This window comes from Flavobacterium psychrotrophum (genome assembly GCF_003403075.1).
In the GTDB taxonomy this organism is placed as follows: Bacteria; Bacteroidota; Bacteroidia; order Flavobacteriales; family Flavobacteriaceae; genus Flavobacterium; species Flavobacterium psychrotrophum.
The window spans coordinates 1,037,349-1,152,691 of the sequence record NZ_CP031557.1; the positions used below are offsets into that span (position 1 = coordinate 1,037,349).

Annotated in this window: 100 protein-coding genes and 1 pseudogene (2 of these 101 cut by a window edge); 41 read left to right on the forward strand and 60 right to left on the reverse strand. The window is 41.2% G+C overall.

All coding sequences use genetic code 11. From position 1 onward, the window contains the following. The 6 genes from DYH63_RS04540 to DYH63_RS04565 all read left to right on the forward strand — a co-directional run. On the forward strand, window positions 1-176 hold the end of the coding sequence (locus DYH63_RS04540; RefSeq protein ID WP_116787686.1) for an ABC transporter ATP-binding protein. It extends 754 nt beyond the left edge of the window; the window shows 176 of its 930 coding nt (coding positions 755-930); the start codon falls outside the window, past its left edge; the stop codon is at window positions 174-176. Window position 177: 1 nt separating this feature from the next. Then, window positions 178-1,470, forward strand: a complete 1,293-nt coding sequence (locus DYH63_RS04545) for an ABC transporter permease (protein ID WP_116787687.1) — start codon at window positions 178-180, stop codon at window positions 1,468-1,470. A gap of 308 nt (window positions 1,471-1,778) precedes the next feature. After that, window positions 1,779-2,942: a sigma-54-dependent transcriptional regulator gene (locus DYH63_RS04550; protein ID WP_116787688.1), complete on the forward strand. Its 1,164-nt coding sequence runs from the start codon at window positions 1,779-1,781 to the stop codon at window positions 2,940-2,942. 112 nt (window positions 2,943-3,054) lie between these two features. Next, window positions 3,055-3,726 carry a DEAD/DEAH box helicase gene (locus tag DYH63_RS04555; protein ID WP_116787689.1) on the forward strand — a complete coding sequence of 224 codons (672 nt, stop codon included), beginning with the start codon at window positions 3,055-3,057 and terminating at the stop codon, window positions 3,724-3,726. Between the two features lie 45 nt (window positions 3,727-3,771). Further along, a complete protein-coding gene (locus DYH63_RS04560) occupies window positions 3,772-4,365 on the forward strand; it encodes a Uma2 family endonuclease (RefSeq protein ID WP_116787690.1) in 594 nt (197 codons plus the stop codon). 2 nt (window positions 4,366-4,367) lie between these two features. Then, entirely contained in the window at window positions 4,368-4,892 is a 525-nt protein-coding gene (locus DYH63_RS04565) for a GNAT family N-acetyltransferase (RefSeq protein WP_116787691.1), read from the forward strand. Window positions 4,893-4,939: 47 nt separating this feature from the next. Here the strand turns inward: DYH63_RS04565 and DYH63_RS04570 are convergent, their stop codons facing one another. From DYH63_RS04570 to DYH63_RS04590, 5 genes are all read right to left on the reverse strand, one after another. Continuing rightward, window positions 4,940-5,152, reverse strand: a complete 213-nt coding sequence (locus DYH63_RS04570; protein ID WP_116787692.1) for a hypothetical protein — start codon at window positions 5,150-5,152, stop codon at window positions 4,940-4,942. Between the two features lie 208 nt (window positions 5,153-5,360). After that, window positions 5,361-8,729, reverse strand: coding sequence for a preprotein translocase subunit SecA (gene secA, locus DYH63_RS04575; protein WP_116787693.1), 3,369 nt, complete (start codon window positions 8,727-8,729; stop codon window positions 5,361-5,363). 100 nt (window positions 8,730-8,829) lie between these two features. Next, entirely contained in the window at window positions 8,830-9,051 is a 222-nt protein-coding gene (locus DYH63_RS04580; protein WP_002986941.1) for a DUF2795 domain-containing protein, read from the reverse strand. 208 nt (window positions 9,052-9,259) lie between these two features. Then, entirely contained in the window at window positions 9,260-9,832 is a 573-nt protein-coding gene (locus DYH63_RS04585; RefSeq protein ID WP_116787694.1) for a cob(I)yrinic acid a,c-diamide adenosyltransferase, read from the reverse strand. A gap of 116 nt (window positions 9,833-9,948) precedes the next feature. Beyond that, complete coding sequence (locus DYH63_RS04590; protein ID WP_116787695.1) at window positions 9,949-10,650, reverse strand: ABC transporter ATP-binding protein; 702 nt, start codon at window positions 10,648-10,650, stop codon at window positions 9,949-9,951. Window positions 10,651-10,838: 188 nt separating this feature from the next. Here DYH63_RS04590 and DYH63_RS04595 point away from each other — a divergent pair, with 188 nt between their 5' ends. Further along, window positions 10,839-12,011, forward strand: a complete 1,173-nt coding sequence (locus DYH63_RS04595; protein WP_116787696.1) for a hypothetical protein — start codon at window positions 10,839-10,841, stop codon at window positions 12,009-12,011. Between the two features lie 168 nt (window positions 12,012-12,179). On the opposite strand, the gene DYH63_RS04600 is transcribed toward DYH63_RS04595, so the two are convergent. Continuing rightward, window positions 12,180-13,241, reverse strand: a complete 1,062-nt coding sequence (locus DYH63_RS04600) for a proline and serine-rich protein 1 family protein (protein WP_162926928.1) — start codon at window positions 13,239-13,241, stop codon at window positions 12,180-12,182. A gap of 343 nt (window positions 13,242-13,584) precedes the next feature. Here DYH63_RS04600 and DYH63_RS04605 point away from each other — a divergent pair, with 343 nt between their 5' ends. Beyond that, the gene (locus DYH63_RS04605) at window positions 13,585-14,274 is read left to right on the forward strand and encodes a hypothetical protein (RefSeq protein ID WP_116787698.1); all 690 of its coding nucleotides are present in this window, start codon (window positions 13,585-13,587) and stop codon (window positions 14,272-14,274) included. An 84-nt stretch (window positions 14,275-14,358) separates the two neighbouring features. On the opposite strand, the gene DYH63_RS04610 is transcribed toward DYH63_RS04605, so the two are convergent. The 5 genes from DYH63_RS04610 to DYH63_RS04630 form a co-directional block, all read right to left on the reverse strand. Beyond that, window positions 14,359-14,721 carry a helix-turn-helix domain-containing protein gene (locus DYH63_RS04610; RefSeq protein WP_116787699.1) on the reverse strand — a complete coding sequence of 121 codons (363 nt, stop codon included), beginning with the start codon at window positions 14,719-14,721 and terminating at the stop codon, window positions 14,359-14,361. A gap of 2 nt (window positions 14,722-14,723) precedes the next feature. After that, a complete protein-coding gene (locus DYH63_RS04615) occupies window positions 14,724-15,020 on the reverse strand; it encodes a type II toxin-antitoxin system HigB family toxin (protein ID WP_116787700.1) in 297 nt (98 codons plus the stop codon). A 72-nt stretch (window positions 15,021-15,092) separates the two neighbouring features. Then, window positions 15,093-15,719: a hypothetical protein gene (locus DYH63_RS04620; protein ID WP_116787701.1), complete on the reverse strand. Its 627-nt coding sequence runs from the start codon at window positions 15,717-15,719 to the stop codon at window positions 15,093-15,095. 31 nt (window positions 15,720-15,750) lie between these two features. Beyond that, the gene (locus tag DYH63_RS04625) at window positions 15,751-15,996 is read right to left on the reverse strand and encodes a hypothetical protein (protein WP_116787702.1); all 246 of its coding nucleotides are present in this window, start codon (window positions 15,994-15,996) and stop codon (window positions 15,751-15,753) included. 31 nt (window positions 15,997-16,027) lie between these two features. After that, window positions 16,028-17,890, reverse strand: a complete 1,863-nt coding sequence (locus DYH63_RS04630) for an ABC-F family ATP-binding cassette domain-containing protein (protein ID WP_116787703.1) — start codon at window positions 17,888-17,890, stop codon at window positions 16,028-16,030. Between the two features lie 248 nt (window positions 17,891-18,138). Between DYH63_RS04630 and DYH63_RS04635 the strand changes: the two genes are divergently transcribed. Further along, on the forward strand, window positions 18,139-19,230 hold the full coding sequence (locus DYH63_RS04635) for an AI-2E family transporter (protein ID WP_240409059.1): 1,092 nt from the start codon (window positions 18,139-18,141) through the stop codon (window positions 19,228-19,230). A 377-nt stretch (window positions 19,231-19,607) separates the two neighbouring features. Here DYH63_RS04635 and DYH63_RS04640 read toward each other — a convergent pair whose 3' ends face one another. Further along, on the reverse strand, window positions 19,608-20,792 hold the full coding sequence (locus DYH63_RS04640; RefSeq protein WP_116787705.1) for an acetyltransferase domain-containing protein: 1,185 nt from the start codon (window positions 20,790-20,792) through the stop codon (window positions 19,608-19,610). Between the two features lie 245 nt (window positions 20,793-21,037). Between DYH63_RS04640 and DYH63_RS04645 the strand changes: the two genes are divergently transcribed. Then, entirely contained in the window at window positions 21,038-21,463 is a 426-nt protein-coding gene (locus DYH63_RS04645) for an Hsp20/alpha crystallin family protein (RefSeq protein WP_116787706.1), read from the forward strand. Between the two features lie 54 nt (window positions 21,464-21,517). Here DYH63_RS04645 and DYH63_RS04650 read toward each other — a convergent pair whose 3' ends face one another. Then, window positions 21,518-21,730 (reverse strand): hypothetical protein, encoded by a 213-nt coding sequence (locus DYH63_RS04650; RefSeq protein WP_116787707.1) that lies wholly within the window; start codon window positions 21,728-21,730, stop codon window positions 21,518-21,520. 147 nt (window positions 21,731-21,877) lie between these two features. Between DYH63_RS04650 and DYH63_RS04655 the strand changes: the two genes are divergently transcribed. The 3 genes from DYH63_RS04655 to DYH63_RS04665 are packed head-to-tail and all read left to right on the forward strand — an operon-like array spanning window position 21,878 to window position 23,313. Then, entirely contained in the window at window positions 21,878-22,144 is a 267-nt protein-coding gene (locus tag DYH63_RS04655; RefSeq protein WP_116787708.1) for a hypothetical protein, read from the forward strand. Window positions 22,145-22,204: 60 nt separating this feature from the next. Beyond that, window positions 22,205-22,855 carry an EcsC family protein gene (locus tag DYH63_RS04660; RefSeq protein WP_116787709.1) on the forward strand — a complete coding sequence of 217 codons (651 nt, stop codon included), beginning with the start codon at window positions 22,205-22,207 and terminating at the stop codon, window positions 22,853-22,855. Next, window positions 22,852-23,313 (forward strand): NUDIX hydrolase, encoded by a 462-nt coding sequence (locus tag DYH63_RS04665; RefSeq protein WP_116787710.1) that lies wholly within the window; start codon window positions 22,852-22,854, stop codon window positions 23,311-23,313. The genes DYH63_RS04660 and DYH63_RS04665 overlap by 4 nt, the downstream gene beginning before the upstream one ends. A 52-nt stretch (window positions 23,314-23,365) precedes the next feature. Here the strand turns inward: DYH63_RS04665 and DYH63_RS04670 are convergent, their stop codons facing one another. Further along, window positions 23,366-24,157 (reverse strand): SRPBCC family protein, encoded by a 792-nt coding sequence (locus DYH63_RS04670; RefSeq protein WP_116787711.1) that lies wholly within the window; start codon window positions 24,155-24,157, stop codon window positions 23,366-23,368. Between the two features lie 283 nt (window positions 24,158-24,440). On the opposite strand from DYH63_RS04670, the gene DYH63_RS04675 reads away from it, so the two are divergent. Beyond that, window positions 24,441-24,938 carry a hypothetical protein gene (locus DYH63_RS04675; RefSeq protein ID WP_162926929.1) on the forward strand — a complete coding sequence of 166 codons (498 nt, stop codon included), beginning with the start codon at window positions 24,441-24,443 and terminating at the stop codon, window positions 24,936-24,938. 59 nt (window positions 24,939-24,997) lie between these two features. Here DYH63_RS04675 and DYH63_RS04680 read toward each other — a convergent pair whose 3' ends face one another. The 14 genes and pseudogenes from DYH63_RS04680 to DYH63_RS04740 form a co-directional block, all read right to left on the reverse strand. Then, window positions 24,998-26,002 carry a hypothetical protein gene (locus tag DYH63_RS04680; RefSeq protein WP_162926930.1) on the reverse strand — a complete coding sequence of 335 codons (1,005 nt, stop codon included), beginning with the start codon at window positions 26,000-26,002 and terminating at the stop codon, window positions 24,998-25,000. 281 nt (window positions 26,003-26,283) lie between these two features. Next, window positions 26,284-28,173, reverse strand: coding sequence for a YfbK domain-containing protein (locus DYH63_RS21545; RefSeq protein WP_439952039.1), 1,890 nt, complete (start codon window positions 28,171-28,173; stop codon window positions 26,284-26,286). A 483-nt stretch (window positions 28,174-28,656) separates the two neighbouring features. Continuing rightward, window positions 28,657-29,463 (reverse strand): annotated as a pseudogene (locus DYH63_RS21820) (carboxypeptidase-like regulatory domain-containing protein); the annotation flags it as partial. Continuing rightward, a complete protein-coding gene (locus tag DYH63_RS04690) occupies window positions 29,420-29,938 on the reverse strand; it encodes an RNA polymerase sigma factor (protein ID WP_116790736.1) in 519 nt (172 codons plus the stop codon). The gene DYH63_RS04690 and the pseudogene DYH63_RS21820, both read right to left, overlap by 44 nt. A 299-nt stretch (window positions 29,939-30,237) precedes the next feature. Further along, entirely contained in the window at window positions 30,238-31,083 is an 846-nt protein-coding gene (locus tag DYH63_RS04695; protein ID WP_116787715.1) for a DUF6929 family protein, read from the reverse strand. A 637-nt stretch (window positions 31,084-31,720) separates the two neighbouring features. Continuing rightward, window positions 31,721-33,046 (reverse strand): TolC family protein, encoded by a 1,326-nt coding sequence (locus tag DYH63_RS04700; protein WP_116787716.1) that lies wholly within the window; start codon window positions 33,044-33,046, stop codon window positions 31,721-31,723. 79 nt (window positions 33,047-33,125) lie between these two features. Beyond that, a complete protein-coding gene (locus DYH63_RS04705) occupies window positions 33,126-35,552 on the reverse strand; it encodes an ABC transporter permease (protein WP_116787717.1) in 2,427 nt (808 codons plus the stop codon). 2 nt (window positions 35,553-35,554) lie between these two features. Next, on the reverse strand, window positions 35,555-37,969 hold the full coding sequence (locus DYH63_RS04710; protein ID WP_116787718.1) for an ABC transporter permease: 2,415 nt from the start codon (window positions 37,967-37,969) through the stop codon (window positions 35,555-35,557). Window positions 37,970-37,987: 18 nt separating this feature from the next. Beyond that, window positions 37,988-40,411 (reverse strand): ABC transporter permease, encoded by a 2,424-nt coding sequence (locus tag DYH63_RS04715; protein WP_116787719.1) that lies wholly within the window; start codon window positions 40,409-40,411, stop codon window positions 37,988-37,990. A 2-nt stretch (window positions 40,412-40,413) separates the two neighbouring features. Next, the gene (locus DYH63_RS04720) at window positions 40,414-42,825 is read right to left on the reverse strand and encodes an ABC transporter permease (RefSeq protein WP_116787720.1); all 2,412 of its coding nucleotides are present in this window, start codon (window positions 42,823-42,825) and stop codon (window positions 40,414-40,416) included. Between the two features lie 134 nt (window positions 42,826-42,959). Continuing rightward, window positions 42,960-43,661, reverse strand: coding sequence for an ABC transporter ATP-binding protein (locus tag DYH63_RS04725; protein ID WP_116790737.1), 702 nt, complete (start codon window positions 43,659-43,661; stop codon window positions 42,960-42,962). A gap of 31 nt (window positions 43,662-43,692) precedes the next feature. Further along, window positions 43,693-45,132 carry a S41 family peptidase gene (locus tag DYH63_RS04730; RefSeq protein WP_116787721.1) on the reverse strand — a complete coding sequence of 480 codons (1,440 nt, stop codon included), beginning with the start codon at window positions 45,130-45,132 and terminating at the stop codon, window positions 43,693-43,695. A 97-nt stretch (window positions 45,133-45,229) separates the two neighbouring features. Beyond that, window positions 45,230-45,667, reverse strand: a complete 438-nt coding sequence (locus DYH63_RS04735; RefSeq protein WP_116787722.1) for a hypothetical protein — start codon at window positions 45,665-45,667, stop codon at window positions 45,230-45,232. A gap of 1 nt (window position 45,668) precedes the next feature. Further along, the gene (locus tag DYH63_RS04740; protein ID WP_116787723.1) at window positions 45,669-46,907 is read right to left on the reverse strand and encodes an efflux RND transporter periplasmic adaptor subunit; all 1,239 of its coding nucleotides are present in this window, start codon (window positions 46,905-46,907) and stop codon (window positions 45,669-45,671) included. A gap of 144 nt (window positions 46,908-47,051) precedes the next feature. Between DYH63_RS04740 and DYH63_RS04745 the strand changes: the two genes are divergently transcribed. After that, the gene (locus tag DYH63_RS04745) at window positions 47,052-48,398 is read left to right on the forward strand and encodes a sigma-54-dependent transcriptional regulator (RefSeq protein WP_116787724.1); all 1,347 of its coding nucleotides are present in this window, start codon (window positions 47,052-47,054) and stop codon (window positions 48,396-48,398) included. Between the two features lie 6 nt (window positions 48,399-48,404). Next, on the forward strand, window positions 48,405-49,739 hold the full coding sequence (locus tag DYH63_RS04750; protein ID WP_116787725.1) for a sensor histidine kinase: 1,335 nt from the start codon (window positions 48,405-48,407) through the stop codon (window positions 49,737-49,739). 35 nt (window positions 49,740-49,774) lie between these two features. Here the strand turns inward: DYH63_RS04750 and DYH63_RS04755 are convergent, their stop codons facing one another. The 4 genes from DYH63_RS04755 to DYH63_RS04770 form a co-directional block, all read right to left on the reverse strand. Further along, window positions 49,775-51,118 (reverse strand): tetratricopeptide repeat protein, encoded by a 1,344-nt coding sequence (locus tag DYH63_RS04755; protein WP_162926932.1) that lies wholly within the window; start codon window positions 51,116-51,118, stop codon window positions 49,775-49,777. A 224-nt stretch (window positions 51,119-51,342) separates the two neighbouring features. After that, a complete protein-coding gene (locus DYH63_RS04760; RefSeq protein ID WP_116787727.1) occupies window positions 51,343-54,501 on the reverse strand; it encodes a T9SS type A sorting domain-containing protein in 3,159 nt (1,052 codons plus the stop codon). Window positions 54,502-54,800: 299 nt separating this feature from the next. Further along, window positions 54,801-55,577 carry an anti-sigma factor gene (locus DYH63_RS04765; RefSeq protein ID WP_116787728.1) on the reverse strand — a complete coding sequence of 259 codons (777 nt, stop codon included), beginning with the start codon at window positions 55,575-55,577 and terminating at the stop codon, window positions 54,801-54,803. A 4-nt stretch (window positions 55,578-55,581) separates the two neighbouring features. Continuing rightward, complete coding sequence (locus tag DYH63_RS04770; RefSeq protein ID WP_116790738.1) at window positions 55,582-56,112, reverse strand: RNA polymerase sigma factor; 531 nt, start codon at window positions 56,110-56,112, stop codon at window positions 55,582-55,584. Between the two features lie 56 nt (window positions 56,113-56,168). Between DYH63_RS04770 and DYH63_RS04775 the strand changes: the two genes are divergently transcribed. Beyond that, window positions 56,169-56,834, forward strand: coding sequence for a TrmH family RNA methyltransferase (locus DYH63_RS04775; protein WP_116787729.1), 666 nt, complete (start codon window positions 56,169-56,171; stop codon window positions 56,832-56,834). A 2-nt stretch (window positions 56,835-56,836) separates the two neighbouring features. Here DYH63_RS04775 and DYH63_RS04780 read toward each other — a convergent pair whose 3' ends face one another. From DYH63_RS04780 to DYH63_RS04815, 8 genes are all read right to left on the reverse strand, one after another. Beyond that, window positions 56,837-57,607: a carboxypeptidase-like regulatory domain-containing protein gene (locus DYH63_RS04780; protein WP_116787730.1), complete on the reverse strand. Its 771-nt coding sequence runs from the start codon at window positions 57,605-57,607 to the stop codon at window positions 56,837-56,839. Between the two features lie 77 nt (window positions 57,608-57,684). After that, window positions 57,685-59,478, reverse strand: coding sequence for a DEAD/DEAH box helicase (locus DYH63_RS04785; RefSeq protein ID WP_116787731.1), 1,794 nt, complete (start codon window positions 59,476-59,478; stop codon window positions 57,685-57,687). A gap of 99 nt (window positions 59,479-59,577) precedes the next feature. Further along, window positions 59,578-60,150 (reverse strand): non-canonical purine NTP diphosphatase, encoded by a 573-nt coding sequence (locus tag DYH63_RS04790; RefSeq protein ID WP_116787732.1) that lies wholly within the window; start codon window positions 60,148-60,150, stop codon window positions 59,578-59,580. Continuing rightward, the gene (locus tag DYH63_RS04795; RefSeq protein WP_116787733.1) at window positions 60,147-60,650 is read right to left on the reverse strand and encodes a magnetosome magnetite crystal formation protein family; all 504 of its coding nucleotides are present in this window, start codon (window positions 60,648-60,650) and stop codon (window positions 60,147-60,149) included. Before DYH63_RS04795 ends, DYH63_RS04790 begins: the two co-directional genes overlap by 4 nt. Beyond that, the gene (locus tag DYH63_RS04800; protein WP_116787734.1) at window positions 60,650-61,057 is read right to left on the reverse strand and encodes a DUF2752 domain-containing protein; all 408 of its coding nucleotides are present in this window, start codon (window positions 61,055-61,057) and stop codon (window positions 60,650-60,652) included. Before DYH63_RS04800 ends, DYH63_RS04795 begins: the two co-directional genes overlap by 1 nt. Before the next feature lie 3 nt (window positions 61,058-61,060). After that, complete coding sequence (locus DYH63_RS04805) at window positions 61,061-61,423, reverse strand: TM2 domain-containing protein (protein ID WP_116787735.1); 363 nt, start codon at window positions 61,421-61,423, stop codon at window positions 61,061-61,063. A 24-nt stretch (window positions 61,424-61,447) separates the two neighbouring features. Next, window positions 61,448-61,729: a hypothetical protein gene (locus DYH63_RS04810; protein ID WP_116787736.1), complete on the reverse strand. Its 282-nt coding sequence runs from the start codon at window positions 61,727-61,729 to the stop codon at window positions 61,448-61,450. Continuing rightward, window positions 61,726-62,070, reverse strand: coding sequence for a DUF2752 domain-containing protein (locus DYH63_RS04815; RefSeq protein ID WP_116787737.1), 345 nt, complete (start codon window positions 62,068-62,070; stop codon window positions 61,726-61,728). Before DYH63_RS04815 ends, DYH63_RS04810 begins: the two co-directional genes overlap by 4 nt. A 157-nt stretch (window positions 62,071-62,227) precedes the next feature. Between DYH63_RS04815 and capB the strand changes: the two genes are divergently transcribed. Beyond that, window positions 62,228-63,493, forward strand: coding sequence for a cysteate-C-fatty acyltransferase (gene capB, locus DYH63_RS04820; protein WP_116790739.1), 1,266 nt, complete (start codon window positions 62,228-62,230; stop codon window positions 63,491-63,493). A gap of 160 nt (window positions 63,494-63,653) precedes the next feature. On the opposite strand, the gene DYH63_RS04825 is transcribed toward capB, so the two are convergent. The 4 genes from DYH63_RS04825 to DYH63_RS04840 are packed head-to-tail and all read right to left on the reverse strand — an operon-like array spanning window position 63,654 to window position 67,686. Further along, window positions 63,654-64,739, reverse strand: a complete 1,086-nt coding sequence (locus DYH63_RS04825; RefSeq protein ID WP_116787738.1) for a hypothetical protein — start codon at window positions 64,737-64,739, stop codon at window positions 63,654-63,656. 42 nt (window positions 64,740-64,781) lie between these two features. After that, entirely contained in the window at window positions 64,782-65,351 is a 570-nt protein-coding gene (locus DYH63_RS04830) for an acyl-CoA thioesterase (RefSeq protein WP_116787739.1), read from the reverse strand. Continuing rightward, complete coding sequence (gene rmuC / locus DYH63_RS04835; protein WP_116787740.1) at window positions 65,348-66,748, reverse strand: DNA recombination protein RmuC; 1,401 nt, start codon at window positions 66,746-66,748, stop codon at window positions 65,348-65,350. The genes DYH63_RS04830 and rmuC overlap by 4 nt, the downstream gene beginning before the upstream one ends. Window positions 66,749-66,789: 41 nt before the next feature. After that, window positions 66,790-67,686: a hypothetical protein gene (locus DYH63_RS04840; RefSeq protein ID WP_116787741.1), complete on the reverse strand. Its 897-nt coding sequence runs from the start codon at window positions 67,684-67,686 to the stop codon at window positions 66,790-66,792. A gap of 87 nt (window positions 67,687-67,773) precedes the next feature. On the opposite strand from DYH63_RS04840, the gene DYH63_RS04845 reads away from it, so the two are divergent. From DYH63_RS04845 to DYH63_RS04875, 7 genes are all read left to right on the forward strand, one after another. Further along, window positions 67,774-69,051 carry an erythromycin esterase family protein gene (locus DYH63_RS04845; RefSeq protein ID WP_116787742.1) on the forward strand — a complete coding sequence of 426 codons (1,278 nt, stop codon included), beginning with the start codon at window positions 67,774-67,776 and terminating at the stop codon, window positions 69,049-69,051. A gap of 66 nt (window positions 69,052-69,117) precedes the next feature. Then, on the forward strand, window positions 69,118-69,738 hold the full coding sequence (locus tag DYH63_RS04850; RefSeq protein WP_116787743.1) for a hypothetical protein: 621 nt from the start codon (window positions 69,118-69,120) through the stop codon (window positions 69,736-69,738). A 110-nt stretch (window positions 69,739-69,848) separates the two neighbouring features. Continuing rightward, complete coding sequence (locus DYH63_RS04855; RefSeq protein ID WP_116787744.1) at window positions 69,849-70,895, forward strand: M48 family metalloprotease; 1,047 nt, start codon at window positions 69,849-69,851, stop codon at window positions 70,893-70,895. Window positions 70,896-71,247: 352 nt separating this feature from the next. Beyond that, window positions 71,248-71,622, forward strand: a complete 375-nt coding sequence (locus tag DYH63_RS04860) for a nuclear transport factor 2 family protein (RefSeq protein WP_116787745.1) — start codon at window positions 71,248-71,250, stop codon at window positions 71,620-71,622. An 80-nt stretch (window positions 71,623-71,702) separates the two neighbouring features. After that, window positions 71,703-72,392, forward strand: coding sequence for an HAD family hydrolase (locus DYH63_RS04865; protein ID WP_116787746.1), 690 nt, complete (start codon window positions 71,703-71,705; stop codon window positions 72,390-72,392). Between the two features lie 11 nt (window positions 72,393-72,403). After that, window positions 72,404-72,964, forward strand: a complete 561-nt coding sequence (locus DYH63_RS04870; RefSeq protein WP_116787747.1) for a YdeI/OmpD-associated family protein — start codon at window positions 72,404-72,406, stop codon at window positions 72,962-72,964. Beyond that, window positions 72,964-73,401, forward strand: a complete 438-nt coding sequence (locus DYH63_RS04875; protein WP_116787748.1) for a DUF6526 family protein — start codon at window positions 72,964-72,966, stop codon at window positions 73,399-73,401. Before DYH63_RS04870 ends, DYH63_RS04875 begins: the two co-directional genes overlap by 1 nt. Before the next feature lie 9 nt (window positions 73,402-73,410). On the opposite strand, the gene DYH63_RS04880 is transcribed toward DYH63_RS04875, so the two are convergent. Together DYH63_RS04880 and DYH63_RS04885 are read right to left on the reverse strand one after the other, a co-directional pair. Then, window positions 73,411-74,160, reverse strand: coding sequence for a LytR/AlgR family response regulator transcription factor (locus DYH63_RS04880; protein WP_116787749.1), 750 nt, complete (start codon window positions 74,158-74,160; stop codon window positions 73,411-73,413). After that, window positions 74,157-75,971, reverse strand: coding sequence for a tetratricopeptide repeat-containing sensor histidine kinase (locus DYH63_RS04885; RefSeq protein ID WP_116787750.1), 1,815 nt, complete (start codon window positions 75,969-75,971; stop codon window positions 74,157-74,159). Before DYH63_RS04885 ends, DYH63_RS04880 begins: the two co-directional genes overlap by 4 nt. Window positions 75,972-76,146: 175 nt before the next feature. Between DYH63_RS04885 and DYH63_RS04890 the strand changes: the two genes are divergently transcribed. From DYH63_RS04890 to DYH63_RS04920, 7 genes are all read left to right on the forward strand, one after another. Continuing rightward, the gene (locus DYH63_RS04890) at window positions 76,147-77,325 is read left to right on the forward strand and encodes a vWA domain-containing protein (RefSeq protein ID WP_116787751.1); all 1,179 of its coding nucleotides are present in this window, start codon (window positions 76,147-76,149) and stop codon (window positions 77,323-77,325) included. 357 nt (window positions 77,326-77,682) lie between these two features. After that, complete coding sequence (locus DYH63_RS04895) at window positions 77,683-79,653, forward strand: sialate O-acetylesterase (RefSeq protein ID WP_116787752.1); 1,971 nt, start codon at window positions 77,683-77,685, stop codon at window positions 79,651-79,653. Between the two features lie 184 nt (window positions 79,654-79,837). Further along, entirely contained in the window at window positions 79,838-81,982 is a 2,145-nt protein-coding gene (locus DYH63_RS04900; RefSeq protein ID WP_205528278.1) for an ATP-binding protein, read from the forward strand. 18 nt (window positions 81,983-82,000) lie between these two features. After that, on the forward strand, window positions 82,001-84,097 hold the full coding sequence (locus tag DYH63_RS04905) for a sensor histidine kinase (RefSeq protein WP_116787753.1): 2,097 nt from the start codon (window positions 82,001-82,003) through the stop codon (window positions 84,095-84,097). A 12-nt stretch (window positions 84,098-84,109) separates the two neighbouring features. After that, window positions 84,110-86,203 carry an ATP-binding protein gene (locus DYH63_RS04910; RefSeq protein ID WP_116787754.1) on the forward strand — a complete coding sequence of 698 codons (2,094 nt, stop codon included), beginning with the start codon at window positions 84,110-84,112 and terminating at the stop codon, window positions 86,201-86,203. A gap of 55 nt (window positions 86,204-86,258) precedes the next feature. Then, window positions 86,259-86,642, forward strand: a complete 384-nt coding sequence (locus DYH63_RS04915) for a response regulator (protein WP_116787755.1) — start codon at window positions 86,259-86,261, stop codon at window positions 86,640-86,642. Next, on the forward strand, window positions 86,642-87,685 hold the full coding sequence (locus DYH63_RS04920; RefSeq protein ID WP_205528279.1) for an adenylate/guanylate cyclase domain-containing protein: 1,044 nt from the start codon (window positions 86,642-86,644) through the stop codon (window positions 87,683-87,685). Before DYH63_RS04915 ends, DYH63_RS04920 begins: the two co-directional genes overlap by 1 nt. A gap of 105 nt (window positions 87,686-87,790) precedes the next feature. On the opposite strand, the gene DYH63_RS04925 is transcribed toward DYH63_RS04920, so the two are convergent. Continuing rightward, the gene (locus tag DYH63_RS04925; protein WP_116787757.1) at window positions 87,791-88,660 is read right to left on the reverse strand and encodes a YitT family protein; all 870 of its coding nucleotides are present in this window, start codon (window positions 88,658-88,660) and stop codon (window positions 87,791-87,793) included. After that, window positions 88,660-89,241, reverse strand: coding sequence for an HD domain-containing protein (locus DYH63_RS04930; RefSeq protein ID WP_116787758.1), 582 nt, complete (start codon window positions 89,239-89,241; stop codon window positions 88,660-88,662). The genes DYH63_RS04925 and DYH63_RS04930 overlap by 1 nt, the downstream gene beginning before the upstream one ends. Window positions 89,242-89,447: 206 nt before the next feature. On the opposite strand from DYH63_RS04930, the gene DYH63_RS04935 reads away from it, so the two are divergent. Beyond that, a complete protein-coding gene (locus DYH63_RS04935; RefSeq protein ID WP_116787759.1) occupies window positions 89,448-90,329 on the forward strand; it encodes a PPK2 family polyphosphate kinase in 882 nt (293 codons plus the stop codon). A gap of 52 nt (window positions 90,330-90,381) precedes the next feature. On the opposite strand, the gene DYH63_RS04940 is transcribed toward DYH63_RS04935, so the two are convergent. Further along, window positions 90,382-90,723 carry a PleD family two-component system response regulator gene (locus tag DYH63_RS04940; RefSeq protein WP_116787760.1) on the reverse strand — a complete coding sequence of 114 codons (342 nt, stop codon included), beginning with the start codon at window positions 90,721-90,723 and terminating at the stop codon, window positions 90,382-90,384. Window positions 90,724-90,874: 151 nt separating this feature from the next. Between DYH63_RS04940 and DYH63_RS04945 the strand changes: the two genes are divergently transcribed. From DYH63_RS04945 to DYH63_RS04960, 4 genes are all read left to right on the forward strand, one after another. Continuing rightward, on the forward strand, window positions 90,875-92,182 hold the full coding sequence (locus DYH63_RS04945; RefSeq protein WP_116787761.1) for an anthranilate synthase component I family protein: 1,308 nt from the start codon (window positions 90,875-90,877) through the stop codon (window positions 92,180-92,182). A 94-nt stretch (window positions 92,183-92,276) separates the two neighbouring features. After that, entirely contained in the window at window positions 92,277-93,590 is a 1,314-nt protein-coding gene (tilS, locus tag DYH63_RS04950; RefSeq protein WP_116787762.1) for a tRNA lysidine(34) synthetase TilS, read from the forward strand. Next, the gene (locus tag DYH63_RS04955; protein WP_116787763.1) at window positions 93,590-95,680 is read left to right on the forward strand and encodes a protein-disulfide reductase DsbD family protein; all 2,091 of its coding nucleotides are present in this window, start codon (window positions 93,590-93,592) and stop codon (window positions 95,678-95,680) included. The genes tilS and DYH63_RS04955 overlap by 1 nt, the downstream gene beginning before the upstream one ends. 219 nt (window positions 95,681-95,899) lie before the next feature. Next, complete coding sequence (locus DYH63_RS04960; protein ID WP_116787764.1) at window positions 95,900-97,948, forward strand: CotH kinase family protein; 2,049 nt, start codon at window positions 95,900-95,902, stop codon at window positions 97,946-97,948. A 358-nt stretch (window positions 97,949-98,306) separates the two neighbouring features. Here the strand turns inward: DYH63_RS04960 and DYH63_RS04970 are convergent, their stop codons facing one another. The 3 genes from DYH63_RS04970 to DYH63_RS04980 form a co-directional block, all read right to left on the reverse strand. Continuing rightward, window positions 98,307-99,863, reverse strand: a complete 1,557-nt coding sequence (locus tag DYH63_RS04970) for a DEAD/DEAH box helicase (protein WP_116787766.1) — start codon at window positions 99,861-99,863, stop codon at window positions 98,307-98,309. A 92-nt stretch (window positions 99,864-99,955) separates the two neighbouring features. Continuing rightward, entirely contained in the window at window positions 99,956-100,765 is an 810-nt protein-coding gene (locus tag DYH63_RS04975; RefSeq protein WP_116787767.1) for a ThuA domain-containing protein, read from the reverse strand. Between the two features lie 49 nt (window positions 100,766-100,814). Continuing rightward, a complete protein-coding gene (locus tag DYH63_RS04980) occupies window positions 100,815-101,708 on the reverse strand; it encodes an aldo/keto reductase (protein WP_116787768.1) in 894 nt (297 codons plus the stop codon). A 123-nt stretch (window positions 101,709-101,831) separates the two neighbouring features. Between DYH63_RS04980 and DYH63_RS04985 the strand changes: the two genes are divergently transcribed. Next, complete coding sequence (locus DYH63_RS04985) at window positions 101,832-102,506, forward strand: hypothetical protein (protein WP_116787769.1); 675 nt, start codon at window positions 101,832-101,834, stop codon at window positions 102,504-102,506. Here the strand turns inward: DYH63_RS04985 and DYH63_RS04990 are convergent, their stop codons facing one another. Then, entirely contained in the window at window positions 102,507-104,591 is a 2,085-nt protein-coding gene (locus DYH63_RS04990; RefSeq protein ID WP_116787770.1) for a M1 family metallopeptidase, read from the reverse strand. Window positions 104,592-104,737: 146 nt separating this feature from the next. Between DYH63_RS04990 and DYH63_RS04995 the strand changes: the two genes are divergently transcribed. Then, window positions 104,738-106,522 (forward strand): mechanosensitive ion channel family protein, encoded by a 1,785-nt coding sequence (locus DYH63_RS04995; protein WP_116787771.1) that lies wholly within the window; start codon window positions 104,738-104,740, stop codon window positions 106,520-106,522. Here DYH63_RS04995 and DYH63_RS05000 read toward each other — a convergent pair. From DYH63_RS05000 to DYH63_RS05010, 3 genes are all read right to left on the reverse strand, one after another. Next, the gene (locus DYH63_RS05000; RefSeq protein ID WP_116787772.1) at window positions 106,514-107,731 is read right to left on the reverse strand and encodes a DUF763 domain-containing protein; all 1,218 of its coding nucleotides are present in this window, start codon (window positions 107,729-107,731) and stop codon (window positions 106,514-106,516) included. The two genes, DYH63_RS04995 and DYH63_RS05000, sit on opposite strands and share 9 nt — an antisense overlap. Before the next feature lie 149 nt (window positions 107,732-107,880). Continuing rightward, window positions 107,881-109,509, reverse strand: coding sequence for a carboxylesterase/lipase family protein (locus DYH63_RS05005; RefSeq protein ID WP_116787773.1), 1,629 nt, complete (start codon window positions 109,507-109,509; stop codon window positions 107,881-107,883). A gap of 52 nt (window positions 109,510-109,561) precedes the next feature. Continuing rightward, window positions 109,562-110,020, reverse strand: a complete 459-nt coding sequence (locus DYH63_RS05010; RefSeq protein ID WP_116787774.1) for an Lrp/AsnC family transcriptional regulator — start codon at window positions 110,018-110,020, stop codon at window positions 109,562-109,564. A gap of 188 nt (window positions 110,021-110,208) precedes the next feature. On the opposite strand from DYH63_RS05010, the gene DYH63_RS05015 reads away from it, so the two are divergent. Continuing rightward, window positions 110,209-111,432: an aminotransferase class I/II-fold pyridoxal phosphate-dependent enzyme gene (locus DYH63_RS05015; protein ID WP_116790741.1), complete on the forward strand. Its 1,224-nt coding sequence runs from the start codon at window positions 110,209-110,211 to the stop codon at window positions 111,430-111,432. 67 nt (window positions 111,433-111,499) lie between these two features. On the opposite strand, the gene DYH63_RS21825 is transcribed toward DYH63_RS05015, so the two are convergent. From DYH63_RS21825 to DYH63_RS05025, 3 genes are all read right to left on the reverse strand, one after another. After that, window positions 111,500-111,631 carry a DUF7660 family protein gene (locus DYH63_RS21825; protein ID WP_439952032.1) on the reverse strand — a complete coding sequence of 44 codons (132 nt, stop codon included), beginning with the start codon at window positions 111,629-111,631 and terminating at the stop codon, window positions 111,500-111,502. Continuing rightward, window positions 111,619-111,756, reverse strand: coding sequence for a hypothetical protein (locus DYH63_RS21555; protein WP_240409060.1), 138 nt, complete (start codon window positions 111,754-111,756; stop codon window positions 111,619-111,621). The genes DYH63_RS21825 and DYH63_RS21555 overlap by 13 nt, the downstream gene beginning before the upstream one ends. 81 nt (window positions 111,757-111,837) lie before the next feature. Further along, on the reverse strand, window positions 111,838-112,815 hold the full coding sequence (locus DYH63_RS05025; RefSeq protein ID WP_116787775.1) for an ankyrin repeat domain-containing protein: 978 nt from the start codon (window positions 112,813-112,815) through the stop codon (window positions 111,838-111,840). 107 nt (window positions 112,816-112,922) lie between these two features. On the opposite strand from DYH63_RS05025, the gene DYH63_RS05030 reads away from it, so the two are divergent. Next, window positions 112,923-115,097: a S9 family peptidase gene (locus DYH63_RS05030; protein WP_116787776.1), complete on the forward strand. Its 2,175-nt coding sequence runs from the start codon at window positions 112,923-112,925 to the stop codon at window positions 115,095-115,097. Window positions 115,098-115,215: 118 nt separating this feature from the next. Here DYH63_RS05030 and DYH63_RS05035 read toward each other — a convergent pair whose 3' ends face one another. Continuing rightward, on the reverse strand, window positions 115,216-115,343 hold the end of the coding sequence (locus tag DYH63_RS05035; protein WP_116787777.1) for a TonB-dependent receptor. The gene runs 2,374 nt beyond the window's last position; 128 of the gene's 2,502 nt are visible here — the last part of the coding sequence; the start codon falls outside the window, past its right edge; the stop codon is at window positions 115,216-115,218.

Here is a 115,343-nt window from a genome sequence, read left to right on the forward strand (position 1 = left end):
AGGCCAACTTTAAAACACTAGACGACGAGCTTAAGCTTCAGGTATCGTTACCACAGGGCGAAAAGCCGCGCGAACTCCTGCAATACCTTATGCAGCACGGCGAGGTAACTTATTTTGTAGAAAAGATACCAAGTGTAAACGATATATTTATTCAAACCGTTAGCCAAAAACAATAACATGAGCTTATCATTAATTATAAAAAGGGAATTTACGGCTAAGGTGCGCAACAAGTCGTTTATTGTAATGACGTTTCTTAGTCCGCTGTTGTTTGTAGCTATGGGTGGGCTTGTGGCATATCTTTCTAGTGTTAACAAAGATGAAGTTACCAAGATAGCGATATATGACCAAAGCGGTTTTTTAAAAGACGACCTTAAAAGCGATGACCATATCCAGTACAACGACCTTACTGCACTGCCATTTGAAGCGGCTAAAAAAGAGGCCACTAAAGATTATGTTGGGCTTGTTTATGTGCCTAAGCTTACCGATACTGTACAACTGCAAAGCAAGGTACAGTACATAAGCAATGAGAGTCCTAATGTAGAATTTGTGTCAGGGCTAGAGCGTATTATAAACGATAAAGTTACTAAGGCTAATCTTAAGAGGCTTCATTTTGATTATGATAAAATAGAAAAGGCTAAGGCCGATACAGCTGTAAAACTGAGCAAATTTAGTGGCGAAGAAACCACTAAGGGTGCAACCTGGTTACGCATTGGCATCGGTGGCGGTTCTGGCTACCTTATCATGATGTTTATTATTATTTATGGTAATATGGTAATGCGCAGCGTTATTGAAGAAAAAACAAACCGTATTATTGAAATTATCATATCATCGGTAAAACCATTCAGGCTCATGATGGGCAAAATTGTAGGTACATCATTAGCCGGCTTGCTACAGTTTTTTATCTGGGCAGTATTGGGCACGGTGTTGCTTATCGTACTTACCAGTGTATTTGGAATGGAAATGGGTGGTGGTGCCGGCATGGCACAACAGCAGGCCGCGCAGGTTAGCCAGAGCGATGCAGCACTAATTTTTGCTGAATTGCTTAAACTGCCATTATTTACCATGTTCATTTCGTTTATCGTGTTTTTTATTGGAGGATTTTATTTGTACAGTTCATTATATGCAGCCATTGGTGCAGCAGTAGATAGCGAGACCGATTCTCAGCAGTTCCTTTTACCTATCATCATGCCATTAATGTTGGGGGTATATGTAGGCTTTTTTACCGTTATGAGCGATCCTAACGGTACAGTGGCGACTGTTTTTAGTATGATACCATTAACATCGCCTATTGTTATGCTAATGCGTATACCGTTTGGTGTGCCGCTTTGGCAGGTATTACTGTCAGTAGGCATATTGTTTGCTACTTTCTTTTTAGTGGTGTGGTTTGCGGCAAAAATTTACCGCATAGGTATATTGATGTATGGCAAAAAGCCAACGTATAAAGAGATATTCAAGTGGCTTAAGTATTAGTTTGTTCCTGCATTGAGTATTTAACCATATAGGTACATAGCCTGTTATGTGCTAAAAACATGAAGTTTACATAAGTTTAAGCTCCGCTTACATAGCTATGTGTAGATTTTCTCTATCCATACTTTATACGTTTAAAAAGCTATGTCTCTATGTGGTTATAAAATATATAGAAGTGGAAATGCAGATGTAATTAAAGACTAATTCTATTCAAATAATTGTTAACTGATTAGTATGTTACATTTTAAAAAGATATATTGAGGTTTAATTACTCAAAGTCTAATAATATAAAACACCAACAATCTCAATACATGCCAAAAATACTGATAATAGAAGATGAAGCCGCCATTCGCCGTGTGCTGGGCAAGATACTTAGTGAGGAAAACGACACCTACAAAGTAGAGGAAGCCGCAGACGGGCAGGAAGGGCTTGAAAAAATAAAGAACGACGATTACGACCTTGTACTGTGCGACATTAAGATGCCAAAAATGGATGGTGTCGAGGTGCTGGAAGCCGTAAAAAAGATTAAGCCTGAGATTCCGTTTGTAATGATCTCCGGTCATGGCGACCTTGAAACCGCCATTAACACCATGCGTCTTGGGGCTTTTGACTATATCTCAAAACCACCCGACCTTAACAGGCTGCTAAACACGGTACGTAATGCGCTCGACCGTAAAGTGCTTGTGGTAGAAAACAAGATGCTGAAAAAGAAGGTTAGCAAAAGCTATGAAATGGTTGGGGCCAGCGATGCCATTAACCACATTAAAGAAATCATTGAAAAGGTAGCGCCTACCGATGCCCGCGTACTTATTACGGGGCCAAACGGTACCGGTAAAGAAGCCGTAGCCCACTGGCTGCACGAAAAAAGTGACCGTGCCACAGCTCCTTTTATTGAGGTAAACTGTGCCGCCATACCCAGCGAACTTATAGAGAGCGAACTTTTTGGTCATGTTAAGGGTGCGTTTACCAGTGCAGTAAAAGACCGTGCCGGTAAGTTTGAAGCGGCAGATAACGGCACCATCTTCCTGGATGAGATAGGCGATATGAGCCTTCCGGCGCAGGCTAAGGTGTTGCGTGCGCTTCAGGAGAATATGATACAAAGGGTAGGGGCTGAGAAAGATATTAAAGTTAATGTGCGCGTAATTGCGGCTACAAATAAAGACCTGAAAAAAGAAATTGCCGAAGGCCGTTTCCGTGAGGATTTATACCACCGCCTTGCCGTAATACTGGTTAAGGTTCCGGCGCTAAACGACAGGCGCGATGATATTCCGCTGCTTGTAGAGCACTTTGCCGAAAAGATAGCCAGCGAGCAGGGCAACGCCCAGAAACGCTTCTCTACAGATGCTATAAATCTGTTACAGGAGTATGACTGGACGGGTAACATCCGCGAACTGCGAAATGTGGTAGAACGCCTTATTATTCTTGGCGGCAGCGAAATATCTGAAACCGATGTAAGGCTTTTTGCCAGTAAATAAGTTTTTTTCGCAAAGGCTCGCAAAGAAGCCACGAAGTTTCGCCAGGTTTTATAATTCTTTGCGTTCCTTTGCGGTGGCTTTGTGAGCCTTTGTGTAATAATATTTTTAAAAAGTGAAATTAAAAAAAATAAACCCCGGATTACAACAAGACCTTGAAATAGCGGGCTTGACTGAAGCTACAGAACTTCAGAGAGAAACTTTTGGATCAATTAAGAGCGGTGCAGACTGCGTTATTTGCGGTCCTTCTGAAGAGGGTAAGACCACAGCTATTGTAATTAACGTAATCCAGAAGCTTGAAAAAGAGTTTATGGAGTCGCCCCGTGCACTGATATTTGTACAGGATAAGCCTAAGATGCTGGAGATGATGGACCTGTTTGAGAAATTTGGCAAGCATACAGACCTTCGCGTATATGGCGTGCACGATAAGACCAATCTTGATGAGGATAAAAACCAGATATCTCTGGGTATTGATGTGCTTATAGGTACACCAATAAGACTGAGCGATATGTTTGGTGGTGCCGGCTTTGACGTAAACCAGCTTAAAATGTTTATTGTTGATGATGCCGATATATTGCTAAAGGCAAGGCACGAAACCAGGATTGCCCGCATTAGCGATGGTATAGCCAAAGTACAGCGCCTGTTTTTTACCGATGTTATTACCGAGCGTGTAGAGTCGGTTGCAGACAGGCTGATGATAGAACCGCTTTTCTTTGAAATGGAAGAAGGGGAGGAAGAAGAAGAACATGACGACGAAGCCGAAGGCTTTGAGCATGAGGCTGAATAGCCTTATGTCGAACTAAAATTAATTATCTTTATAATAAAAGTTATTATGCCTGCAATTACCGATATCAGCCAGCTGGATATGGATAAGACCTATTCATATGCCGATTACCTTACCTGGAAATTTCAGGACAGGCTCGAATTGCTTAAAGGTAAAATATTTAAGATGAGTCCCGCACCGGGAAGGACACATCAAACTATTGTAGGCAGGTTTCATATTGAACTGGCTAAATATTTTGCTAAAGGCAAGTGTCAGCTATATTTATCTCCGTTTGACGTGCGAATGCTCAACCGCAAAAAGAGTACGCCCGATAAAGAAGTATATACGGTAGTACAGCCTGACCTATGTGTGGTTTGCAGTGAAGATAAATTAGATGAGCGTGGCTGTAACGGTGCGCCAGATCTTGTTATAGAGATACTTTCTCCCGGTAATTCTAAAAAGGAATTGGGTATTAAATTTGACCTTTATGAAGAGGCCGGCGTGCTGGAGTACTGGATTGTAGAACCTGCCGAAAAAACAGTATTTGTCTATTCTCTGGTTAACGGTAAACTTTCGGGACAGCGCCCGCTGACGGAAGATGACCTTATTAAAAGTCCGTTATTTCCACAACTTGATTTTAGCATAGCTGAAATTTTTGAATAAAGATGATGCAACTACAATCAGACCGCCTTTATTACCGCCGCTTTACACCGGCAGATGATGTACTTATGTATGCGCTTGATTCTAACCCCGAAGTGCACCGTTATCTGGGTAATAATCCTGTAACAGATATTTGCCAGGTGCAGGTATATATCAATAGCCTGCTCGATCAGTATGAGCGCAATGGCATTGGCCGTATGGCTGCCTTTACAAAAGATACAGATGAATTTATTGGCTGGGGCGGATTAAAACTGGAGCACAATGTAAACGGACGCGAACAGTTTTATGACATTGGTTACCGCCTGTTACCACAGTTTTGGGGTAAAGGCTACGCTACGGAGTCAGCTACGTTTTTTATTGATTATGGTTTTACTACGCTAAACATTCCTGTAATTAATGCCACAGCACTGCGTGCAAATATAGCATCCTGCAAAGGCCTTATAAAGTCTGGCCTTACAGAGATTGAAACATTTGATTATAACGGCGACGAAGCCGTTTGGTTTGAGGTTAGGCGAAAGTTATCTCTATAGCCTGTGATATTAGAGTTCCCTGTTTTCAATAAAAAACAGGATAGCTATTACACTGAGTCGTGTTTTATTTTTCTTTTGGTTTTACTCTTTTTCCTTTCAAATAGATAGCCTATCATCAGGCCTACTACAGCCCATAGAGGCAATCCTAATAATAGTTTTTCGAGGTCAAAGCGTTCATGGTCTACCAATGGAAAAAGTACCATGGTAATGATGTATAAAATGCCCGCCCATACAAGGCCGGAACGAACCCACTTTTTCATGATATAAAAATTTAGGTTAACAATATGCTGCAACAATCCCGCTAAATTGAGCTGTTTGTTTTTGCATTATCCTAACCAAATATAACGAAATTTTTTAAGATTCGCAATTGTTTTCGTTGTCAATACTTTTAATGGTTTAGCATACAACAACCAAAAAAAATACCCCGGACATTTATCCGGGGTATGATTTTTAAGGTTAAAGCGGGTGTTACTCTTCAGTAGCAGTAAGTACCCATTCGCCTGTATTTAAAAGGCCTTCTGCCTTTTTGTATTTCATTGTTTCGGTCTTGCCGCTAATTACGTGCTTAACAGTAACATTGTCGTTACGGTTAATTTTTGGGGCATCCCTTACTATGGTTTCGGTTACGGGCTGAGAAGCCTGGCTCTGCTGCGATACCTCGCGTGCTTTTGCAGCCAGTTCATCGCTGTTTAATACCTCTTCCTTAATTTCGGTATATTTTTCCTGTGGTGCAGCTACCTCTCTTGCTTCCTGAATGTTGTTAGCATTTTGAGAAGGCAGGTCGGCCCTGAAAAGGAATGATATTACCTCACGGTTTATTTCGTTAAGCGTGCGCTTAAACAGCTTGTAAGCCTCTTCTTTGTAGATAAGCAATGGGTCTTTCTGCTCGTGCACGGCAAGCTGAACTGATTGTTTTAGCTCATCCATTTTGCGCAGGTGCTTTTTCCAGGCTTCGTCTACAATGGCAAGGGTAATATTTTTTTCAAAATCATCTACTAAAGTAGCTCCCTCACTTTGGTACGCCTTTTCAAGGTTAGTAACTACGTTAAGGGTTTTAATACCATCAGTAAACGGAACCACAATGCGCTCATACTGGCCGTTGTTGTTTTCGTAAACGTTCTTGATAACAATAAAAGCTTCAGCGGCATTGCGCTTATTCTTTTCGGTGTAGGTATCTAAAACCGTTTTATATATCTTGCCTGTAAGGTCTCTTTCGTTAAGCTTGCCAAACTCTGCCTCAGTTACCGGCGAACTCATAGAGAACGAACGGATAAGGTCGAATTCAAAGTTTTTAAAGTCGTGTACCGGCTTATTGTTTTCAACAATATTTTCAGCCATCTCATACATCATGTCGGCAATATCCACTTTTAGCCTGTCGCCAAAAAGGGCGTGTCTCCTCTTTTTGTACACGTTTTCACGCTGCTTGTTCATAACGTCGTCATATTCAAGCAGGCGCTTACGCTGGCCAAAGTTGTTTTCTTCTACTTTTTTCTGGGCACGTTCTATAGATTTTGTCATCATAGAGTGCTGTATCACTTCACCTTCTTTAAGGCCCATACGGTCCATAACTTTTGCAACCCTTTCAGAACCGAAAAGACGCATAAGGTTATCTTCAAGCGATATGTAGAACTGAGAGCTACCCGGGTCGCCCTGGCGTCCTGCACGGCCTCGCAGCTGGCGGTCTACACGGCGGGAATCGTGGCGCTCTGTACCTATAATGGCAAGCCCGCCTTTAGCCTTAACTTCCGGTGTAAGCTTGATATCCGTACCACGTCCGGCCATGTTAGTAGCTATGGTTACAATACCTGCTTTACCGGCTTCGGTTACAATATCAGCTTCTTTTTTGTGAAGCTTAGCATTCAGTACGTTGTGAGGGATGTTCCTCATCTTAAGCATACGGCTTAAAAGTTCTGAGATCTCTACCGAAGTCGTACCGATAAGTACCGGCCTTCCGGCTTCAGAAAGCAACACAGTATCTTCGATAACTGCGTTGAACTTTTCGCGCATGGTCTTATAAATAAGATCTTCATGGTCTTTACGGGCAATACCCCTGTTAGTAGGTATCTCAACTACGTCTAACTTGTATATTTCCCAGAATTCGCCGGCTTCAGTTACCGCAGTACCGGTCATACCGCCCAGTTTGCTGTACATCCTGAAATAGTTTTGCAGGGTAATGGTAGCAAAAGTTTGTGTGGCAGCTTCGATCTTTACATTTTCTTTAGCCTCAATAGCCTGGTGAAGTCCGTCAGAATAACGACGACCGTCCATAATACGTCCGGTTTGCTCGTCTACGATCATGATCTTGTTCTCCATGATTACATATTCCACGTCTTTTTCAAAAAGGGTATAGGCTTTTAGAAGCTGTGTAAGTGTATGGATGCGCTCGCTCTTGATAGAGAAATCTGCAAAAAGTTCTTCTTTCTTTTCTGTTTCTGTATCCTTGTCAAGCTTTTGTTTTTCGATGTTAGCAATCTCTGTCCCGATATCCGGAAGTACAAAGAAATCGCCATCGGTATCCTGAGACAGGAACTTAATACCGTTATCAGTAAGCTCTACCTGGTTGTTTTTTTCTTCGATAACAAAGTACAGTGCCTCATCAATCTTGTGCATATCACGATTGTTGTCGGCCATGTACTGGTTCTCTGTTTTTTGAAGCAATTGCTTCACACCCTCCTCACTAAGGAATTTAATAAGCGCCTTATTTTTTGGCAATCCGCGGTGTACCCTCAGTAAAAGGAAACCGGCTTCTTTAGTTTTGCCTTCTTTTAGCAATTTTTTAGCCTCAGCAAGTACACCGTTTAGCAATGTACGTTGCAGATTAACAAGGTTGTCTACTTTTGGCTTAAGTTCGTTAAACTCGTGGCGGTCTCCTTGCGGTACCGGGCCAGATATGATAAGTGGGGTACGTGCATCATCTACAAGTACTGAATCGACCTCATCTACAATGGCAAAGTTATGCTTGCGCTGCACAAGGTCAGACGGCGCGTGCGCCATGTTATCCCTAAGGTAGTCAAAACCAAATTCATTGTTTGTACCATAAGTAATGTCAGCAGCATAAGCTTTGCGGCGAGCATCGCCGTTTGGCTGGTGGTTGTCAATACAGTCTACCGTCATACCGTGGAACTCGAACAATGGTGCTTTCCAGGTACTGTCGCGTCGTGCCAGGTAGTCATTCACCGTTACAAGGTGAACACCATTTCCGGTAAGTGCGTTAAGGTACATAGGCAGGGTAGCCACAAGGGTTTTACCCTCACCGGTTTGCATCTCTGCAATTTTACCCTGGTGTAATACAATACCACCTATAAGCTGCACATCGTAGTGAATCATGTCCCAGGTAATTTCTTTACCTGCGGCATTCCACTGGTTAGCCCAGACCGATTTGTCGCCATCAAGCGTAATATAAGGTTTCTCAGCACTCAGTTCGCGGTCTTTAGCAGTAGCAGTAACCGTAATGGTACTGTTCTCTTTAAAGCGGCGTGCTGTTTCCTTAACTACTGCAAATGCTTCCGGCAGTATTTCTAAAAGGGTTTTTTCAGATATTTCATACGCCTCTTTTTCAAGCGCGTCGATAGAAGCATAGATGTCCTCGCGGGCGTCGATATCCTGCGTTTTTTCTACCTCTTCAAGGTACGATGCTATTTTGGCATCTTTATCGGCGCGGGCTTTTTTAATGGTATCTTTAAAGTATACCGTTTTTGCCCTAAGCTCGTCGTGAGACAGTTGCGCAAGCGCACCTTCATAAGATTTGATCTTATTTACCAGTGGCTGTATTGCCTTAATGTCTTTTTGCGACTTATCGCCCACAAAGGCTTTAAGTATGCTGTTTATTAAACTCATTATTTATATAATTACTTGTATTTGTCTTAATTACGACACAAATTTAACCAAAAAAAAAGCCTCCTGAAAGAAGACTTTTTCATTGATTTATTTTGTGCTTTTAGTATTCATCCTCGTTCCAAAGATAATCTTCGTCCGTTGGATAATCCGGCCATATTTCCTCCATTGATTCGTAGATCTCGCCTTCATCTTCGATAGACTGAAGGTTTTCTACCACCTCAAGCGGAGCTCCTGTCCTGATAGCGTAGTCTATAAGCTCGTCTTTGGTAGCCGGCCACGGGGCATCACTTAAATAAGATGCCAATTCTAATGTCCAATACATCTTTTAAACGATTAAAGTTTATGCAAAAATAAATTTATTACTGAAAAAGTCAAGTAAAATTTTGCTAATTTATAAAAAAAGTTAAGAACGTGTTCGAAATCAGTACTCAGTAGTAGGTTTGCAGTATTCAGTACCCCATAAAACTCAATTCTGATTAGTGTTTACAGTAGCTAAATATGCTAACTGGCCACTACCTGCTTAAAATAAGCTACAGCTTTTCCGGTATCCATTTTACTTCAACCGCCTGCAAATCTTTGGACAACTTTCGTGCCAATACAAAAAGGTAGTCAGAAAGTCGGTTAAGGTATGCCAAAACGTTATCATCAAAGGGTTCCAGTTCCATTAAATGTACCGAAAGGCGCTCTGCACGACGGCAAACACACCTGGCTATATGACAGTATGACACAGTTGTATGGCCACCCGGAAGCACAAAATGTGTCATGGGTTCGAGCTGGCTTTCCATGTCGTCTATTTCGTTTTCAAGAAGTTGGATGTCGGCCTCAGATATTTTAGGTATGTTAAGACGTTCTTTACCGTTCTTTAAAATGGCTTTGTCTGGCGCTGTTGCCAATATGGCACCCAGAGTAAAGAGCCTGTCCTGTACTTTTTCAAGAATTTTCTTATAATCAGGGTTGATATCCTGATCGCGGATAAGGCCAATGTGCGAGTTAAGCTCATCTACTGTGCCATAACTCTCTATTCTTATATGGTGTTTGGGCACACGCGTACCCCCAAAAAGAGCCGTACTGCCTTTATCACCGGTTTTTGTATATACTTTCATCTTGGTTATTGGTTGTCAGTTGTTGGTTATCGGCCTCACTCATAATTTATATTGAGAATACCTGGTCAAGTTCAGAAAACCCATTGAAGTTTCCATCAACTGACAACCAACAACAACTATTTATGCGGATTAGGATTTACATTATCACTCTCTATAACGCCGTCGCGCAGGCGTATAACGCGGTGTGCGTATGCGGCTATATCTTCTTCGTGGGTTACAAGTATAACGGTATTACCATTAGCGTGTATGTCGCCAAAGAGCCCCATGATCTCTACTGATGTTTTACTATCAAGGTTACCTGTAGGCTCATCGGCAAGGATAATGGACGGGCTGTTTACCAATGCCCTTGCTACCGCTACACGCTGCCTTTGCCCACCCGAAAGCTGGTTTGGCTGGTGGTCCATACGGTCTGAAAGGCCTACCTGGGTAAGCACCTTGCTGGCACGTGCCACACGTTCTGGTTTTTTATAGCCGGCATATACCATAGGCAGCGCCACATTATCTAATGCAGTAGTGCGGGGCAGGAGGTTAAACGTCTGGAATACAAAACCAATTTCTTTGTTACGAATCTCGGCCAGTTCGTTATCGCTCATCTTACTTACATCTTTACCGTTAAGCACATAACTGCCGGATGTAGGCGTGTCTAAGCAGCCCAACACGTTCATGAACGTACTCTTGCCCGAACCTGAAGGCCCCATAAGGGCAACATATTCGCCTTTATTTATGGTAAGGTTTACGCCTTTAAGTACGTGTATGGTTTCGCCGCCAAGCGGAAAATCACGCTTAATATCTTTTATTTCTATTATAGGTTGTGCCATTGTTTTTTGATTTGCGCCTTAAAAGTAATAATTTTTTGATGAAAGGATTTTACGAAGGTGAATTTTTAGATTTTTCGTTAATTGTATTTTGCAGTGTTAAGGTTATGTTGTGTGTTCACAAATGTTTTCTCATTTCTTAAATAAAGAATACATTAGCGCCCAATCTATTAATTACCAACCAGTACAGTATGAAACTACTTAAATTTGCAGGGCTATTGCTGCTCTTGGCATTTTTTGGAGCTTGCAATAGTAATGACGAAGACTCTGTTAACAAATTTACTATAACCCTGGAAGAAGCACAAAATATTAGTGCCATAGGTGCACAGTTTACCGGTACCATAACCTTTGATAATCCAAACGACATTAAATCTGTTGGATTGCTATGGAGTATGTCGCCTTCAATTATTGACCAGGTTAATGAAGGATGGTTTTACGGATTTGTTGAAACTGTCAACGTATCCGGAAGTACTTTTTCTTCGGTAATAAATAGTAAAATGATTCCTGATAGTATGTATTATGTTTGTGTGGTCTTGAATACTAAAAGCGGGAAAAAAATTTACAGCAATGAAATTTCATTTATCACGTCCTCAAGCATTTCTTCCTCTACAGCTACAGATATACTTACCAAATCGGCTGTTTTAACAGGGAATGTTACACAAGCCAGTAACAAAACTACTACCGTAGGTTTTGTATACAATACAAGTCCTAACCCTACAATTAATAATAATAAAAGGACTACAACTGTAACCGGTAGCGATAGCTTTTCTATAAGTGTAAAAAATTTAGCTCCTAATACTACCTATTATGCACGTTCTGTAAACTATTTAGACAGTGGCGAGTACTCTTATGGTAACGAAATACAATTTAAGACCACAGGCTATACCGGCCCGGCTAGCGGCTATGTAGTATATGATAAGGGAAAAAGCACAGACGGCTGGCGCTATATGGAAATTTATCCACAAACCTTAAATTATTCGGCACCTAACGGGGCAGGTGCACAATGGGGAAGCTCTACCTATATTCCGGGCACTTACATGGAAATAGGGACAGGACAGGCAAACAGTGATATTATCGCGGTTAATACTTCTTCGGCAAACTGTGCTGCCAAGCTGTGCCTTAACTATACAAAAAATGGATATTCGGATTGGTTTTTAGGTTCTGCAGAAGAAATGCATACTATTACTAACGCGCTCTACGACATAAACATTCGGATTGATGGTCCAATGTGGACCTCTTCTCAGAGTAGTGCTACAGCCGCTTATATGGTTAACTACAAGTCTGCCAGTGAAGGATACGTGTTGTCTTCAACCTACGATTACAAGAACCTAACTTATAAAGTATACCCTGTAAGGAAGTATTAGCGTTCATGGATTTTTAGAGGTTACTTTTTTGATGATTCAACTTATGACGATTTAGATTCATGGGCATTTGTTTGCCTATCTCCCGAGAAACTGAACAAAAAACGGATTTAAGAAATCCATTTCTTAAATCCGTTTTTTCAATATCTAAGCGTTAAAAAAATCTAATAATTATCTTCCCTTAATATACTCGTTAAGTTCTTTTTTACTGGCGTCAAAGCTAAACGCATTTACTACCTTAAAGTAGTTGTTGCGCTCTACGCAATAGCCATAAGCATATTTAGCAAGTTCAAGTTTGTTGGCTTCAAAGCTCAGCATTTTCATTAATGTAATTACCTGGTTTGTGCTCACGCAATTTCTCTCAAGTACCAGTTTAGCAGTGCTAAGGCGGGTATCGTCAAAGCTTGTGTTTTTAATGGTAGAACAGGCATCTTCAAAATCTGTAGTGGTCATGGCGTTACGGCAGCCACTGGTGTTATTATTGTTGTTTTGGTTGTTGTTGCCGTTATTATAGCCGCCGTTATTGTTTCCGTTATTATAGCCACCATTATTGTTGTTATAACCACCATTGTTTTGGTTGTTGTTGCCGTTATTATAACCATTGTTATTGTTATAATTTCCGTTGTTATTATAGTTGCTGTTTTGGGTATAACCGCCGCCATTTGTTGTTGTGGTAGTAGTTGTAGTGGTGGTTGTGCCATTACCCGGAACGTTTACATTCATTCCAAAACCGGGCATATTAACGTTCATTCCAAAACCATCGTTAGTAGTAGTTTGTGTTACGGTCTGGTGGTACTGGGTACCATCGGGGCCTATATACATATCATTTGGTTCGCCATAGTGGTACACCGCGCAGTTAGATGGCGGCATCATGTTTTGGGTAGCCGGTATGGCAGAGTAAAAGCGTAGCACACGTTTGCCTTTCCTGTCTTTTTTTATGCGATAGGTTACATCCTGGTAAAGATCATCCTCATCTGTAATAGATACATTTTTAGTGATGGTAGGTATTTTGTTATTTGCAAAAATAACCTTGCAGTCATAATAAGGATTAGGCAGCATTTCTATACGCACCTGTGTTTGTGCCTTATCATTATAGCGCTGGCCGTTTAATATAAGATAGAATGGTGTACCGTCTTCGCTGTAAACGGTAAGATTTCCGGTAGGAAACCGTTGGGCTGTGGCGCTAAAGCCAGCCATTAATAGCATTGCGAGTAGTAAGGTAAACTTTTTCATGGGTAGTATTTGTTATCGTTTGATGTTTGGTTCTTAATTTCAGCGCTAAAATTATCAATATTTAGTTACTGAAAAACAATTTGTATGCCAAAATTGTTAAATTAATGTAACTATAAGGCTATGTGAGTTAAAAATGCCAATGTTTTAAGGGGTTTGCAATAAATAATAATTTTTCAGTGTCAGTTTTTTGTAGCTTACGTATATTTCTTAAATAATTATTAAAAATCTTAAAAATAGCACAACAATATTAAAGTATTCTTAATATCGGGGTGTGTTTTTAGAAATGTATTGATTTGTAGTATAATTTTGACGGTATCAAAGTAACACAAAATACAAAACGACCATGAAAAATCTAAATGTAATTGCAGTAGCTGCACTAACAGCCCTGACAATAACCTCTTGTAAAAACGAGGCCAAAGACAATGCTCAGAAAAACGTAGACCACTATGTGGCTTTCGTAGACTCTGTAAACAATCTTGATGCAGCCGAGAGAACGGCTAACTGGGAAGCAATTGCCAGCGAATATGATGTTAAGAAAACTGCTGCTGACTCTGCTGTTGTAGTACTTGGCGATGAAGCTAAAACTGAAAAAGTAAACGAAAGCAATGCTAAGTATGACGGCGTGAAAGCTGCTGCTGAGGCCGATGCCAAAGCTAAGGCTGAAGCCGCTGCTGCAACTACTGCCCCTGCAGGTGGCGGACTTGCCGATACCCTGTTTGGACCTGGTGTTGTTGTAGGCGATGACATGAAATTTGCATGGGTAAACAAGGATAACATTCTTAGTGTGTACCAAAAGTTTTATGAAACATTTGATGCGAATAAAGATGGATATTCAAGACAGGATCTTGACAAGATAAAGGCTTGGTATGAGGCTCTTGATGCACGTAAAAACACAGTGGAGAAAGAAGGTTTGTCGTCTTCTGACAACGGTAAAATTGCAAGCCTTAAGCTTAAATTTGCGCCTAAATTTAAATGGGAGCGCCTAACGGCTAAAGGTGAGGAGAATGACAAAGCTAAAAAAGCAGCGAACTAAAACTGAATAATTATTAAGGGTAATTATAATTTCTGTAAAAGGCGTACCGGTAAATGGTGCGCCTTTTTGCATTTTTTAAGTAAGCTATTTTATTCCTAATACAATTACCGGGTCAATGTCAAGCTTTTGACTTATATCGCGTGCAATTGTTAGAGTAGGTTCGCTTTTTCCGGTTAAATATTCACTTACCCTTGATGTACTTACCCCCAAGAGTTCTGATAATTTCTTTTGGTTTAAACCGCGTTCATACATACGAAGTTTCATCGTATCGATTAATGTAGGTTTTTTTATGGGCATATACTTTTCTTCATAATCAGCTACAAGATTAGATAAAATGTTTAATTCTACATAGCCCTGAGCTTCCTCATTTTCGATGTTTCCAGGATCTTGTAAAAGAATTTCTATCCTCTCGGCTATCGCTTTGTACTCTTTTTCGTTATGTATCATGGCTAAATGTTTTTGATATCTTTAATTTTATCATAGTCTGCGTGTGTACCTATAAAACGGATATAAACTTTTTTTGCATTGAATGAAATAATAGCAATCAATCGATAAGTATTACCTTTTATGTTAAACACAAATCGATGATTACCTACATAATCTACGGTATTAAAATCATTTCTAATATCGTTTATAGACTCCCATTCTTTTGAAGAAACTGTGTAATACCAAAGATTTAGAGGATTCTCTGAATCCGGATGTTTTTCTGAAAATTCTTTTATCCTTTTAAAAGTTACGATGCGCATTACAATGACTTTAATGTAAAGATAAATTTTAAATTTTGTATTTTAAAATATAATAACAAAATTTAAAACAATCTACCCAATCAATCCCCACAAATTTTTAATGCCCAAGAATGCGTCTAGCAAGAATGAAGTTTTGGCGCGTATGGTAAAATGCTGGTTGGCCTGCCCACTGCGAAAGAATATGAGTCCCAAATGATACGTATCTACCGTGACTGTAACATTTGGGTCATTTTTTAGCACTTGCCATGCCGACTCAAGTTCTATAGAGGCGTGCGGATTAGGCAGCACAAAAAGACTGTTATTATGTACCTGTGGCAACAGCTCATTAAAGGCTTTTAAGATGGTGGCTTTGTCTTCGCCGCATAGTATGCCCAGGTCGATACCGCCCGGTACGGGTACTATGGTAGAGTAAAACCATATTTGCGCGTCGATCTTTTCGCCTGTGGTGCGAATGGTTTCGGTAATGGCAACATCATCATTACCCAACGCTACCAGCTTATACGATTTAAAATATGATATAACCCTGAACAGTAATTGCAGGGCGTTCTTGCCGGGTTTACCATAAGGAATTACCCGCGCATTTGCCAGTATGTGCTGGCGCTCATATAACCCCGAGGTTAAGCCATACACAAAAGGGGAGTGGATGCCGTGGGCATTACTCGATTTCCAGAGAAATGATATGTAGCTTAAAGGTTTCACGTTTAAGGTTGTTAGTTGTTGGGAGCTTCACTCAAATATGGTTTTTCATTTCGACGGTAGGAGAAATCTCAATTTTGTACCGGGATTCCTCAACTCCGCTGCGCCTGCCTTTGCCGGCAGGCAGGCTGCGTTCGGAATGGAAAAACCACTCTTTTATTTCAGCTGATGGTAAATCGTTTACCAGAGATTGCCACACTCCGCTGCGCCTGCCTCCGCCGGCAGACAGGCTGCGTTTGCAATGACAGGCTTTTGCAAACTGCGACTGAACACTGATCACTGATCACTGCAAAGGAGAATGCAATGCGTCTCTACTCCATCTTCGCGCTTAGATCAAACCAGCGCTCTGTTTTTTCTTCTATAGTATCTAATACCTTTTGCAGGTCATCTGCTCTTTTGGCAATGTCCTTTTCGGCTATAGTACCATCTGCAAACTCTTTTTCAATGGCTTGCTTTTGGCGTTCAAGGTCTTTAAGGTCTTTTTCTATTTTGTCGAATTCCTTTTGCTCATTAAAGTTAAGGCCGGCCTTAACATTATTCTGCTTCCAGCCTTTGTTGTCGCCGACAGGTTTTAATTCGGTTTTAGCAGGCTCTGCGCTATCCTCATAACTGCGGAAGTCGCTGTAGTTACCCGGGAAATCTTCTACAATACCCTCACCACGGAAAACGAACAGGTGGTCTACGATCTTATCCATAAAGTAACGGTCGTGGCTTACAACAAGCAAACACCCCGGGTAGTCTAATAAAAACTGCTCCAGTACATTTAGCGTTACAATGTCAAGGTCGTTAGTAGGTTCATCCAGTATCAGGAAATTAGGGTTTTGTATCAGTACCGTACACAGGTAAAGACGCTTAAGCTCGCCACCACTAAGGCGGTCTACAAAATCGTACTGCTTTTTACGGTCAAACAAAAAACGCTCCAGTAGCTGTGCTGCCGATATGATACGCCCTTTAGAAAGCGGAATATATTCGCCATACTCCTTAATAACGTCAATAACCTTTTGGCCTTCTTTAGGGTTGATGCCGCTTTGGGTATAATAACCTATTTTAATAGTGTCGCCGTGTACTACCTTACCGCCATCTACCGGCAGGTTTTGGGTAATCATGTTCAAAAAGGTAGACTTACCGGTACCGTTCTTACCGATGATGCCTATGCGTTCGCCTTTTTTAAAGTTGAAGCTAAAATTATCCAGTATAACCTTATCGCCAAACTTCTTAGATATGTTGTGCAGCTCTATGATCTTGCTGCCTATGCGTTCCATGTTTATTTCGAGCTCCACCACGTGTTCTTTGCGGCGGCTCTGGGCTTTTTCCTTGATTACGTAGAAGTCATCCTGACGTGATTTACTTTTGGTAGTACGTGCCTTAGGCTGGCGGCGCATCCACGAAAGCTCTTTTACAAACAGGTTTTGAGCCTTGTCTATACTGGCATTTTCTGCCGCTATACGTTCTTCTTTCTTTTGAAGGTAGTAGCTGTAATTGCCTTTGTACTGGTACAGCTTACCATTTTCAAGTTCTATAATTTCGTTACATACGCGCTCTAAAAAGAAACGGTCGTGCGTAACCATAAACAGCGTAATGTTTTCTTTGGCAAAATAATTCTCCAGCCACTCAATCATTTCCAGGTCAAGGTGGTTGGTTGGTTCATCCAGTATCAGCAGGTCGGGCTTATTGATGAGTATGATAGCCAGCGAAAGGCGTTTGCGCTGTCCACCGCTCATGTTTTTAACCTTCAGCTTAAGGTCGTCCATCTTTAGCTTGCTCAGGATCATTTTGTATTGCGACTCAAAATCCCAGGCGTTAAAAACCTCCATACGCTCAAAAGCCTTTTGGTAAGCTTCGGCATCGTCAGGATTTTCCAGCGCTTTTTCGTAAGCTTCTATAACGTGCAGTATCTCACTGTCAGAGGCAAAAATACTTTCCTCAATGGTAAGTTCAGGATCCAGGTTAGGCTCCTGGCTCAGGAACTCCATCTTGATTTCTTTACGCATTACAACCTGTCCGGTATCGGGCGTATCGTCACCATTGATTATTTTAAGGATACTGGTTTTTCCGCTACCGTTTTTGGCTACAAAAGCAATCTTCTGGTCTTTGTTGATACCAAAAGATATGTTTTCAAAAAGGGTACGCTCGCCAAATGATTTGGATATGTTTTCTACTGAAAGGTAATTCACGCTTACTAAGTTTTGTGCAAAAATAACTTTTTAAAACCAAAGTATTACCTTTATTTTTTCACTCAGAAGAATATGTTTTTATCACAAAAGGCACGGTGATTTTCACAAGGAACACGAAGCTGCATAGATAATATTTGTACACAAAGCTTTGTGTTCCTTGTGTTTTCCTTGCGGCCTTTGTGGTAAAATTCTCGTAAAATTCTTAATTCATAATCTGAAATTTATAATTTTACAGAAATGCCTGAATCATGAAATCCACTCCGTTTTATACAAAGCTTGCGCACATTAGCATCAGTATCCTTGCCATAGGCCTTATTGCCGTATTGGGCAAAAGTATACTGGCTCCGCTAATTATAGCATTGTTGTTTGCGCTGCTGCTGATACCGTTTGCCGGATTCTTAGAGCGTAAGCTCAGGTTTCCGAGGGCTATGGCGGCATTTGTGGTATTGCTTGTGCTTATAGGGGCGGTTAGCGGACTTGTGGTGCTGTTGGGTAGCCAGCTGTCTGAATTTGCACAGGAACTCCCTGCTTTCCAAAAACAGCTTATGGTGTCGCTGGAAGGGTTGCAGCACTGGATATCAGAATCGTTTAATATTAATAACCGACAGCAGGCCGCCTACATTAACCAAACCGCCGAAACCGCTTTAGGCCACGGTACAGAGCTGATAGGTACAACGTTACTTTCGTTATCATCATCATTATTGTTCCTGGTTTTTATCTTTTTATATACATTTTTCCTGCTCATGCACCGCAGCCTGTTGCTGCGCTTTGTGGTAGCGCTGTTTAGCGACCACCACAGCCCGGTAGTGTATGAGGTTGTAGAGCGCATTCAATACATCATCCGTAAATATATTGTGGGGCTGTTGTTGCAAATGGCTATAGTATCTGTATTAACCTGTACGGCGTTTATGCTGCTGGGTATTAAGTACGCCTTTTTGCTTGGCCTGCTTACGGGCATACTAAATGTAATACCGTATGTAGGCATTTTTATATCGCTGCTGCTCTCTGTACTTGTAACCTTTGCAACCGGAGACACGGCGCACGTACTGTTTGTATTTATTGCCATTGTGTGCATACATCTTGTTGATGGCAACTATATTATGCCAAAAATTGTAGGTAGTAAAGTAAAGCTCAACACGCTTACGGCGGTACTTGGACTGGTGCTTGGCGAAATGCTTTGGGGTATTACAGGTATGTTCCTGGCAATACCGGTTATTGCCATTGCTAAAGTAATTTTCGACAGGGTAGACGGACTTAAACCCTGGGGCATGGTGCTTGGAGAAGATGAACCTGCCACCCAGTCTCAAATTCCTGCCGATGAAGAATTGCCTGTGGAGTAATTTTTAGCCACGAACTTCACGAATTGAAACAAATTCTAATTAGTGAAAATTCGTGAAGTTCGTGGCTGAAACATTTCCGTTCAAAATAATTGAGTGAGAAATTTTAAGCCGGTGATCTGTGAAAATTTGTGAAATTCGTTGCCTAACAAAAGTCTTAACTTGTACTGAACTTACTCTTTCAGTAAACGCTGTAAATTATATACATTTTTACATCCGGAATTTTCAGTCTTTTTAAAAATCAAACAACTGAAAATCAGGTATGGTATTTTTTGAAAATACTCCGCACTGAAAAAAAACGCGAAATAAAATTACAGAATGTGGAAAATCTAAAACCTGCTAAATTGCTATAGCAGGTTTTGAGTGCAAAATGTTAAATTTTAGATGTAGCTCAGCCACCATTTTTTGTGCGTGCTTTTATATCGGTCATACCATCGGCACGGAAAATAGCATAGCACCAAAACCCCTATCCAAACCACGTATGTATACCCAAGATTAAACCCGAAATTTTCGTTAGGACGGAAGCCAAAATTCTGCGGAAGCGTAAAAAGCTGGTCGGCAGTAAAACCCTGTATAAAATATAGCGCAACACACAGTAAATGAATTACATATATGTGAAGCATATAATAAAAGAACGGTACACGCCCAAACGTATTCATTATACTGTAAATACCCCTGATATGTACATTCTCCAGCGCTGCAAGTGCCAGTAATGCAGGGCCTAAGGTCATGCAGGCATAAGCCAGAGATGGTGGGTACTTTGTAACATCGAGTATTGATAATAAGGTAAATAACGTGTCTTTTTGTTCGCTCCAGTGTTTGGGGTCGCCATAGCTGTTGTTAATTCTTAATAATACAAAGAAAGTAATAAGCAACAGCCCGGCAGATACCAGCCTGCGCTGACGTAGCTGTGGTGTAACTGTTTGTGTATTAAACCATTTGCCTATGCTGTAGCCCAATAACATAATGCCTGTCCAGGGTAGTATGGCATACCCGGCCATTACTTGCACAGTGCCTACTTTGTACAGGCTAAAGTCGGTCATTAGCAGGAAGTTAAAAGCTGTATGTGCTTCAGGGTCAGGGTAGGTATAATAGTCCGTAAGGTTGTGCAGGAGTGTAATGCCAATTCCCGTTACAACAGCAACCCAGTAGGGGCAAAGTATTAATGCAGAGAGTATTACCATGCTCCACCCAATGGCCCAGATGACCTGTAAAAAGAAGAAATTAAAAAATGGGTTAAAACTCCACCCAAAGCCTACAATGGTTAGTTCCATCAAGACTAGCCATAACCCGCGTGTAAGCAGGAATTTAGCCAGCTCTTCCTTTGTTTTTCTAAGGCTTTGCAGGTAGATTGAAATTCCGGACAGAAACACAAACGCAGGGGCGCAGAAGTGGGTTATCCATCTGGTAAAGAACAGTATGGGTGTAGTGGTTTCAAGATTTAACGGGTCCTGTGTTACGGCATCAATATGAAAGTAATCGCGGGTATGGTCCAGCGCCATTAGCGCCATGATGATACCACGCAGTATGTCGATGCTTAGTATCCGTTTTTTGATGGTGTCCATAAGTCATTGGTTAATGACCGTAAATGTAATGAAATGGTTTGACTGATGGTTAGTTTAAGCACAATTATGGATGTTTGGGCGTATTTTACCTGAAATTTTGTCATTGAAAATGAGGTGTTTATTTATTATAACTGTCTTTTTGTCTGTAAAAACGTCATTTTGTCATTGTTTTTTACGATGGTATAAAACTTGACTATTACTAAACAAATCAATAAGATTTCTAACAATATAAAAGTAATAAACACATGAACTTAGTAAGAAGAAACCACGCGGCATTTCCTAACACAATGGACGAATTTTTTAAAGATATTTTAGGAGGTACACAATTGCAACAACGCGCTATACCGCCTGTAAACATTAAAGAAACAGAAAATAATTTTCAGGTTGAATTAGTAGTGCCTGGCTTTAAAAAAGAAGCTTTTAACATTGAAGCAGATAATGGTAAGCTAACTATTTCGGCTGAAGTAAAGGTAGAAGCCACAGAGCAGATAGAAGGTAAATATACCCGTAAAGAGTTTACGCACAGTTCGTTTAAAAGAGTATTTACATTGCCGGATACTATTAATGATGAGGCCATTAATGCCGCTTACAACGATGGTATCTTAACAATATCACTTCCTAAAAAAGAGGAAGCACTGCCTAAGGCAAAAAGAGCGATAGAGATTTCATAATGATGATGATTGGTTAATTGGTTGGAGAAGGCGCCCTGTAATGGGGCGCTTTTTCTATTCTGTAACCAGTTCATTTTCAGTTTCTATATATTCGGGCTTAAAAGCGGAACGCAGCAAATACACAAGCGATAATACACATAGTGCTGTAACAGAGGCGTGCAGGGCTATTGCCATAAAGTATATTTGTCCAGATTCCAACTCATTAAAAAGATTGTATCCTGCGATAGAAAGTATCAAAACAGTAGGGAATAATAGTAGCAGCCTCATAATCGTTTCATTTTCAGGTTATGGGTGCAAGTTCAGGGTTTCAAATATTAATTTTTGCCAAGCCATTCATAATAAACCGTTAAAGTTAAGCGTGTTAAAACATGGTTTAGTCGTTTTCCGAATTTGAAATATTTGTAATTTAGGCGTATGAAACTGTATGAATATAAGAAACTGAATGAGGAAGAACAGGATCGCATCCTTTGGGCAAGCGGAGAACTGATTGATGGCTGTATAGAAGGCCATGTTAAGAAATTGCTGTATGCTGTAGATAATTTTTATGTAGAGTTGTGGTGCAATGTGCTGACTAATAAGATTTTGTGGCGGCTTAGTTTTAAGCAAGGTAAACTTTTAGAAAAATACCTTGATAAATATCCTGTAGATAAGCTACTTAACAGGAGGTTTGAACGCGATTGAGATTGCAGATTTGTAATAGAAATTAAGAATTTCACAACAAAAATCCTTAACTTTAAGGTGATGGATTTTAACGACCTCATAAAAAAACTCATGCCGCCATTTGCAGATGTAAAGCGCGACATAGAGATTTTACGCAGCCATAACCCCGGCAGGGGCGCAAAAGAACTGGCTGCTTTATACCGTTCGCAAATACGTAGAAAATATACTTCGATAGGCGTTGTAGGTGCTTTGCCGGGGGTAATACCCGGGCTGGGTACTGTGGCGCAAATAGCGTTGGAGGCCGGAACCATTTCGGCAGATGTACTGGTTATGCTTCGGCTTATGTCTTCATTATGCTATGGTATGGGGCTTATTTATGGCCAGGACACCAAGGGGAATTTCGACGAACGCTTTACCGTGGTTTTAGGCTTATGGAGTGGGGTAGTGGTACCGGAGAAAGCGGGACTTGCGCTGGGCGACAAAATTACCGTGGAGCATTTTAACCAGCATATTACAGATCGTATCCGTAACCGTATGAACCAAAAAATAGGACGCAAATTGGTTGTTAAATATGGTGCTAAAAGGGGAGGCGTGGCACTGGGTACTTTAATACCTTTTGGCATAGGCGCAGCTGTGGGCGGGGTATTTAATTACACTACCATGTCAAAGTTTAGCGAAGCAGCCGAAAACTATTTTAGAAATACAGATGCCAGTTATACCATAACCGAATGAAAGTAAGCGCGGGGATATTATTATACAGGCTCTCAGGGGCTGAACCTGAGTTTTTACTGGTGCATCCCGGCGGGCCTTTCTTTACTAAAAAAGATGCAGGCTGGTGGACAATACCTAAAGGCGAACCCAATACCGATGAGGATTTGCTCGCATGTGCCCAGCGGGAATTTGCCGAGGAAACCGGGTATAGCCCACAACCTCCATTTGCACTACTGGCTGCAGTAATACAAAAGGCAGGTAAAAAAGTACATTGCTGGGCTGCTGAGGGTAACCTTGATGCTAACGCTATAACCTGTAATACTTTTGAAATAGAATGGCCGCCACGTTCCGGCAAAGCAAAATCTTTTCCGGAGGTAGATAAAGCGGGCTGGTTTGTTTATAGTGAAGCTGTTACCCTTATTAACGAACGACAGGTTGCTTTTTTAGATGAGGCTTTGCAGTTAATCAAAAGTATGTAAATAAAAGAAGCTGTATCCAGAGATACAGCTTTGTAATTTTTTGGCTATTTTTTTATTCACTCAATACCCCCGTCTCCATATATTCCTTAAAATTTTCGATGTCTTTTTGCAGCCTGCCTTCAAACAACGGACTAAATAATTTTGCAACAGCTTCTCCCGGTTTGCCAAGCGGCGCGTGGTACGATATGGTTACCTCAATTTCGGTACTGTCTCCAAGATCAGTAAATCTTACCTTACCGTTATTATTTACGGTAGACCCCGGTATAGAGTGCCAGCTTAAAAGTTTGTTGGGTTCATCCATCAATATTTCAGCAGTCCAGCTTACCGTAGTGCCTAAACCACCGGGTATTTTAGCTTTCCATTCGCTTATATATTCGTCAGTTTGTGTTACACTGTCCAGGTGTTTCATAAACATGGGGATGTTTTCCAGTTGTCGCCAGGTATTATAAACCTCATCTACAGGGCGGTTTATGGTAAGCGATGTGTTTATTACTATGTTTTCGCCTTTAGCTGCCTGTGTATTTTCTATAGCATCATAGGCAGGGCAGTAGCCACTAATGCCCCTAAACAACATAGTACCGCCGGTAATGCCTTCGGTTATTTTACGCTTATCGTCTTTTTTAAAGGCGCGGTACAGCAGGTAACCGCCTGCCAGTATCATTAAAATTCGTTCGGGAGTGCTTACATTAACACGAAGCCCCGGCACAATGCTTTTTTTACCTTTATGCAGGTAACTATCAGCTTCGGTAGCATTGCTGACAGATGCATAACGGTTAGGATCGGTACCCGACGGATCATATTTGCTGAAATTTCTTTTTGCTGTGTGGTTTGCAGTAAGTCCCATAATTTTTGTTATTAGTTGTAAGTCATGAAATTACGGCTTTGCACGAAGTAAAAGTCGTAAGGCTATGGTAAAATACTCTTAATGCAATTATAAATTTAGTTTGGTTTATTGTGCGCGCATAGCTTTTTTAACCATTAATTATGTATTCATCATAAAGTTATTGTAAAAGCCTTAAATTTCTTTGCTGTGCCTGTGCTCTATGGTAATTTTACATAAAAGAAAACACACTTCTGTCAGGCTGTATCTGGGGATCAGTCTGACGGAATTTTAAAAAAACTTAGCCATGAAAAAGTTACTACTACTATTGTTTTGCCTACCCGCTTTGGCACAGACCGGGTTTAAGGCCGATGGAAAAGACATCATCTGGCAAAAATCGTTTAGTGCAGAAAATGCCAATATTGTTGCCATACTAGACAGGACACCAAACCTTAAAGTTGCGGGCTTTATGGATAATCTATACAGGGGTAAAGCCCTTGAGGTTAAAAACACCTGCGAGGGCGGTACCGGCCTTATGGAAAACCCTGTAAAATTTGAATTTACAATACTTACAGATCCTGCGGGTTATGTAGTAAAAGTGCGTAACCTGAAGATCATAGAAAAATACGGACCCATGCAGGCGAAGACTATGGCAAACCCCGCCGAAAAATATTTTATGGATGAAGGAACAGTAAAAACTGATGGTATTGCTCAGCAAAACATGGAGTGCCTCAACAATTTTTTTACAGCCATGTTTAGTGCTCCTCCAGAAGTTACCGAGCCCACAGCGCTTACAAGCAATTAATAAACTACTGCTATTATATCTAAAAAGTCCCGTAAGCTTTAAAGCTTGCGGGACTTTTTTTATTTTTTGAGTAAAGTAATTACAGTTACCTGACGAGGGACTTTAAACGTAATGTCGTCGCTGTTTTTGCGTTCCATAGGTTCCATTTGTTCATTGCGTATCACGGCCATATAATTATGAGTAATAAAAATATGCTCACGGCGCATGGTTTGCATGATGAGCTGCTCTTTTGGTGATAGTTTTTCTCCTGTTTCTAACTCTTCAAAACCTGCGTCTTTTAACTGGCTGTCAAATACATTCACATTAGCTTCGTCTAAGATATAGCTTATCCTTTCGCCTTTAATTTTGATACCTATCGCCTTAAATTCATTTAAGTACAAATCACTACTGTCCTGCTGTAAATAGTCATACTTCCACTCGTGGTTTACAGAGTTAAGGTATGCCGTAATCTCCTTTTGAGTTTTTAATGTGTAAAGGTGTTGCAGGTCTTTAATGGCAATATCGCGCACCTTTGTACCCGTATATTTTGCATAGTCCTTATCATCAAAAAGCGGCTGTATTATAGATGGATTCTTTTCAGAATAAATAATGGGCAATTGCTGGTCTTTATAAAATTTGCCAAAGTCACGCCCGCTGATGTCAAAGTTTACAGTACATTTTTCGTCTTTTTTATTCAGAAATTTCAGGGTAAGGATACTGCCACTCCCTCCCGATGAACCATCGCTTATGGTAGCCACCGTATATGTGCCAAATTGTTTTAGTTCATCTTCGCGGCGGCTGTTACCGTTAGCAATAAAATACCAGCAAAACCCTATAAAAAAGACAACGCCCGCTACCGCCATCCAGCAACCTGTAGGGTCTTGTTGTGCCTGCTCTTTATATTCGCTGTTGTTTGGTTTTGGTACTATTTTTCCAACGGCTATAGCAAGCAAAATACTACAAACCAAAGCTCCCAGTATAGAAAAGAAAATGGGCGCGCCCTCATAAGTTACTACCGGTATGCCAAAAGCAAAAAGCAGGAATATTAATATAGCACCGCCAATAAAAGATAAAGTTTTCATCATAATTAGTTAAGTTGGTGCACAAATATATTGAAATTTAACAAATAATACCATTTGCATATTTAATATACTCTCATTCTTTTCACTTTACTTTTATAAAGATATTATGCCATTTGTTAATATATCTTAGCCTGATTTTTTCTACTATTTTATGTCACGCAAAGCTTTGCGTCTTGGCGCCTTGGCGAGAAAAAATATTTGAACGATATTATATTTTCATTTGGTATAAAAAAGAGGTTGGCAATTTTTGCCAACCTCTATCTAACTTAAACCTGAACTAAAAATTATTCTATACGTCCCGCCAGCCTTATAAACTCAGCGCGATACCCTTCCGGGTCGCTCAGGCGGCCTTCTTTGGCCAGTTTTTTAATGGCCTCAATATCTTTGTTTGGCACCAGGTTGCTATCGCGCAGCTTAAGCCCGAACCACGCTACAGCAGCGGCAAATTTAAAGTCGCCCGTAGCATTCATTAACGGCTGTGCCGTATCAGGAATTATCTGAACCATCTCAGTACTGGTATCGCCGTCAGGCTTTTTGTACCTGAATTTTACGGTAGCCAGTTCGCTACTGTACTTAGTACCTGTGGGTTGTACTGTACTATACTTTAAATCTGTAGCCGTTGTAAAGTCATCTTTAACACCCGGCGGAATTATCTCATACAGTGCCGTAACAGTGTGGCCGCTACCCAGTTCGCCGGCATCTATGGCATCATTAGTAAAATCTTCGTTGCGCAGCTTGCGGTTTTCATATCCTATAAGGCGGTAGGCCTGCACATGGTTAGGATTAAACTCTATCTGTATCTTTACATCTTTTGCGATGGCATACATCGACCCGCGGAACTCCTTATCTAAAAATCGGTCTGCTTCGTCCATATTATCAATATAGGCGTAGTTGCCGTTTCCTTTATCAGAAAGTGTTTCAAGCTTACTGTCTTTATAGTTGCCCATACCATAGCCAAGGCAGGTAAGGAACACGCCGCTTTTACGTTTCTCTTCGATCAGAGTTTGCATATCCTTGTCAGATGATGCGCCTACGTTAAAGTCGCCATCGGTAGCGAGAATTACACGATTGTTGCCTCCTTTTATAAAATGTTCCTGTGCGGTTTTATACGCCAGTTCTATACCCGCGCCACCTGCCGTGCTGCCACCAGCGCTTAGCTTATCAAGTGCTGCAATAATTGCAGGCTTATCGCTGCCACTGGTTGATGGCAGTACCATACCTGCGGCACCGGCATATACCACTATGGCTATACGGTCTTTGGCACGCATTTGTTTTACCAGTATCTTCATGCTCTCTTTAAGCAGTGGCAATTTATTTTGTGCGTCCATAGAGCCGGATACATCAATAAGGAATACAAAGTTACTGGCGGGAAGTTCTGCCTGAGGTATATCCTTACCCTGAAGGCCTATCTTTAGCAACCTGTGCTGCGGGTTCCACGGGCAATCGCTGTACTCAGTATTAATCGAGAACGGATTTTTACCGGTAGGCTGCGGGTAGCTGTATTTAAAGAAATTGATCATTTCTTCAACACGCACCGCATCTTTAGGTACCGTTTCGCCATTGTTTATAAAGCGCCTAATGTTGGTATAACTTGCATTATCTACATCAATAGAAAAAGTAGAAAGTGGGGCAGTAGCAGGGTTTTCAAACTTGTTTTCTTCAAAGCTTTCATACTCCTCCCGGTCTACTTTTATCTTTTCGGTCATACGGCGTTTTTGCTCTGCTTCAAAAGCGTTCTGACGTTCGCGCTCTTCGGCTTCATCTGCTCTGCGCTGTTCTTCCTGTGCCTTTTCAAAATCTTTTTGAGAAGCACTTGCTTCTTTAGAAGCTTTGCGTTGTTCACGTCTCATTTTGCGACGCTCTTTAGCAGATAGCCCCTTACCGTCTTTAGTGTTCATAATAATAACCCCATTAGCTGCGCGGCTTCCGTATATGGCGGTAGCACTGGCATCTTTTAATACGGTTATCGACTTTATTTCGGATGAGTTGAGACTTCTTGCACTGGCACTGTCCATTGGTACACCATCAATAACATATAGTGGCTCCTGATTAGGATTGAGAGTATTAATACCTCTTATAGCAATAGCACTATTTGCTCCCGGTTGCCCATTAGCAGGTTTTATTGTTAACCCGGCTGTCCTGCCCTGAAGTGCCTGTGCTGGATCATTGTTAATTTCTGTTTTATTTTTTTGATATACATTTCCTCTGTAATAGTTGTAATCGTTGGCTTCTTTATCAGAATCCTTTGTAACGCTGCCTGCAATCTTAAACTCTCCTTGATCAGTTGTGGAATTCCAGACTCTGGCTTTTTTTGTTTTCGTATTAAATGAAATTTCATCGCCTGGGGTTATATTCAGTCCCGGAACCTGTCCCTGTAAGCTTTCTATAGAGCTTGCATTTGGCCTGCTTTGAATAGTTTTAGACGTCACGGTGGTAACCGCTGTGGCCGGCGAAGCATACATAGCTTCTTTAGCGGCTGTATTTTCCTGCTTTTCGCGTTCTTTTCGGTCATGGCGGCTTTCCCTGGAGATAATTTTAGCCGTAACGGATGTAACAGCAGAGGTTACATTACGCCTTGTCTGTGTACCATAGCCAACTACCACTACTTCACTAAGTGTATTACTGTCAGAATTTAATGCTACGGTTACATCAGGTTGATCTGCCAACATAACTTCCTGACGTTTGAAGCCGATATAGTTAAATTCAAGTATGCTGCCCTTCTGTGCTTCTATAGAGTATTTACCATCCATATCTGTCAGTACAATTGTAGGCGAACCTTTTACCGTTACATTAGCACCCGGAAGCGGAAGCCCGTCATCTGTAGATGTAACAACACCTGTGTACACTACAGTAGCACCACCTTTAGCATTGCTTTTAATGACACTATCGGTTATGACAAAACTGCCTGGAGTAGGGCTACTCACAACTTTTGTACCCGGTACAAATTTTATTTTCTTTGCACTGAGATAATATTCTGGATCATCGTTTTTTGAAGTAGTGAACCTTGCATTTTTAAGAAAGTATACAGAATCATTTACCTTTTTTGAATTATTAGATTTGACTCTGAATGAATTGTTTTCACTCTTAATGTTTGGTTCGTTCGTTACCACCTCCTGTTTTTCAGCAGGTACAACTGCTTCAGGGTTAAAAGTTTCTTTTACCTTTTGGGTATCTATAACGGTTACATTATTTGCAGGTATTGCTTTAGGCGCTATCGCATTATCAGGCTGTAGCATAAACAGCCCAACAGTTACAAACAGCAACATTACTGCCGCTATGCCGGTATATTTCCACCAAATGGCGGCCTTGCGTTCTTTTTTACGGTCGAGTTTTTCTTCTACGCGGTTCCATACCGCCTCCATGCGGTCAAAGCCCTTTTGCTCCTGTGCGCCGGATGCTTCTTTAAACTGGGTATATATTTTATCGTGATTTTCCATGGCTGTTCTCGTTTTGGTAATAAACATCGTTTACTAATTCCTTCAGTTTGCTGCGGGAGGCATTTAATTGTGATTTAGAAGTCCCCTCACTAATATGGAGCATTGCGGCTATTTCTTTATGCGAATAGCCTTCAATGGCAAACAGGTTAAAAACGGTACGGCAACCCTCGGGCAGGTACGTTAGCAGGTGCAGCAGGTCTTCCTCCTCAAGCCCGGCCGATTGGGCTTGCTGGGGTTCGTCCTTGCGGCCCATGTCTTCTATGTAAATATTAAAATTTACATTGCGCTTTAGCGAAAGCAGGCACAGGTTTACGGCTATTTTGCGTGCCCATGCCTCAAAGGCTTTTGTTTCTTTAAGTTGGTCCAGCTTGGTAAAGATGGTATAAAAGGCATCGGCCACTACCTCTTCTATCTCTTCCTCGCTCTTAAGGTACCTCTTGCAGGTGTAATACAGCTTTGGAGCCATAAGGTCATACACCTGCCGCTGCGCGTCGCGGTGCATTTTTCTGCATGCTGTTATGAGTGTTTCTTCTATCACAATATGTCTCTTTTATGTATAGAGCAGAAATGTTAGCAAAAGGTTGGGAGAGGGGAGAAAAAAGTTTTCAGTGATCAGTATTCAGTTCCCCTCCCCAAGGGAGAGGCAGCAGCTTCACTCTTATGATTTGATGTGAGTGCTAATTCAAACTGTACCCGTTCGTTGGCTCCCCTCTCCTTCGGAGAGGGGTTGGGGGTGAGGACTATAGGCAGGATTTATTTAATATAATGCTTGTGTCTACACGATAGAGTTGGTGATGAAGACTACTTCTTAAAGCTAAGCTTATATATATCCGTTTCGGTAGCATCGTCATCGGTGTCTTCGCACAGTAAAAACTCAAGGGTTTTATCGAGGTCTTTGTACAGGGTAATACCTTCAAATTTATGCGTTTCAGAGATCACTGCAGTTTTTTCGACTTTCATTTTTTCAATATTAAGCCTGCCAATAAGCGTACCCGCGGCTTCTCCGTCATCATACGTTGAAGACGTTTTTTCGGCAGCGGCTATAAAGTACAGCTTACCGTTTGCCAGTGTAGCATCTGTAAAGCCAGCCTGGATACCGTTTATTTTTGGTAGCTTAATAGGGTTGTAAATAATCTGGAATGCTGTGTTATTAAGCGTTCCCGTCAGGGTAAAGATGCCGTTCTTTCTTTTGGGGCCATTGCCACGGTTAAAGAGGTACCAGGTATCACCATCATTTACAGCCGCCTCGATATTAAAATCCTGCGGGTCTGTTTCGCCAAACGATTGCATGGCAAGATACAGGTCGGCGGCATCAATGTGCGGATACAGCTCTTTAGTATTGATGTTGATATGCCCGATGAGGTTACGGTTGTCTGCCGATCCTGATCCAAAAAGGTACAGGCTGTCATTTTTTATGGCAATAGCTTCATAATCGGGTTTATCGGCTTTTGGTATGTTTTCCAGCGGGCCGGTATAGTCTTTATTTACAAGCGATGTCTTATCGAGTGTTTTGGCATCAATGTTATAGTTATATACCATGTGGCTGTTGTCTGAAACCAGGTACAGGCTGCCATTATTATATATAAGGCCTGAAGCCGAACCAATACCTATAATGCGGAACAGGAGTTCCAGCGTAAACTTTTGCATATCTTATATTTTGAAGCCTTTGCGGGGCTTTGTGTTTGTTACAAAGATAAAGATAACGCAAAATAGCCCGTGACGGTATTGTGCACGGGCTATTAGTTTATGTAAATTAACGTGAGTTCGAGTTAAGGTGTTGTTTTTCTTTTCAAAACCTGCAAGGTTACAAAAACCTTGCAGGTTAATTTAGGGTTCACACAAGGTCCTGAAAACACAGGTGTTCGGAAGATTTTTAAGAGTTAGTTGACTATCCAAATAACCCTATTCAGCTTCGGAGAAGCGGCATGTCTATAGAAAATGATTGTAGGGCATGGTCAGGAGTTCCGGAGGAACGGCACATAATTTCATAAAATATGCCGCTCCTCCGGAGCTCTGCTCACTCTGACGGTACAATTGCTATAAATATGTCGCCCCTCCGGGGCTCTCTAACTGGCAAAATTAGTCTTCCGAACACCTGTGACTTCAACCTTGTAGGTATAAATTTAGAAGTTAAATATCTTATGATTCGCTTAAATTGAGCTCATATTAAATTATGTATATCAGCCGGTTTAATTTTTACTTAGTGGGTGCAAAGTATCATAAGGCTGCTACATAAAGCTTTGTGTACTTAGTGAAAAATCTGGTGAACCTTGTGGTAAAATTCCTAATCTGTAAACGTGTTAAAAGCCAGGAACTGTAGCTTAAGCGCTGTATATTCTGTAGTTACTTTTGCCTTAAGCAGGTTGTACTCTGCGGTAAGCAACTGGTTTTTAGAAGCGCTAAAAGTAATGGCCTCTATAATCCCACTCCTGAATTTAGACTGCGTGGTTTCAAATGACTTTTGTGCAAAGGCGCGGGTATCTTCCAGTTTGGTGGCAAGCAGCAGGTTTTGCTCGTGCTTGGCAGTTTCCTGCTCTATGGTTTGGCGTAGTTTTATTTTTTCCTGTTCGGTTTCTATGTTGCGTTTGTCATACTCCAGGCGGGCAAGCTGTACGTCGCGGTGGTTGCGCAATCCGTTAAAAACGGGGATGCTAAGCTGTGCACCTATATAATGATTCTTGTTATTATCGAGTTGGGTAAAAAACGGTGCCACATTAGGCGCCCCCGGCTGGTTTAGCGGTAAATAATAAAATGATGAATAGGTGTAGAACGCCGACAGTACCGGCAGGTTATTGTTCTTTTTCATGGTTACTTCTTTGCGGGCTACCTCTGCTGCCAGTTGTGCCGACTGTATTTTGGGATAGTTTTTGTACCCATTTTCGAGCAGGGTCGCAAAGTTAGCGCCAGCAAACTGTGTTGGTAATGTGTGTTGCAGCACTATACCATCGGGTGTGGTATCGGTAACATTCACTAGTTGCAGCAGGGTAAGCTTCTGGTTATATAAAAGCTGGGTTGTTGTGGTAATGGCGTTATCTTCCTGTGCATAGCTTACCTGCATATCATACAGGTCACTTTTTGGTCTGCTGCCTATTTCTACCTCTTTTTCTATGCGGGCAAGATTAAACTTTGCATTCTCAAACTGGGTAAGCTGTATCTTGAGCAGGTCCTGGGTGTAGATGATGTTATAAAAATTTTCCAGTATCGATAGCGAATACTCCGCAGCGGTAGCCTCTTTATCGGCTTTTGCCTTAAGCACCGCAATTTTGTTGCGGCGTGCCACGGTAAACACATTAAAGTTTATAAGATCCATACCCGCGCTAAGCGAAAAGTTATCGCTTTGTATGTTGCTGCTCACCCTCGTGTTAGTAGCAGGGTCTATGGTAGAGCCTATACTGTAGCTGTGCTGCCCGTTAACGCTTACCTGTGGCAGGTACTCCATAATGGGACTGCGATGGGTAGTTTCGGCACTCAATATGTCGAGCTGGCGCAACTGGAAGTCGGGCGTGTTTTTCATTCCCGTTTCCAGGCATTGTTGCAATGTCCAGGCCTGTTGTGCAACTACAGGCTGAAAGAACAACAAAAGGATACTATAAGCAATAAGGCTTTTCATGATGCTAAGGGGTTAACGGCGCTGCGGGAAGTATTATACTGCCCGCAGGCCATCAGGGTTTATAACTAACTTTAAATTTTTATTCGTACTTAAGATAAGCCAGGACGTTTAGCCTTGTTGCAGCATAAGCACGGCCCAGTACTACGGCAAGCGTTAATACAAGCAACGCTAAAAAGCCAACAATAAACGACAGGTATGAAATGCTGATGCGGTATGCAAAATTATCGAGCCACTTATCCAGTAGGAGCCAGGCGGGTACAAAGGCGATGATAAAGCCAATAATGCAAAATACTACATACTGTTTAGACAGTTCTTTTAATAGTACATTAGTATCGGCACCCAGCGTTTTGCGAATGGCTATTTCTTTCATGCGGCGCTGTATGCTGTAGGATGCCAGTGCAAATAACCCAAACAAGGCTATAGTGACAACAAGGATATTCAGCAACGAAAAAAGGTTGCGCTGGTGTATGTACTGCTCATAAGTGCGGGCAAAATTTTTGTCTACAAAGTTGTAGGTAAATGGAAAGTCAGGGTCTATATCTTCCAGCCAGATCTGTTGTATATCGGCAAGGGCACTCTCTGTTTCACCCGGATTTGTTTTTATATACAGGGCATGGGCGTTTTGCAGCATCCAGTCCATGCTTTTATAGTGCATAAAGGCCATAGGGCGTATTTTTTCCTGTAACCCGCTAACATGAAAGTCTTTTACCACCCCCACAATTTTTAGCTTAGTACTCTGGTCAAAATAAATGTAGTCGTCTAACGGCTTTTTTATGCCAAGCATTTTAACGGCTGTTTCATTAAGCAATACTGAACTTACGGTATCAGAAGCAAATTTTTCTGAGAGGCTACGGCCTTCTTTTATCTTTACTTTAAGCATTTCAAGCAGGTTAAAATCGATAGCCATATTTTGTAGCGACAACTCTGTGCTGTTATAAGTATATCCGCTAAGAAACCCGCCATTACTGCCCACATCTATAGTACCGGCAGCAACCTGCTGTACACCTTTTACTTTGCTAAGGCGTTCTTTTATATGTTCATATTTTTGTGCGATGGCTTTTCTATAGCCTTCTACATGATAATCATACGGGTTGCGGTAGTAAATATTAACTATTTGTGCCGCGCTAAAACCGGGGTCCTTAGTAGTAAGGTAGTGTACCTGGCTATAAACAATGTAAGAGCCCATTATAAAAAATGATGCTATGGCAAACTGTATTACAAGCATGGCATTGCGCAGCCAAATGCCTTTTTTACTACGGCCAAAGTTGCCTTTTAGTACCTGGATAGCCTCAAATTTAGAGACATAAGCCGCTGGAAAAACACCTGCTACAACAAGTACGAGTATAAAAATAGCCGCAAGCTGCACATAGAACTGCCCATTATTAAGCTGGAGGTTTTTATGCAGAAAAATGTTATAATAAGGTAGCGAAACTTCTACAATTACAAGCGCCAGTAATATGGCAAACAGTGTAAGTACTCCCGTTTCAAATAAAAATTGCCTGATAATGTTTCCGGTACCTGCACCCAGTATTTTTCGTACGCCAACCTCTTTTGCGCGCCTTATGGCATTTGCTGTGGCAAGGTTTACATAGTTAGCTACAGACATTGTTAATATCAGTACAGACAGTACGGTCATTATAAGCAGGAACTGGTAGTTACCTTTGCCTTCGGGCATGTCTTCAACTACAGATTTTAGCCTGAGGTCTTTAATTGGTTCGAGTATTATCTTTGTCTGCCCGTACAGTTTTATATATTCTTCGGGGCTAATGTTACTTTTTTCGGCGCTTACTTTGGTATTGTAATTATAATATAGGTTTTCTATTTTCTGCTTTACTGTTTCTGCTTTGGTAACATCGTTTAATTTTACAAAAAGTCCCCAGCTGTAATTGCCCCATTGGGTTTCGTTCTTAAACTTTGCGTCGATGCCGCTTATTACGGCATCGGGCATATAGCTGGAACGGCTTTCTATCTTGTAAATCCCCTTTACAGTAAGGGTTTTGTCTACATATTTAACCTGCTTGTCAATAGGATTATCTGTGCCAAATAGTTGTAGTGCTAATGGCTCTGAAAGTGCTATAGACGTTGGGGTAAGCACTGTTTGTGGGTTACCCTTAATAAATTTAGCAGGAAAGAAATTAAAAAAGTTTGGCTGTGCGTCTATAATTTTTGTCGCTACCTCTTTTTTGCCATTATATGCTATCACATCGTTAAGATACCAGGTGTTCATATAACAATGTTCTGTAACTTCCGGTATTTCAGCGGCAATGCGGGGGCCAAGCGGCGCGGCACTTGCTCCCCATATCATACCCGGGCCCAGGTCTGACACTACAAGATAAGAATTATCCTTATTAGGATTTTGTGCATTGTAGCTGTGCTCATCGTTCCAGTACAGTATGGCAAATATAAGCCCGGCAATTCCCAGGCTAAGCCCCAGCAGGTTTAGCGCGGTAAAGAATTTGTTGTTCTTTATCTGGTATATAAATATTTTGATCCAGTTCTTAACCATGGCTATTCATATTTAAGGTATTTAAGCACGTTAACACGTGTAGCAGCATAAGCCCTTGAGAGCACTACTATAAGGGTAAGTACCACTAGCAGTACAAAAGCGGTTATAAAAGGCAGCACAGACACCTGTATGCGGAAAGCAAACGTATCGAGCCACTTATCGAGCAGTAGCCACGCAGGTACAAAGGCTATGATAAACCCTATAAGGCAAAACACCACATATTGTTTAGACAGTTCCCTGAGCAGTACATTAGTATCTGCACCAAGCGTTTGGCGTATGGCAATTTCTTTCATGCGGCGCTGTATGCTGTATGATGCCAGAGCAAACAAACCGAATAATGCAATTACAATAACCACAATGTTAAGCAACGAAAACATATTGCGCTGTTTTACATAGCTCTCATAAGTACGCGCAAAGCCTTTATCTACAAAATCGTATTTAAACGGATTTTCAGGATCTATTTTTTGCATCCAGAATTTTTCTATGCCGGCAATGGCATCTTCCATATTATCAGGGTCAACTTTAATGAAATAGCGGTCTACTACTAACGGCAGCCAGTCGATGGTCTTAGGATGAAAGAACGTCATGGGAGGTATGGTAGTTTGCGGGCTCGAAATATGAAAATCTTTTACCACGCCTACAATTTTAAGGTGATGCCCGTTCCAGTCTATTTGTTTTCCTACCGGATTTTTTTCTTTCATCATTTTTGCAGCTACCTCATTCACAAGTATTGAGCTAATGGTATCTGAAGCATATTTATCTGAAAGTGTCCTGCCGCTGGCCATCTTTATGTGCATCATTTCTAAAAGGCCAAAGTCCATAGCAATGTCCTGCGCCTGTATGCGCGAATTTTTATAAGTATATCCGGAAGTAGTATTAGCATATTGGCCAAAACTAAAAGAACCTAATGATACTTGCTTTACACCTTTTATTTTAAGCAGTTCCTGCTTATTTGTGCTGTATACAGACAATAACTGCTTAGGATCGGGCGCGCTTTCAGGCCTTTTAAACCTTACCTCTATTACCTGTTCGCCTTTAAAGCCAAGGTCTTTAGTACTCATAAAGTTAACCTGCTGGTATACCACATAAGAGCCTATTATAAAGAATGATGCTATGGCAAACTGCATAATAAGCATACCATTGCGCAGCCATACACCACTTTTACTACGGCTAAAGTTACCCTTAAGCACATTAAGCGTTTCAAAATTAGATACATATACTGATGGAAATATACCTGCCATAACCACCACTACTACAAAAATTGCAGTAAGCTGAAGATAGAACTGGCTGGTGCTAAGGGTAAGTGTCTTATTTAAAAAGTTGTTGTAAAAAGGCAATGTAAGCTCTACAATTACAAGCGCCAGTACTACTGCGCCAATTGTCATTAATACCGATTCAAAAATAAACTGGCGAACGATATTGGCTTTTGATGCGCCCAGTACTTTGCGCAGCCCCACTTCTTTAGCTCTTTTAATGGCATTAGCTGTGGCAAGGTTTACATAATTAACTACAGAAAGTACAAGTATTAATACAGAAAGCCCTGCCATGATGATAAGGAACTGGTAACTGCCTTTGCCTTGGGCATACCCTTCTACAACAGAGTGTAACCTTGCTGTTTTAAGCTGCTCCAGGCTAACAATGGTTTTTCCGTTTACTTTTTCAAAATCTTCGGTAGACATACCTTCTTCTTTTGCCCACGGTTTTGTTTTATACTCATAGTACAATTGCTCTATGGCTTTTTCTACTTTATGCGCACCGGCAGGATCTTTGAGTTTAAGCAATAGCCCAAACCCGAAATTTCCCCATTCTGATTCTTCTTTCTTAAGGTCGGCCTCCAGGGTATTAATAACCATTTCGGGCTCTAATGACGATTTTCCCTGAATCTCGTAAACGGCTCTTACTATAACGGTGTGTTTTGCATATACAAATTGTTTTCCTACTACATCTGTAGTGCCAAAGAGTTTCTCAGCAGCTACGGTAGATAGTGCTGCACTTGAATCGTCCGGCAGGGCAGATTTTCCGTTTCCGGCAATGAAGTGAAATGGAAAGAACGAAAAAAAGTTGCCTTGGGCGTTTATCATTTTAATCGGTTCCTTTTTACCATTCACCTCAGCCATTTCCTGGCGATAATGGCAATTCAGGTAGCAGTAATCTTCTACATTAGGCACATCTTTAAGATAAGGCCTTAAGGCAGATACGTTTTGTTGGGTTACCATTTGGTTCCCAAGGTCGTTTATTACCTGGTATACATGTTCATTCTCCGGGTTCCATGCGTTGTATTCGTGTTCATCGTTCCAGTAGAGTATAGCAAACACCAGTCCTGCAATGCCCAGGCTAAGCCCCAGCATATTAAGTGCAGTAAAGAACTTGTTGTGCTTTACCTGGTATAAAAATATTTTGATCCAGTTTTTTATCATGGTTTAGTTGGTTAGGGGTTATTCGTACTTAAGATATTTAAGCACATTTACACGAGTGGCTGCATAAGCCCGGCTGAGTACTACAATAAGGGTAAGTGCCATAAGTACAACAAAGCCTGTTATAAACGGCAATGCAGATACCTGTATCCTAAAGGCAAAATTATCAAGCCAGTGGTTAAGCAGTATCCAGGCCGGTACAAATGCTATGGCAAAGCCAATGATACAGAACAGTATGTACTGTTTAGACAGTTCCCTGAGTAATACCTTAGTTTCGGCGCCCAGCGTTTTGCGAATGGCAATTTCCTTCATGCGGCGCTGTATGCTGTACGATGCCAGTGCAAACAATCCAAACAGGGCTATAACTATAACCACAACATTAAGCAGGGAAAACAGGTTGCGCTGCTTAACATAATTCTGGTAGCTGCGTGCATACTCCCTGTTGACAAAATCGTAGGTAAAAGGATAATCAGGATCTACGTTCCTTAACCAGTATTTTTCAATTTCAGCTACAGTCTGGTCCATAGTTGCAGCATCAGCTTTTACGTAAATGTTTTGGAACACGCCCAGCATCCAGCGTATGTTCTTAAAATGGAATATTGATATGGGTGGTATGGCTTTATCGGGTCCGTTGATATTAAAGTCTTTAACAACGCCCACAACCTTCATCATTTTACCGTCCCAGTTTATGTCTTTGCCTACAGCGCTTTTTACTTTCATAAGCTTTACGGCGGCTTCATTAAGCACTATATTGTCAATAGTATCCGATGCAAATTTTTCACTTAAAAACCGGCCTTCTTTTAGTTTGATGTTCATCATTTCGGTCAGGCCAAAATCAATACTCATATTGTCACCGCTTATACGCTCATCTTTATAGCGGTATTCGATCGTAGTAGAAGCGCCTTCGCCAAAGTGGATAGTACCGCCGGCTACCTGTTGTACACCTTTTATGTTTTGTAGTGCGCTTTTTATTGAGAGGTACTTGTTGTACCTCATATCATCTGTTATAGCATCGCCGTAAATGTTGCGATAGGATATGTTTATTATTTGCTCACCTTTAAAGCCAAGATCTTTAGTGCTGAGGTAGTTAATTTGCTCGTATACCACATACGACCCAATGATAAAAAACGCGGCTATTGCAAATTGTAATACGAGCATGGCGTTGCGCAGCCAGATACCTGTTTTTGTACGGCTAAAATTGCCCTTAAGCACATTAAGCGTTTCAAAGTTTGATACATAGATAGCGGGCAGAATACCGGCAGCCACTACGGTAATAAGCAGTATGCCCGTAAGCTGCAAAAAGAATGCACCGGAGTTTATAGCCAGGTCTTTATCAAGAAAGTTATTGTAGTAGGGCAGTGACAGCTCTACAATAACCAGTGCCAGCATTATAGAGATACATACCATAGCGGTAGTTTCTGTAATAAACTGAAACACGATATTGTTTTTACTTGCGCCCAGTATTTTGCGTACGCCTACCTCTTTAGCACGCTTTATTGCGTTTGCGGTAGCAAGGTTTATATAGTTGAATATAGATAATGCCAGTATAAGTATGCTAAGCCCCATCATAATTACTAAAAACTGGTAGTTGCCTTTACCTTCGGCTACGCCATCAGTTTTTGTATGCAGGCGTACTTCTGACAATGGCTCTAACGAAACCCTCGCCCCGCCGTGCTTTTTTACAAATTCTTCAGGTGTAATACCTTCAAATTTGGCAAGGCGCGTAGTAAGGTTGTCATAGTTAAGCGTATTTATATGCTTTAGTATTGCATTTTGGTCTGAGGCCTTTTTAGCTTTTATGTATAGCGCAAACTCATAATTGCCCCATTGGCTTTCTAATTCTTTTAGGGTAGCATCAAGCCGGCTTATAACAACTGCCGGCTGGTAAGATGCTTTTTTATTAAGCTTGTAAACACCCCTTACCACAAGTTTTGTACCCGAATATAATACTTCTTTACCAAGAGCCGGTGCGTCGCCAAAAAGGCTTTTTGCGGCATCTTCAGAAAGGCAGATACTGTTTTCATCGGGCAGTGCTTTTTTACTGTTACCTTCTGAAAATTCAAAGGGAAAGAACTCAAAAAAATTGCGTTGTGCATTGAGGATTTTTGTAAAGTATACTTTTTTATTGCCCGATACAATGTTGTCGTTGCGGTAATGATCCTGAAGGTAACAGTACGATGCTACTTCGGCCGATTTCTTAGCCAGGTTTGGCCCCATTGCAGCTGTGCCCGATGTCCAGAACACGTGGTCATCTACCTGGTTTACCAGTAAAAAAATACGATCCTTATCCGGATTCCACGCGTCATAGCTTTGCTCATCGTTCCAGTACAATATAGCAAATACCAGCCCTGCAATACCCAGGCTAAGCCCCAGCACATTAAGCGCGGTAAAGAACTTGTTGTGCTTTACCTGGTATAAAAATATCTTGATCCAGTTTTTTAGCATTGCTAATCGGTTTTAAGGTAAGGTAGTACATTGGTGCGCGTAGCTATAAAAGCGCGCGATAGCACCACAGTAAGCGTTAGGACCATAAGTACTACAAAGCCAACTACAAATGGGATAACAGATACCGGTATGCGGAATGCAAAATTATCGAGCCACATATCCAGCAGCATCCAGGCAGGTACAAAAGCTATGGCAAAGCCAATGATACAGAATATAATGTACTGTTTAGAAAGCTCCCTAAGCAGTGTACCGGTTTCGGCACCCAGTGTTTTGCGGATCGCAATCTCCTTCATGCGGCGCTGTATGCTGTAACTTGCCAGTGCAAAAAGGCCTACAAGTGCTATAAATATTACCACTATGTTGAGCAGCGAAAACAGGTTGCGCTGTTTTATGTACGACTGATAGGTGCGTTCATAAGCCTTATCTACAAATTCATATTGAAAAGGATATTCGGTATCTACTTTTGCAGTCCAGTATTTATCAAGTGCTGCAAGGGTTTGTTCTATATTATTTGGGTCAACTTTTATGTACATCTTATCCATATTATAAAGCATCCAGTCGACGGTTTTTAAATGGAAAAACGACATAGGAGGTATAGGAGCCTGTGGCCCGTACATATGAAAATCTTTAACTACACCCACAATTTTAAGTTTCTGGCTATTCCAGTCTACTATCTTGCCAATGGGGTCTTTTTCATGCATCATTTTGGCAGCCGTTTCATTTATCATCATGCTGCTTATGGTATCAGAAGCAAACTTCTCTGACAGGTTACGACCGCTGGCCATTTTTATCTTCATCATGTCTATGAATTCAAAATCCATGGCCATGTTTTGTGCCTGTATGTTTTTATTGTGGTAGGTAAACCCGGAAGATGATGCAGCACCATCGGCCAACGAAAATGCTGCACCGCTAACATTTATTACCCCCGGTATTTTTTTGACTTCCTGTTTTACCCTATCATAATTATTAAAAATTATGCTTGTACTGTCATTGTGCACTTTACGGTAAACAACATTAATAACCTGCGCGCCACTAAGGCCAAGGTCTTTGTTTGCCATAAAGCTTACCTGCTCATAAACGATGTAAGAACCCACAATAAAAAACGAAGCTATGGCAAACTGTACTACAAGCATCGCATTGCGCGCCCATACACCGCTTTTGCTACGGGTAAAGTTGCCCCGTAGTACATTTAATGTTTCAAAATTTGCGACATAAACAGCCGGTAAAATACCTGCGGTAACTACCACTATTATAAACGTAATAACAAGTTGCATATAAAAAAGGCTGCTGTTTAGTACCAGTGTTTTATTTAAAAAATCGTTATAAAAGGGTAGTGCTAGCTCTACTATTACCAGTGCCAGCAATAAGGCTGTGATGGTAATTATTATGGTTTCGAATACAAACTGCTTTATAATGTTGCCTTTGCCGGCTCCCAGTACCTTGCGCACGCCCACCTCTTTAGCTCTTTTAATAGCATTAGCTGTGGCAAGGTTTATATAGTTAGTTATCGATAGGATAAGTATAAGTACAGACAGCCCTGCCATAATAAGTAAAAACTGGTAGTTGCCGCGCCCTTCAGGATAACCCTCTGTAATAGAGTGCAGCCTGGCATCGGCCAGCTTTTCCAGTGATATTTTAAACGGAGGGTTTGCCTTAAGGTATTCCTCCAGATCAATACCTTCTTCTTTAGCAGACGGCTTTGTTTTATACTCCATAAAAAGGCCTTCCAGTTTTTTCTGAACACCGGCTGCATTTTGTGGTTTTACTTTTAGGAGCAGGCAAAAATTAAAGTTACCCCACTGGTCTTCGTTACCTTTAAGGCGTGTTTCATAAATAAGGCTGGTAACTGCTGCGGGCGAATAAGACGATTTACCGGGAATATGGTATACACCACGCACCACCAGCTGGCGGCCACTGTATTTTATAGTTTTTCCTATAGGATCCTGATCGCCAAAAAGACGGGTTGCAACCTCATCGCTAATGGCAATGCTGCCACTATCCGGCAGGGCTGTTTTAGCATTACCACGAATAAACTCAAAAGGAAATAATGAAAAGAAGTTGGGCTGGGAATCCAGAATTTTTATTTTTTCCTTTTTTTGCCCGTATTGCACTATTTCATCAAAATACCAGTTGTTAAGGTAGCAAAACTCTTCTATCTCAGGCATATCTTTCATGTACTTAGCCAATGGATACACACTGTGTGCCCATATCATATCGTCGTTTATATGACTTAGTACCTGGTGCACTTTTTCTTTTTCAGGATTCCAGGCGTTGTAAGAATGCTCATCGTTCCAGTACAGTATGGCAAATACCAGCCCGGCAATGCCCAGGCTAAGCCCCAGCGTATTAAGAGCAGTAAATACCTTATTTCTCTTTGCCTGGTACAAGAATATTTTTATCCAGTTTTTTAACATGGTAATGCATTGATTTTTTGATTGATGATTGAAAGTAGCCGATAATTAAAGTCAGAACCCTAATGTCTAAATATCCATCGACAGGTTTTTACATTCGTCTTTATGATTTTATGACTTTCGGCTCTAAAACTTGTTTACCCCACAAACACATCTACTTTTTTAGTGTTGTTTCTTTCGCTCAGTACCATACCGTCTTTCATGATAATGGTGCGTTGCGAGAACGATGCATCGTGCTCAGAGTGGGTAACCATAAGAATGGTAGCACCGTTTGCGTGCAGGTCGGTTAGCAGCTCCATAACCTCGTTACCATTTTTACTGTCCAGGTTACCTGTTGGCTCATCCGCCAGGATAATCTTAGGGTCGTTAACCAGCGCACGCGATACGGCTGCCCTTTGCTGCTGCCCACCCGAAAGTTGTTGTGGGTAGTGCTTAAGCCTGTGGCTAATGGCAAGCCTTTCGGCTATGGCCTCAACCTTCTTTTTACGCTCAGTAGCAGGCACATTATTATAAATAAGCGGCAGTTCGATATTATCGTATACCGAAAGTTCATCGATAAGGTTAAAGTTTTGGAACACAAAGCCTATGTTTTCTTTGCGAACTTTAGACTTAGCTGTTTCACTAAGGCCGTTTATTTCGTTATCCAGCAGTTTGTAGCTGCCGCCACTGGCGTTGTCCAACAGGCCTACAATGTTTAGCAGGGTAGACTTTCCACAGCCCGAAGCGCCCATTATGGTTACAAACTCGCCTTGCTTTATTTGCAGCGATACATTGTTAAGTGCAGTTGTTTCTACTTCTTCTGTACGGAATACTTTACTAAGGTTTTCGATTTTTATCATGGCTTGTGTATTTTTTTTAATTGTGATTGTATTATTTGATTGTTGAAAATGTTTTTTCGGCATAGTTTACCCATTCTTCATCGGGTATTTCGCTGTCAAGGTAATAATCAGGCTGCAGGCCAATATCGTCTATAGCCATATGCGGTATGCGAAAGCTTTTAGAAAGGCAGTACCCTAATTGTAAAGTGCCACAGGGCGATATTACAAAATGCATATTGCTAATATCAAGCATACCGGCGGTTGTAGTGCCAAACAGTTTTGTTTTACTGCTTTGCTTTGCCGCAAGTAAAAACTGCTCTGTCGTGCTGGCATTATTTTCGTTTATCAGTATGGCTACATTTTCAGGATAGTTATAAACAGTATCAAGTGTTTGCACAAAAACCTTTTGTTCATGCAGGTTTACAAATTTGCCGGGGTTATCGTTTAGTTTTTTAAGCTCGGCAGTAATTTCAGCTTTTTCTGCTTCGCTTATTCCCGGCTCCTTTAAAAAGCCTTCCATACGCTCGTTGTTTAACTTAGTCGAATACATTTGTGTTGCCACAATGCGTATGGGGTTTGTGTACAGGTATTTTACTATTTCCCGGTAGCTTCCGTCAGATCCGCCACCGTTGTTCCTTACATCAATAACCAGGTTTTTAGTACGTATAATTTTATCATGATTAGCCCGTATTACGCTGTCTATATCTTTTTTATAGCCCCCGTCAAAGCTTGGTATACGCAATACCAGTGTATTGGCAGAATGCTGTTGTACCATAGGGCCATCTGAACCCAAAAGCGCTACGTAGTTTTTTAAGGCCTGTACATCCTGTACTTTAGGGTTATCACGCTGAAATATAAACCTGCCAAGTAATATCGTATTTGCTCCTATAAGGCGAGCATTTTCAAATTTATAAGTTTGATAATTTCTTAAGTAGAACTCGCCGTTGTAGCCTGTTTTATCGGCATTAGGCTTTGCACGCAGTTTTATCTGGTTTTTTTGCCATGCGGTACCTGCGCCATCAAGTATAAAACCAATGTAGCCATCGCCTTTTTTAATGATACCAATAGTGTATGGAGTAGTTTTCCAGATACCCTCTAATGATTTTGGATCGGCTTTCGCCAGATACTTTAGAAATTGTTTCTCAGTAACAGGATATTTTTCCCAGTCAGTATGGCTGTCTACTGCCGCCGTCGGAGCTGCTACATTATTTACGGCATTAGCCGATATATGCCCGCCCCTAAAAAACTTTAGCCACTCATAAACGGCTGCCGCGCAATCTTCTTTAGTTGTAATTGTTTTTACTTTATCAGCAAAAATAGCATTATGCTGCCTGTAGGCCTCTGCACCTTTTTTATCTATAACATACTGAAAACCGGCATCATTTTCTTCAAAGGTTTTCTTTGCCCAATTAAAACTTTCTGAGCAGGGGCAATCCTGGGCCACTGTTACCAGTGTCATTAAAAATATGCACAATTGTAAAGCCTTTTTCATAATGTTTTAGATTTGCCCGGCGGGATTGATTAGGCCCCGCCGGACGATTGGTTAATTAATAATTACCTTTTTTTGATTGATGATTGAACTCTGAATTTTATAGTGTGCTCCACGAGCATTTGTAAGAACCCTGTGTGTTTTGGCCTTTAAACTTTATTTTGTACTGAATGCCTGCTTTTAGGCTTATGTATTTTTCGGCACTGCCGGTTTTATTAAAAGCATACAACAGGCCAGGCGAAGACGCATCTTCTTCCAGTAATACTTCGAGGCTGCCTTTTTTAACCTCTGCAATGCATTTAAGGCTTAGCTTTACATCTTTTGGGCTTTTAATAAGCACATAGGTAGTGCCGTTATATTGCTTATAAGAAGCCCTGGTTTCATTTGTACCGTTACTGTTGCTCCAGCCTTTATAATCTGCGGTTGATTCTGACTTTTCAAAGTATGTACCCGATGCCGTTACTTGCGGGCTGTCCTGGGCTACAGATTTTATTGTGGCAACGATCAGTAATATGGCGGTAAAAAATAATCGTATCATGCTATTCTAAATTTAATATTTCTATTTCTTTATAATCGGCATAGTTGCTGGTTACCACTTTATCGCCTTCCTTGAGGCCGCCCAGTACCTCATAATATACCGGATTTTCGCGTCCCAGTTTTATTTCGCGGCGTTCGGCTTTATCGCCGTTCACTACAAATACCCATTTTCCGGCTGTTTCTTCATAAAACCTGCCTTTTGGCAATACGGTTGTTTTTGCTTTTTCAGACAGTATAAGGCGTACGCCAAAGCTAAGTCCCTGTTGCAGGTGCAGCTCTTTATCTGATGTAAAGGTGAGCTCTACTAAAAAGCGACCACTCTTAATTTCAGGGATTACGCGGCTTACCGTTACATCAAGCGTTTCGCCTTTATAATCAATCTGCCCTTTCTGGTTAGCCGATACACGAGGAAGGTAGTACTCATCAACTTCGGCTACCAGTTTGTAACCTTTCATTACGTCAATTTTGCCAATGCTTTCGCCTGCCTGGTAGTTTTTACCCAATACAGGTTCAAAAGATGTTAGCCTGCCGGTAAGCGGCGCCGTTACTAAAAAGTTCTTTTTGTTTTTGCGCAATATGTCAAGGCTTTTGTACATAATGGTTTGCGACTGCGATATCTGGCCTATTTGTATCAGGTTGGCCTGCTTTTCTTTTTGTATGCTTTGCTGTATGATGTTCTTACGCTCTTTCTGAAAACGGAAGTTCTCTTTTGTTTTCTCCCATTCGTTTTTAGAAAGTATCTCTTCTTTAAAAAGCTTCTCGTTCAGGTCATACAGGTTTTTAGCATCCTGGTAGTCGTGGTCTATGGCTACAAGGTCTTTTGCCATGCTCAGTTCCTGGTTACGTAGATCGAGCTTTGCTTTGCTCAGGTTATTTATCTGCTCTATTATCGATGTTTCCTGGGTTACATAGCTCAACTCGGTATTCGGGTTGTACAACCTTGCCAATGGCTGGCCCTGTGTAACCATATCGCCATTTGCTACAAATATTTCCTGTATCGACCCGCCTTCAATAACGTTTAGCAGCATAGCGTTAAGCGGTTCTACCTTTGCCTGAAAAACAATGAAGTCTTCAAAAAAAGCTTTTTCAACGGTTTTAACAGATAGTTCATTTTTATCTACTGTAAGGCTGCGCTTTTTTGTTACCGCTGCAAATACAAAGTATCCCGCCAATAAAAAAGCCGGTATTGCCATAAGCAGATATTTATTTTTTTTACTTTTACGGGTAACGATAGTGTCCATTGAGTGCTTGTTTGGCATACATAATAGCAATTTTGTGCCATACATTTAAAAATGGTAACTATCTGTAAACCAGCTAATATTTTAATTACCCTAAAACACATAGTGTCCGATATCGGACAGTGTTTGTCCGAAACCGTACAGTGCATGAAAAAAACGCAGGCAGGCATTTTAGTCATAGATGATAAAGAAGACATCCTTTTTGCATCTAAACTGGTGCTCAAAAAACATTTTGAACATATTTTTACCCTGCCCGACCCTAAAAAGGCCATCGCCCTGCTGGCAGAAAACCCTATTGATGTGGTATTGCTGGATATGAATTACCGTATGGGCTTAGACGATGGGCGCGAGGGCATTTACCTGCTTAAGGAGATAAAAACCTTTTCGCCTAAAACGGTTGTAATACTAATGACAGCATTTGGCAAGGTAGAAACGGCAGTAGAAGGCCTTAAGCTGGGTGCTTTTGATTATATATTAAAACCCTGGGATAATGATAAGCTGGTAGAGGTGGTAAAAGCTGCCGTAACCGAAAGCCGCAAACTACGCAAGCAGGAGCAGGGTGCAGCGACTAACAACAGTTATTTTATTGGCGAATCGACTGCCATAAAAAAAGCCTACAGCCTTGCGGCAAAGGTGGCACGGACCGATGCTAACGTATTGATACTGGGTGAAAACGGTACGGGTAAGTATGTAATGGCAAATTACATTCACCAAAATTCTGCGCGTAGCAGCCAGCCTTTTATACACGTAGACTTAGGTGCGCTGAGCGAATCTATTTTTGAGAGCGAGTTATTTGGCTATGCCAAAGGTGCCTTTACCGATGCCAAGGCGGATACTCCCGGACGTTTTGAACTGGCAAATAACGGTACTATTTTTTTAGATGAAATAGGCAATGTGCCCCTGCATTTACAGTCGAAACTGTTGCAGGTTATACAAAACCGACAGGTTATAAGGCTGGGCGAGGGTAAGGCACGTCCGCTAAATGTGCGTATTATTACCGCAACCAACATCGACCTTAAAAAAGAAGCCGGGCTTAAAACCTTTCGCGAAGATTTATATTACCGCATTAATACCATGGAAATTATCCTGCCGCCGCTGCGCGAAAGGCGTGAAGACCTGGCAGCACTGGCGCAGTTCCTGCTGAGTAAAATGGCAGATAAGTATGAACGAGCCGATCTTGAATTTGAACCCTTTGCTTTACAGCAGATACAAAACCATGCCTGGAACGGTAACATCCGCGAGATGGAAAACCGTATAGAGCGTGCCGTAATATTGTGCGATGAATGCATTATTACCGCTGCCGACCTGGATCTTGAAGACATCATCGAAATACAGACCGAAAAAGATGTACAGCTTTCGGACATCGAAAAACATACCATTGATAAAACACTTCAAAAACATAATTTTAACATCAGTAAGGCCGCCGATGAACTCGGGCTTTCGCGTGCTGCGCTTTACAGGCGTATTGAAAAGTATGAACTGGGTAAACACTAACGTGCTATGAGATCATTAAAATTATACCAGCTGCTTTTTATCCGCCTTGTGTTTTTAATGGCTGCGGCCGGCCTGGGTATTTATGCCCTGGTGGGTGGGCTGCCTTATAGCGCCTTCTTTTGCTTTTTGGTATTCCTTCTTTTGCTTGCAGAGCTTTTCTCCTTTTTAAGAAATACCTATTCGTTTTATGATAAGACCATAAGCGCAATACTCAGCAACGATTTTTCTGCCGATTTTTCACGCCACGGCGATTTTGAGAATTACAGGAGCCTGTTCCGCCTTTACAATACCTTAAAAGACCGGCAGAACGAACAGGTAACTAAAGACCTTGTATATAGTTCGATACTCAATAATATAGAAACCGGTGTATTGATATTACAGAAAGAAGGGGAGGAGCACAACATCTTTTTGATGAACGAGTATTTCTGCAACCATTTTGAAGTGCCAAGGGTTTCTAAATGGAAGTACCTTAAAAGCCAGTTACCCGCGTTGTGTAATATAATTGAAGAGCGTGGTTTTGAAGACATGCGCACCTCAGTACAAATACGTATGGGCAGTGAGGAAAGCCAGACGTTTATGCTGCAAACCTCTAAAACCGTTACCTATGGTAAAGAGTATTATATCATTCTGCTGGACTCCATACAGAAAGTTGTAGCCAAAAAAGAAAAGGATGCGTGGATTAACCTGATGAAGGTAATATCGCACGAGCTGATGAACTCTATTACACCCATTCGCTCGCTTACGCAAAACCTTAGCGAACTTATACAGCAGGAAGAACTTTCTAAAAGCGATATGGAAGATATTCAGCAAAGTGTATCAACAATGCTGCACCGCAGCGACCACCTGCAAAGTTTTATAGAAAGCTACCGCAGGCTTGCCATGCTGCCATCGCCCCGAAAAGAGCGTACAGAACTTGCTGCACTTATAAATAACGTGCTTAGTGTAATGCAGCCATTGTTTAAAAATGCGGGTATTAGTATAACAAACGGAATAAACTTTAACCGTCTTCTTGATATTGATGCCCTGCAAATAGAACAGGCACTCATTAACCTGCTTACAAACAGTATGTATGCACTTGAAACCGTTGAGAGTAAGCAAATAAGCATAGATGCTGAGGTTAAGAACGAAAGATTGTTTATTACCATTACCGATAGTGGTAGTGGGGTAGATAAAGAAATGGAAGATAAAATATTCCTGCCGTTTTTTACCACTCGTAAAGATGGCGCAGGCATTGGGCTTACCCTTTCTAAAAATATTATCGAGGCCCACGGTGGCTACTTAAGTTATAGTAACGATGAGGATAACACACGCTTTATCATTTGCTTATACAACGCGCTTTAAGCAAATAACACCACTTATTGTCTGTTAAACGTTACTTAAGAAACGATATGTTTCAGGTATAGCTCTACGCTTTCATAATCATTTGTCTGTAGCTTTTTCTTTAACCTCATTTTACATGCCCTTACGCTTTGCGGAGATATACCCAGTATGTTTGCCATCTCGTTACCGTTAAGCTTAAGCCTCATCAGTACCAGCACGCGTATTTCGGCTTCTGTTACGGCAATATCACTTTGCTTTATCCTACTAAAGAAATCAGGATATATTGCAGCAAAACGCCTTTTAAATTTATCCCAGCCATCATCGGTAAAAATTTTTTCTTCTAACAGGTCGTTAACATCATACTCATTACTAACAGGCGGAAGCTTACCGGGGTCTTGTAGTTTATTGATGATGTTGTTTTTGTGGGTAAGGTCTATAATGTAAGTTTTGAGTTCTTCTTCTTTTACCTGAATGAGTTGTAAAGAGTTTTCCAATTCTAGCTCCAGCTGTTTTTTCCTGAATTTTATAGCCGAAAGGTAACGGTAAATAAAAAAAGCCGAGATAAGCAATGCAGCCAATACACAAAATGCAATGAGCATAAAACGGCTATTGGCAATTTCTTTCTCATTTCGAAGGTTTTTAATCCGAAGGTTTTTAACCTCAATACCCAGGTTTGCCTGATATTTAGACAGTAGGTTACTTTGGTTTGCTTCCATAACCTCTTTTTCTACATCATAGTGCTTTTTAAAATAATATAATGCCGAATCCTGCACATTAAAAATGTCATAACTATGAGATAATTCGCGAAGGCCCTCGCTAATACGCACTTTACTGTTTACTTTATAACTAAGATTAAGGCATTTGTGCCCCGCCCACAATGCTTTCTCTTTATTGCCCTGTATGGCATATACTGTGCTTAGGTTTTGGTACGCGGTAGCCATACCTTCATAATAATTTATCTTTTTGCATTCTTCTAAAGATAACAGGTAGTATTTAAGTGCAGGGTTAAAGGCTTCTGAAAACCTGTAAATCTGCCCTTGGTTATTATAGGCTATTGCAAGGTCGCGCGGTTCTTTAAGTGCTTTAAAAATACCGATGGCTTCGTTATTTTGTTTAAAGGCCGCCTTAAAGTTGCGTTCTTCTTTAAGTATAAGGGCGCGGTTGGTGTAGGTAAGGCCTAAAAGTCTTTTCATGCCGGTTTTTTCTGCCAGTGCGGCAGCTTCGGTATAGCACTCCATAGCAGCGGAGTTATTTTCAAGGCGCCAGTGCACCAGCCCAAGATTGTTGAGTAATGTTGCAGTTTCCTGTTCATTACCCGATGCCTTTACTTTTTTATAGGCCTGTGTAAAGTACTTCAACGCTTCCTGGTAATTACCCATGCGCCACTGTTCATTACCCATATCTGTTAGCTTTCCAGAATCATCAGGTCTGGATACGTTTTTTGGGTTAGTGCTATGCGTACCGCTTTCACTGCAGCCCACAGCAAAAAGCAGCAAAAAACACAATCTTATATACACTCTTATTTTGTAAGTATTCAGCATGTCCAAATTTAAATTTTATACTGTACAAAACAAAAAAGGCTCCGGTTATTAAACCGGAGCCTTTGCATTTAGATTGATTAACCTTATTTAACTACCATTTTTTTTGCCTGTTTAAAGCCATTCGACTCTATTTGGTAAAAATAGATACCGGTTTTCAGGCCTTTAGCATCAAATGCTACGGTGTTATCGCCTACAGCATAAATATCATTAGCAATTTCTTTTATAAATCTGCCCTGAGCGTTGTATAGCCTCAATACCGCTTTACCGCCGTTTTTTAGTTTGAAAGGTATTGTAGTGGCACCATCTACAGGGTTGGGATAGTTTTGTCCCAGTACATTTTGTGTTTTAGTGGGGGTTTGTACGCCCGGTAAGCTAAGCGTGCCGTCGTGTTCTGTTTCAAAAAAGTAAGTGCCTTCATAAAACGCCTGGTTACCCACGCTGCCTGCCAGGAGCAGCCTGTTATCAGTATGCGGTACCAGCCTCTTGCCATAAAACTCAGCATATTCAGGCCCTACAAAAAATTCCTCACTGCTATTCTGTCCGTTACCGTCAACAGTAATCAAAGATGCCATAGGGAAGGGTTCATTAAAAATTTTGTGTGGGAAAGGATCTATAGTAACCTGATCCATAATATAACATACATCAGACCCATCGATATGAAAATCGTTATAATAGCGCATGTTTTCTGATGCAAAATTCCAAAGCTCTTCGCCCGTAGCACTATACTTTACAAGTGTGTTGTGTATATCTCCGTTAATAGCAAGGCTGTAGCCTATAACCCCTACATCTCCATTGCTAAAGGGTTTAACAGTGTAAGAGCGCTCATTCGTGTCATCTTCGCCAAAGGTATTGCTCCACAGCACATCGCCTGTATCGCTTATTTTTGCGGTTATAATATCCTGATCAAAAGTATCATTGTTTTGGGTAAAACCATTTATATAAATACTGTTATTCGCTGCGATGTGGAGGTTTGTACCCGAAGATGATCCACTGTCCACCGTTACAGGTGTAATCCAGCCCGGTGTTCCGTCGGCATTAAATTGTACGGCAGTCAGGCTTACCTGCTGAGCCATAAAGTTGCCACTGCCGTGTGTACCGGCAAGTATAAGGTGGCCATTAGCATCAACTTTTCCGGCATTAATCTGATAAATATTATTGCCACTTATTCCCGGCATATAGGTTTTCCATTGCTGTGCGCCATCTGCTGAAAATTTAATACCAAGGAAAGAGGCAGTAGTGCTTTCTTCGGTCTCATAAGCAGTACCTCCAAGATACACAGAGCCATCTGCCTGCGGTTCTAAAACAGTAACTACCGGACTGTAAAGCTCAATAGCTGCCGACCAAACCTGGGTACCTTGCGGAGAAATTTTAATAACTTTTAATTGAGGAGGAAACTGCTCAAAGCCCGGCAACAGGCATATGTAAGCATTTCCGTTTGCATCTACCCGGCCTATAATGCCTTCTGCCGCATTACCATTTTCGGCGTTATATATCACATTCCAGTCTACGTTTCCTTCGGCATCATGTTTAACAATAAAATAGTTGGCATTAAGCATACCATCGCTAAACGTAAAATAAGAACCTGTAGAGAACGTGTTGCCGTTATTGTCTGCAAATGAATTGAGCATTGTGGCACCCGGAGATCCGGTGTTAGTGTATAACGCATTCCAGATGGCTTCAGGTGCAGTGTCGCCAAAACCTGATTTAACGGTTTCTATAACAGGGCCATTTTCGCTGTAAAAAGAGTTTACAGTAAAGTAAAGATTGCCAGCGTTATCAATACCTGTACCAGCCATATCTGACATACTTGCAGTACCGTCTGATGTAGATATTACAAACGCAGCCTGCCCTAAAAGATTCCCTTCGGGGGTGTATTTGTAAGCGCGTGCCGCTACGTCCTGTTCCCATTCTTCGGCACCGGGAGTCATACCCTTAGCCGACGTTATAATGTTGCCGGCGGTATCAAAAGACAGCATGGTATTTGTGGTTTCAATAAGGTCTGTAGTTTCTTTAACCCAATTTTGAGTACCGTCGGTATTGTAAGATATCAATACTGTTCCGTCATCGGCAAAACCGCCCGCGTGGCTACCGGCTACATACAGGGTATTGTTCTTTAGCGCTATTTTCCTGCCAAGCGTTGACTCACTGCCACTTTTATAAGTTTCTATCCATTGTGTTTCTCCTGCGGCATTGTATTTTATCGTGCCAATTCGATTCAGGAAAGTGTCAAAAATACCTGTAACATAAATGTTTCCGGTGGCATCTGTAGTAAGAGCAAGAGGTACAGAATTTGTTACATCTGCAACGTTTTCAGGGTCAGTGCTCTGGTAGTTATATGCTTGTTCCCATAGTTTACTACCTTGAGGGTTGTACTTAACAGTATAATAATTTAGCCATCCGTCTGCGTTAGGGCTGTAACCGGTAACCACAACATTGCCATTAGCGTCAACCGTTACCGCAGTTGCCTCGTTCCATGTTTCTGAGCCCGTAGGGTTTTCGGTATGGTGCCATTGTTTAATACCATTACTGTTGTATTTTAGGGTAAGGTAATCGACCGAATTGCCAGACCATGCAATTCCTGTAATATAGATATTGCCATCAGCATCAGTTGTCATACCATTGGGTACTTCAAGTCCTTCTGCACCGTTATCAAAAGTAGTGTCCCATAGTTTTGTACCTGCTGTGTCGTATTTAATAACACGAATATCCATATCAGCACCGTTCCACTTAAGCCCAGATACAATTATGTTTCCTGCATTGTCAAAGGCTATGTGCATGCCATATTCTACCGCATAAATAGTTGCCTGTTCGCGTTTTTCCCAAAGTGTTTGTCCATCGGGACCCACCTTGATGGTAAAAAAATCACCCGCCGGATGGTTTTCATTAGTACTGCCTCCTGTTATATAAGTATTCCCGGCGCCATCTGTAACAGCAGCATAGGGTACATTATTTCCTTTATAAGCCTCACCACCATAAAATTCATACTCGTTAGAAAAAGTAGTATATGCTGCGGTGGGTTTAGTACCCATTTGCTCCAGCATTTTTTGCTGAGGGTCTGTAATGGCTGTCTTGCTATAATTAGGTTTAAAAGAGCTCCAGCGTTCTAATTTATAAAGGCTGCCACTGGCTTTAGATACTTCATAGCCATTTTGAGCCTTAAGGTTTGTGCTTTGTGCTACAGCGGCCGTATGCAGTGCTGCTGTAGCTACTAAAACAACAAGAGAGTTAATAGTAAATTTCATGTAATACAATTTTGGTATATGTAAATCTAACGGTATTACTAAATTTTACAGGCTTTTTAGTGTTGACAATTGTGTAGACAGCCGATATTTTAGCATATAATCAGCATACTAATAGTGAATTACATTGTATTCAATTATGAGTCTCTATTTTTTGCAATAATGTAAGTTATCATTCATAATTTTATACAGTACTTTTTTTTAATGAGAATTCTGTATGAAAAAAACATCGTCCGGAATAGAAAAAGTTTAGATCACATTAAGGTCATTCTAAAATTTACAGCAAATATTTTCATTTAAGTTTAAACTTTACCTAAAGTATATAATTGGTCAAGTGTAGGCGCTTTGCTACCACCGGCAGGCTCTAGTGTTATACCAAATGCTTGTACCCCGGCATTACTGTCAAGCTTAAACATTCCGCTGCGCAGCGTTTGGTCGTCAATTACACCAATACTGGTAGGGGTAAAGGGATCAAGTTTAAGTGCCCATACCTGATAAGCCTTACCTTCGGGTGCTTTTGGTAGTCCTGATACATCGACATATACATCTTTGCTTACTTTGTTTACATATACGGTAGCATATGCCTGTGGCGCTGCCGCCTGGCCGGCAAGTTTTACAGGGGTGTTTAGTGTATCGCGCACAATAGCAAGGGCGTTTTCATGCTCGGTATTACGCTTTTGCGCATCGGCCAGCATTGCTTCAAATTTAGAACGCTGTGCTGTAGTGCCCTTAACCTGTTCAGCAGCCTCATTGTGTTTAACGTATTGATAAGCAAAGCCCAGCATAAATACCACTGCGGCGGCCCAGCCAATATACTGGCTTGTGCCACGCTTAGGTTCTAGCTGTACTACACCATTATGCTTTTCGATAAGCTTCTGGCGTATTTTTTCAAAATTCTCTGCAGATAGGTGTGGCGATACGGCATAAGACAGGTTAATGACCGCCTTTTCTATTGCAAGGATCTCGCTGGCTACCTCTTTATGCTTTTTTGCCATTTCGTTAACCTCAATGTTTTCCTGTTCAGACAAAAGCCCGTACACATAAAACTCAAGGGTTCCGGACGCTATGTATTCTTCCATCGCTTTATTCTTGTAATAAATTTTTTAATTCGCCTATACAATTCCTGTTCTGTGTTTTTACAGTACCCAAGGGTATTTGCAACTCATCTGAAGCTTCCTGCTGGGTGTAGCCTTTAAAGAAAAGCAAGTCAATAATCTTAATACACTTTGGCTTAAGCTTGTTTATAAATTCGCGTATGCCTATAGCGTCTATCTTATTGGTAACACTTGTGTTATGGTCAAGTATATGTACGAAATTATCGGCAGATAGGTTTTTCTTGCTGTTGTTGTGGCTCTTGCTCCGCAGCCTGTCTATAGACGAATTGCGCGCTATATTTACTATCCAGGTAAAAAAGCGGCCTTTGCCTTCGTTATAGGTGTCGATATTTTTCCAGATCTTTACAAATACATCCTGCAACACATCTTCGCTTTCTTCTTTATCTTTTAAAAGATTAAAGATAACACCATAGAGGCTTTTAGAATACATGTCGTACAGTGTGGTAAAGGCTTTGCCGTCTTTTTTGTAAATTTGTTCCAGTAATTGTTCCTGTGTCATTTTTCCGGGTTTGGTTACCTCTAAGATAACAAAAGATTTTAACATTAGCACACGCCATGAAAAATACATCAGATGCCAACTACCTTTCTTACCTTGAAACTTTTATAAGCGAAAATAGAAAAGAAAGATTTTTAGAGATACTCGCGCAGCGCAGCAAGCATTTTACAGTAGCGGTAGAAGATATTTTTCAGTTGCACAATACCAGTGCCGTACTACGCACCTGCGAAGTATTTGGCGTTCAGGAGCTGAATGTTATTGAAGAGAAATACGGGAAAACCATTGATAAGGAAATTGCACTGGGTGCCCAGAAGTGGGTAGATGTTAACCGATACAGTTCTACAGGAGAGTGTATAAAAAAATTGCGCAACAGGGGATACCGTATTATTGCTACATCGCCACACGAAGAATCCTGCTTTTTAGAAGATTTTGATGTTACCCAACCGGCGGCATTATTCTTTGGAACAGAAAGGCTGGGCCTGAGTGACGAGGTATTGCGCGAAGCTGACGGATTTTTAAAAATACCCATGATAGGCTTTACCGAAAGCCTTAATATATCATCTTCTGCCGCTATAATTATACAGCACCTAAGCAGCCGCTTAAGGCGTAGTGATATAAAATGGCAGTTAACCGAAGATGAAATGCTTGAAAAGCGTATAGATTGGGCACAAAAAACGATAAAAGATATCGACTTTGTTACCTCAAGATATCTCGAAAGCGTTTAATATTAATGGCGTATGGCTTTATAGTCTTCATAACAGCCACTTATGGCATCCATTATCTGGAGGTCGTTAGCGGTTTTAATAAAGTCTTCGCTATAGTTGCAGCGCTCTAATATATCTGCTATATCTTCTTTTGTTACACCAAGCAGTGCAGCAAGTGTTTCACGGTCAAATTTACTGGCAAGGGCGTTGCGCACGGCATCGTCCTTTTTCATTTCACGCAATCTGCGCATCTCTGTTGGCTTCTTGCCAAATACATTGTTTAGCAGGTCTGCCGGGTTAAATGCAGAGCTTAGGATTCTGCTAAATGCGCCCGGAGAGTTAGATCCGCCTTCATAGCCCAGGTTAAGGCCGGCAATGCCATAGCGGTAGTTCTTATCCTGTACAGGGGCAAGCTTACTGTCTATTTGTAAAAAACCGGTAAGGTTGTATTTATTGATAACTACTTCATCAAGAACTTTAGATCGTTCAGTAAGTTTAATACGGGTTACGTTTTTATTGTTTATCCAGTCGTTAGTAACGCGCACTTTAATGGGCTGGTAGCCTATAAAGGAAATATGGAGTGTATCGTTAGCTGTAGCTTCTATGGTAAAGTTACCCTTGTCGTCGCTTACGGCGCCTTTAACTTTGTTGATATTAATAACATCTACGCCATATATGGGTAGCAGTGTTATGTCTGATACGAGTGTACCTGTAACGCTTGATTTGCCTTTCTCAGTTTGAGAATGTGCTGTGAGTGAAAGTAACGTGATAAAAAAAACTACAAAATACCTCATTGACTGTTTATAAGTTGTAAAAGTAATAAACAAACGCGATATTTTGTAGTTAGTATGTAATCTCTTAAAAAAAAATCTTATCCGCGGCGTGGTTTACGGTCGCGAGGTGCGCTGTCGCTCCTTCTTGGTGGGCGAGAACCTCCCGGTTTACTGCCTCCAAAAGATTCGCCTCTGCGCTCATTTCTACCACCATAGCTGCCTCCGCCGTAGCCATTGCCACCGCTGCGTCCGTTATGGTCGCGACGTCCGTTGTTCCTGCCTCCGTCGTTCTTAGAAATCTCCACATTTATGCGGCGGCCTTCAAGGTGCATTGCATTTAGTGTGCTTGTAACAAGGTCTGCATGCTGCGCATCGGTATTAAAGAAAGAGAAACCTTCTTTAACGTCAACCTTAAAGATATCATCACGGCCAAGCCCAAGGGTATCACGAAGGAAATCTTTCAACTGCATCCAGTCGAAATCATCGCGGGAACCTATGTTGATAAAGTAACGGGCAGCACCATCAGCACTTGCGCTAAAGTTGCTTTCCCTTCTGTCGGAACCTGCAGATTGTGCAGAAAGGTCTTTATTTTTCTTATAATAGTTGATAAAGCGGTTAAACTCTACCGATACCATTTTTTTAATAAGCTCTTCTTTAGTAAGGTCTTTCATTACCTCTTCTATAGCAGGAAGATAAGCATTTATCTCAGAGTCTACTTCTACATCGTGTATTTTGTTTGCAAGGTGCAGTAGCTGAATCTCGCAAATTTCAATACCTGAAGGAATAGTTTTTTCTTCAAACTTCTGCTTGATGGTTTTTTCGATAACCGAAATTTTCCTAAGCTCGCTTTTTGTAATGATTACAATAGATGTACCCAGCTTACCTGCACGGCCTGTACGGCCACTACGGTGGTTGTAGGTTTCTATCTCGTCAGGAAGCTGGTAGTTAATAACGTGAGTAACGTTATCTACGTCAATACCACGTGCAGCTACATCGGTAGCAACAAGCATTTGTATCTGCCTGCCACGGAACGATTTCATTACACCATCACGCTGTGCCTGGCTAAGGTCGCCATGTAGTGCAGCAGCATTGTATCCGTCTTCAATAAGTTTTTCGGCTACGGCCTGGGTATCACGTTTTGTACGGCAAAAAATTACCGAGAAGATATCCGGGTTACCATCTGCTATACGCTTAAGCGCCTCATAGCGGTCGCGGGCGTTAACAAGGTAAAACTCGTGAGATACCGTGCTAGAGCCTGAGTTTTTATGGCCTACTGTAATTTCAAGTGGCTTGCGCATAAATTCTTTAGCAATGCGCGCCACTTCCTGCGGCATGGTAGCAGAGAATAACCAGGTGCTTTTCTCATCCGGAGATGTAGATAATATGTTTACAATATCATCATAAAAGCCCATGTTAAGCATTTCGTCTGCCTCATCAAGGATACAGAAATCGATCTTGCTGATGTTTACAAGGCCACGGTTTATCATGTCCTGCATACGGCCCGGGGTAGCTACAATAACCTGTGCGCCACGCTTTATTTCGCGTGCCTGCTCTGTTATGCTCGCACCACCATAAACGGCTACGGTATGCAGCCCTTTTATATATTTCGAGTAAAGCTTGATTTCGTTTGTAATCTGCAGGCACAGTTCACGCGTTGGCGATAATATAAGCGCCTGCGTGCTCCTGTTCTCAGGATCTATTTTCTGGATAAGCGGAAATCCAAAGGCTGCAGTTTTGCCGGTACCGGTTTGGGCTAGTGCCACAATGTCGGTATCTTTTTCCAATAGTAGGGGTATGGCTTTTTCCTGTACTTCCGACGGGTTTTCAAAACCCAGGTCGTTAATCGCCTTGATAAGCGGCTCGCTTAGCCCCAATAGTTCAAATTTGTTCATATATGCTTTTAAATAAGCCGCAAAGGTACATTTTATTAACTACAATAGCTAATGCGAGTTACAGATTTATTTTAAAGTTATATATTGAATATCAGGTGTTTATTTTTTAAGGAATTCTATGAGTTGTTTTACTGCCCGTCCGCGGTGGCTAAGAAGCGCTTTTTGATCGAGCGAAATTTGTGCAAAAGTGTGTTCCAGCCCATCAGCTTTAAATATGGGATCATAGCCAAAACCCTTATCTCCTGCCTTTTCTGTTGTAATGGTTCCCTCAACAATTCCGGTAAACAAATGTTGCGCACCGTTTTTGTTAAGTGCTATAACCGTTTTAAAATTAGCCTTTCGGTTTATATTGCCATTTAGTGCGCCAAGCAGTTTGTCCATATTGGCATTAGCATCTTTTTCTTCGCCTGCATACCGGGCGCTATATACTCCCGGGGCACCATTAAGCGCATGAACCTCCAGGCCGGTATCATCTGCAAAACAGTCAAAACCGTAGCGTTGGGTTACATAATCTGCCTTAAGTATGGCGTTACCCTCTATGGTGTCGGCTGTTTCAGGAATATCTTCGTGGCAGCCTATGTCTTCCAGGCTTAGTAATTCGATATCAGTAGGAAGTTGGTGGCGAATTTCCTCCAGCTTATTTTTATTGTTAGATGCAAATACAAGTTTCATATTCTATAAGGGTCATGGTTTTGTTTACTGCAAATAGCGTCAGTAATGTTTGCAATAATATACCACCGCACATTTTGTCCCCTGCGTACTTTTATGGCGGTAGCAAGTACAGCTATAAATTCAAAAAGGTTAAAAAGCAAAATAAATGCCACATAAGACCAGTAAAAAGGGGAGGCAAAGGTTATAAAATTTTCATCAAAATCATAGTGGCTGTTGTGTAGTATTGCCTGGCTTATAATAATGCGAAACGTCCAGATAAAGAAAATACTGTTAAAGGGTAATACAATGGCTTGCGCTATGATGCTTTGTATAGCATGCCAGCGTACAAAATATCCCGATTTTCTGTTCGACAAATAAAATATAAAAGACGCCAGTACATTAACTATGGGCAATGGCAGCCCCGCAATAACGGTAACTAAAGACATAAGGTAACTGTTGCCCGCCTGCTCAAATTCCTGTGGGTAAACAGTGTAATGTGTTGTTTTTATGTTTTTGTTCATTAGAGGTCTTTATAAATGTTCCAGGCCCAGTTGGCCATTATTAGTACAATAAGGGGTATTGCGATCCATTTTTTGCTGATAATACCTTCAAAGCGGGTGTAGCTTTTTAATAAGGTTTCTTTCTTTAAAGATATATCGTATAGCAGCCATAATGGAGTAATAAGCATAATACAGGCGGCAAACAACCCTAAAGGGTTTATATATGCCGCCATAATAAGGTCTCCTTTTGCAAGTGTGGTTAATGAGCGGGTAATGCCGCAGGAGGGGCAGGGTACACCGGTAACAGCCTTAAACACACAGGGTGTAAAACTATGGCTTTTTTGTTCGCCATATAGCTGCCAAAATACCCATGCGTAACCTGTAATTAGTAGTACAGTTAATATAATATATAGCCTCCTCCTTTTCATTAATTATGCCAGCGCCTGTTGCAGCCTTTCCATGTTTTTTAGCCTTGTAGCATCTACAATAGAAAACCAGTCTACAATAGTCCAGATAAAGAAACCGCCACAGGTAAGTAACTTGCCAATACCCAGTCCGGTGTCGCCTATCATAAAACGGTCGATACCCCAATTGCCTGCAAATAATGATATCAGCTGTATATTGCCCGGATCTTTAAGATCTGTAGTATATACCTGTTGCCACCTCGATTCATCAAGGGCAGAAAGTTTTTCTCTGATGTAGCTTAAATGATGCGGCTGAAAATAACGTGCGTGCGTTAAAATATACAGGTCTGTTTTTGTGATGCCTGAAGCATCGCCTTTAATTAAATCCATATCTAATTTTAATTGGTTTATAGTTTATACAATGCCGCCTCCTGCAAGTAGCCTTACTGACCCTAATACTAGGGCTATGCCGCAAAGAAGTATAGCAACCGGAAAGGGTTTTGAAATGCGTGAAACGGGTTCAAATTCCTGTTTTGGCTCTGGCGTACTACTGTCATTATAGTCAATTATGCCAAGTACCAGCCCTATTATGGCTACTGGAATATTAATCCAGTTGAACCATCCTAAGCACGGAATAAACCCTATTATCATACCTACTATTGCTATAATGCCAAGTGTTAAGCTTGCTACCCTCATGTTGTAATCTTTTGTTTAAAAAAAATGGTTGTTATGTAAGTTGTTGTGTAATATGTAAAAATAATGCTGTTTACTATAAAAATTATAAATAGTACTACGGCAAGCCTGTTGTAATTAAGCGCCTCGTTTAAGTTGCCCTTTCCCATTTGTATAAAGCTTCGGGTTGCACCGCACATAAAGCACGGTTTGCCAAACTGCCTTATGCTGTAGCAAGTGGGCGAAGCTTGCAGTATTAACTCTTTTGATACGCATACAGATACAAGTAAAGTAAGCAGGGCAAGTGCTGAATATATTATCCATACCGTCTTAAAAGCTTTGGCATAAATTGTATTTTGTATCATAAATTACAGGTTATGCCAAATATATATTTTTAATTTAACATATTGGTTTGTATATGCCGCGTTTTGTTACAGTAACATTAAAAATATTATGACAGTTTCAATTTAATAATTACTTTTGATGCGTTTTTTAAAACACACAAAAAGTAAATTTTTGATTATGGTAAAAGATCTGTTTGAAAGGATTCAAAAAAATAAAGGCCCGCTGGGAATGTGGGCTTCACAGGCTGAAGGATATTATGTTTTTCCTAAACTGGAAGGCCCCCTTAGCAACCGCATGATGTTTCATGGCAAAGAGGTTATAAACTGGAGTATTAACGATTACCTTGGCCTGGCTAACCACCCTGAGGTGCGTAAAGTAGATGCCGAAGCTGCTGCAGAGTATGGTGCCGCCTACCCAATGGGGGCCCGTATGATGAGCGGACATACCGACTGGCATGAAAAACTTGAAAACGAGCTTGCTGCTTTTGTACAAAAAGAAACGGCTTACCTTTTAAACTTCGGATATCAGGGTATGGTTTCTACCATTGATGCCCTTGTAAGTAAAAATGACGTTATTGTATATGACGTAGACAGCCACGCCTGTATTATAGATGGTGTGCGCCTGCACATGGGTAAGCGTTTTACCTACAAGCATAATGATCTTGAAAGTATTGAAAAAAACCTGGAGCGTGCTACTAACATGGCCGAAACTACCGGCGGTGGTATTCTTTTAATTACCGAAGGTGTTTTTGGTATGCGTGGCCAGCAGGGTAAGCTTAAAGAAATTGTAGCCCTTAAAGAAAAATATAACTTCCGCCTTCTTGTAGACGATGCGCACGGTTTTGGTACACTGGGTAAAACCGGTGCCGGAGCAGGCGAGGAGCAGGGTTGCCAGGATGGTATAGACGTGTACTTTTCTACGTTTGCTAAATCTATGGCAAGTGTAGGTGCGTTTATTGCTGCTGATAAAGATGTTATCGACTTTTTAAAATATAACCTGCGCAGCCAGATGTTTGCCAAGGCATTGCCTATGGTACTGGTTAAAGGTGCCCTTAAGCGCCTTGACCTGTTGCGTACTACACCTGAGCTTAAAGACAAGCTTTGGGAAAATGTAGATTACCTGCAAAACGGACTTAAATCAAGAGGTTTTAATATTGGCGATACCAATACCTGCGTTACGCCTGTGTATCTTGAAGGAAGTATACCTGAAGCTATGGCGCTGGTAAACGACCTTAGAGAAAATTACAGTATCTTCCTTAGTATTGTGGTATATCCGGTTATTCCTAAAGGCATTATATTGCTTAGGATGATACCTACTGCTACACATACTAAGCAGGATATCGACGAAACGCTTACTGCTTATGAAGCTATTCGTGAGAAACTGGTAAACGGTACTTACAAAAAGATAGCTGAAGCTACTACGGTGGACGTGTCTGCAGAATAATTTAGTTTTATAAAATAAATACAAAAAAGGAGTTTCATTATTTTGAAGCTCCTTTTTTGTATTTCTGATATGTATATGGAGGTGTAAACCTTACGTCTGTCAAGTTTGTGTTTTTAAAGGCGCAGTTATCAATGAATAATATTGTACCCTGGCTGTGAAGTTACTCACAAGGTGTATTCATGCTGTTTATCCATTGCCCTATCATCTGCACAGCTTCTTCATGCACTACAGTGCGGCCAATAAGCGGCATCATTTCGCTTTGTATGTTGTTATTCATCCTAAAGTATAATAACGATCCTTCCGCATCCTGTTTTGCTACTATATATTGCTGGTCGCCACTAACAAAATCTACAGGTTCGCGGCATAGCCCAAGATTAGCAGGAATATTACTTTTGTTAAAGGCAAAATCCATGGGGGTGTAGCTGCAATATGCGCCGGTAGTATGGCAATGCGCGCAGTTAATATCAAGATAAGAACGCACCCTAAGTTCGAGAGGCTTGGTAGTATCAGTCCAGTCAATAGTGCTGTTAATTGATTGCGGGGCAGTGTCAAGGTAGCCGTAGGCAATCCATTTACTAAGCTGATTTTGCAGGCCGTCTTTATAGTTATAACTTTTATTAAGGTTTTGTGGTTTAGGGCCTATAGCGGTAGGCTTGTCGTTTAAAGTATGGCACAGCGCACACTGAACCGCGCTGGGTATTTTATAATAAGTTTGCTCTGTCTGCCCGTTGCGTACCCATTCTACAAGCCTGCGGTCGTTATTGTTATCATTAAGTACTGCCTCAGTACGGTCTTCATTCCATACATAATTGGCAAATATCCAGCCGTTTGCTTTTTTTATCATTATACGGGTTTCAACCATATCAGGCTCGCCGCCGGTTACTACAGCATCATAATAAAAATTTTTAATAAGGGCAGTTCCAACAGGAAAATCTAAAACTTCGTTGTCTGCGGTGTAGGTAGCTTTTGTGCCATTAGGCATCCATACAAAACGCTTTTTTTGTGCATAATCTGTAAATAGCTGGCTGTTGAGGTCATAAGGGAGTACGCCATATACAGGTTGCAGTTTTTTCATCTCTCCTTCAAAAAACTTGTAGTCAGAAAGTTTTGGATAGGGAACCGCATTAAGGTCCATCACTACCGGCGACTCCTCTACAGGGATGTAATTGTTGTCTACACTTTCGGTTCCGCAGGAAGTCAATAACAAAAAAAGTAAAAATAGCGAAAGCTCATAAAAGTGTTTCATCCGGAGTTAGTTGCGTTAGTTAAAGCGCAAATATATAAATCTTTATGATTTATCCAACTCCAGTTTTACACGGTAGTTTTTAAGCCCTTCTATAGCTTCAGGGCTTTTGTGGTCAAAGGTTTCTTCGTGGCGGCTGCGCTCCTTTTTAAGGCTAATGCGTTTAAGGGCATTGTAAAAACGGCGCACCTCGGTATGCGAGTTAATTTCCAGTGGTGGTACGGTTACTGTTTTTCCACTTGCATCTTTAGCTACCATAGTAAAATAAGACGAGTTGCAGTGCTTTACCACACCGGTTTGTATGTTTTCTGACGTAACGCGTATGCCCACGATCATAGAACTGTTACCCACATAGTTTACACAGGCCTTAAGCGTGGCAAGTTCGCCCACCTCTATAGGGTTAAGAAAGTCTACAGTATCTACACTGGCGGTAACACAGTAGGTACCGCTGTAGCGCGATGCTGCCGCAAAAGCAATCTGGTCCATTAACATTAGTATGTAGCCGCCGTGTATTTTTCCGCTAAAGTTTTGGTGGCTGGGCAGCATCAGTTCAGATATGGTAACTTTAGAGGCACTGGCTTTTCTATGCCCGGTTTCAGATAGTATGTGTTTCATGGATTAAGCAATTCGTTTGCGCCATTTTCAAACAAGCCTTCTTCTTCCTGTTGCAGGGCACGGTTAATAATGTTTTCGGGTAGCGATTTTTTGGCTTTGGCACCCATCTTTTTCAGCTTTTCGATAGAGGTAATAATGTTGCCACGGCCGTCTACAAGCTTGCCCATAGCGCCTTCATAAGCCTTTTTACCTTCTTCCATTTTTTTGCCCACGTTAATAAGGTCGCCTACAAAACCCTCGAATTTATCATAAAGGGCACCGGCCTGGCGCGCAATTTCCAATGCGTTTTCCTGCTGCTTCTGGTTGGTCCACATACTATCTATGGTGCGCAGGGTAGCCAATAGTGTACTTGGGGTAACAATAACAATATTACGCTCAAATGCCTTATTGTATAATGATGCATCTTCGTTAAGGGCAACGGCAAATGCGGGCTCCATAGGTATGAAAAGCAGCACAAAATCTGGGCTCTCCATACCGTAAAGATCATGGTAGTTTTTAGCACTTAGCTGGTCGATATGACGACGGATAGAGTTTACGTGCTCTTTAAGGTGTACCAGCCTTAGCGGATCATCTTCTTCATTAATATAACGTTCATAAGACACTAAAGATACCTTACTGTCTACAATCATCTTTTTGCCGTCGGGCAGGTTAATAACCACGTCGGGCTGCACGCGGCTGCCATCTTCGGTAGCGTGGCTTTGCTGTACATAGTACTCACGGTCTTTTTCAAGCCCCGATTTTTCGAGTACGCGCTCCAGTATAAGTTCGCCCCAGTTACCCTGCATCTTGGTATCGCCTTTAAGGGCACGGGTAAGGTTTAACGTTTCGCGGCTCATGGTTTCGTTCATTTCGCGAAGCCCCACTATCTGCTGGCGCAGTGCGGCATGGTAGTCAATACTCTCTTTATGGGTATCTTCTACCTTTCGCTCAAAAAGCTGTATCTTCTCGGCAAGTGGCCCTAGTATTGTTTTCAGGTTTTGGTGATTTTGCTCGGTAAATTTGGTCGATTTCTCTTCCAGTATTTTATTGGCAAGGTTCTCAAACTCTTTCGTGAATTTTTCGCGCAGTTCATCAGTTTCCTGTCGTTGCTCGCGCATACGCTCCAGGAGGTTATCAAAATCAGCTTCCTTTTTTGTAAGCTGCATACCCAGGGCATCTTTTGCCTGGCGCAGCGTGTCGCGCTCCTGTTGTATCAGTGTAATTTGTTTATCAACCACCACCTTTTCGTTAGCAGCCTGCGTTTTAAGCTGCTCTATAAAGGTTAATTGGCTGTTGTGGCGCTCTTCGGCTACTTTTTGGTCAGCCGACGCTTTAGAGGTAAAAATTGTTTTTCCTATAAATACACCTATGGCTAAGGCGATGATAAAGGAGAGGAGCAGGGTAAGGGTTTCGGGCATTTGTGTGTTACATTGTAAAAGGTAAAATTAGGTAAAAATAGTTAATCAATAAAGAAATAAACAGGACTGTACTTTACCTTCTTCAGGAATATATCTTTTCCATCATCATCTATAATGTAAACTACTTTTTTTCTTAAAAAACTTGCTTCCCATCGATTTTTAGTAAAAAAAGTATAATCAACTATTTCATTTTTATGTTTCCGTATAAAACTACGTTTAACATTTATTAGAACTTCTTCTCGCGGTTTGTTTCGCAGTTCAAAAAATAATTCATAAGCCGATTCCATATGATAGAACATATAACTACTTGGGTACTTATGATTATTTCCTGGAATTTCAATCTTCTGCATTTTTGCATGGGTATAGTGCACATAAACAGTATCTAATTTTTTTATTTCCTCAATATCAGGAGCCTTAATGTATTGTTTGTAATCAATTATTTCCTGAAGTTCCATAAGTTTTTCATGTCTATTAATCATTTCTTTTGTATCAGAATATTCGTATACTTCATACTCAAAATACTTATTATTTCGATATACACCTAATTTATGTGTAAATGGTCCTGCTAGTGTAAATTCAGTTTCTTTATTAATTGTTATTGGATAAATTAAGAATATTGTTTTGAAGAGTTCAATAAGTTTTTGTCTGTCTTTTCTTAGTGCTGGAGTATGTAAAACAATAGTGTCAGAATAACTAATGCAAATTGCATAGTGATGTAATTTGCCATTACTTTCCATCACTAAGTAATTGCTGTCTATATTTCTTTTTGCATATGTAGATGCTTTTAGTATTAAAGCATTTTCATCTTTTAATCCCAAAAACTTTACATACGGATTTATGGTTGTAGAAGTGTTTGGGAAATCAATAACGGGAATGTCTCTTTTTTGAGCAGTTACAAACGATGATATAATAAAAAGAATAAAGGTGATAATACGCATAGTAAAAGGTTGTGGTGTAAATTTACATAAAATATTTCACCTCAATTTTCGTTCTACGCATACAAATAACCACAACCACACAAACCGATGCACAGATTATTCTGCACTTTCCTTATCCTGTTTTTTATCAACGTCAATGCCCAGAATAACGGGGTTGTTTCCTGGATAAATACAAATGCCATTGTTATAGAAGATGCGAAGCCTGATACACAACTAACCACCTTTGCCCAAAATGTGCCTCAAAAGTTTAAAGATGCCCGCGTGTTTGGATTTGGCGAGGCATCGCACCACGGTAAAGAATTTTTTGACATTAAGGCGAAATTCTTTAAATACCTCGTAGAACATCAGGGCGTTCGGGTTTTTGTAATGGAAGAAAGCTACCAGGCAGAACGCGGCATTAACGAATGGATAACCGGTGGTGCCGGAGATAAAGACAGTGTGCTCAAAAACTTTGGGCAGGCTATATGGTACACTAATGAGGTGTTTGAACTGTTGCAATGGATGCGCAATTATAACCAGGGCAAGCCACGCCGGGAACAGGTACGCTTTTATGGTATGGATAACCAGTTTGGCGGGGAAATTAATAAAAGGCTGCGCGACTATATAAAAAAGAACAATATTGCTGTTGACGACAATGTATTGGCTGCCGCTGATAGTTGTGCTACCGTAAAATTTGGAGTGCAGACGAAGGAATGGGGTAAAAATATACAGTCAAAATTACAACAGCTAAAAAAAGTATTAGAGCAAAACAAAGAAAGGCTCATCACAGCCAACGCATATGAGTATAATGATATGCTGCGCGGACTGGGTTACCTTGAAAAATATGCTGTTTTTTTACAAGGGATGTACAGCCAGTACCGCGACAGGGATATGTTTGAAAACGTTTTACAGATACTTGAAATAGAAGGGGAAAACAGTAAAGCTTTTATATGGGCACATAATGAGCATGTTAATAAGCAGAATCTACATGGCAGTAACAGACTTGAAAGTCTTGGCAGCAGGCTTAAGCAACATTTTAAGGATGGCTATTATGCAACGGGCTTCGATTTTGGTACCGGCGAACTGAAAGGCTATGCATTTAAAAATGGTCAGATAACGGGTAAAGTTTACAATAAGCTCAATGCGCCTTATAATGATACTTTTGCCCAGACCCTTTTCCTTGCCCGGCCTGATGTTTATCTTATAGATATGGCAACAGCCGAAAAAGATCCTGTTGCAGCAAAATTCTTTAGTACTAAAATGAAACAAATCATGCTAGGAGGCCCGGGATTTGACCCTGAAAAGCCTACATTTTATTCACGTAAGTATACTGAGGTTTATGATGGACTTATCTTTGTAAAGACTATTTCGCCTGCTAAATATTAAATGAATATCTGATAGTCTTAGCTAAAGATGCGTCTTATTTTTACATTTGCTTAAAACCTCCATCTTATGTCAGATACTTTTGTAACGTTTAAAAAATATCCCCAGGCTTTTCTTGCTGCTGATGTCGAAAAACTGTTTGTTAGCAATGGTATTTCTTGTGTTGTAAAGCAGGCGTCTTCCGGGCTCGACAGTAATTTTGCAGGGGAATTGCTTAAAGATTATGAAGTACAGATAAATCCTGAAGATTTTGAACGGGCAGAACAACTACTTGAAGCACAATTTACAGATAGCCTTGAGGATATACCCGCGGATTATTACCTTCTTGAATTTACAGATGAAGAGTTATATGATGTAGTAGTTACTAAAGATGAATGGAACGAGTTTGATTACCTGCTAGCAAAAAAAATGCTTAGAGAAAGAGGTAAACCAATAGATGAAACGTTAGAGAAACAACTGCGTTCTGAAAGGATTAATAAACTCGCACAACCGGAAGAGTCCGGTACTATGGGCGGTGGCATTATAGCCGGTTATGCGGTGTATAATGCTAAAAAAACATTGCCCGATGGGCGTGTGGTACCTGCTTACAAAGAAGCCGACAGGCAAAAGGCCAAATCCAGGTTTGTAATAGGAGTAGTGGTGCTGGTTCTTGCAGTTTTACTTGCAATAGTAAGACGATTTTTAAGGTAGTAATCGTTGTAGTTGTTAAATCTTTATCGGGATATAATTTCAAAATACTTTTTGGCTTCACTTTTGCGTTAAAGGGTTATAGTTGCACACTTTAACCCATTTATTGACGTATGAAAAGCATCAAATTCTGCATCCTTGCCGCAGCATTGTGCTGTATGGTGCCGGCTATGGCACAAAAAAAATTCGGTTCGGCAAAATACACGCACATGTGCAGTTATTATGGCGAAGACATTACCGGCGATATCACGGCCTTTAGCGCCGGCCCAACTGCCGATAAGGTGATCAAAAAAATTATGTCGGTCATTGGCCTTAAGGCCAATTTTGAACTGCGTGAGGCTAATGTGCCAAACGCCGCTGCGGTAATGCTAAACGGTAAACGCTTTATACTTTACAACTCGCAGTTTATGGATAAGATAAATGCATCTACCGGTACCAACTGGGCAGCTATAAGCATTCTGGCACACGAAATAGGACATCACCTTAACGGACATACGCTGGATGATGTAGGCAGCCGTCCGCAGACAGAACTTGATGCCGATGAATTTAGCGGATTTGTGCTGCATAAAATGGGATCTTCCTTAGGAGATGCGCAGGCGGTAATGGCACTTATATCTTCGCCAAACGGAACCAAAAGTCATCCACCTAAGCGCGACCGTCTTGCCTATATAGCTACCGGATGGAATGCCGCCGCCGATGTGGCGCGTGCCACCATTGCTGCACCTGCTACAACTGCCGTAAAGCCGCAACCTATAGCCGAAAAACCTGTAATTGCTGAAAGCACCTCGAAACCGACTGTGATGCGCAGCGAAACAAAACCAAAGGTGGCAATGCCTGTACAGGTTAATGCACCACACAAAACATCTATTGCAGCTAAGGCTCCGCAAAGTAATGCTGTACGACGTAGTATTGAAGCAAATGTAAAATCTGACGTATACTTTAGCAGCGACCCTAATGGCGAGTATTACCTTACATCTAAAGGCAACCTGGTGCAGGTACAAAATGATAAGGTATATCTTGTAGGGAGTCTGTATAGATCTGATCGACAGGGCTACACCATGATGTTTGCCGGAGATAATGCCGATAAGATATATGTAGCCGGAGGAGGCAACCTTGTAAACGGGCAGGGTAAGAAGATAGGGTTTATGAAATCAAGATAGTTGTTGTTACTTTTCGCATCCTCTTTTGAAGCTACTGCGGCCATTTTATTACCACATAGATACATAGCCTTTAGGAATCTGCTAAGTATGGATAGAAAATAGATTTTTACATATAGCTATGTGAAGCGAAGTCTCTGTAATCTTTATAAGAGTCTATAGTCTATGTTTCTATGTGGTGAAAATTATTTACCTGTAAAGACAGGATTATACAGGGAATAGGAATAAGAGCATAAATACCGCGCAGCAATGTGCGGTATTTTTTTGCCTAAAGCTTTCTTAAAACCCACACCATCCACTACAGAATTTTCTTAACTTGCAGTAATTAAACATGTACTAATCTGCTATATAACCGATGGATACCAAACAACAAATTGAAGCTTTAGAACTGCGCCTTATTGCCGCCATGAAGACCAGTAACGTACCTGAACTGGATGTACTCCTTGCTGATAATCTTATTTTTACGAACCATAACGGGCATCTTGTAACTAAGCAGGACGACCTTGAAACCCACCGCAGCGGTAACCTCGAAATATATAGCATAGATACCAGTGCACAACTTATAGAAGTATTAAACGACACCACAGCCATAGTATCTGTAGTTAAAGACCTTAGCAGTGATTATGATGGGCATATTTCGGTAGGCATATTCCGCTTTACAAGGGTGTGGCACAATAGTGGTGGGCAATGGCAGGTAGTTGCGGCACATTCAAGCCAGTTGGTTTCTTAATCTGCTTATTGTAGCATTCACAGCTAACCACTGTAAGAAATTTAAAATCGCTATATTTATTCGATATTAATTATCCGCCCATGAATTTAAAAGTAATCGCCTTTGATGCCGATGATACCCTGTTTATAAACGAACCTTATTTTGAGGAAGCCGAAAAAGCATTTTGCATACTGATGGAAGACTACCTGAGCCATCAGGGAATAAGCAAAGAGGTATTCAGGATACAGATACAAAACCTGCCATTATACGGTTATGGCATTAAAGCCTATACACTAAGCCTTGTAGAAACTGCCATAAGCATATCTGGCGGTACCATTACTAACAAGCACATTACACGTATACTCGACCTGGGAAAAGACCTGCTACAAAAACCTATTGAACTTATTGATGGGGTAGAGGAAACCCTTAAATCATTGAGTAGTAAATATAAGCTGGTGGTAGCTACTAAAGGCGACCTTAAAGACCAGCAACGCAAACTACACGACAGCGGCCTTGGCCCTTACTTTCATCATATCGAGGTAATGGCAGAGAAAGAAGCTGTTAATTATGAAAAGCTATTAAAGCGTCTTGATATAGAGTCGCATGAATTTATGATGATAGGCAATTCGCTTAAAAGCGATGTACTGCCCGTACTGGAAATAGGTGGCTATGCCTGCCATATTCCGTTTCATACTACGTGGGCGCACGAGCGTATCGACTTTGAGGTGGAGCACGCCAACTTTAAGGCAATCAAAGATGTTCGGGAAGTGTTGAATTTGTTTCAGGTTTAAAGTTCCGGGTTATGGCTCCTGTATTTTTCGCTACGCAAAACGACTTCCGTAACTGGCTCAACAACCATTATAAAACTGAAACTGAATTGCTGGTGGGCTTTTATAAGAAGGGTTCCGGTAAGGAGAGTATGACCTGGAGCGAATCTGTAGACCAGGCGTTATGTTTTGGCTGGATAGATGGCGTGCGCCGCACGATAGATGACCAGGCCTACAGCATACGCTTTACACCCCGAAAAGCCCGTAGCACCTGGAGTGCCGTAAACATCGATAAAATGGAAGTGCTTATAAAACAAAGCCTTGTTACAGCAGGGGGTATTGCCGCGTACGAAAAGCGCACGGAGGATAACAGCAAGATTTACTCGCACGAGCGTACTGAAGCTGCTGTATTACCACCAGCCATGGTTGCCGAGTTTAAAAAGCACCAAGCTGCATGGGATTTCTTTGAAGCCCAGCCTCCCGGTTATAAAAAAGTCATCCTCCACTGGATTACCACCGCAAAGCAGGAGAAGACGCAACACAGCCGTTTTAAAAAACTGCTCGATGCCTGCCTGCAACATAAACGACTTACATAATGAAACAACAAAATTACAGCAACCACATACGGTGGTATGTACCGCACCATTTTATATTTTATCCTGCTATGCTTATTGCCATGGGCTATTGTGCCTGCGAGATATGGTGTGCAGAACAAGACCGCAGTATATGGGTAATGATAGGATTAGGTTTTGCTGCACTGACCTGGTTGGCCTATATGGTGCGCCAGCATTATGCCCTTACGGTACAAAACCGCATTGTGCTACAAGAATTGCGTTACCGCTACTTTGTAACCACTGGCAAACGTTTTGAACCCATAGAGGAACAACTTACGGAAGGCCAGCTTTTTGCGCTGCGCTTTGCTCCGGATGATGAGTTGCCTGAACTGGCAGATCGTGCCCTTTGCGATCAGCTATCTCCTGATGCGATTAAAAAGTCCATAAAAAACTGGAAACCTGACCATAGAAGAGTGTAGTAAGTCTGCTTACTTAAAGTTTTTTAGAAAGGCTTCTTTATAGGTAACAGATACCTCTATTTCGCTGCCGTCATCAAGGGTAAGGTAGCTGCCTTTGTTGTACATTTTTACCCTGTTGAGGTTTACAATATGCGATTTATGCACCCGTATAAACGGCAATGGTAGCAGGTCTGAAAAGTGCTTTAGGAAACGACAGGCCATTTTTTTAGAGCCATCGGTAAGGTAGAGGTCGGTAAAATTGCCATTGCCTTTAAGGCGTACAATCTCTTCCATTTTTACAACTTCAAAACCTTCCAGTGTAGGGAGTATTACGCGCTGTAATCCCGGCGATGTTTCCCTGAAATTCTCTACAATAATTTTATTGCGGTTAAAAATCTCGCTGTTGTTTATTTGCTGCTGTACTTTGTTTACAGCCAGTATAAGCTCTTCAATACTTATGGGTTTTAGCAGGTAATAGGCCGCGCTCTGGTTTAACGCCCTAAGCGAATATTCTGAAAAGGCAGTCACAAAAATCGTTTCAAACTGTAGCGTACTACAGGCCTGCAACACATCGAAGGCATTACCAAAGGGCATTTCCACATCCAGAAAAACCAGCTTAGGAGTAAGGCTGTGCAATAACGGAATGGCCTCTGCGCTGTTATGTGCTTCGCCTATAATTTCTATCTGCGGGCAGTATTTGGTAAGGTAGCTGCGCAATACTTCGCGGGCGGCTGCTTCATCTTCAACAATTACACTGCGTATTTTTTTTATCCCGGTCATATCTGGTGTATTAGGGGGAAGGTTATGGTTACCACAACACCGGTTTCGGGTAGTTGTTTTTCGGTCACTAAAAGTAAAATGTCCTTTTTGTACAACTGGCTTAGTAGTGCAATACGCTCTTTTGTATTGGTTATTCCCCTGCTTTCGTGCATCTTCTGGTTGTCTGTCTTCAGTTCACGGCTTTTTGTTATTCCTATACCATTGTCCGATATTGACACTTTTACCAAATCTCGTTCAAGCGTGAAATTTAGGAGTAACAAGCCCTTTTCATCCCTGTAGCGCAGGCCGTGCCAAATGGCATTTTCAAGATGCGGCTGCAATACCATGTTAGGCACATAAGTAGTGTCAGGATCCAGGTGCTCGTCAACGGTAATAGTATAGTCAAACTTTTCGCTAAAGCGCATATGCTCTAGTGCCAGATACTTTTGCAGCTGCTCTACTTCCTTATTGAGCAGTACAAAATCGCGGTTACTGTTCTCCATTACATTGCGCATCAGGTTGCTGTATGAAGTAAGGAATTTATTAGCCTCAAGTTCGTTGTTTTGCGAGATAAACTGGTTCACACTATTCAGGCTGTTGAATATAAAGTGCGGGTTCATTTCACGACGTAATGATTGCAGGGCTATTTCCTTATTTTTTACTTTGATGGAAGACAGCGATTTAAAGATGAATCCCGACAGTATAAGCAATAGAACCATAGACCCCAGCAGGAAATAATTGAACACATTTTTGCGGGAAATCAATTCATCCTTAAATACCTTTTCCTGCTCCAGTTGTTTTATTTTTTGCTCTGTAAGCTGGTATTTTTTAGCATCTACGAGGCTGCTATCATGCTTTATGAGGTTTTCAAGCTGTCCAAAAAAATGATCGTATAGTCTAGTAATTTCACTCACATTGCCCTGCGTGCGGTAATACTTTAACAAACCATCAAGGCTTTTGCTTGCCTGCATTATTTTACCATTATTTACAGCCAGATAGTAGGCTTCTTTAAGTGCAGCCAGCCCTTCATTTTCACTGGATTTTTTAAAGTAAATATCAGATAAGGTTTGCAGGTTGCTTATCTGGGCGGTATAGTCGTTGTGCGCACGGGCGCTCTCCAGCAGGTCCTGGGTAGCGGCTATGGCTTCATCATAGCGTTCGTCGGCAACAAATACTTTAGCAAGCTTACTGTTTATTTCAGCTACCTTATCAGACTTATCTGTATACGTAATGGCTTTTTTAAAGCTGTTAATAGCATCATCGTTATTGTTATTCTTCAGGCTGATGTTTGCTTTTTGCTCATACGCTTCGGCGGCCTCTTCCTTTTTATTGTCTTTCTCTAAAAGCTTAATGTTAGAGCGTACATACTTGTCCTGCTCGGCAGGACTGGCAGAATTTTTAAGGCGGTTATAATCATTGGCATTAAGTTTTTCCTCTAAAGAGTTACTGCTGCTTACCTCACCGGCAGTTTTGTAATTTTTGGCGGCGGCGTTCAGTTTGTTCTGCTGTTCCTGTACTTTGGCAATACTTCGGGTAAGGCGGGCTATGGCATCTTTATCTTTACGGGTGGTGTAAAGGTTAAGAGCCTTTTTATAGTATCCCTCTGCCCTCGAATAGTATTCTTTAGATTCGGCACTGGTACCCAGTTTTTCATAGGCTTCGGCAATATCTACCTCTTCTTTCTTGCCTGTAGCTATGTCGCCGGTTTCAGCAGAAACCTCTTTGCCTTTATAAGGTACAGCCTTCTTAGCTTTTTTAACAGTGTCCTGCGCCGCTATGTGCATAACGGGAAACAGCAGCAGGAACAAAATAAAGGCGGTTGTGGTACGCATATAACAGCTATAGTTTTATAAATGTAAAATAAAATATTTAAAAACGCATATCCTATTGTTTTTACCAAGTGAAAAGCCTGTTTTACCCTTTCTGCAAAAAGCGCTTTGGTAAGCCGTGTACATTTGTTTTTATAATCAGGTAACTAAAACAGTACTAACATAATACCAACTCACAATGAAACGATCTATCACCATGGCCGGACTCCTTTTAATAACAAGCCTTTGCTTTGCAGGCTGTAAACAGGACAGTTCGCCCGACTCCGCCCTTACCTTGGCACAAACCGATCCGCAAGCCGTAACAGCACCTTCAAACAAAATACAGGTGGCGCTACTTTTGGATACTTCTAACAGTATGGATGGGCTAATAGAGCAAGCCAAGTCAAGGCTCTGGAATATTGTAAACACTCTAACCACGCTAAAGTATGAGGGGCAGTCGCCAGAGATACAAATAGCGCTTTATGAATATGGTAACGACGGTTTGGATGCCTCCGGCAATTATATAAGGCAGGTAGCTCCCCTTACAACAGATCTTGATGTAATCTCAGAAAAGCTTTTTACGCTGAAAACCAATGGCGGGTCTGAATATTGTGGTGCTGTAATACAGGAGGCTACACAAAAACTTTTGTGGGGCAATCGCCCAGCCGATATGAAACTGGTTTACATAGCAGGAAATGAGGGTTTTAACCAGGGTCGCATTAGTTATAAAGAAGCCATAAGCGATGCGTTTAAAAAAGAAATTTTTGTAAATACCATATACTGCGGCAGTCAGCGCGAAGGTGTTGAACTGCTATGGAAAGACGGTGCAGATATTGCAAAGGGCAAATACTTCAACATCGACTCTAACAGGGCAATTGAATATATTGATACGCCTTATGATGACAGGATAAGTGAGTGCAACAAACGCATGAACGATACTTATGTAAACTATGGTGCGCAGGGCGATTATAAAAAGGGCAAGCAGCTGGAACAGGATAGTAATGCTGAGGTAATATCTAAGGCCAATTATACCGAACGTGCCGTGAGTAAGTCTAAAAAGGTATATAAAAACGACAGCTGGGATCTTGTAGATAAGGTAAAAGAAGATAAAGATGCCTTTAAGAAAATTAAGAAAGAGGAACTGCCAAAAGAGTTGCAAAACAAATCGACCGCAGAGGTGGAAGCTTACGTAAAACAGAAGGCTACAGACCGCGAAAAGCTACAGAAAGAGATAGGGGAACTGGCTAAGAAAAGGCAGGAATACATTGACACCGAAGCTAAAAAAAGCAAAAAACAGGATGACTTAGGCAATGCTATAGCGGTTTCTATCGAAGGGCTTGCAAAGCAAAAAGGTTATACAATAGATAAAACCCTATAAGATATAATAACTGCTTTACAATTGTTAATTGCTGGCATTTTTACCACAATGGGGACGAGGCTTTTCACTACGTCCACAAAGCCAATTCTATATATTTTAGCACAAGGTTCATCCTACTGAGAGGGTTTAAGGACACAAGGCTGGTACGCACCGCCTTGTGTCCTTTATGGCTTGGAGCAAGCCTTTATTTATACAGCTTTGTGAACTTGGTGAAAAGCCTTGTGCCCTTCGTGGTTAATATAAAAAAACAACTGTTAGATTTGAATTAAGCTGTTTTAAAATTGTTTGGCGAAATCGATGTAAGTTCATACTTTAGTAGCCACACATAATAGCTTAAAATCAAAACCTCACACAACAATGAAATTAAATTTTAAAAATGCCCTGGTGGCGCTGTGCCTTTCTGTGGGCATATCTTCGGCGTATGCCAAAGTAACGCTGCCTACTTTTTTTACCGATAATATGGTATTGCAGCAAAAAGCCACGGTACCGTTTTTTGGCACGAGTACAGCAGGCTCAGTAAAAGTTACTACCTCATGGGATAAGAAAGAATATAAGGCCACTACGGCTTCGGGCAAATGGGAAGTGCTTTTAAGTACGCCTGTTTACGGCGGACCCTATACCATAACTATTGACGACGGTACTAAAACCGTACTCAAAAATATACTTATTGGCGAGGTGTGGCTGTGTTCTGGTCAAAGTAATATGGAGATGCCATTAGAGGGCTGGGGTAAGATAAATAACTATGCCCAGGAAATTAAAAATGCCGATTATCCGCAAATACGCCTATTGCAGGCAGAACACGTAAATAACGAAAAGCCACAGGAAGCCATAGCATTGCAACACGGCGGATGGCAGGTATGCAGCCCTGCAACCATAGCCGATTTTAGCAGTACGGCTTACTTTTTTGCCCGAAAAATATACAAAGAAAAACATATTCCCATAGGATTGATACACAGCAGCTGGGGCGGTACGGTTATAGAAGCATGGATTAGTGCAGAGGCACTAAGTAAAATAAAAGATTTTACCGAAGACCTTGAGGTACTTAAAGATGCCGATGCCAAAAAGGCTATGGAGGTAAAGTACAATGCCCAGTTATCCCAGTGGAATGCTGCGCTCGCTGCTAAGGAAGAAGGCATGAAAGACAATAAAGCCTTATGGGCAGATACTGCATATAACGATGCCGCGTGGGGAGAAGTACCGGTGCCTTCTTTTTATGAAAAGAATGTATTGCCCGGTTTTGACGGTACGGTATGGTACCGCAAAACGTTTACATTAGACAAAGCTAAAAAACAGGATGGTACTCTTGAACTGTCTGTAGACGATGACGACATTGTATGGGTAAACGGAGTAAAAATTGGAGAAACAAAGGGATATAACCTTAAGAGGACGTATAAAGTTCCGGCATCGGTATTAAAGGCGGGTAAGAATGTTGTTACCGTACACGTGTTTGACAGCGGCGGCGATGGTGGTATCTATGGGCCGGACGACATTAAAATAAGCTTTGGTGGTAAAGACGATATTTCGCTTGTAGGCAACTGGAAATATAAAGTGGGTGTTTCTAATAAAGACCTGCCGGCTACTCCAAGGCTTCCGCAGGGGCCAAACAGGCCAACAGTGCTATATAATGCCATGATCTACCCAATACAGAAGTATAAAATAGCGGGAGCTATATGGTACCAGGGCGAAAGCAATGCAGAGAGGGCTAAACAATATCAAAGGCTTTTCCCTATCATGATAAACGACTGGCGCAAGCAGTTTGGTAATGAGAAGCTGCCGTTCTACTTTGTGCAGCTTGCAAATTACAAGCAGGTAAAAGACCAGCCGGCACCGTCTGACTGGGCAGAACTAAGAGAGGCGCAGTATAAAACGCTTAACCTGCCGTTTACCGGTATGGCCGTTATTACTGACATTGGAGATGCTAACGACATTCACCCAAAAAACAAGCAGGAAGTAGGCGAGCGTCTTGCCCTTATAGCGCTTGCGCAAACGTATGGTACCAAAGTGGCTTATTCAGGACCTTTGTACAAGTCGTTTAAAAAAGAAGGTAAAACCATAAGCATTGACTTTTTACATACCAAAGGCATAACCGCTAAAGGCGGCAACTTAAAAGGATTTGAAATAGCCGGAGCAGATAAGGTATTTCATTGGGCAGATGCTAAAATAGAGGGCAACCACATCGTGGTATCATCATCACTTGTGCCAAATCCCGAAGCAGTGCGCTACAACTGGGCAGACAACCCACAGGGCAATCTGGTTAATCAGTCAGGACTGCCTGCATCATCGTTCCGCACAGATGCCTGGCCGGGACTTACGGATAATAACAAATAATATTTTTTAAGGGGATGCCGGTTTAATACCGGCATTTTTTGTTTAAAACCACAACTATCCGCATGATAAGATGCCAAATCTTGCTTGTTAAAAAATTAACAAATTATTACTATCTTGGCATACTTGTATATCTTAAATTTTTGCCGGATGCCAAGTACAGGGCGACATAACCAATCAACGTTTTATGAACATTTACAGATTATTATACATACTGCTATTATTGTCATTTTTTAACGGCAACGCACAAAAAGGCAGCTTTCCGGAGGTGCTTGAAATAAAATCAGATACGGCAACGTATATTAATCTGTCTCCTGAAAAGGCACAATATTTTGTTGAAAAACAAGGAAAGCCGCTAACTCTCGCAGAGGTACAGAAGCCTGTAAACGAAGTTAATTTTGTCCCGATAAAAGATTCTACCTTTTTAGGCGGTACTGTGCTATGGGTTCGCTACAAAATCAAAAATAAAACAGGATCACCCCTGGGCATTACTATACCCCAAGGTATCAGGCAGGCAGATATATATGTTAGCAACGATGGAGCAAAATGGAACCACTATATAACAGGAACAGCTGTCCCTTACAGTAAAAGAGATGGTTATAAAAGAATGCGCGAAGTGCGTTTTACCATACCAAAAGATGTTGAAGTTATGGTTTATGAGCGCGACTATAATGGCTTTAGTCCCATGGGGCTTAAAATATCTGTTGGTATCGAAAAAAATGTACTGGAAAATGCTCACGATAATAATGAAGCATATGTTTTACCCATAATTACAGCCTCTATTATGGCAGGCATATTTTTTCTTGCCTTTGTGTTTAATATCTTTTTTTATACGGTGGTAAGAGAGCGGTTATATCTTATGCACTCACTGTTGCTTTTTGCCATGTTTATTGCTTATCTGCATATTCCGCTGAGAGATTTCTTTTTTAAAGAAAATACTGTAGTTCCGCTTATTACCGGGTTTATAAACAGAACGTTTTTGTTTTATTTGTTTGTTTATACGCTGCTCATGATCTTAAGGACAAAAAAACATTACCCTAAAATATATAAGGTTGCCGTTGCCGGAGCCACCGTTTTTTTACTGGCAAGCCTGTACCGAAACTTTTTTTATGATATTAACTTTATTGTCAGTACTGTATTTGTAATTCGTATTTTTCTTTTGTTACTCCTTTTCGGGATAATAATAGCTGACCTTTTCCAAAAACGTTCAGCGGCAAAATTGGTTGCGCTGGCTATATTTCCGTTTATTTTAATATTTACATTTTTTCTGTTTACAGATATTGGCGTAGACCCTAACGAATATTTTATAAGCTTTTCAATTGTTTGGGCAGTGGTTACCATATCGTGGTCTTTGTTTAACAGGTATAGGTATTTACAGGTACAAAATGCTAAACATGCCCTGGATAAAGAACGACTGGCAAGAGAAAAAGAGGAAGAACGAAATGAACTTATTGCAAAGCAAAATATACTTTTAGAGCAGCAGGTGGCACAGCGTACAGCCGCCCTTGAAAATTCGCTTGCAGAACTAAAGCTTACCCAAAACCAGCTTATACAGTCAGAAAAAATGGCAAGCCTTGGAGAGCTTACAGCCGGTATTGCCCACGAGATACAAAACCCTTTAAACTTTGTAAACAACTTTAGCGATGTGAGTATAGAGCTTTTACAGGAGCTTAAAGAAGAAGTTGAAAAGGGCGATACTAATGAAGTGAATGTCATAGCAGATGACGTAATGCAGAATCTTGAAAAAATAGCCCACCACGGCCGCCGTGCAGATGGTATTGTAAAAGGGATGTTGCAACACAGCCGCACATCATCGGGGGTTAAAGAGCCAACAGATATTAATGCCCTGGCAGATGAATACCTTCGCCTTGCATACCACGGACTGCGTGCAAAAGATAAGAGCTTTAATGCCGAACTGGTTACTGATTTTGGCAGCAGCCTGGCAAAAGCCAATGTAATTCCGCAGGATATGGGCAGGGTATTGCTCAACCTTTTTACCAATGCCTTTTATGCAACACAGCAAAAAACTAAACTTCATACAGTAAACAGCAGCCAGCCACAGTTAGCAAACTACAAGCCTGTGATTACAGTAAGTACAAAACAGGTAGGTAATACAGTCGAAATTACAGTAACAGACAACGGAACCGGTATACCCGATGCTATAAAAGATAAGATACTTCAGCCGTTTTTTACTACTAAACCCACGGGTCAGGGTACCGGCCTGGGCTTGAGCCTTAGCTATGATATTGTGGTTAAGGGGCATGGCGGTACCATAGATATTTTGTCTGAAGAAGGGAACTTTACTACATTTACAATCAAACTACCATTATAAAACCAGAAAACAGGACCAATGAAAAAAATTGCATTTCTTTTATTCCTTTTAAGCTTTATTTCTGTTGCGGCACAACAGCGATGGCCGGAGGCTTACATTGTTCAGTCTGATTCGGCGAAATATGTAGATATTCCCGATGATAACTGGCAACGCCTTAATACATATGAGGAGCATATTACGCTAAAGCAGGTAGCAAGCACCAAATATGACACAATGTTTGCCAAGGCTAAAAGTTCCCGCAGAGAATTTTTTAAATGTTATTCGTGGGTACGGTACAAGATAAAAAATACAGACACAAAAAATGTATTGTTTACATTTTCTGCAAATAAGGGCAGACAGGACTTTTATGTAAAGGCCGAAGGTAATAAATGGATACACTATGTGGCCGGTGATATGGTACCCTGGAGTGAAAGAAGTGGTATAAAAGACATTTCAGAAGTTCCGTTTGAACTGGCACCCGGTCAGGAAGTATTTGTTTATATCGATATGGGGCAGATAACAGCGTTCAATGATATTCAGCCTTCTATAGGAAATTACTTTAAGGTTATTGAAGAACACTATCTTAAAGCCGAACTGTACCAGCGGGATGATGTTATCTCCTTTGGGTTTTTTGGGTTTATCATTTTTGCCATGATCTTTAATCTGTTCTTTTATTATGTAAACAGAGAAAAGGTATATTTTGTGTTTTCGTTGTTGTTGCTTTTTTCGGCATTGCTTTTAGGTAAAGAAGTTTTATCATCATTATGGTTTAATGAGTACAGGCAGCTGTATACATTTTTCATGGTCTTTACCGTTACCGGATTTATTATTATGCTTCTTAATACTACCCGCTTCTTTTTCAGGGTAAATGTACATTTTAAGGGTTGGGATATGTTCCTTAGGTACTACTCAATATTTGTGGGGTTTGCAGGTGTTTTTGTTTATATGGGGCTTATAAATAAATGGTTTATATTTCTTATAGTAGTAGCTACACTTGTAGGGCTTGCAGGTTTTGCATTTATAGTAGCACTTATAGTAATGCTTATTTCGTTACTAAAGAAAAAAGATAAAGAAGCCCGACTGTTTGTAACGGCTGCCCTTCCGTTTTTAGTAAGCCCGATATTAAACGCCATTATACCGTCGCAATGGGTGTACACTATGTGTGGTGTCTGGACAATACTTGCCCTGTCGTGGGGAATGTTTGCCCGTTATAAAAGACTGCACGAAGAAAATGCACGTGCCGCGCTTGAACGTGAAGAAGAGCGTAACCGCCTTGTAGCAGCCCAAAAAGAGGAACTCGAAATACTTGTAGAAGTGCGCACTGCCGCTTTACAGCAATCACTTGAAGACCTTAAGCAAACCCAGAACCAGCTTATTCAGTCAGAAAAAATGGCAAGCCTTGGAGAACTTACTGCCGGTATAGCCCACGAGATACAAAACCCGCTAAACTTTGTAAATAACTTTAGCGATGTAAGTATTGAACTGCTTGATGAAATGGGTGAGGAGCTGGACAAAGGCGATACCGAAGAAGCAAAAGCCATAGCAGGAGATATTAAGCAAAACCTTGAAAAAATAGCCCACCATGGCCGCCGTGCCGATGGTATTGTAAAAGGCATGCTTCAGCATAGCCGTGCCAGCTCTGGTAATAAGGAAGCTGCCGATATTAACAAACTTACCGATGAGTACTTACGACTGGCTTACCATGGCCTGCGAGCCAAGGATAAATCGTTTAATGCTGATCTTGTAACAAACTTTACCGATAACCTTCCGCAGCCCCGCATAGTGCCGCAGGATGTGGGCCGGGTGCTGCTTAATATGTTTACAAATGCTTTTTATGCCATGCAGGAAAAAGGTAAACAATCTCAATCTGTAAATTACAAGCCTGTTGTTACAGTAAGTACCAAGCAGGTGGGTAATACAATAGAGATTACCGTTAAAGATAACGGTACCGGTATTCCTGATGAAATTAAGGATAAGATAATGCAACCGTTTTTTACTACTAAGCCCACCGGGCAGGGTACAGGCCTTGGGCTGTCTTTAAGTTATGATATAATAGTTAAGGCACACGGCGGAAACATAAACATTAACAGTGTTGAAGGCGAAGGCACAGAATTTATAATTACACTGCCGGTTTAGGCATATTAGCGCATGAAGAGATTTTTACTGTTTTTATTGTTACTGTTTATTTTACCAGCTACTGCGCAGAGCAACTGGCCTCAAGCCTTTACCGTATCGGCAGACTCTGTAAGTTATAAAAAGATGGATGTTGCCTATTGGCAATACCTCGAAATGGGTAACGACAGTATAACGCTTAAAGCGGTACTTACGCCTGAATTCCAAAAGCGCTTTAAAAACCTTGATATTAAGAACAGTCCGGCCTTTACTGAGAAACAAAATGTTTGGGTTCGTTATAAGCTGCATAATTCTAATACATACCCTTTAACCATATTATTACAGGCAAAGGAAAATGATGTTACATTTTTTATAGGCCCTAAACGAGAACGATTTGACCACGGATATATGGTGCCATGGAAAAACCGCAACGGATTAAAGTTTTTTTTAGAAATGGTATATACCGTGCCTGCTAATACAGAGATTGAGGTATATGTCTATCTAAAAAATATAGGGTATGTTGATTCTTTGTATCCAAAGCCGGGAAACTACAACAGGTTTGTCGAACAGGCTTTTCATAATACGCCTCTGTTTACCTTTAATGATGCTATTGCAGCCGCATTCTTTGGGTTTATATTTTTTGCGGTAATTTTTAATATGCTGTTTTATTATATTAACAGGCAGCGGGTATATCTTTTATACTCAATAACACTTCTATTTGCAGCGCTATATGCTGCTATAGATGTTATATCGATGGAGTTTTTAAGAGACTATCCTGCGGTGGCAGAAAAAATTCAGGCATTCTTAATACTTACCCTCATCTTTTTAATGATATATACTGCAAGGTTCTTTTTCAATGTAAAGCAGCATTATCCAAGATGGGACAAACTACTTGTATGGTCTCCCATCATCATTATTGGTTTAGGCATATTGTCACTAATCTATCAAAAAACCACAGGTACTGTTCCTGTAGTCTACATAACTCTGGCCGCCGTTGTTATCTTCTTTACCCTCATTGGCGGAACAATTATTATGCTAGTATACTTTCTGCGTAAAAAAAACAGGGAAGCACGCCTTTTTGTAATTGCTGCATTGCCATTTTTGGTTAGCCTTATACTATCTGTATTTACAGATATAGAATGGGTGGTATATGGCGGAGGTATATGGACTATTGTAGTGCTATCATGGGGAATGTTTGAAAAATTTAGAAACCTGCAGATTGAAAATGCGCGTATAGCGCTGGAAAAAGAAGAAGAGCGCAGCCGCATGATAGCCCAGCAAAATGAGTTGCTGGAACAACAGGTAGCAGCTCGCACTACCGAGTTGAAACAATCGCTCGAAGACCTTAAGCAAACACAAAACCAGCTTATCCAGTCAGAAAAAATGGCAAGCCTGGGAGAACTTACCGCAGGCATTGCCCATGAAATACAAAACCCGCTCAACTTTGTAAACAATTTTAGCGAGGTAAGCGCAGAGTTATTGCAGGAACTTAAAGAAGAAGCGCAAAAAGGTGATATTGATGAAGTAAATGCTATTGCCGATGATGTGATTCAGAACCTTGAAAAAATAGCCCATCACGGCCGCCGTGCCGATGGTATTGTTAAAGGGATGCTACAGCACAGCCGCACCTCTTCAGGACAAAAAGAAGCTACAGGTGTTAATACCCTGGCAGACGAGTACCTCCGCCTTGCCTATCATGGGCTGCGGGCAAAGGACAAATCTTTTAATGCAGACCTGGTTACAAACTTTGCAGATGGGTTGCCAAAAATAAACATTATAGCCCAGGATGTGGGCAGGGTATTGCTTAACCTGTTTACCAATGCCTTTTATGCTACGCAGGAAAAAGCAAAGCAGTCGCAGCTTACAAATTATAAGCCCCTGGTTACAGTAAGTACAAAACAGGTGGGTAATGCCATAGAAATTACGGTTAAAGATAATGGTACCGGTATACCCGATGCCATTAAAGACAAGATATTGCAACCGTTCTTTACCACAAAACCTACCGGAGAGGGTACCGGGCTGGGGCTTTCTTTAAGTTATGATATTGTGGTAAAAGGCCATGCAGGAGGCATAAACATTGAGAGCAAAGAGGGCGAGGGAAGCGCCTTTATAATTACGCTCCCGCTATAACATCTTCTGCGCATTTTAACTATATTAGCAAACCATTTCCAACAATCTTAATACAATGTCGATAAAAATATTAGTGGTAGACGATGAGGCTGATGTACAGCCGCTTTTCCTGCAACGTTTCAGGAAAGAGATAAAAAATGACGAGATCAGTTTTGATTTTGCCCTTTCGGGCGAAGAAGCATTACAGTATCTTACAGGGCATCATTCTGAAGTCGTACTTATATTATCTGATATAAATATGCCCGGCATGAGTGGTATAGAACTGTTGTCTAAAATTAGGCATGAGTATAGTGTGCCACCTCCTATAGTAATGATGGTAACGGCTTATGGAGATGAAGAAAACCACAGGCAGGCAATGGACAATGGTGCAAACGACTTTTTGACCAAGCCGCTTGATTTTAATTTATTAAAAGAAAAACTTAAACAAATTACAGAATAATGTCGAAGATACTGGTGGTAGATGATGAACCGGATTTAGAAGTCCTGGTGAAACAGAAGTTCCGTAAAAAGATCAGGGAAAATATATACGAATTTGTTTTTGCACAAAATGGGCAGGAAGCGCTTGAAAAAGTAAAAGAGCATCCTGACCTCGATTTGGTATTAAGCGATATTAATATGCCGGTAATGGATGGGCTTACGCTTTTAACGCATTTGCCCGAGGCTAACCCTACGCTAAAAGCGGTGGTTGTATCTGCCTATGGCGATATGCAGAATATTCGCATGGCCATGAACAAGGGGGCTTTTGATTTTGTGTGTAAGCCGGTAGATTTTGAAGACCTGGATCTTACTATAGAAAAAACCATTGTATATGTACAGCAGTTACAGGAAACACTTAAAGCCATAAAAGAAAACAACATACTTAAAATGTATGTAGATGAAAACGTGCTTAATTTTATGACACACAAAGAGTTTGAAACCAGCCTGCTTAAAAATGAGCTGCTGGAAGCTACAGTGTTGTTTATAGACGTGTGTGGTTTTACATCTATTACAGAGCGTATTCCTGCAAATACGGTGGTAAGTGTGCTTAATGGCTTGTTTGACAAAATTGTAGCCGGTATAATAGCACAAAACGGACACGTAGATAAATTTATGGGCGATGCGGTTATGGCTGTTTTCCGTGGTGAGTACCATATGGACAGGGCGATAGACGCTGCACTCTCTATAAAAGAAGAAATTGCAAAGCTCGACGAAATAGTGGAGGGCGAGATAAGGTTTAAGCCCGAAATATCAATAGGTATTAACTCCGGCGAAATGGTATCGGGCAATATAGGTTCGGCATCGCTTAAGCGACTGGATTATACCGTGATAGGCGACTCTGTAAATGTGGCACAACGCCTGCAATCGGCAGCAAAAGCCGGACAGATATTGATAAGTGAAGAAACCTACCAAAAAGCAAAGGAATCTTTTAGTTGTGAATATGTGGGCGAATTTACCCTTAAAAACAAAGCAAAACCTGTAGTTACTTACGAAGTTAAGGAATAGTAAATAGGCCAGGCCATAAAAATAAGCCACGAACTTCCGGAATAAAACTTCGGGAAATTCGTGGCTTATTTCAATAAAATTAAATGATGTTTTTACTTTAAAGGCTTAGTGCCTTGCCTGGCGGCTAAGCACACCACCGGCAGTTTCTTTAATAACATTGGTAAACACAAATGCCTTAGGGTCAATATCGTGTACAATGTTTTTAAGCCTGCGCAGTTCCAGCCTGGTTACTACGGTAAATACAATATCGCATGGCTGGCTAATGTTATAACTGTCTTTTAAAAATCCGCGCTCTCCTTTATATACGGTAATACCTTTACCAAGGCTCATTACAAGCGCTTCTTTTATCAACTCGCTCTGGCCTGATATTATAGTAACTCCGTTAAACTCTTCTATACCTTCTACCACAAAATTTATGGTTCGCGATGCGCTGTAATAGGTTAGTATTGAGTATAATGCAGTAGGTAGCCCGAGTTTTACAGCCGCAATAAGGAAAATAATAATATTTATGCCCAGTATTATTTCGCTGATGGTAAAACTTACGCGTTTTCCTGTATATAGTGCCAGTACCTCTACACCATCTAAGGCGTAACCGCCACGCATGGCAAGGCCTATACCAATACCCATAAATGCACCGCCAAATATTGAGACAAGTAGCTTATCTGACGTTATTTGAGGATAAGGTATAAACAGCAGGCAAAGCCCCAGGCCGGTAATGGCAAATAATGTTTTTAATGCAAAACCCCTGTTTACCTGAAAAGCTGCCATTAATATAAGCGGAATATTTGCTGCTACAATTACATAGCCTATATTCCAGTGGTAGAGTTCGTGTACTAAAAGCGATAAGCCTGTAATACCACCATCAAAAAAGTGGTTAGGTATTAAAAAACCTTTCAACGCAAAACCACAAAATAGTATTCCGGCAGCCGCGTAAAATACGTCGGTAATATTATGTTTAGCAAAAATATCTTTCATTATAGTACAGTTTTAGATAACAGTTGGTTTAGGTTTTCTTGTTTTTTTTGGTTGCGCAGCTGCTGTGCTGTTTTGGTAAAGTAAGTATGTGCTTTTAAGAATGCTATTTGCTGGTCGTTCCATTCGCTGCGGGTTAGTATATTACCGCCGGCGCACATTTCGAGGTATAATTTATCGCCCAGTTCAAAAAAGTCATCCCGCCCCAGGTAATCCAGGTCGGCATCACTTATTATTTCGCCCAGTTTATCAGCCGGAGTTTGTGGCAGCCTTGTAGCGGTTATTATTTCGCATATTTTTTCAATATCATTTTGGCTATAGCCAAATTCCGGTAGTGTTTGTTGTGCTATTTCACACGATATTTCCTCATGCCCGGCGCTTTGGTAAAGGTAACCGGAATCGTGGTATAATGCCGCGGTTAACAGTAGTGCAGCTTCATTGTCAGGAATACCTTCAATTTTGGCAAGATCTGCAGCCCTTTCATAAACATCGAGTGTATGGTTTACAGAGTGATAATACAAGTGCGGGGCTAAATCATTTTTTAGCCTGGCAAGTATAAATTCTGATTCGGGTTTTTGAAGCATATCCTTTTATTGGCGGCTAAAATACAAAAAAAATACGGCTGCCAAAATGGTTATTAAAAGGATAGGGGGCTTTGTATAAAATTGCAGAAAGGTTTACATCTAAATAACAAATTTGCTAAAAATTGTAATTGCTTTTTTGCAAAACCTTATGCTTTCTTATAAAGCCTTCGTATTGCTAATTCGTTATCTTTATATAAACACATACCATGAAAAACATCCACCCGGAAAACTATATAGTTACCCCACCATTTTTAATTGCTGAAGCTCCTACTGTTGTAAAGCTAAAAGCATCTGACGATGAAAAAAAAGAAGCGCTACACGAAGTAAGCAAAAAGTTGGGGGAGTTGCAGGACAAGATGTATGCTAACAACCGATACAGCGTGCTGATAGTATTGCAGGGTATGGATACCAGTGGCAAGGACAGCCTTATAAAACAGGTGTTTAAAAATTTTAACGCCCGTGGGGTAGTGGTGTATAGTTTTAAGCAGCCAAACAGCGCCGAACTAAAGCACGATTACCTGTGGCGTCATTATATTGCGCTGCCCGATAAGGGTAAGTTTGCCGTGTTTAACAGGTCGCATTATGAAAATGTACTGGTTACCCGTGTGCACCCGGAATATTTATTAAAGGAGAACCTGCCGAGCATAGAAGATGTAAAAGACGTGCCTGCTAATTTTTGGAAACAGCGTTACGAGCAAATCAATAATTTTGAGAAGCACCTGGTATTAAACGGCACTATAGTGCTTAAATTCTTTTTGCATATTAGTAAAGAGGAGCAACGCCAGCGCCTGTTGCGAAGGCTGGAACTTAAAAGCCATAACTGGAAGTTTAGCCCGGCCGATCTTGATGAGCGCCAACTGTGGGATGAGTACCAACAATATTATGAAGAAGCTATAAACAATACCAGCCGCCCCCATGCGCCCTGGTATGCCATACCGGCCGATGATAAAAAACTCGCACGATTGCTTGTAGCCAAAACTATTTTAAAGGAACTTGAAAAATATAACTTTCATGAACCGGAGGTTAATGAGGAAGTTTTAGAACATATAAACGCCTACAAACGCAAACTGGAAAGTGAGAAAGATTAGGCGTTTTGTGTCTATCCTATGCTTTTGTTTTTAAGAGCATAAACCTATAATTTTAAGGATTGGTATCCAGTAAATCTATTAATTCTTCATTACTCAGGCAAAGGCCCAGGTTAGCAGCTTTTTCGTTATCTTCTTCTTCGCCGTTAATAAAGTAAATGGGAATTTGCGATGTAGCCTTTCGGTTACGTATGCTTGCAGCCGTAGTGCGGCCATGCAGCGGCTTTACCCCATAGTTTATAAGTATGGCGTCGGGTTTTTCTATACCCGTTTTACGGTAGGCTTCGCCACCATCTTTAAGTTCAAAACCTATAACGTTGTGTGGAGTACCGTTACAGGTCTTTAAAAGCAGAGACGAGGTGCTGTCGGCACACCAGTCTATTATAAAGAGTTTCATCTATAAAACATTGGTAGTATAAAGTTATAAAAAAAACCGTAGCAGCCATTATACGGCACAGGCTTTTTAAAACGGAGCATCTGGTAAATAAAGTTTAAAACACTTCAATGTATAAATGATTTGTATCTTTGACTGATAATAGCTTTTTTTAGTGAGGACTACTTTTTCTGCCCATATTCAAAACCCTGAGGGTTTTAAACAACAAGCACTCGCCTGGGCGCAGCAATACAGGGAAGTTGTTTTTTTAGACAGTAATAACTACCATCAAAAATACGGCAGCTATGATGCCATACTGGCTGTAGATGCGTTTACATCTGTAATTACAGATCATTATAATGCGTTTGAAGACCTGGCTGTTTATCGCAGGACTACGCAAGACTGGTTGTTTGGTTACCTGTCTTACGACCTTAAAAATGATACCGAAGATTTAACCTCGCGTAATTTTGACGGCCTTGGTTTTGCCGACCTGTTTTTCTTCCAGCCCCAAAAGCTGTTCCTTTTAAAAGGTAATACAGTTGAGCTGCACTACCTGGCATTGTGCGATGACGAAATGGAGAGCGACCTTGACGAAATTCTAAATTCTGAATTGAGAATTGAGAATTTAGAATTGGGGATTGATAACAAGGAACCGATAACTATACAGCAGCGCATATCTAAAGAAAGCTATCTTGATAAAGCCGGGCAGATGTTGCAGCATATTTACCGTGGCGATATTTATGAGGCTAATTTTTGTATGGAATTTTATGCTGAAGATGCCGTAATAAATCCGCTAAGTACGTACCATCAGTTAAATGCCATATCAGAACCGCCCTTTGCAGTGTATCTTAAAAACCATAAGCAGTATTTACTGTCGGCTTCGCCAGAACGTTATCTTAAGAAGGAGGGAAGCAAAATTATTACGCAACCCATTAAAGGTACTGCCCCCCGCAGTACTGATGCTACCGAAGATGAAGCCCTGAAAACCGCGCTTACCCAAAACGAAAAAGAACGTGCCGAAAACATAATGATCGTAGACCTGGTGCGTAATGATTTGAGCCATACGGCAGAAAAGGGTTCGGTTAAAGTGGAAGAACTTTGCGAAGCTTACAGCTTTAAGCAGGTGCATCATTTGATATCTACCGTTACATCGCACATTGATAGTACTGTTATGCCAGAGGAGGTTCTAAGAACTACCTTCCCTATGGGCAGCATGACGGGGGCTCCTAAAATATCGGCCATGCAGATTATTGAAAACCTTGAAGTAACCAAGCGCGGGCTTTATAGTGGTGCCGTAGGGTACTTTACACCCGATGCCGATTTTGATTTTAACGTGGTTATACGCAGCATACTTTATAATGCAGATAAGCAATATGTATCTTTTTCAGTAGGTAGTGCCATTACGGCCGACGCCATCCCTGAGAAAGAATACGAAGAATGCCTATTAAAGGCAAGGGCTATGCGTACGGTGCTGGGAGGATAGGAAGGGATATGGGATGACGAATTACACACGTCAGTAACTTACCTTTATAATAAAGTTTATTGCGTACTTTTGCCTAATGCCTTTTTCTAATAGTATGTTGTCTAAACTGCAAACCCACCTGACTACTCAATTATCTTTCTTAAAAGATAAAAAATTACTCCTCGCTACCAGCGGCGGTGTAGACAGTGTTGTTTTGGTACACCTTTTTAAAGCGTTGGGTTATAACATATTTATAGCACACTGCAACTTTGGGCTAAGGGGAGACGAGAGCGATGGCGATGAACAGTTTGTGCGTAATTATGCAGCTGAAAATAATATCCCAATTTTTGTAACCCATTTTGATACTAAGGCTTTGGCTCATGATGCTAAAGTATCTATACAGGTGGCAGCAAGGCAGCTGCGCTATGCCTGGTTTGAAGAACTAATTAGGGACAATAACCTTGACTACCTGCTTACGGCACATCACTTAGACGATTCGGTCGAAACATTTCTTATAAATTTTACGCGGGGTACCGGGCTTGATGGGCTGCTGGGCATACCACAACAAAACGGAAATATTGTACGTCCGTTGCTGCCGTTTACCCGAAACGATATTGAGGCATACGCCAAAGCGAACAACATTGCCTGGCGTGAAGACAGCAGCAATGCATCTGATAAATACCTGCGCAACAAGCTGCGCCATACTATAGTGCCCATTCTTAAAGAACTCAATCCGTCTTTTGCAGATTCGTTTGTTCAGACCCTTACTAATCTGCAACAGGCACATTCGCTTACAGAAGATGCCTCGGTTTTGGTATACCGGGAGGTGGTTACAGATATGGAAGATAAAAAGATAATCAGCATCCCGCAACTTATACGTTTGCCAAACTATCAGGCTTATTTGTACCAATGGCTTAGTCCGCTTGGGTTTACCGCCTGGGATGATATTTATGATTTGGTTAGTGCGCAGCCGGGTAAATTTATACTTTCTCAAAACTATAGGTTGTTAAAAGACCGCGACAGCCTGATCGTAGAACCGTTTAAAGAGGCGCAGGACAGGATTTACGAAATTGCAAATAACATTGATAAAACTACTGTTCCTATAGAGTTAAGGTTCGAAATAATAGCAAATAAAGAGCAAAATGCTACAAAAAACATAATTTTTGTTAATAATGAATTAATAAAATTCCCGTTATTTGTCCGTAAATGGCAGGAGGGTGATTATTTTTACCCACTGGGAATGAACGGGCAGAAAAAGAAGGTTTCAAAGTTTTTTAAAGATGAGAAATTTTCACTTTCACAAAAGGAAGATACCTGGCTTTTATGTTCTGAAAATGAAGTAATATGGATTGTTGGCCATCGTGCCGATAACCGTTTTAACGCTGATACACAAACAACACAAATTTTAAAAATAGAGGTTTTACAATAATGAAAAAACTTGCTTTTATATTGTTTTTCATTTCGGCATTCTTTGCCGCAAATGCACAGGTAAAGCAGCCTGTAAAGTGGACTGCAAAAGCTGAAAAAAAATCGGATACCGAATTTTTACTTACGTTTGATGCTACCATAGAGCCATCATGGCACATGTATTCTCAATATAGCGATGAGAACGGTGCAGTACCTATGACAGTTGTTTTTAATAACAACAAAGGTAATTATGAACTTATTGGCAAAGCCAAAGAGAGTAAAACCGAGCAGGCCTATAACGACGTGTTTGAAGTTACCGAAACCTTTTGGAGCAACAAGGCACAGCTTAAACAAACGGTAAAGCTTACACCTGCAAGTAATAAAATAGTACAGGTTACTTTTGATTACCAGGTGTGTAAAGAAGTTTGTATTCAGGATACCAAGCTTTTCCAGTTTGACCTTGCAACATTAACGGTTAAAGATGTAAACAAGTTTGACAAAATAGCGTTAAAGGCAGCTACGGCGGTAAGCACGCCAGATGTTGCAACTACTGCACTGGCAGCACCCGAAGAAGCAGCTACTGTTATAGCTGATGCTAATGATACTGTTGCAGATACAGCAAAAGTTGCAGCATCTAAAGATAAGAAAGATGTTGCAATAACTACAACTCCTAAGAAATCAGACGAGAAAAAAGGGCTTTTTACTATTTTCTTTATCGCGTTCCTTTCTGGGTTTGCAGCATTGTTAACACCATGTGTATTCCCTATGATTCCTATGACGGTAAGTTTCTTTACCAAGCAGAGTAAATCTAAGGCGGCAGGTATACGTAACGCCATAACATACGGTGTTTCAATAATTGTAATTTATGTATTACTGGGGTCATTAGTTACCGGGATTTTTGGAGCAGATTCGCTTAATGCGTTATCTACAAACGTAGTATTTAACCTGGTATTCTTTGTACTCTTAATTGTATTCGCCTGTTCATTTTTAGGTGCATTCGAAATTATGCTTCCTAACTCGTGGGCTAACAAAGTGGATCGCCAGGCAGACAGGGGAGGTATTGTAGGTATTCTTTTTATGGCGCTTGCCCTTGCTATAGTTTCATTTTCATGTACAGGTCCTATCGTGGGTACACTGCTTGTAGAAGCGGCTTCTAAAGGTGGTCTTGCACCTGTAATAGGTATGTTTGGCTTTTCATTAGCACTAGCCCTTCCGTTTATGCTTTTTGCAATGTTCCCGGGCTGGTTAAACAGCCTTCCAAAATCGGGCGGATGGCTTAACACGGTTAAAGTATTCCTGGGTTTCCTTGAACTTGCGCTTGCGTTTAAATTTTTAAGTAATGCAGATCTTGTACTACAATTACATTATATAGAAAGAGAAACATTTCTGGCTATATGGATTGCCGTATTTGGTGCATTGGCACTATATATGTTCGGTAAAATTACGTTGCCGCACGATACTCCCGGAGGATTCATTTCAGTAGGCAGGCTATTGCTCGGTTTGTTAGTCTTGAGTTTTACGGTATACCTTATTCCGGGGCTATGGGGTGCGCCACTTAAGCTGATAAGCGGTTTCCCACCATCGCAAACGTATAGTGAAAGTCCGTATGGCTTTGGCGCAAGCAGTAGTGGTTCTACAGCTTCTAATATTGCCTTGCCGGAAGGTTCCCATAATGGGCCTCATGGCATTGCTGCTTTTGAAGATTATGATAAAGCATTGGCTTATGCCAAAAAAGTTAATAAGCCACTGCTGATTGATTTTACGGGGTATGCCTGTGTTAACTGCCGCAAGATGGAAGATAATGTATGGAGCGACGAGCGCATACTTTCGATACTTAAAAATGATGTTGTACTTGTATCATTATATGTAGACTTTAAAGAAGATTTGCCGGAAAGTGAGCAGTATACTTCTCAGTCTACTGGGAAGTTTATTAAAACGATTGGCAACAAATGGAGTGACTTCCAGATTACAAAGTACAAGACTAATTCGCAGCCGTATTATGTGCTGGTAAATAAGGCTGAGGAAAACCTTAATGAACCAGTAGGATATACACCAGATATTGAAGAATATCTTACCTGGCTAAAAGACGGCGTAAGTAAGTTTAAAAAATAATACGTTTTAAAGTTTAAAAAATCCCGAAATACAGTACTGCTTAGATAAACTCAGCAGTACTGTATTTCGGGATTTTTTATTACTATGAAATTTAAGATTACGCAATTTTTTAAATAACCTAAAGAGGTTGTTGTTAATAAAATATTTTTTAAAGGTTAATTTATTAAGTCTTGTTGTTTGCTATTAATAGTATATTTGTTAAAATACTATTTAAAAAACATGAATGTACAAGTGCTTAAAAGCCTGCCGGCAAGAAGGTTTCTATTATTGTTGCTTTTATTTCAACTGGTGGGTTATGCCCAGGTAAACTTTACCCAAAGCAACTTGCCTATTGTTATTATTAATACAGATAACAATGCTGAAATACCCGATGACCCTAAGATACAGGCATCAATGAAGATAATTTATCATGCAGATGGTACTACCAATTATCTTACCGATCAAAATACCACTGCTTACCTTAATTATTCGGGGCGCATCAAGATTGAGGTACGAGGATCAACATCTCAGGATTTACCCAAAAAACAGTACGGCTGGACAACTTATGAAAGTGACAATAGCACAAAAAAGAAAGTCAGCATACTGGGCATGCCCAAACAAAATGACTGGATACTTAATGGCCTTGCGTTCGACCCTTCGTTAATTCGCGATTATTTATCATACAACCTTTCGCGTGCCATAGGCTATTATACGGTGCGTACGCAATTTTGTGAGGTGGTATTAAACGGTAGTTATAATGGTCTGTATATACTACAGGAAAAGCTAAAGGATGATGAAAACCGTATTAACATAGAAGCAATTGATGACAGTGCGGCCAATGGTGTAGCGCTTACAGGTGGCTATATAACTAAAGCTGATAAAACTACAGGTGGTGACCCTGTAGCCTGGAGTATGCAGTCGTATGTGGGCAATACAGATTTTATACATGAACTGCCTAAACCGGAAGATGTAACAAGTGCACAGGATGCTTACATACATCAGCAGTTTACAAATCTTGCCGGTACATCACATAACAACAATAGTAATTTTGGTACCGGCTATCCATCTATAATAGATATCCCCACATTTGTCGATTTTATGATAATGTCTGAGTTGGCCGGTAATGTAGACAGTTATCAGGTAAGTACTTATTTTCATAAGGATATTGGCGGAAAATTGCGTGCAGGGCCTATTTGGGATTTTAACCTGACCTTTGGTAATGATCTCTTTTCATACGGTTATAATCGTGGTTATTATAATGTATGGCAGTTTGCTAATGGAGATAACGAAGGGCCAAAATTCTGGAGAGACCTTTTTGATACACCCGACTTTAGGTGCTACTTTTCTCGCAGGTGGAATGAACTTACACAAGCAGGCCAGCCTCTAAACTATGATAAAATAGTGGCTGCTATAAATACAACTACAGCTACTATTGCAGATGCTGCCGCACGCGAACAGGCAAGATGGGGAACGGTGCCTAATTTTAATGGAGAGGTTGATAATATAAAAAACTGGCTACTGCAGCGTAGCACATGGATTACTAATAATGCAGGTAGTTACACCGCTTGCCAAAACCCTGTATTGCCATCGCTGGTTATTACAGATATCAGCTATCATCCATCAGAATCTAGTCAGTTTCCTGAATCTGACGACCAAGAATTTTTTGCCATAAAAAATACAGGTACTACAGTGGTTAACCTTACAGGCGTGTACCTGCGTGAGTTAGGCACATCATACCAGTTTCCTGTAAACAGCACCATAGCGGCAGGCGAAACATATTTTATTGCGGGCAATGCTACTGTGTTTCAGCAAAAATATGGTTTTGTACCGTTTGGAGAGTTTCAGCGCACTTTATCTAACAGTACCCAGAATATTGTACTGGCAGATGGTATGGGCAACATTATTGATACAGTGCAGTATGATGACGAAACCCCATGGCCGGATGCCGATGGAAATGGTATGTATCTGCACCTGACAGCCACAAACCTTGATAACAGCCTTGCTGCAAGTTGGGAAGCAGTTAGCGAGGCAAGCCTGGGAGCGGCTACCTTTAAAGATATAGCAGGGGTTGTGCTTTATCCTAACCCGGTAAGCAATATCCTGAATGTAACAGCCAGAGAGACCATTAACGGTTTTGAGATGTATAACATTTATGGTAAGCTGTTGCAAAGTGGTAAACCGGAAACTGACAGGCTGCAAATACAGTTTAGCGGATATGCGGCTGGTATTTATTTTGTGAAAATAGAAACTGTATCAGGCAGTATAACTAAAAAAGTTGTGAAGCAATAATATCAATTATAGATATGTTATATTCCGAAATTAAACAATAGTGTATAGGTTTAGAATAAAGTTTACCACGGGGTACACAAAGTAAAGATGCACTAAGGCTACAAAGTACGCTTTGCTCTAAAGGGCCCAAGGCTTTGCCGAGCAGCTTTGTGTTCTTTAGCCTGGAACAAGCTTTATTCATAAAGCCTTGTGATCTTAGTGAAAAACCTTGTGCACCTTGTGGTAAAATTCATTATTATAAATTATTTATTACAGCTCAGGAATTACAGGAACGAGACTGTTGTAAATAAAAGACATAAGTTATGTTTCGTTAAATATAAAAAGTAAAAGAGACGCATTTGGTGCGTCTCTTTTTGTATTAATTCAGCCTTTTAAGCTCCAGTATTTCTTCTTCTGTTTCAGCATCTTTATAACGGTGAAAAATGCGTCCTATCAAAATGCCCAGACGATTTTTATAATCTTCTACAAGCCACTCCCTGTAATTTTTAGTTGTTTTACTAAGTAATTTGGCATACTGTTTTACACGATAGTCAATATCCGGTTCCAGCTCGCGGGCCAGTTTACGTGCTTCAATAATAGTTTCAGCATTTTCTATGCACATAAACGCGTGTTGGCGAATAGATTTATCAATTACGTGTTTAGGTTTTTCCCTGTTGTCTGCCGCAATTTTAAATTCCTGTTCAACATCAAAAGTTACCTCCATAGATTTGCCAAACTTTTCTCTCAGTTCATCTGGCATTAAATACACATGATAACTTTCTATTTCAGCATCTGTGCGTATGTTGTCTAAAAACAATTCAGGGTTTTTAAAAATGTACTGCCAATCTATAGGGTCGCTCCACAGGCCAAAGCGCTGTGCATTGTTACCCAGGTCAATAACTGTAAAAGTGTCTTTTTCGGGCAGGCTGCGCGAACCACGGCCTATCATCTGAAAATACAGCGTTAGCGAGCGTGTAGCGCGGTTTAGTATTATGGTTTCTACGGTAGGCTCATCAAAACCTGTTGTAAGGATAGATACTGATGTAAGTATGGCATCGGGCGTTTTTTTAAACCATGCCAAAATCTTTTTACGTTCCATATCAGGCGTACGGTTATCAAGGTGCTTTATGGGCAGCCCTGCCGCACGAAACGTTTCATATACATATAACGATGTGTTGATACCGTTATTAAATATGAGTGTTTTTTTTCCCTGCGAACGTGTTATGTATGATTGTAACAGTAAATCCTGCATGATGCCGCGACTATAAAGCTCGTCTGACGATGCTACGGTATAATCGCCATTAATGCCCAGCTTAAGCGATGTAAGTTCTACATCGTAGCCAAACATTTGCGCTTTAGCTAGATATCCCCTGTCTATAAGTGCTTTTATAGGTTCGCCCATAATAAGCTCATCATAGGTTTCATACATCGGCAGTTCTATGTTAGAACTTAGTGGTGTAGCTGTTACCCCAAGAAATACTGAGTCTTTAAAATAAGTAAATAACTTACGGAAACTGTTGTAATGGGCTTCATCGACTATAACAAGGCCTACATCATCCATGTGGAATTTCTTATCCTTAAGGCGGTTGTTTAGCGTTTCTACCATAGCTACATAACAAAAGAATTCGTTATCATAAGGCAGCTCTTTTACAGCACTGTCTATAATGGTATTTTTTACGCCAAAGCCGTTAAGCATTTGCGATGTTTGCTTGCTAAGTTCTATGCGGTGTGTAAGCACAAGTACTTTTCGCTTATATTTTTCGGTATAGCGGCGTGCAATTTCAGAAAATATTACGGTCTTACCTCCTCCGGTAGGGAGTTGGTACAATAAATGATAGTTATTTGGTTTGCCCTCAAACTTCTCAAATATGGCGTCAATATCTTTCTGTTGGTAGTTGTAGAGCTCTTTTCTGTCCCCTTCTTCGTCGGCTTGCATATATGGTTTGTACTAAAGCCCAAAAATATATATTTACTTACATTATATTGTTTACAAAATCATAAATTTATTAAGAAATAATATTTGGCTTATTAATACCCGCCAAGCCATAGTAGTGCGTTGAGTATCAGTTGCGACTGGGTACTGTTGTTAAAAGTTAATGACAACTCTTTATTAGTTCCGCCATCATAATCGATGTCATTATGCCCCATATTAACATAAAGCATACGATATTTTGTGTTCGTCCATACCACAGGGTAGTAGCCTTCGTGCCAAATTTCATGCTGTTTTGGCCCAGTGCCCAACGGAAAACTGGACGGGTCTATTGATACCAGGATTTTGATATCAGCATTGGATTTTAAATCTTTTTCCCATCTATACCATTCATTAGGGGCAGAGGCAAATGTTTTGGGCAATGATTTTACGGCAGGGTGTTGTTGGGCTACTTTTAGTATAGCCGATGTAGGCTTCCAGGTATTGCTTACATACTGTCCGCTGCCTAAAAAGGTGTTGTGGTACCAGTCCCAGTTTTGCGGATAATCTGTGTCATTCATGGCAAAGGCCGCAAAATGGAAACCGATAAAACCACCGCCATGTTCCATATATTTTTGAAATGCCTGTCGCTGTTCCAGTTTTTCAGGACGTGTATCAAGAAATAATACTACCTGGTATTTTGCAAGAAACTTTGCATTGAGGTTATCCCAGTTATTAGTGCTATCGTATGTAAAATTATGTTCTTGTGCCATTTTTGCCAGCCATTTATTGGCTTCGTGCACAAAACTTACATGGGCACGGTCGTTAATTCCCGTATAAAAACCTACTACATTAAAATCAGGTTTCTTTTTAGTCTGGCTAAAGCCGATAGATAGCCCTGCAAAGAACAGGAGGATAAGGTATTTCATTGGATGTATTTTGGATATCCCAAAAATACACAATTTTATACCTGTGCAATTATCTATGTTCTTTATAGGTGTTTCCTGTCCAGATGTCCTGAAAGTACAAGCGTTGTTTTTCGGTAAGAGGTAACTTTCCTTCAGCAGCAAGAGCTTCGGCTAGTTGTTGTTGCGTACGTATGCCGGCCACAGCAGTAGTAATGTCCGGATTATCCATTACGTACCGCAGGGCGCCTTCGCCTAACGTATATCCTTCGGGCAGTTTTTGCAACAGCCCTTGTTGTATGTTTTTTACTTCAGTTTCAGATAATCCCAAATAGGGTGCAGGTACCTTACCCGCAAGCAGGCCGGAAGCGATGCTGCCCCGTGCCAGCACACCAATATTGTTTTTGCCTAAAAGCTGTAATGTTTCCTCTTCAGGGCGGCGGTCCAGCAGGCTGTACTGTGTCATCACCGCGCTAATGTTGCTGCGGTTTACATATTCGCGTATAACATTAGGCCGTATAGAAGATATGCCGTAGCTTCTTATTTTACCACTATCTACAAGCCGTTCAAAAGCTTCGATAACTTCATCTGCCGGATCGTCGATTGTGCCACCGTGCAACAGGTATAGGTCAATGTAGTCCGTTTGCAGGCGGTGCAGGCTATCGTCTATGGCACTTAAAATATACTCTTTGCGGGGGCACCATTCCCAGCCGGAGCCATCGGCTTTCCACCGGTTACCAACTTTGGTAGATATATGTACACTATTGCGTTTACCTTTAAGGGCAGTGCCCAGAAGTTTTTCGTTGGCGCCTTTCTCATACAGGTCAGCAGTATCAAACAGGTTAATGCCGCCGGCTATGGCTTCTGATATAATTGAATCGTTCTCTTTATTTTCGGCTTTTAACGACATACAGCCAAAACTGACTTCGCTAATTTTAAATCCGTTTTTCAGGGTGTTGTATTTCATGGTATTTTGATGTAATACAAATTTACGGATAAGAATTGCCCCGGCAATTTTTTAATTTATGCCAACTATTTAGATTAGTAAAGATTTCTTATTTTTAAAAATCAATCCAACAACTACATTATAATGAAAAATCTTTTATCTCTGATAGTACTTTTTGTTGCTTTACATACGTCAGCACAATCTATAAATGACATATACGGCGAATGGAAATTTGAATCGGTTGCAGAAGGGCAAATGGAGAAAAAGGGTAGTGCCGAAAAAATAGCGCCCTACCTTGATAAACTTTTCTTTAATTTTTATCCTGATGGCAATTATGAGTCAGGTATTATGGGAATGGATGAAGCAGGAAAATTTTCTGTGCAGGGAAACAAAATAACTACCTATAACGGCAAATCAAATGCCGAACTTACGATACTTGCTGCATTACCTGAAAAGCTTACCATAAAAATTAACACGCTTGCAGCTAATATGGTGCGTGTTAAAGCAGAGGGTAACAAGTTACTGTTAACAAACAACTGGTTACTTGGCAGTATTCGTAAACCTGATGATGATGATGATGATGTGAAAGTAAATGATAATAGTACTGTTAGCTTTAAACCAGACGGTACCTATAGTGTGGCTTTAGGAGCTACAAAAGAAACAGGTTACTGGGGCTACCGTGAGGCAGACGGCAAAAAACTGTTGATACTAAATGCTAACGGGCGGGCTAAATACTGGCCTGTAATAAGCATTGATGCAAAACAACTCATATTATCAATAAACAGTAGTGGACAGGAATTTATATTCAATGCCCACTAATTATTTTTCGTCTAATAATTGCTGCAACTTAGCCCTTTCTGAGTCGTTAAGCTCAGGCAACATATCCTGAAGGAGTTCCCTGTAACCTTTCTTCTTAATGAGCTTGCGCAGGTTGTCTTTACCATATTTTACAAATTGCCACTTATGGTGCAGTGTAGCATCTATAAGGTCATGCCATACAATAGGATCTGCTTTGCCAATGTAGAGCAGGTTAGACAGGGCATTCTGCCTAACGCCGCTTTCAAACTCCGGCGAGGCATAGTGTATTAACTCTCCATAAAAATCGTCCTTTTTTTCAGGATGGTAATTTTTATCTGCATAAGCCAGTGTAAGCCATAGTATGCGCAGGTTTTTATCGTTAAAGCCTACCCAGTTTTTACTTATGTCGAGTAACTCAGTACGCTTTTCAGGGTAGCGTTTGTATAATATGTTAAGTGCTATTTCGCGGGTAATGTACGATTCGTCATGTAACAATGTTCTATACTCTTCCTCAAATTCTAATGGCACATTCGTAACGGTACGCGCTACAGCCTGACGCACTTTTAGGTTATTTGTATTCATGGCAAGACGTACCATTTCAGCTTTGTCTGCAAACGGAACTTTAGCAGTCTGGTATAGTATTTCTTCTTTGATAGGAAAAAAGTCTTTACTGCCCATTATCCTTATATACTCGGCTTTGTTTTCTGCAGATGGCTTATCCTGCATCTCGCCAACGGCAAAATAATCCTGCATAAACTCGTTTTTAGAAAGCAGGGCAAGGGCTTCTTCCACCTCAAATTTACCACTTTCAAGCCAGCGTTTTTTAAAACCGTCAACATCATACCCAGGAGCGACGGCCTTTATTTCGGCCAGGAACTGGTCTGTATTTACGTTTTTAAACGCATATTTATTCAGGTACGTTTTTACAGCATTCTTAAAATTGTCATGGCCTATGGCTTCTCGTAATACATGTAGTGCCCATGCCCCTTTTTGATAGAACGACAGCGTGCTTGCCTTTTCGTTCATTACAGGTATCGTATCGGTTTTAGAAGCCTGTTGCAGGCGTTCGGCAATCTCATACATTTCATAATTAAAATGGTCTTCGCCAAATATCTGCTGTTCTGCAAGCAGGGCGTAGTAGGTGGCAAAACCCTCTTGTAGCCAGTGGTGGGTACCGCTTTCTGCTGTTATAAGGTCGCCAAACCACTGGTGCGCCAGCTCGTGGGCGTTTACGTTAATGTAGGTACGGTCGTTATAACCAATTTCGTCTACCACAAAATCCTGGCTAAAAATGGTCGATGTGGTGTTCTCCATACCCGCATATAAAAAGTCGAGTACCGGCACCTGGCGGTAAATGCCCCAGGCATAAGGCACGCCTATTTCTTTCTCAAAAAAATCGAGTATGTCATAGCTGTATTTGTAAGTAGGGCCAAATTTAAGGCTATCCTGCGGGCGCAGGTAAAATTCCAGCGGGGTATCAGTAGAGCTGTCCATACGCCACTTGCGGTACTTGCCTATGGCTACCATGGCCAGGTAGCTGCTCATTGGCTTTTCCATTTTGTACTGCCATGTTTTAAGGTCGCCTGTTTCGCTCGCTTCTATAAGCTTTCCGTTAGCCAGTGCTGTATATTCTTTATCGTATTTTACCGTCAGGTTAAAAATTACCTTTTCGTTTACATCGTCAAAGCTGGGTAGCCAGTGGCTTGTATATTTACCCTGTCCCTGTGTCCAGATTTGGTTATCGATGCCGTCTTTTACAAAATAAAGCGTTTGTTTAGGGCGTGCAGTATAGGTAAAGGTAAGCTTGTTTTTCCCTTTCTTAAATCCTTTAAAAAGCTTTAGGGCTTTTGCTGAAGCTATCCATCCGGTTTTCTTTTTGCCATTTACCTGTACATTGTCAAACTGTATATTTTGCGCGTCTATGTAAATGGTATCGGGCTTTTTATCCAGTACCTCAAAGGTGTAAGTAACAGTGCCTGAAACTTCTTTTTGGGCAGCGTTAAAAGCCAATGTGGCATCAAGGGTTTTAAAATCGACCGTTTTATATTGCTGTGCAAAACTCACAGCACTTATAGATAGTAACAGGGCTAATAACGGGTATTTCATTAAAATGCTTTTTTACAAATTTACAGAATTGATGTATAATAAAATCCTAAAACCGGGATTGTAAAACTTTTTCAGAACATAACGTTAAAAACCTGACTTTTGCTTTACAGAATCTGTAAATTTAGTAGCCAAAAACGTACGCATCCATGAAAAGCCGCCTTACGCTAAAAAAACTTTGTTTTACCATACTGCTCCTTGCTTCGCTGGGGCTACCTCATTATGCGCAGGCGCAACTGCTTTCTACAGGTACAGAATCTAAAGAAGCCGCAGAGGCACAATTTGCGCCTGATTCGCTTGAGCGGCGTTCGCCACGCGGTACGGTAAACGGGTTTATACAAGCCGTAGCCGACCAAAATTACATTCGTGCAAGCCAATACCTTACGCTTAAGCGTTTATGGCGCACCACAAAGCAGCGTAAGCGTATTGTGGTGAATTTCCAGAAACTACTGGACCGTAGTGGCGACATGGTGCCTACTAACCTTATAAGCAACAAATACGCCGGCCGTACCGATGATGACCTGGATCCAAACCAGGATATGGTGGGCACGGTTACTGCTGATGGGCAGGACATAATTTTATATGTAGAAAATGCGGCAGGCGATGGTAACCCGCCGTTATGGCGCTTTTCGGCAGAAACGGTTAATGCCATTGCTGCCATTACCATAGAAGATACTTCGTTGCTGGACATTATATTACCCGATGCTCTTAAAATCCGCAAACTGTGGGGTGCACCTTTAGGGCACTGGGTTGCAGTAGTGGTAATTGTATTAGTTTCATATTTAATTGCATGGCTGCTGGTAGCGCTTATTGGACTTATAACGCGTATCTACAAAAAAGTGCGCGACCCTGAGAAATGGGAGATAATAAAAGCACTGGGGCTGCCACTGCGTTTATGTATTGCCGTATGGATATTTAGTGCCATATCGCAGCAGGTAGGGCTTTCTATTATTGTAAGGCAGCGTATTAGTAATGTAACCGTTACCATAGTTATAGTAGCGTTTCTTATTTTACTTTGGAGGCTATCTGATATTGTGAGCGAGTATACCAAAAACCGAATGACGCTGCGCAAACGCATATCGGCCATATCGGTTATATTGTTTCTGCGCCGTATGGCAAAAGCCGCCATTGTAGTTATTGGTGTCATTGCCATATTAGGGGCTGTAGGTTTTGATGTTACCACATGGCTGGCTGCGTTGGGTATTGGTGGTATTGCCCTGGCCCTGGGTGCGCAAAAAACTATGGAAAACTTTGTGGGGAGTGTAACCCTGATTGCCGACCAGCCAATACGCATTGGCGATTTTTGTAAGGTGGGAGAGATAACCGGAACGGTAGAGTCTATCGGGATGCGGAGTACGCGCCTGCGCACACCATCGCGCACGGTGGTTACCATACCTAATGGTTTGTTTAGTAGTAATAACATAGAGAATTATGCCCACCGCGACCGCTTTTTGTTTAACCCTGTGTTAGAGTTCAGGATGGAAACTACGCCAGATCAGTTGCGCTATCTGTTGGTAGAAATACGTTCGTTGTTTTATGCGCACCCCAAGGTAAACCCAGATCCTGCCAAGGTACGCTTTGGAGGCCTTACGGCAAATGGCTATAGGGTAGAGGTTACAGCTTATATAAATGCACACAATATAGATACTGCCGAGGAGATAGAAGAAGACCTGTACCTGCGCATACTGGATATTGTAGCAGCAAGCGGTACTGATTTTGCCTATCCAAGCCAGACACTTTATATGGCACGCGACAAAGGTACCGATGCCGAAAAGACAGCGGCAACCGAAGCCATTGTAAAAGAGTGGCGGAATAAAAAAGAACTGCGACTGCCGGCCTTTGAACCGGATCATATTAAAGATATAACCGATACACTGGTGTATCCGCCGGAGGAAAGCGTTATAAAACCAGAAAATCCTAATCCATTACCATAAGGTAAGCTGGTTTTCATCGCCGGGTTTTTTCTTAGGTGGTTTGGCTTTGCCAAAAATAGTGCGGCCACCATATAAATGCGATTCATTGCGCTCTTTTTGAATGAGTGCGTCAAAGTTGGTATTTGGTGTAAAGTTTTTTTCAGCATCCATAGCTATTTCAGATAGTTTCCTGATGGCCTGCATCTTGTCGCTATTGCCTATTTTTGCCCGGTTAATAGCTGTTTGCAACGTATTGATGGTTTCATCAAATACATTAACCGGTACCGGAAACGGATGCCCGTCTTTACCGCCATGCGCGAATGAAAAGCGTGCCGGATCGTCAAAGCGGGTAGGGGTGCCATAAATTACCTCGCTAACCAACGCCAGTGATTGTACCGTTCTTGGCCCCATACCCTGAAGCATCAGCAGGCTTTCAAAATCTTCGGGCTTATTTTCATGTGCTACGCAAAGCATGGCACCCAGGCGTTTCATGTTTACATCCTTCATCCGAACATCATGATGATTAGGCATTACCAGGTGCTGCACTTCTTTAAGTATCTTATCAGGATCTTCCTGAAGTATGGCTAATGATTTTTCGCGGGTTATTGCCGCAGATCCCGCAGTAAGATTGAGAATTTTGCCCTGGTTTTCGCCATAAATAAACGTGTGCGGCTCATTGATAAACGACTTTAAATCGTGGCTGTGCCAGTGGTAGCGGCGTGCGGTAGATGTAAAGTTGTTCATACCCTGTTGTATTACACACCAGTCGCCCTGTGCGTTTACAATAAAGTTATGCTGGTAAAGCTGAAAACCATCCTGTATGGCCGTGTTGTCTACTTTAGCGGTAAGGCGGCTCAGCCCCGCGAGTTCTGTGCCGTTAAGCCCCGTGCGGTTGCCCACGGTAATTAGCTCATCGGGCGTTTTCATAGAGTTCTTGCCTTTGCCGCCGCAAATGTAAATACCCAGTTCTTTGCTGTGCGGGTTAACCGATTTCTTGAGTGCGCCCAATACCGATGTTGTAATGCCCGATGAATGCCAGTCCATACCCATAACCGCGCCAAAACTCTGAAACCAGAATGGGTTAGCCAGTTTGGCAATAACCTCCTGCGTGCCAAATTCCATTGCAATGGTTTCTACAATAGCAAGGCCCAGCTGTGCCATGCGCTCAGAGAGCCACAGCGGTACATGGCCGCCATGCAGCGGCAAATCAGCAGAACCGGATCGTTTCATGGATTGAATTTTGGGTAACCGTATTGCAAAGATAAGCGATATGCTGCCGCTGAAATTTGTTGAAACTGTTAATTAAAACGCCAAAAGCCTGCACAAAGCAGGCTTTTGGTTAGCGGCTTGGGACTACTCCCGCGCAGCGTAAAACTTGGTTATTTCTTACTATACTGCTTATCTAAAAACAAATACCTGTCGCGGTGCGGCTCTTTATAAGCTTTAGGAGTGGCATTGATTTCCATAAGTGTCATTTCACCATCTTTAGTGCTTACAGGCCATTGCGGTAATTTTTTACTGTTAGGGTTTCCCGTCTTTATAAAGTTGGCAAAATACTCTTCTCCGGCTTCACTGGCCTTATAATCGTCTGGTGTCCATTCATACACGGTATTGGTGGCAAGGTTGCCCAGCAGGTATTCAATGTCGCTGGCGTGTGCAGCACCTTTAAGTGCATCGGGCATTTTGTTTTCTTCTTTCTTGCCGTCATCTTTTATTATACCACCGGCAAGGCCTGCTTTTGCATTACCCATTTCGGCTTTCATAGGTGGGCGTGCCTGGCTAAAGATGTATGCGTAAACAGGTTGGCTTGTAGTTTTTCGTTGCAGGTCTAACCATTTCCATGTGCTGTATACAATAAAGTTATCGCTGGCAAGTGCGGTAGCCGATGCTATAACCTGCTTCTCGTCTTCGCCGGGATATAATTCAAAAACAATCTCTGCATTGTTGCCATATTTTTGTTTTACAATTTCGGTGTAGTTTTTAGGCGAAGGATATTTACCCATCATAAATGCCTGGTAGGGTATTTCGGCAGATGTCCATCCGGCAAGAAGGGGTACTTTAGCCTGCTCGCCCGCAGCAAAGATCTCTGAGGGTAGCTTAGGTAAAAAATAGCCATCTACAACAGCTTTGGTCTGGAATGCACCCCATTTAGAAGCTTCTTCCAGTAATTGTTCAGCAGGTATGGCACGAAGTTCATCTAGATTACCTGCTTTAACCTTTACGGCAAACTGCTTACCGTGCTCTTCATGCTCCGCCATTGGTATGGCATCAAGCGTAGGGTTTATCATGGCACCGCTTTGCCCTATAGCACCGGCAATAAGGTTTTTAGACAGGGGAGAGGCCATTTGCGCCGATACTGATATCGACCCGGCAGATTCGCCTGCTATGGTTATTTTATCGGGGTCGCCGCCAAAGGCAGCAATGTTTTTCTTTACCCAAAGCAACGCGGCATTCTGGTCGAGCAGGCCATAATTTCCCGAAGCGTGGTTTGGCGACTCATTAGTTAGTTCCGGGTGCGAAAAGAACCCGAAGATACCCAGCCTGTAATTAAGGGTTACCGTTACAATGCCCCTTTCGGCAAGGCTCTCGCCGTCGTAACGGTTTTCAGAACCATCTCCGGCTACAAAGCCACCACCGTAAAAATACACCAGTACGGGCAGTTTTTCATTTGGTTTTTTAGTGGGTGTCCATACGTTGAGGTACAGGCAGTCTTCACTCATTTTTGGCGCGCGAAAATCCATATCGCCAAATACAGGCTTTTGCATGGCATTAGCCCCAAAGGTTACTGCTTTGCGCACGCCCGTCCACTTTAGGGGAGCCTGCGGTTCGCGCCAGCGCAGCTTGCCCACAGGTGCCTGGGCAAAGGGTATGCCCCGGTAGGTTTCAATACCGCTTTTTAACGTGAGCCCTTCTACAATACCCTGCTCTGTTTTTGCCTGTGGCGCTTTTTGAGCCACGGCAGCCACAGTAGCTATTGAAAATGCCAGTATCAGAAATTTTTTTATCATAACGAAATCGTTTTTGGTTGTAAACAAATGTACTCAAAAATCTAATGCTTAGTTATAAAGCAATAATATTTGTGTTCTTAACTTCGCCTATCATAAAGGTGCTGTGTGTACTGCCTATATGGTGCAGGGTAGTAAGCTTTGTTACCATAAATTCGCGGTACTCTTCCATATTAGCCACATATATTTTAAGAATGTAGTCATAATCGCCGCTTACATGGTAGCATTCCAGCACTTCAGAGAGTTGGGTAACTTCTTTTTCGAATTTTGTCAGGTATTCTTTTGTATGCTGAATGAGTTTCAGGTGGCAAAATACCACAAAACCACGGCCTACTTTGTTACGGTCTACCAGGGCTACATATTTACTGATAATACCCTCGCGCTCCAGTTTTTTAATACGTTCGTATATGGCGGTTACGGAAAGGCTCAGTTTTGCAGAAAGCTGTTTTGTGGTTTGGGTGCTGTCTTCCTGTAGTAGTTGCAGTAATTTTTTATCGGTGGTGTCTAAAGGCATCTGAATGATTTTCGGTTTTAGATGTTTAATCTTTTGATGATTAGATAATATATCTAATATTTTTTAAAATTATAGATTTAAAATCATTAAATAAAAATATTAATTGATTTTTTGTTTCATAATTATTCACTTTGTTTAAAGCTAACGGCTGTTATTTACCCAAACCCATAACTACAAACAATAAGCAAATGAAAAATTTCAATCCCGCAGATAACATACAGGACCTGCAATATTTTGGCGAATTTGGCGGAGTAAACCCTTCAATATCAGATTCGTCTACCTATACATTCCTTTCGGCAAAAACAATGTTTGATACCTTTGAAGGCAATGCCGATGGCTGCTATCTGTACAGCCGTCACTCATCGCCCAGTAACCTGTACTTAGGCCAGGCGCTTGCCGCTATGGAAGGTACCGAGACTGCTAACGTGGCTGCATCGGGTATGGGGGCAATAACATCGGTACTGTTACAGCTTTGCCAAAGCGGCGACCACATAGTATCGAGCCGCACCATTTATGGCGGTACCTATGCCTTTATGAAAAACTTTATGCCTAAGCTGGGCATTACCACAACTTTTGTAGATACCACAAAAATAGAAAAGGTAGAAGCTGCCATTACTCCAAATACTAAAGTGTTGTACTGCGAAACGGTAAGTAATCCGTTGCTTGAAATAGCCGATATTGCTGCCCTGAGCCGCCTTGCCAAAAAACATAACCTTAAACTGGTTGTAGACAATACCTTCTCGCCATTGTCTGTTTCGCCTGTAAAACTGGGAGCCGATGTGGTGGTACACAGCCTTACCAAATTTATAAACGGCAGCAGCGATACTGTGGGTGGGGTAGCGTGTGGTACCCAGGCATTTATTGATGAGATGCGAAACGTAAACAACGGCGCCGCCATGCTGCTGGGACCAACGATGGACAGCCTGCGTGCGGCAAGTGTTATGAAGAACCTGCGCACCCTGCACATCCGTATGAAACAACACAGCCATAATGCGCTGTACCTTGCCACACGTTTTGAACAGGACGGACTTAAGGTGGTATATCCGGGGCTTAAGAGCCATCCAGGGCATGAGCTGTATAAGGGCATGATAAATCCTGAGTATGGTTTTGGCGGACTCATGACTCTTGACGTGGGTAGCCTTGATAAAGCCAACGAACTTATGGAATTGATGCAGCACCGCAACCTGGGGTACCTTGCTGTAAGTTTAGGATTCTACAAAACCTTATTTAGCGCGCCGGGTACATCAACATCAAGTGAAATACCGTTGGATGAACAAAAAGAAATGGGACTTACAGACGGGCTTATCCGTTTTTCGATAGGGCTTGATAATGATATAGAACGCACATATAAGATGATGCGTGAATGTATGGAAACTGTGGGAGTATTTAAAGAAGCTGTTTCTGAATTTTAGGATTTTTGATTTTAGTGGATCCGCTGAAGTAATACTTTGGCGGATTTTTTGTTTTCAGGAGTTTGACTTATTCGTAAATTTTTGCCCCGCGAAATATATCTGAAAAAGTTTTCCAGCTTGGCTGGTCAGCATTGATGTTTTGATTAGTGTTGTCATAATAACCCTGTATATCATTCGCGTAAGTGCTTAGGGCTTCCAAAAAGAGAGGGAGGGTGTTATTCTCCCATCTCTCAGGATTTTCTGATAGGTCTGTAGTAAAAGGTCTATAAATTCAGAGAAACTATGCCTGTCTGTTACTTTAAAATCGCCTAGTGTGTCATTCATAATTTATTAGTATTGATGATTGTCAGAATGTTTACTAAAATTAATCAAGAGTAACGGTGTATGTTATTAAATGTAAAAATATTAGCAATTTAATTTATCATTATAATTGTGTGGAACCAATTCCAAAGTTTTTACTGACCAATCAACAATCTTAGTTATAATGTTGTCATAGACATCATCATCTAAATAGGGATTTTTCTCTCTTGACAACAGGTTTAAATTATTATTTGTTTCGGCAATTTCAATTTCATTAAAAATATTTTTGTCGGTCAGATACGTCTTAAGGTAGTTAACTAATATCAGGTGGCAATTTTTATTAAAGTTGGCACTGCCATTCCGTTGGGCTTCATCCCTGAGTTTTTCAATTGCCCTTATTAATTCTCCCTGTACTGTTGTTGCCTGCCCTGATCTAGGGACAAGTTTCTGCCACATTATCTTTGATGTTTCAAAATAATCTTCACTATTAACTATAGTATGAAGATGTTTAATATCGATATTATTTTCAAAAGTTTCTTTTTCATTTTCAAGACTTTCTTCATTTTCGGGGAATGATTCAGCATCAAATCCGTAATCCATAGTTTTCAAAAACTCAGAAAATCTTTCCCTGTTCCAAGACATTCCCATATTTATAACTTTTTCTGTAATTTCAGCGCCTCTACCTATTAGGTATTTTGCTGCTGGAAGTGGATCCGAAAAAGTATTCGTAAATATTTTAGAAAGAGGGGTTAAATTAAATCTATCCGTTTGTTCCAGGTTAGCACCAGCTTCAACAAGCAATTTTATGCTTTCTAAACGCCTTTGGTCGCAAGCCCGAAGCAAAGCTGATTCCTCAACGATTGCACCAGGCACTCTATAGTCTATATCATCAACCCGCTCAATCAGGATTTTCAGGATGTTAACACGTTCTAAGTAGGCTGCAATAATCAATGGGGTATCTCCTGTTACATCTATCGCACTAACCCCTATTTCGTTCAGTACTTCAAGAGCTTTTTCTTCATTAACTTTTTTACCGTTGTAACCCAAAAGATTCTTAAATGTGGTAAGTGTGCTTTTTGTCATGTTTAACTTGTTCGGTTGATGCTCTCAAATATATAAAATTCTCCACCTAAAAATCCCCCTTCACAAATTTCTAATTTTCCTATCTTAGCAACTTTAAAACTACAACAATGAACAAACTACTATGGCTGTTCCTGCTATCAGGTGCGGCTGCTACTGCCCAGCAAAACCTTACCATACAGCAGGCTACCTATGGTTCTTACCAGGAATTTGCCACAAAAGGCCTTTTGATGCCGCAATGGAGGCCTAATACCCATACGCTTACTTATGTAGATGCGGGTTACACAAAACTGATGGCACGTACTGAAGCGGGTAACTGGTCAGAAAACGTACTGCTTTCGGTAGAAGATATAGCAAAGGCACTTCATGCAAAATTCCCGTCGGAGTCTTTTGAATTGAGGATGTTCCCTATGGACTACACCTGGAAAGATAAAACCAGTATTTACTTTGAAACAGAAAATAGTTCAGGACAATACATGGTGCTTTTTGATATAGATGCAAAAGCTATTAAAAGCATTGTAGGATCTGGCGAGGGTACAGAAAAGCAAACCCTTGCGCCAAACGGCATTACGGCAGCTTGGCTTCAGGGCAATAATATTGTGATAAGCAAGGACGGTAAGCAGGTATTTGTTACCAAAGATGCCGATAAAGGCATTGTAAACGGTACCGATTATGTGCACCGCCAGGAATTTGGTATTGATAAAGGGATGTGGTGGGCACCAGCCAGCGATAAGCTGCTATATTATCGCAAAGACGAAACTATGGTAGCTAACTATCCGCTTGTACAATGGGGTGGGCGCATAGCCAGTGTAAAAGAAGATAAGTACCCAATGGCAGGTATGAAGAGCGAGGAAGTTACCCTGGTGGTATATGACATTGCTTCAGGAAAAAATACCACGCTTAAAACAGAGGGGCCTAAAGAGCAATTCCTTACCAGTGTTACCTGGTCGCCAGATGGCAAACAGGTATATGTAGGTGTGCTGAACCGTGAGCAAAATCACCTGAAACTAAATAAATATGATGCTGCTACAGGTGCTTTTATAAAAACATTGTTTGAGGAGCAGGCAACTACTTATGTAGAGCCATTGCACGGGCTTACTTTTGTACCGGGCAATAACAGCCAGTTCCTGTACCGTACCGAGAAGGAAGGCTATGAGCAATTATACCTTTATAATACCGATGGTAAACTGGTAAAGAAACTGGGCTACAAAGACGTAGTGGTAACAGGCGACATTACTTTTGACGCCGGCGCTAAAAATGTGTATTACACGGGTACGGCTAATAACGGCCTTGACAGGCAGTTGTTTAAAGTGGAGCTTAAATCGGGTAAAACAACACAGGTTACTACGGGCTCTGGTACGCATACTGCGATAGCAAGTACTGATGGTGCGTTTATAGAAGACAGCTTTAGCAGTACTACCACGCCAAACGATGTAAACATCATAAGCACAAAAGGTGGTAAGATCAATAACCTGCTTAAAGCTGAAAATCCATACACGGGTAAAACAGTATTGCCTAAAATGGAACTGGTTACCATAACCGCTGCCGATGGTAAAACGCCGCTAAACGGACGTATTATTTACCCGGCTAATTTTGATGCTGCTAAAAAATACCCGGTAATGGTATATGTTTATGGTGGCCCCCACGCGCAGCTTGTTACGAATAAGTGGCTGGGCGGTACAGGGTTGTTTGACTATTATATGGCACAACACGGTTATGTGGTGTTTACGGTAGACAACCGTGGCAGCGATGCCCGAGGCCGTGATTTTGAGCACGTAGTACACCGCAACCTTGGCGTTAACGAAATGGCCGACCAGATGAAAGGTGTAGACTATCTTAAATCTAAAAGTTTTGTAGACCAGGACAGGATAGGTGTCTATGGCTGGAGCTTTGGTGGCTTTATGGCAACTTCGTTAATGACAGACCAGGCAGATACTTTTAAAGTAGGTGTTGCCGGTGGTCCGGTATGCGACTGGAAATTTTATGAGGTAATGTATGGCGAGCGCTATATGGATACTCCACAGGAAAATCCTGAAGGTTATGATAAAGTAAATGTTATTAAAAAAGCACCTAAGCTAAAAGGGCACTTACTAATGATACATGGTGCGCAGGATAATGTAGTGGTGCAGCAACACAGTATGGAGTTTATACAGGCGTGCATACAGGCAGGCAAACAGGTAGATTACTTTTTGTATCCTACGCACGAGCACAATGTGCGTGGCAAAGACCGTTACCACCTGAACCAAAAAATTGCTGACTACTTTGATACGTATCTAAAGAAGTAATTATTTTGTCATGGAAACAGATGTTTGAATATCATCCATAGCGACATTAGATAATAAAAAAACGGCTGCCTGAAATTCAGGCAGCCGTTTTTGCTTTGGGCGATTAAAATTTTAAGGTCTATCCTCCCATATATTCATCACCACCACTTTCCTGGCGTTGGCGCTGTTGTTCTTTTTGTTTGTCTGCCTTACTCATGTTAAAGCGGTATGTAAACGATAATGTAACCTGCCTTACACGCCATTGCA

Coding starts and splice junctions, on each gene's coding strand:
- DYH63_RS04545 (WP_116787687.1), top strand. CDS start 178: ATGAGCTTATCATTAATTATAAAAAGGGAATTTACGGCTAAGGTGCGC.
- DYH63_RS04550 (WP_116787688.1), top strand. CDS start 1,779: ATGCCAAAAATACTGATAATAGAAGATGAAGCCGCCATTCGCCGTGTG.
- DYH63_RS04560 (WP_116787690.1), top strand. CDS start 3,772: ATGCCTGCAATTACCGATATCAGCCAGCTGGATATGGATAAGACCTAT.
- DYH63_RS04565 (WP_116787691.1), top strand. CDS start 4,368: ATGATGCAACTACAATCAGACCGCCTTTATTACCGCCGCTTTACACCG.
- DYH63_RS04570 (WP_116787692.1), bottom strand. CDS start 5,152: ATGAAAAAGTGGGTTCGTTCCGGCCTTGTATGGGCGGGCATTTTATAC.
- secA (WP_116787693.1), bottom strand. CDS start 8,729: ATGAGTTTAATAAACAGCATACTTAAAGCCTTTGTGGGCGATAAGTCG.
- DYH63_RS04580 (WP_002986941.1), bottom strand. CDS start 9,051: ATGTATTGGACATTAGAATTGGCATCTTATTTAAGTGATGCCCCGTGG.
- DYH63_RS04585 (WP_116787694.1), bottom strand. CDS start 9,832: ATGAAAGTATATACAAAAACCGGTGATAAAGGCAGTACGGCTCTTTTT.
- DYH63_RS04590 (WP_116787695.1), bottom strand. CDS start 10,650: ATGGCACAACCTATAATAGAAATAAAAGATATTAAGCGTGATTTTCCG.
- DYH63_RS04595 (WP_116787696.1), top strand. CDS start 10,839: ATGAAACTACTTAAATTTGCAGGGCTATTGCTGCTCTTGGCATTTTTT.
- DYH63_RS04600 (WP_162926928.1), bottom strand. CDS start 13,241: ATGAAAAAGTTTACCTTACTACTCGCAATGCTATTAATGGCTGGCTTT.
- DYH63_RS04605 (WP_116787698.1), top strand. CDS start 13,585: ATGAAAAATCTAAATGTAATTGCAGTAGCTGCACTAACAGCCCTGACA.
- DYH63_RS04610 (WP_116787699.1), bottom strand. CDS start 14,721: ATGATACATAACGAAAAAGAGTACAAAGCGATAGCCGAGAGGATAGAA.
- DYH63_RS04615 (WP_116787700.1), bottom strand. CDS start 15,020: ATGCGCATCGTAACTTTTAAAAGGATAAAAGAATTTTCAGAAAAACAT.
- DYH63_RS04635 (WP_240409059.1), top strand. CDS start 18,139: ATGAAATCCACTCCGTTTTATACAAAGCTTGCGCACATTAGCATCAGT.
- DYH63_RS04640 (WP_116787705.1), bottom strand. CDS start 20,792: ATGGACACCATCAAAAAACGGATACTAAGCATCGACATACTGCGTGGT.
- DYH63_RS04645 (WP_116787706.1), top strand. CDS start 21,038: ATGAACTTAGTAAGAAGAAACCACGCGGCATTTCCTAACACAATGGAC.
- DYH63_RS04650 (WP_116787707.1), bottom strand. CDS start 21,730: ATGAGGCTGCTACTATTATTCCCTACTGTTTTGATACTTTCTATCGCA.
- DYH63_RS04655 (WP_116787708.1), top strand. CDS start 21,878: ATGAAACTGTATGAATATAAGAAACTGAATGAGGAAGAACAGGATCGC.
- DYH63_RS04660 (WP_116787709.1), top strand. CDS start 22,205: ATGGATTTTAACGACCTCATAAAAAAACTCATGCCGCCATTTGCAGAT.
- DYH63_RS04665 (WP_116787710.1), top strand. CDS start 22,852: ATGAAAGTAAGCGCGGGGATATTATTATACAGGCTCTCAGGGGCTGAA.
- DYH63_RS04670 (WP_116787711.1), bottom strand. CDS start 24,157: ATGGGACTTACTGCAAACCACACAGCAAAAAGAAATTTCAGCAAATAT.
- DYH63_RS04675 (WP_162926929.1), top strand. CDS start 24,441: ATGAAAAAGTTACTACTACTATTGTTTTGCCTACCCGCTTTGGCACAG.
- DYH63_RS04680 (WP_162926930.1), bottom strand. CDS start 26,002: ATGATGAAAACTTTATCTTTTATTGGCGGTGCTATATTAATATTCCTG.
- DYH63_RS04690 (WP_116790736.1), bottom strand. CDS start 29,938: ATGCACCGCGACGCGCAGCGGCAGGTGTATGACCTTATGGCTCCAAAG.
- DYH63_RS04695 (WP_116787715.1), bottom strand. CDS start 31,083: ATGCAAAAGTTTACGCTGGAACTCCTGTTCCGCATTATAGGTATTGGT.
- DYH63_RS04700 (WP_116787716.1), bottom strand. CDS start 33,046: ATGAAAAGCCTTATTGCTTATAGTATCCTTTTGTTGTTCTTTCAGCCT.
- DYH63_RS04705 (WP_116787717.1), bottom strand. CDS start 35,552: ATGGTTAAGAACTGGATCAAAATATTTATATACCAGATAAAGAACAAC.
- DYH63_RS04710 (WP_116787718.1), bottom strand. CDS start 37,969: ATGATAAAAAACTGGATCAAAATATTTTTATACCAGGTAAAGCACAAC.
- DYH63_RS04715 (WP_116787719.1), bottom strand. CDS start 40,411: ATGCTAAAAAACTGGATCAAGATATTTTTATACCAGGTAAAGCACAAC.
- DYH63_RS04720 (WP_116787720.1), bottom strand. CDS start 42,825: ATGTTAAAAAACTGGATAAAAATATTCTTGTACCAGGCAAAGAGAAAT.
- DYH63_RS04725 (WP_116790737.1), bottom strand. CDS start 43,661: ATGATAAAAATCGAAAACCTTAGTAAAGTATTCCGTACAGAAGAAGTA.
- DYH63_RS04730 (WP_116787721.1), bottom strand. CDS start 45,132: ATGAAAAAGGCTTTACAATTGTGCATATTTTTAATGACACTGGTAACA.
- DYH63_RS04735 (WP_116787722.1), bottom strand. CDS start 45,667: ATGATACGATTATTTTTTACCGCCATATTACTGATCGTTGCCACAATA.
- DYH63_RS04740 (WP_116787723.1), bottom strand. CDS start 46,907: ATGGACACTATCGTTACCCGTAAAAGTAAAAAAAATAAATATCTGCTT.
- DYH63_RS04745 (WP_116787724.1), top strand. CDS start 47,052: ATGAAAAAAACGCAGGCAGGCATTTTAGTCATAGATGATAAAGAAGAC.
- DYH63_RS04750 (WP_116787725.1), top strand. CDS start 48,405: ATGAGATCATTAAAATTATACCAGCTGCTTTTTATCCGCCTTGTGTTT.
- DYH63_RS04755 (WP_162926932.1), bottom strand. CDS start 51,118: ATGGGTAATGAACAGTGGCGCATGGGTAATTACCAGGAAGCGTTGAAG.
- DYH63_RS04760 (WP_116787727.1), bottom strand. CDS start 54,501: ATGAAATTTACTATTAACTCTCTTGTTGTTTTAGTAGCTACAGCAGCA.
- DYH63_RS04765 (WP_116787728.1), bottom strand. CDS start 55,577: ATGGAAGAATACATAGCGTCCGGAACCCTTGAGTTTTATGTGTACGGG.
- DYH63_RS04770 (WP_116790738.1), bottom strand. CDS start 56,112: ATGACACAGGAACAATTACTGGAACAAATTTACAAAAAAGACGGCAAA.
- DYH63_RS04775 (WP_116787729.1), top strand. CDS start 56,169: ATGAAAAATACATCAGATGCCAACTACCTTTCTTACCTTGAAACTTTT.
- DYH63_RS04780 (WP_116787730.1), bottom strand. CDS start 57,607: ATGAGGTATTTTGTAGTTTTTTTTATCACGTTACTTTCACTCACAGCA.
- DYH63_RS04785 (WP_116787731.1), bottom strand. CDS start 59,478: ATGAACAAATTTGAACTATTGGGGCTAAGCGAGCCGCTTATCAAGGCG.
- DYH63_RS04790 (WP_116787732.1), bottom strand. CDS start 60,150: ATGAAACTTGTATTTGCATCTAACAATAAAAATAAGCTGGAGGAAATT.
- DYH63_RS04795 (WP_116787733.1), bottom strand. CDS start 60,650: ATGAACAAAAACATAAAAACAACACATTACACTGTTTACCCACAGGAA.
- DYH63_RS04800 (WP_116787734.1), bottom strand. CDS start 61,057: ATGAAAAGGAGGAGGCTATATATTATATTAACTGTACTACTAATTACA.
- DYH63_RS04805 (WP_116787735.1), bottom strand. CDS start 61,423: ATGGATTTAATTAAAGGCGATGCTTCAGGCATCACAAAAACAGACCTG.
- DYH63_RS04810 (WP_116787736.1), bottom strand. CDS start 61,729: ATGAGGGTAGCAAGCTTAACACTTGGCATTATAGCAATAGTAGGTATG.
- DYH63_RS04815 (WP_116787737.1), bottom strand. CDS start 62,070: ATGATACAAAATACAATTTATGCCAAAGCTTTTAAGACGGTATGGATA.
- capB (WP_116790739.1), top strand. CDS start 62,228: ATGGTAAAAGATCTGTTTGAAAGGATTCAAAAAAATAAAGGCCCGCTG.
- DYH63_RS04825 (WP_116787738.1), bottom strand. CDS start 64,739: ATGAAACACTTTTATGAGCTTTCGCTATTTTTACTTTTTTTGTTATTG.
- DYH63_RS04830 (WP_116787739.1), bottom strand. CDS start 65,351: ATGAAACACATACTATCTGAAACCGGGCATAGAAAAGCCAGTGCCTCT.
- rmuC (WP_116787740.1), bottom strand. CDS start 66,748: ATGCCCGAAACCCTTACCCTGCTCCTCTCCTTTATCATCGCCTTAGCC.
- DYH63_RS04840 (WP_116787741.1), bottom strand. CDS start 67,686: ATGCGTATTATCACCTTTATTCTTTTTATTATATCATCGTTTGTAACT.
- DYH63_RS04845 (WP_116787742.1), top strand. CDS start 67,774: ATGCACAGATTATTCTGCACTTTCCTTATCCTGTTTTTTATCAACGTC.
- DYH63_RS04850 (WP_116787743.1), top strand. CDS start 69,118: ATGTCAGATACTTTTGTAACGTTTAAAAAATATCCCCAGGCTTTTCTT.
- DYH63_RS04855 (WP_116787744.1), top strand. CDS start 69,849: ATGAAAAGCATCAAATTCTGCATCCTTGCCGCAGCATTGTGCTGTATG.
- DYH63_RS04860 (WP_116787745.1), top strand. CDS start 71,248: ATGGATACCAAACAACAAATTGAAGCTTTAGAACTGCGCCTTATTGCC.
- DYH63_RS04865 (WP_116787746.1), top strand. CDS start 71,703: ATGAATTTAAAAGTAATCGCCTTTGATGCCGATGATACCCTGTTTATA.
- DYH63_RS04870 (WP_116787747.1), top strand. CDS start 72,404: ATGGCTCCTGTATTTTTCGCTACGCAAAACGACTTCCGTAACTGGCTC.
- DYH63_RS04875 (WP_116787748.1), top strand. CDS start 72,964: ATGAAACAACAAAATTACAGCAACCACATACGGTGGTATGTACCGCAC.
- DYH63_RS04880 (WP_116787749.1), bottom strand. CDS start 74,160: ATGACCGGGATAAAAAAAATACGCAGTGTAATTGTTGAAGATGAAGCA.
- DYH63_RS04885 (WP_116787750.1), bottom strand. CDS start 75,971: ATGCGTACCACAACCGCCTTTATTTTGTTCCTGCTGCTGTTTCCCGTT.
- DYH63_RS04890 (WP_116787751.1), top strand. CDS start 76,147: ATGAAACGATCTATCACCATGGCCGGACTCCTTTTAATAACAAGCCTT.
- DYH63_RS04895 (WP_116787752.1), top strand. CDS start 77,683: ATGAAATTAAATTTTAAAAATGCCCTGGTGGCGCTGTGCCTTTCTGTG.
- DYH63_RS04900 (WP_205528278.1), top strand. CDS start 79,838: ATGAACATTTACAGATTATTATACATACTGCTATTATTGTCATTTTTT.
- DYH63_RS04905 (WP_116787753.1), top strand. CDS start 82,001: ATGAAAAAAATTGCATTTCTTTTATTCCTTTTAAGCTTTATTTCTGTT.
- DYH63_RS04910 (WP_116787754.1), top strand. CDS start 84,110: ATGAAGAGATTTTTACTGTTTTTATTGTTACTGTTTATTTTACCAGCT.
- DYH63_RS04915 (WP_116787755.1), top strand. CDS start 86,259: ATGTCGATAAAAATATTAGTGGTAGACGATGAGGCTGATGTACAGCCG.
- DYH63_RS04920 (WP_205528279.1), top strand. CDS start 86,642: ATGTCGAAGATACTGGTGGTAGATGATGAACCGGATTTAGAAGTCCTG.
- DYH63_RS04925 (WP_116787757.1), bottom strand. CDS start 88,660: ATGAAAGATATTTTTGCTAAACATAATATTACCGACGTATTTTACGCG.
- DYH63_RS04930 (WP_116787758.1), bottom strand. CDS start 89,241: ATGCTTCAAAAACCCGAATCAGAATTTATACTTGCCAGGCTAAAAAAT.
- DYH63_RS04935 (WP_116787759.1), top strand. CDS start 89,448: ATGAAAAACATCCACCCGGAAAACTATATAGTTACCCCACCATTTTTA.
- DYH63_RS04940 (WP_116787760.1), bottom strand. CDS start 90,723: ATGAAACTCTTTATAATAGACTGGTGTGCCGACAGCACCTCGTCTCTG.
- tilS (WP_116787762.1), top strand. CDS start 92,277: ATGTTGTCTAAACTGCAAACCCACCTGACTACTCAATTATCTTTCTTA.
- DYH63_RS04955 (WP_116787763.1), top strand. CDS start 93,590: ATGAAAAAACTTGCTTTTATATTGTTTTTCATTTCGGCATTCTTTGCC.
- DYH63_RS04960 (WP_116787764.1), top strand. CDS start 95,900: ATGAATGTACAAGTGCTTAAAAGCCTGCCGGCAAGAAGGTTTCTATTA.
- DYH63_RS04970 (WP_116787766.1), bottom strand. CDS start 99,863: ATGCAAGCCGACGAAGAAGGGGACAGAAAAGAGCTCTACAACTACCAA.
- DYH63_RS04975 (WP_116787767.1), bottom strand. CDS start 100,765: ATGAAATACCTTATCCTCCTGTTCTTTGCAGGGCTATCTATCGGCTTT.
- DYH63_RS04980 (WP_116787768.1), bottom strand. CDS start 101,708: ATGAAATACAACACCCTGAAAAACGGATTTAAAATTAGCGAAGTCAGT.
- DYH63_RS04985 (WP_116787769.1), top strand. CDS start 101,832: ATGAAAAATCTTTTATCTCTGATAGTACTTTTTGTTGCTTTACATACG.
- DYH63_RS04990 (WP_116787770.1), bottom strand. CDS start 104,591: ATGAAATACCCGTTATTAGCCCTGTTACTATCTATAAGTGCTGTGAGT.
- DYH63_RS04995 (WP_116787771.1), top strand. CDS start 104,738: ATGAAAAGCCGCCTTACGCTAAAAAAACTTTGTTTTACCATACTGCTC.
- DYH63_RS05000 (WP_116787772.1), bottom strand. CDS start 107,731: ATGAAACGATCCGGTTCTGCTGATTTGCCGCTGCATGGCGGCCATGTA.
- DYH63_RS05005 (WP_116787773.1), bottom strand. CDS start 109,509: ATGATAAAAAAATTTCTGATACTGGCATTTTCAATAGCTACTGTGGCT.
- DYH63_RS05010 (WP_116787774.1), bottom strand. CDS start 110,020: ATGCCTTTAGACACCACCGATAAAAAATTACTGCAACTACTACAGGAA.
- DYH63_RS05015 (WP_116790741.1), top strand. CDS start 110,209: ATGAAAAATTTCAATCCCGCAGATAACATACAGGACCTGCAATATTTT.
- DYH63_RS21555 (WP_240409060.1), bottom strand. CDS start 111,756: ATGAATGACACACTAGGCGATTTTAAAGTAACAGACAGGCATAGTTTC.
- DYH63_RS05025 (WP_116787775.1), bottom strand. CDS start 112,815: ATGACAAAAAGCACACTTACCACATTTAAGAATCTTTTGGGTTACAAC.
- DYH63_RS05030 (WP_116787776.1), top strand. CDS start 112,923: ATGAACAAACTACTATGGCTGTTCCTGCTATCAGGTGCGGCTGCTACT.